Origin of the sequence: Pseudomonas sp. G34 (assembly GCF_031119625.1) — a bacterium.
In the GTDB taxonomy this organism is placed as follows: Bacteria; Pseudomonadota; Gammaproteobacteria; order Pseudomonadales; family Pseudomonadaceae; genus Aquipseudomonas.
Genome location: NZ_JAVHZV010000002.1, coordinates 56,564 through 171,143 on the forward strand (window position 1 = coordinate 56,564; position 114,580 = coordinate 171,143).

The following is a 114,580-nucleotide window of genomic DNA, read 5'->3' on the forward strand; positions in this document are numbered from 1 at the left end:
ACCCGCCAGGCTGGCATGTCGTCATTGGGGTTGTAGGTCAGCTCGCTCTTGTCGGTCTTCTCCAGGCCGATGGCCTTGAGCCAGGTGTCAAGGTCGGCGGTGCTGATCTTGCCGTCGCGCCTGTCGTTCTTGGCCAGGTTGTCGAGCTGGTCGAAGAAGCCCGGGTTGTCGAGCAGGAAGTGCGCCGCTGCTTTCTCGGCCTCGCTGCCGTCGCCGTTGGCGATCTTCTCCAGGTCCTTCTTGCTGACGATGGCGTCCTTGCCGTTCCAGGCGTCCCAGCGCTCGCGAATGGTTTCGATGATGCTCTGGTGCTCGTCGTAATAGGCGCGACCGTAATCCTCCTGGTGAGCGCCGACCATCTTCAGCCAGGTGTTGAGGTCGTTGGTGCTCACCTTGCTGTCCTGGCCGCCCTTGCCCCACTGGGTGTCGAGCTGATCCCAGAAGCCGCTGTTATCGAGCAGGAACTGCGCGGCCGCCTTGTCCTCGTCGCTGCCACCGCCGCTGGCGATCTTCTGCAGGTCCTTCTTGCTGACGATGTCGTCCTTGCCGTTCCAGTCATCCCAGCGCTCGCGGATGGTGTGGATGACCTCGCGGTTCTCTTCGTAGAACGCCTTGTCGTACTTGGCCAGATGCTTGTCGTCGTCCAGGCGGTTGATGGACGAGCCGCCTTCCTGGGGCGTTTCCTTGAAATGCTCCCATTCATCTTTCTGGTAGTCGTAGATGCTCTGGCCGGCGGGCGCATCGCGACCGTCGTATTCGTAGAAGCTGTAGCGGGCGTACTCGAGCTTGTCGCCCCAGTCTTCCTGGGTCAGGCCGAGTTCGGCGAGGTCCTTGAACCACTGGCCTTCCTTGTCGGTGGCTTTCTGCTTCTTCTCGTGATCGACGAAGATGCCGATGATGCCGCCGATCAGCCCCAGCCCCGCGGTGATCAGGAACAGCGGGCCAGTGGCGCCGGCCAGGGCACCGATGCTGGCGAACAGCCCGACCGTACCGATGACGCCGGCGGTGGTACCCGCCACGCCGCTGATGATCTGCAGGGCACCCGCGGCCTTGCCCAGGTCGCTGTTGTTGGCGATGGCGTCCTTGATGGTGAAGCCGCCCATGACGATATCGGCGACGCTGAGGATATCCGGCGCCACGCCCAGCACCTTGGTCAGGGTGCCGCCGATCTTCGCCGCCAGGCCGGGCTTTATCGACGGTGTATCGGCGCCACCCAGGGCGCTGTTGATGGTCTCGGTGTCGACGATGCCCTGCACCGAGCTGTTGCGCACCGTGTCGTTGAGGCGGTCGACGGCATCGTCGATCACCTCGGCGGCCGGTGGCGGGCGGTTGTCGTTCTCGAACATCTGGTTGATCGAGTCGCCATCCAGGCGCAGGTCGCCGTCGAAGGGGTCGTTGGCCGCCGGTACGCTGCGGCCGGACTCCTCGATGCGCTCGCTGACCACGCGCTCGACCGATTCGCGGCTGGGCGGCGTGATGTTGCGCTCTTCGAAGTATTCCACCGCGTCTTCATAGATGGTCGATACCGCATCGGTATAGGTGGAGTAGCCCGAGGAGGTGATCGAGGGTGGCAGCGGGCGGTTGGCGGCGTCATCGAGGTGGCTGGCGAACTCGTTGACCGAGACGTCATCGGCAATTTCACCAAGCCCGTTCGCGGCACGCCGCTCGTTGATGGCGTCGTTGATGTGTTCCTCGGTGATGGTGAGGTTCTGCTCTTCGGCAATCTGGTTGAGGCTGCTGTAGCGTGAGTAGTCGTCGGGCGGGTTGCCGCCGGCGCGGGTGATGATGTCGCTGAGCAGCGCACGGCTATCGGCATCGTCGAACGAGCCGATACCCGAGGCTTCGGCGGAAAGCCTGACCTGATCCAGCGCATCGCCACCGCCGCCACCATTCAGCGAACCCAGCTCGATCACGCTGTTGGCGCGGCTCTCCACCGCATCGGGAATGCCCTTGATGCCGCGATCGCGCAGGAAGCCTTCGACCTTCTTGCCAAGGGTGCCGTTTTCCTTGCCCCAGATTTCCGGCAGGGTCTTGCTCAGGCCCAGCAGCTCGGCGGTGTTGGTCTTGGTGAAGAGGTCGAAGATTTTGGTTTTTTCGAATTGCGCACCGCCACTGAGGAAGGTGATGAAATCCTTGGCGATGGCCAGGCGTTCCAGGGGCTCGTCGGATAGTTGCCCATTCTTGGCCGAAAGCATGTAGATCGCCCCGCCCAGGGAGCCGAATGCGGAAATGGTGCCGAGCACGCCATACTGGTTCAGCGTGCCGATGGCCCTGGTGAAGTCGTCCTTGCTGACTTCCGCCGGGATGTACTTGGTTTCCAGCTGCTTATTGAAGTCGGCCTGGGTGATGGTGCCGTTATTGAGCTGCTCCGAGAGCTTGGCAAAGTCGGCCATCTTGGTCTTGTCATTGAGCAGCTCGTTGTAGAACTTCTCGATGCTGTCCTGCACCCGGCGCGGAATGTCGGCGGACTTGAGCACGGTCTTGATCAGCGCGCCCATGTCCTTGTAGGCCAGTTCCTTGTACTCGTCGGGAATCGCACCGGGGTCGCCGACCAGGGTGTCGATCTCCACCAGGATGCCGTTCTGCTTGAGCGCCGACTCGGCCTGGCGGGCGCGCTCCGGGTCGAGCAGCTCCAGGCTGGAGGCGAGCCGGGCGACCTCGGCCTGGCCTTCGCTGCCCAGGCCTTGCTCTTTCATGTCGGCCAGGTACCGGACGAAATCCAGGCTGGTCAGGGTGTCGTAGAGTTCGTCGGCCAGGCTGGTCTTGTCTGCGCCGCTGATCTTCTCGATGGCGCTGTCCAGTTCGGCCTGGTATTCCTTGCCGATCTTGTCCTTCTCGCCGTTGCCGCTGGTGAACATCTCGGCGAGCAGCTCGTCCACCGAGTTGCCGTTGAGGATGTCCTGCATGTCCTCGGTGCTCAGGGTTTCACCATCGCTGTCGAACTTGCGCCAGGTGGTGTTGCCGCCGCGCGGATCCTCGATGTAAGGGGTGATGCGGTGGCCACTTTCCATCGACGCCTTGGCCTCGATGGCCTTGACCAGCTTGTAGATGTCGCTGTCCTTGCCGACCTTGCCGTCGTCGATGAGCTTCTTGTACTTGTCGAGCAGGTTCTTGGTGGCCAGCTCGACCACCGTCATCTCTTGCTTGTCGTCCTTGTTGGCCTTCTCGCCGCTGCTCTGGCCGAGCAGGTCCAGCTTGTCGAGGTCGGGCAGGTCATATTTCTCACGCAGTTTCTGGATCGCGTCGCCGCCTTTGACGTGGTCGCTCCACATCCCTGCTACGCGGTCGTACAGCGCCTTGTTTTCGTGCTCGGATACCACGTACTTCTTGCCATCCTTGGTTTCGAACTGGATGACGCCATTGCCGAACTCCTCCGGGCCACCCCAGAGGGCAATATCATGTTCGGCCACATAGGTGTCGGGGCCGGCGACCTCCCGGCCATCGGCGACGCGCTGTTCGAGGGTGTAGCGCGACAGGCCGATCTGCTGCACTTCGATGAACAGCTGCGGGGTAAGGGCCTTCGATACGGTGACCGTCTCGCCGTCCGCGGTGACGTAGGTGATCACCTCGGCATCTTCCAGGTTGCCCTGCCATTTGAACTGGGTGTAATCGCCCCACTCCTGCACCTCGGTGTTGCGGTCGGCGATGGCGTGCTCGTCGCCCATCGCCGCGACCACCTGGGCCTTCTGCTCGGGAACCTGGTTGAGGGCGTGCAGGTTGACCAGGAACTTGTACAGCTCGGGGTTCACCGAGCGCTCGACCATCACGCCCTGGCCATCGAGCTGGTAACGGATCTTGCCGTCCCTGGGCGCATCGACCCGGGTCTTGTCCAGCGGCGGCCACTGCTCGTTGTCGGTGGCGCTGCGATCCTGCCTGGGCTTGGCATTGCCCTTCAGGCTGAGGTGCATGATGTTGTCGAAACGCAGGCTGTCGGCGCCGCTCTGTTCGTTGGGGCCTTTGCTCAGGGGGTTGACGCTCACGGTGGGTTCCTCGCCAAGGTGACGGGTGGCCTAAACGCGTCGCTGGCAATACCGCGTGTGCGTCAGTGGGCCGGGGCCGTTCGATTGTTCCGTTTGATGGCGTGAAATGCTGTGAAACATTCCGCTGATGTTCCGAGCGGCAAAGAAAAGCCCCGCAGGCCAGGGCCAGCGGGGCTTTCAAGAGATGCTGGAGGGGCAACGACGGCGCACGCTAGGCGTGCCGTCGTAGGCCACTCACTGGGTCTTCACATCGCGCAGATAGGGCGCCGGGGCGGCGCCCAGGTTGCTGAGCATGCGCTCGCTGTACCAGTCGATGAAGTTGACCACGCCGAACTCGTAGGTCTTCGAGTACGGGCCGGGCTGGTAGGCGGTGGAGTTGATGCCACGCTGGTTTTCCTCGGCCAGGCGACGGTCCTGGTCGTTGGTGGCGTCCCAGACTTCGCGCAGGCGGGCGACGTCGTAATCCTCGCCTTCCACGGCGTCCTTGCGCACCAGCCACTTGGTGGTGACCATGGTTTCCTGGGCGCTGATCGGCCACACGGTGAACACGATCATGTGGTCGCCCATGCAGTGGTTCCAGGAGTGCGGCAGGTGCAGGATGCGCATCGAGCCCAGGTCCGGGTTCTGGATGCGGCCCATGAGCTTCTTGCAGCCCTGCTTGCCGTCCATGGTCATCGACACGGTGCCCTTGAGCAGCGGCATGCGCACGATACGGTTGCGCAGGCCGAAGCCGGCATGCAGGTAAGGGATCTTCTCGGCTTCCCACTTGGCGGCGGATTCGGCCACGTGGTCCTTGAACGACTGGGTCGCGCGGGGGTCGTGGGTGTCGTCCCACTCGAGCAGGGTGTTGAGCAGTTCCGGGTGCGAACCGTTGCAGTGGTAGCACTCGCGGTTGTTTTCCAGCACCAGCTTCCAGTTGGCCTTTTCAACCAGGGTGCTCTGCACCGCCACCTTGGCGTTCTCCATGTCGTAGGGTTCCATGTAGTGCGCCAGGGTGGCGAGGAACTCGTCGATGGCCGGTGGGTTCTCGGCCAGGGAGATGAAGATGTAGCCGCCGGCGGTCTTGCAGTTCACCGGCTTGAGGTTGTAGTCGGCCAGGTTGAAATCGGTGCCCATCTCGCTGCCGGCGAACAGCAGGCGGCCATCCACTTCGTAGGTCCACTGGTGATACGGGCAGACCAGCTTGGCGACCTTGCCCTTCTCGCTGGTGCACAGGCGCGAGCCACGGTGACGGCAGACGTTGTGGAAGGCGTGCACCACGCCCTCGGCGCCGCGAATCACGATGATCGGGTTGTTGCCGATCTGCAGGGTCAGGTAGTTGCCCTTGGCGGGAATCTCGCAGGTCATGCCGGCGATCAGCCATTCCTTGTGGAAGATCTCCTGCATGTCGAGCTGGAACACCCGTTCGTCGTTGTAGAACGGCTGCGGCAGGGAAAAGGTCCGCTCGCGGCTCTGCAGCATCTCGGCTGCGGCGGCGCGGGCCTGTTCCAGCGGGTCGCCAAGGCTCAGCGTAGAGGTGACGGTCATCGGAGAACTCCTCATGGCGAGCGCGCGGCGCCTGCCGTAAAAGTGGCTATTGCGGTGGTACGCAAGGTGGCGGGTCGCTGCCCGGATCGCCTGCCGAATGGCGTGTTGCATAGGGGGCTGCGGCTGACGCTCTTATCCTGTTCGGCTTGGGGGCGAGTGTGGAGCCGGGCGCGGGGCGAACCTTATCCATGGGCGACATGGCCGAATCATTTCCCGACTGGGTACGCCAGTGTCTACGGGGCAGGTCGCCGTTAGCATGCCGATGTCGCTGGCAGGTAAATGAGCGCCACAGGCGTTGCGCACAATCGCGGCAAAGAATGGGCCGGTGAGCGGCCTGCGTGCGCGAGAGAACCGACATGTCGAACGACTTCCTCTATCCCGTTACTACCCAGACCTGGAGCAATGGCCGCCACGTGGTGCGCTGCGTCAAGGTAATCCAGGAAACGTGGGACGTGCGCACCTTCTGCTTCATGGCCGACCAGCCGGTGCTGTTCTTCTTCAAGCCGGGGCAGTTCGTGACCCTGGAGCTGGAAATCGACGGCCAGCCGGTGATGCGTTCGTACACCATTTCCAGTGCGCCGTCGGTGCCCTACAGCTTTTCCATCACCATCAAGCGGGTGCCGGGCGGCAAGGTCTCCAACTGGCTGCACGACAACCTGAGCGAAGGCCAGGAGCTGGCAGTGCATGGCCCGGTGGGGCTGTTCAACGCCATCGATTTCCCGGCCGACAGGGTGCTGTTTCTCAGCGGCGGGGTGGGCATCACCCCGGTGATGTCGATGGCGCGCTGGTTCTACGACACCAACGCCAACGTCGACATGGTGTTCGTGCACAGCGCCCGCTCGCCAAAGGACATCATCTACCACCGCGAGCTGGAGCACATGGCGGCGCGGATCAGCAACTTCAGCCTGCACGTGATCTGCGAGAAGCACGGCCTGGGCGAGGCCTGGTCGGGCTACCGCGGCTACCTCAACCAGTCGATGCTGGAGCTGATGGCGCCGGATTACCTGGAGCGGGAAATCTTCTGCTGCGGCCCTACGCCCTATATGAGCGCGGTCAAGCGTCTGCTCGAGGCCAAGGGCTTCGACATGAGCCGCTACCACGAAGAGGCCTTCGGCCCGGTACCGGCGGAGGTGCGCCAGGAGGTCAGGGAGCTTGCCGAGCAGGCTGCGGACGCGCCCGAAGTGCCGGTTGCCGATCGCAACCAGGTGGCCTTCACCAGTACCGGCAAAAGCATTCAGGTCGGCCCGGGCGAAACCGTGCACGCGGCGGCAGCCAAGCTTGGCCTGCATATCCCCAAGGCATGCGGCATGGGCATCTGCGGTACCTGCAAGGTGCTCAAGACGGCGGGCGACGTGGACATGGAGCATAACGGCGGGATCACCGACGAGGACGTGGCTGAAGGCTACATCCTGTCCTGCTGCAGCGTGCCGCGTAACGACGTGAGCATCGATTACTGATTGGCGTTGGTCAAAATCTAGGCGGTGCCCCTCAGGGCCCGCCATGCCTGGCCTATAGCCGTGACCAAACAGCTTATCCACAACGGCGCACACAGTAATTGTGTGCAACGCCTGCGCCGGCATTTCGATTCGTCGGCAGCGCTCCTGCCTTGCCCTACGGGCTAAAGCGACCTCTATAGGGGCGCAGTGGTTTGCGTCGGCTCGGGCAAAGTTATACAAGCTATCCACAGTTCCATGCACAGTTCAGGTGGCTTCCTGCGTCCTGTGGCCGCCCGTTTGCGCCATGAGCCACTGTACGATTTATGATCGATAGGCTGCAGGTCACGTATCTATGGGGCTGCAGCGGTATAGCGACAGCTTGTGCACAGCTTGATCCACGAAGTTTGGGGGAAAGCCTGCAGCAAGTTGTTCAGCTGCCCCCTGGTGATCATCGCTGTCTATGCAGAGCAGGCCCCTGTTCGGGCCTGATCAATAAATGATCATTGCTAGTCATGTGCCATGAATACTGGGCTGTAGCGCTAGCTGAACATGTTATGCACAGCTAAGCACACAGCTTCTGTGTGTAGATAACTTGCTAACCAATTGATATCGATCATTTTTCCAGCGCCACGCCAGAGGCCACGGATGGCAAGGGCTCTAGCGATATGCCTACAGCTTATCCACGTCATCATCCCCTGATTGTGGGGAAGGATTTCCACAGGTGTTGAATCGCGCCTAAGGCCTGCTGTGGATGGAATACCTATTTCGGCAGCTGAGCAAAAAATGATCGCCGCGCTGCAGCCCCTTGTTTTCGAGGCTCGGGGCAACATATGCACAGCTTGTGAGCGCGCTACTGCACAATAGTTGTGCGTAAGCTGCCAGGCAACCTGTTGAAATAGAACGTTTTTTGTACGAATGTCTGCGGCCCTTGCAGGCTCTGGGCTGCAGCCGTGTGCCGACAGCTTATGCACATGCTCGTCCACGTGATCTGGGGATGGGCCGGCTGTTTATCCCCATCCGGCCGATTCGCAGATGGTGAAGATCAGCAGCTGGAAAGCTCGTGGCCGCGCTCGGCAGGTCGATTTCACGCGGTAGTGGGGAGTTATCCACAGACTGGAGAAGGGTGTGAGCAGGGGAGCCATTGCGGGGGTGTCGCTGCGAAGGTGGATCAGGCACGAGACCTGATCCACCCTTGCGAAGGGGTTGCCGTAGTAAACGCTGCCGTCAGGACATGACCTGGCGGATATCGGCGGCCAGCTGGCGAACCCGTGCTTCGTCGGTGTCCCACGAACACATGAAGCGGGCGCCACCGGCACCGATAAAGGTGTAGAAGCGCCAGCCGCGAGCGGTGAGGGCGGCGATGGCCGGCTCGGACATCTGCAGGAACACGCCGTTGGCCTCCACCGGGAACATCAGGCTCACGCCGGGCACGTCCTCCACCAGCTTGGCGAGCAGTTGCGCACAGGCGTTGGCGTGGGTGGCGTAGCGCAGCCAGGCATCGTCCTGCAGGATGCCCACCCAGGGTGCCGACAGGTAGCGCATCTTCGAGGCCAATTGACCGGCCTGCTTGCAGCGGTAGTCGAAGTCTTCGGCCAGGTCGCGGTTGAAGAACAGGATCGCTTCACCGACGGCCATGCCGTTCTTGGTGCCGCCAAAGCACAGCACGTCGACGCCGGCCTTCCAGGTCAGCTCGGCCGGGGTGCAGCCGAGAAAGGCGCAGGCGTTGGAGAAGCGCGCGCCGTCCATGTGCAGGTTGAGGCCCAGCTCTTCACAGGTCTGGCTGATCGCCTGGATTTCTTCGGGGCGATAGACGGTGCCGACTTCGGTGGCTTGGGTCAGGGTAACCACGCGCGGCTTGGGGAAGTGGATGTCCTTGCGCTTGAGGGCGATGTCGCGGATCGAGGCCGGCGTCAGCTTGCCCTGTTCGCTGCGCGCGGTGAGCAGCTTGGAGCCGTTGGAGAAGAATTCCGGTGCGCCGCATTCGTCGGTCTCAACGTGGGCGGTCTCCGAACAGATCACGCTGTGGTAGCTCTGGCACAGCGAGGCAAGGGCCAGGGAGTTGGCGGCGGTGCCGTTGAAGGCGAAGAACACGTCGCAGTCGGTCTCGAACAGGCTGCGGAAATGGTCGGCGGCACGGGCCGTCCATTCGTCATCGCCGTAGGCGCGCTGGTGGCCCTGATTGGCCTCTGCCATGGCTTCCCAGGCCTCTGGGCAGATGCCCGAGTAGTTGTCGCTGGCGAATTGCTGGGCGTTGTCGGGCATTGAAAAGTCCTTGTCTGCGTCGCCCCGTGCGGGCGTATGCCGGTACTGTATCCCGCCTCGCCAGTGCATAGAACTCGCCAGGGCGACATATTGTTCCGTCGGCAAGTCAGCGCCGGGCCCGCCCATTAATTCTGAACTCGCGGGCGCCGCTGGGCTCACAAAGCAGAGAGTTCATTACCAGGACTCACCGATCCCAAGCTACAGGAGCCCACCATGAGCTACCGTCATCTGATCGCCCTTTTCGCACCGCTCGCTTTCGCCCTGCCGGCCGCAGCCGCCCAGCAGTGGTCGCCGGAAGCCAAGTCGACCTTCGTGCAGGAATGCGTGAAGGGCGCTCAGTCCGGCCATTCGCAGGAAAAGCTCACGGCTTTCTGTGACTGCGCAGCGACCAAGGTCAGCCAGGAGTTCAGCGAGGCGGAAATGGCCGAAATGAGCAAGCAGGTTCCGCCAGATGCCGCCCTGCAGAAGCGTCTGGTCACGGCCTCGAGCAGCTGCAACGCGAAACTGCAGTAAGCGCCTGACAGGCGGCGCAGGGTTCGTGTCCTGCGCCGTTTTTCATTTGCGCTGAGTCACTGGCAGTCTCTAGGGTGAAACTCGATTTCTCAGCGTGATGCGTGCGCATGCCCCCATTCCCATCTCCACGCCCTGGCCGTGACGCGGCCCTCGATCTGATCAAGTGGCTGGCGCTGCTGACCATGCTCATCGATCACCTGCGCCATGCCTGGCCCGCCCTGTATTTCCTCTATGTGCCCGGCCGTCTGGCCTTTGCGTTTTTCTGCCTGGCCATTGCCGCCAACGTCGCGCGGCCAACGGTGGGCAGCGGCGCTGGCCCGTCAGTCCGCTATCTGGGCTGGCTGCTGCTGTTCGCGCTGATCTCCGAGTGGCCCTACCGGCTGCTGGTGCCGAACGCCGAATCGCTCAACGTGATGCCCACCCTGATGCTTGGGCTGCTGATCGCCAACGCGGTGCAGCGCAGCGATATCCAGGCGCGCTGGCTGGGCGCAGGGGCCCTGGCTGTTGCCGTGCTGGCCCATGAATGGCTGATGTTCGGCGTATTCGGCGCGCTGCTGCCGGCGGCCTTCCTGCTGGCGCTGCGTGGCTCGCGGGCGCTCTGGTTGTTGCCGATGGTCTGCTGCCTGGCGGCCAACTACTGGGCACCGTTCTATGTCGATGCCGCCCGGGGCGACCCCTTCGCCTGGAGCGTGCTCGGCATCTGTCTGTTTGCGCCATTGTTGGGCCTGCTGCTGTTGCGCTGGCAGCCGCCATTCGCGGTGCCGCCGGTGCGGCGCTGGGCCTATCTGTTCTACCCCGCGCACTTTCTCGTCCTGGCGGCGCTGCGCAGCCTCTGAGCATGCAAAATTGCGACACCTGCGCATGTCGCAAACGCAATCTCCCGTGGCGTACATAGGCATCTGGTTCTCAAGGGCGAGTCATACCATCGCTGCAACAAGACTCATATCGAGCAACCGAGCCAGATGCGGCGCTGCGAGGCGCCTCGGGGAGAAACGTGATGTTCAGCAAGCAAGATCAGATTCAAGGCTACGATGACGCCCTGCTCAGTGCCATGCAGGCCGAGGAGCGTCGTCAGGAACATCACATCGAGCTGATCGCCTCGGAAAACTACACCAGCAAGCGGGTGATGGAAGCCCAGGGCAGCGGCCTGACCAACAAGTACGCCGAAGGCTATCCGGGCAAGCGCTACTACGGTGGCTGCGAGCATGTGGACAAGGTCGAGGCGCTGGCCATCGAACGCGCCAAGCAGCTGTTCGGCGCCGACTACGCCAACGTGCAGCCGCACTCCGGCTCCTCGGCCAACTCCGCCGTCTACCTGGCGCTGCTGCAGCCCGGCGACACCATTCTCGGCATGAGCCTGGCCCACGGCGGCCACCTGACCCACGGCGCCAAGGTGTCGTCGTCGGGCAAGCTGTACAACGCCGTGCAGTACGGCATCAATACCGATACCGGGCTGATCGACTACGACGAAGTCGAGCGCCTGGCCGTCGAACACAAGCCGAAGATGATCGTCGCCGGCTTCTCGGCTTACTCCAAGACCCTGGATTTCCCGCGTTTCCGCGCCATAGCCGACAAGGTCGGTGCCTACCTGTTCGTCGACATGGCGCATGTCGCGGGGCTGGTTGCCGCAGGCCTGTACCCGAACCCGATTCCGCTGGCCGATGTGGTCACCACCACCACCCACAAGACCCTGCGTGGCCCACGTGGCGGGCTGATCCTTGCCAAGGCCAACGAAGAGATCGAGAAGAAGCTCAACGCTGCGGTGTTCCCGGGCGCCCAGGGCGGCCCGCTGATGCACGTGATCGCCGGTAAGGCGGTGTGCTTCAAGGAAGCGCTGGAGCCGGGCTTCAAGGAATACCAGGCGCAGGTCATCAAGAACGCCCAGGCCATGGCCGCGGTGTTCATCGAGCGCGGCTTCGACGTGGTATCCGGCGGCACCGACAACCACCTGTTCCTGCTTTCGCTGATCAAGCAGGGCATCACCGGTAAAGACGCCGACGCCGCCCTCGGCCGTGCCGGTATCACCGTCAACAAGAATGCCGTGCCCAACGACCCACAGTCGCCATTCGTGACCTCGGGCCTGCGCATCGGTACCCCAGCGGTCACCACTCGCGGCTTCAAGGAAGCCCAGTGCCGTGAGCTGGCGGGCTGGATCGCCGACATCCTCGAGCACCTCGGCGACGCCGATGTCGAGGCCCAGGTGGCTGGTCTGGCCGCCGGTCTGTGCGCCGATTACCCGGTTTACCGCTGAGACACAGTCGTTACGTAGGGCGCAAGTCCCGCACCGTAGGATGGATGCAACCCATCAGTGATCGATGGGGTTCTCCCGTCCTACGATCCTGCGGTTCAGGAACGCCCTACAGGCAAGCAGAATTCAGGAGTCCCCCCATGCAGCGCTATTCCGGCTTTGGCCTGTTCAAGCATTCCTTCAGCCACCATGAGAATTGGCAGCGCATGTGGCGCAACCCGACTCCCAAACCGGTGTATGACGTGATCATCGTCGGTGGTGGCGGCCACGGCCTCGCCACTGCCTACTACCTGGCCAAGGAGTTCGGCGTGAAGAACGTCGCCGTGGTCGAGAAGGGCTGGTTGGGCGGCGGCAACACCGCACGCAACACCACCATCGTGCGTTCCAACTACCTGTGGGACGAGTCCGCGCACCTCTACGAGCACGCCATGAAGCTGTGGGAAGGTCTGTCCCAGGACCTCAACTACAACGTCATGTTCTCCCAGCGCGGCGTGTTCAACCTCGGCCACACCCTGCAGGACATGCGCGACATCGAGCGCCGCGTCAGCGCCAACCGCCTCAACGGTATCGATGGCGAAGTGGTGGATGCCAAGCAGGTGGCGGAGATGATTCCCTACCTGGATTGCTCGAAGAACACCCGTTACCCGATTCTCGGTGCCTCGCTGCAGCGCCGTGGCGGCGTCGCCCGTCATGACGCCGTGGCCTGGGGCTTCGCCCGCGCGGCCGATGCCCTGGGCGTCGACCTGATCCAGCAGACCGAAGTGATCGGTTTCCGCAAGCAGGACGGCGCGGTGATCGGTGTGGAAACCAGCAAGGGCTTCATCGGCGCCAAGCGCGTCGGTGTGGTCGCCGCCGGTAACTCCGGGCACCTGGCCAAGCTCGCCGGTTTCCGCCTGCCGCTGGAATCGCACCCGTTGCAGGCCCTGGTATCCGAGCCGATCAAGCCGATCATCGACACGGTGATCATGTCCAACGCCGTGCATGGCTACATCAGCCAGTCGGACAAGGGCGACCTGGTCATCGGCGCCGGCATCGACGGCTACAACGGCTACGGCCAGCGCGGCTCCTACCCGACCATCGAACACACCCTGCAGGCCATCGTCGAGATGTTCCCGGTGCTCTCGCGGGTACGCATGAACCGCCAGTGGGGCGGCATCGTCGACACCACGCCGGACGCCTGCCCGATCATCGCCAAGACGCCGGTGAAGAACCTGTTCTTCAACTGCGGCTGGGGCACCGGTGGCTTCAAGGCCACCCCGGGCTCGGGCAACGTGTTCGCGGCCAGCCTGGCCAAGGGCGAGATGCATCCGCTGGCCAAGGCCTTCTCCATCGAGCGCTTCCACAACGGTGCGCTGATCGACGAGCACGGCGCAGCCGGTGTGGCGCACTGATTTTGGCGCCCTCTCTCGCTGAGAGAGGGACGATGGTTTTCTGGAGGTACCGAACATGTTGCACATCTTCTGCCCTCACTGTGGCGAACTGCGTTCCGAAGAAGAATTCCACGCTGGCGGCCAGGCGCACATTCCCCGCCCGCTGGACCCGAACGCCTGCACCGACGCGGAATGGGGCGAATACCTGTTCTTCCGCGACAACCCGCGCGGCATCCACCACGAGCTGTGGATCCATGCGGCGGGCTGCCGCCAGTACTTCAACGTCACCCGTCACACGGTGAGCTACGAGATTCTCGAAACCTACAAGATCGGCGAGCGCCCCAGCGTGACTGAGGCGTCGCTTGCCGAGAAGAAGGCCGTCGACCAAGGAGTAACGGCATGAGCCAGGTCAATCGTCTTTCCCAGGGCGGCCGCATCGATCGCAGCCAGCCGCTGAGCTTCAGCTTCAACGGCCAGACCTACCAGGGTTATGCCGGCGACACCCTGGCCGCCGCGCTGCTGGCCAACGGCGTCGACGTGGTCGGCCGCAGCTTCAAGTACTCGCGCCCGCGCGGCATCGTTGCCGCCGGCGCCGAAGAGCCCAACGCGGTGCTGCAGATCGGCAGCACCGAAGCGGCGCAGATCCCCAACGTGCGCGCCACCCAGCAGGCCCTGTACGCGAACCTGACGGCTACCAGCACCAACGGCTGGCCGAGCGTCAACACCGACCTGATGGGCATTCTCGGCAAGGTCGGCGGCGGCATGATGCCGCCGGGGTTCTACTACAAGACCTTCATGTATCCGCAGAACCTGTGGCTGACCTACGAGAAGTACATCCGCAAGGCGGCAGGCCTCGGTCGTGCGCCGAAGGAAAACGATCCGGATATCTACGACTACCTGAACCAGCACTGCGACGTGCTGGTGGTCGGCGCCGGCCCTGCCGGTCTGGCCGCAGCCCTGGCCGCCGGTCGCAGTGGCGCCCGGGTGATTCTTGCCGACGAGCAGGAAGAACTTGGCGGCAGCCTGCTCTCCACCCGCGAGATGCTCGACGACAAACCCGCCGCCGAATGGGCCGCCAAGGCCATCGCCGAGCTCGAGGCCATGCCGGAAGTGACCCTGCTGGCGCGGGCCACGGTCAACGGTTACCACGACCACAACTTCCTCACCATCCACCAGCGCCTCACCGATCACCTCGGTGAAGTGGCGCCGATGGGCCAGCCGCGCCAGCGCATGCACCGTGTGCGTGCCGGCCGTGTGGTGCTGGCCACCGGTGCCCACGAGCGGCCGCTGGTGTACGGCAACAACGACGTGCCCGGCAACATGCTCGCCGATGCGGTGTCGACCTACGTACGCCGTTATGGCGTGGCGCCTGGTCAGAAGCTGGTGCTGTCGACCAACAACGATTACGCCTACCGCGTGGTGCTCGACTGGCTCGACGCCGGTCGCCAGGTGGTGGCCGTGGCCGACGCCCGCAGCAACCCGCGCGGCAGCTGGGTCGAAGAAGCGCGCCGGCGTGGCGTGCGGGTGCTCACCAGCAGCGCGGTGGTCGAAGCGCGCGGCAGCAAGCGCGTCACCGGTGCACGTATCTGCGCCATCGACGCCGCCAAGCACAAGGTCACCAGCCCCGGCGAGACCCTCGACTGCGACCTGATCGTCAGCTCCGGCGGCTACAGCCCGGTGGTGCACCTGGCCTCGCACCTCGGTGGTCGCCCGGTATGGCGTGAAGACATCCTCGCCTTCATACCAGGCGAAGGCTTCCAGAAGCGCCACTGCGCCGGTGCCGTGAACGGTGTGTTCGGCATGGGCGACAGCCTCGCCGATGGCTTCGAGGCCGGTGCCAAGGCCGCGGCCGAAGTGGGCTTCCAGCCGGTGACCGGCACCCTGCCGAAGGCCGAGAAGCGCATCGAGGAAGCCTCGATTGCCCTGTTCCAGGTGCCCCACGACAAGAACACCGCGCGTGCGCCGAAGCAGTTCGTCGATCAGCAGAACGATGTCACCGCTGCCGGTATCGAGCTGGCCACCCGTGAAGGCTTCGAGTCGGTCGAGCACGTCAAGCGCTACACCGCGCTGGGCTTCGGTACCGACCAGGGCAAACTGGGCAACATCAACGGCCTGGCCATCGCCGCCCGTTCGCTGGGCATCAGCATCAGTGAGATGGGCACCACCATGTTCCGCCCGAACTACACCCCGGTGACCTTCGGCGCCATCGCCGGTCGTCATTGCGGCGACCTGTTCGAGCCCAAGCGCTACACCGCCCTGCACAAGTGGCACCTGGAAAATGGCGCCGAGTTCGAGGACGTCGGCCAATGGAAGCGCCCCTGGTACTTCCCGAAAAACGGTGAAGACCTGCACGCCGCCGTGGCCCGCGAGTGCCTGGCCGTGCGCAACGCGGTGGGCATCCTCGATGCCTCGACCCTGGGCAAGATCGACATCCAGGGCCCGGATGCCCGCGAGTTCCTCAACCGCGTGTACACCAACGCCTGGACCAAGCTGGACGTCGGCAAGGCCCGCTACGGCCTGATGTGCAAGGAAGACGGCATGGTCTTCGACGACGGTGTGACCGCCTGCCTGGCCGACAACCATTTCCTCATGACCACCACCACCGGCGGCGCTGCCCGGGTGATGGAGTGGCTGGAGATCTACCACCAGACCGAATGGCCGGAGCTGAAGGTGTACTTCACCTCGGTCACCGACCACTGGGCGACCATGACCCTGTCCGGCCCCAACAGCCGCAAGCTGCTGGCCGAGGTCACCGACATCGACCTGGACAAGGACGCCTTCCCGTTTATGACCTGGAAGGAAGGCAACGTCGGCGGTGTGCCGGCGCGGGTATTCCGCATCTCCTTCACCGGTGAGCTGAGCTACGAAGTCAACGTGCAGGCCAACTATGCCCTGGGCGTGTGGGAGAAGATCATCGCCGCCGGCCAGAAGCACGGCCTGACCCCGTACGGCACCGAGACCATGCACGTGCTGCGTGCCGAGAAGGGCTTCATCATCGTCGGCCAGGACACCGACGGCTCGGTCACCCCGGACGACCTGAACATGGGCTGGTGCGTGGGTCGTACCAAACCGTTCTCCTGGATCGGCTGGCGCGGCATGAACCGTGAAGACTGCCTCAAGGAAAACCGCAAGCAGCTGGTCGGCCTCAAGCCGGTGGACCCGAACAAGGTGCTGCCAGAAGGCGCACAGCTGGTGTTCGATGCCAAGCAGCCGATTCCGATGACCATGGTCGGCCACGTCACCTCCAGCTACATGAGCGCCGCGATGGGCCATTCCTTCGCCATGGCCCTGGTCAGGGGCGGCCTCAAGCGCATCGGCGAGCGGGTGTTCGCGCCGCTGGTCGATGGCAGCGTGATCGAAGCCGAAATCGTCAGCTCCGTGTTCTATGACCCGAAAGGGGATCGCCAGAATGTCTAACGCCAATGTTTATCAGCAACGCCCAGCCGACATCGCCGGGCAATCCTCCCTGCACCATGCCGGTTTGCACGAATTGGCCGGCAAGGGCCGCCAGGGCGCCGGCGTCACGCTGCGCGAAAAGAGCCTGCTGGGCCACTTGGTCCTGCGTGGCGACGGCGACGATGCCAACTTCGCCGGCGGCGTGCACAAGGCCCTCGGCCTGGAGCTGCCGGGCGCGCTGACCCTGGTGGCCACCGGCGACACTTCGCTGCAGTGGCTGGGCCCGGACGAATGGCTGCTGATCGTGCCCGGCGGCAGCGAGTTCGAGGTCGAGGGCAAGCTGCGCGAGGCCCTGGACGGCCAGCATATTTCGGTGGTCAACGTCAGCGGCGGGCAGACCCTGCTGGAGCTCTCCGGGCCGAAGGTGCGCGAGCTGCTGATGAAATCCAGCAGCTACGACGTGCACCCGAACAACTTCCCGGTCGGCAAGGCAGTGGGCACGGTGTTCGCCAAGTCCCAGCTGGTTATTCGCCACACCGGCGAAGACACCTGGGAACTGCTGATCCGCCGCAGCTTCTCCGACTACTTCTGGCTGTGGCTGCAGGATGCCAGCGCCGAGTATGGGCTGGCCGTCGAGGCCTGAGGCGCCCGCTCCGGTGAGCGGCAGTATGACGGCGAAGGCAGCCCCTCGTAGGGTGGACGACGCTTGCCTGCGCGGCCCGATCCGTCCACCGCACTACCATCGTAATGGTGGACAAAAGAGCGTTGTCCACCCTACGGGCTGAGTTTTCGTTTCGCTAAGCGGTATGTTCAAAGCAGAGGCGGGCATTGGTGATTTACTGTGGGAGCGGGCCATGCCCGCGAAAAGTCACGGGCATGGACTAGGCGTCCCCGCCCGTTGCCACAGACCACCGCTCCCCCTTTGCTTCACCAAGGCTGCGTATGGACGCAGCCAATGACGCTCCCCGTCGTGCACTGCCGGTCGGCGCATGGGAGCGATCTGCATAAGGAATCGCTTGCATGAGCCGCACCCCCGACACCTGGATTCTCACCGCCCACTGCCCGAGCCTGTTGGGCACCGTGGACGTGGTGACCCGCTACCTGTTCGAGCAGGGCTGCTACGTCACCGAGCACCACAGCTTCGATGACCGCCTGGCCAATCGCTTCTTCATCCGCGTCGAATTTCGCACTCAGGCCGATTTCGATGAGGCGACCTTCCTTGCTGGCCTCAACGAACGTACCGCGCCCTTCGAGATGCGCACCGAGCTGACGCCGCCCGGCTATCGCGCCAAGGTGGTGATCATGGTTTCCAAGGCCGACCACTGCCTCAACGACCTGCTTTACCGCCAGCGCACCGGCCAGTTGCCGATGGACATCACCGCCATCGTCTCCAACCACCCGGACCTCAAGCCGCTCGCCGACTGGCATGGCATCCCGTATCACCATTTCCCCCTCGACCCCAATGACAAGCCCGCCCAGGAGCGCCGGGTGATGCAGGTGGTCGAGGACACCGGCGCCGAACTGGTGGTGCTCGCCCGCTACATGCAGGTGCTGTCCGCCGACCTGTGCCGCAAGCTCGATGGCCGCGCGATCAACATCCACCACTCGTTGCTGCCCGGCTTCAAGGGCGCCAAGCCCTACCACCAGGCGTACCAGAAGGGCGTCAAGCTGGTCGGCGCCACCGCCCACTTCATCAACAACGACCTGGATGAAGGCCCGATCATCACCCAGGGGGTGGAAAGCGTCGATCATGCGCACTACCCCGAGGATCTGGTAGCAAAAGGCCGCGATATCGAATGCCTGACCCTGGCCCGTGCGGTCGGTTACTTCCTCGAACGCCGGGTGTTCCTCAATGCCAATCGCACCGTGGTGCTTTGACTGGCAACGTGCCGCACAGAGAACGGCGACGGTCGGTTTTGTATCCACGGCCGCGCCGCCCGCTAGCTAGTCTGGCTAAACCCATTCGCGCTGCCTGCATCGTCAGCGCGACAGCTCGGTAGCCGTCCTGCCCTTACCGGCGGGTGCCGAGACAGGCGCTTCAATACTCCATTGCAAGACCTACGCGCCTTGCATCCACAAGAAGAAAGGAGATTCATATGTCTGGTAATCGCGGTGTCGTCTATCTCGGCACAGGCAAGGTCGAAGTCCAGAAGATCGACTATCCGAAGATGCAGGATCCGCGCGGTCGCAAGATCGAGCACGGGGTCATCCTCAAGGTCGTTTCCACCAACATCTGCGGCTCCGACCAGCACATGGTGCGCGGCCGTACCACGGCCCAGGTCGGCCTGGTGCTCGGCCACGAGATCACCGGTGAGGTGATCGAGAAGGGCAGTGACGTCGAGAACCTGAAGATCGGTGATCTGGTTTCGGTGCCGTTCAACGTCGCCTGTGGCCGCTGCCGCTCGTGCAAGGAGCAGCACACCGGCGTGTGCCTGACCGTCAACCCGGCGCGTGCCGGCGGCGCCTATGGCTACGTCGACATGGGCGACTGGACCGGCGGCCAGGCCGAATACGTGCTGGTGCCTTACGCCGACTTCAACCTGCTCAAGCTGCCGGATCGCGACAAGGCCATGGAGAAGATCCGCGACCTGACCTGCCTTTCCGACATTCTGCCGACCGGCTACCACGGTGCCGTTACCGCCGGCGTTGGCCCCGGCAGCAGCGTCTATATCGCCGGTGCCGGCCCGGTTGGCCTGGCGGCTGCTGCCTCGGCCCGTTTGCTGGGCGCCGCGGTGGTGATCGTCGGTGACGTCAACCCGGTGCGCCTGGCCCATGCCAAGGCTCAGGGCTTCGAGATCGCCGACCTGTCCAAGGACACCCCGCTGCATGAACAGATCGCCGACCTGCTCGGTGAGCCGGAAGTGGATTGTGCGGTCGATGCGGTAGGCTTCGAAGCCCGCGGTCACGGTCACTCCGGTGCCCAGCAGGAAGCGCCGGCCACGGTGCTCAACTCGCTGATGGGCGTGGTACGGGTCGCCGGCAAGATCGGTATTCCCGGCCTCTACGTCACCGAAGACCCGGGCGCAGTGGACGCCGCCGCGAAGATCGGCAGCCTGAGCATCCGCTTCGGCCTCGGCTGGGCCAAGTCGCACAGTTTCCACACCGGCCAGACCCCGGTGATGAAGTACAACCGCGCCCTGATGCAGGCCATCATGTGGGACCGCATCAACATCGCCGAAGTGGTTGGCGTGCAGGTGATCAGCCTGGACGACGCGCCGCGTGGTTACGGCGAGTTCGATGCCGGCGTGCCGAAGAAATTCGTCATCGACCCGCACAAGATGTTCAGCGCAGCCTGAGGCAAACGAGCGGAGCCCCAGGGTTCCGCTTTTTGTTTAGCCCTTTTCTTCCGGCGGCAGGCGCGGCTGCTACCCTGTCAGGTTCGACCTGCAGGAGCAACCTATGAGCCTTGACCGCCGGATTTCCCTGATCACCCTCGGCGTCGCCGACGTACAGGCCAGCGCTGCCTTTTACGAAAGGCTGGGCTGGACGCGCTCGTCCGCTTCCCAGGAACAGATCGTCTTCATCAAGCTCAAGGGGCTGGCCCTGGGGCTGTTCTCCCGCGATGAGCTGGCCAGGGACGCCAACCTGCCCGAAGCTGGGCCGGCAGGCTTTTCCGGCATTACCCTGGCGCACAACCTGGAAAGCCCGGAGGCGGTGGATGTGGCCATGGCCCTTGCGGTGGCAGCCGGCGGCCGACAGGTCAAGGCGCCCGAGAAAGTCTTCTGGGGTGGTTATTCGGGCTACTTCGCCGACCCCGATGGCCATCTCTGGGAGTTGGCGCACAACCCCTTCGCGCCACTCGACGAGGCCGGCCACATGATCCTGCCGGATTGATCGATCTGCCCCGGCTCGAGCAGGCTCAGCCCTTGGCTTCCTGCTTGAGCCTGGCGATCAGCGCATCCTTTTCTTCCCACAGCCCGCTGACCCACTCCTGCACATGCAGGCGAAAGTCCGGATCGTTCTGGTAGTCGCCTTGCCAGAGCGCGGGTTCCAGCGCGCGGGTGCGGATATCCATGATGACCTTCGGCACCTGGCCGCTGGCCAGCTTCCAGAAGCCGGGCGGCGTGCCTTCCGGGTAGACCAGGGTGACGTCGAGAATGGCGTCGAGCTGTTCACCCAGGGCGGCCAGCACGAAGGCCACCCCGCCGGCCTTGGGCTTGAGCAGGTGCCGGTAGGGCGAGCCCTGCTGGGCCTGCTTGGCCGGGGTGAAGCGCGTGCCCTCCAGGTAATTGACCACCGTCACCGGCAAGTCGCGGAATTTCTCGCAGGCGCGGCGGGTGATCTCCAGGTCCTGGCCCTTGAGGTGCGGGTACTTCTCCAGCTTGGCCTTGCTGTAGCGCTTCATGAACGGGTAATCCAGCGCCCAGAACGCCAGGCCGAGAAACGGCACCCAGATCAGCTGCTGCTTGAGAAAGAACTTGAAGTACGGCGTCTTGCGGTTGAACGCCTGCACCAACGCGGGAATATCGACCCACGACTGGTGGTTGCTGATGATCAGGTAGGAGGTGTCCTGGCGCAGCTCGGCGTTGCCGCGAATGTCCCATTGGGTGGGGGTGAGCGCGGCGAAGATGCGCTTGCAGTTCTCCGCCCAGGCCTCGGCGATATTCATCACCTGGCGCGAACAGGCGGCTTTCAGCGCCTTGCCGGGCAACACCAGCCTGCCGATGGCGATCAGCATCATCGGCCCGATCAGGATCAGGGTGTTGAGCAACAACAGAAGGATAACGGTGATGCCGGTGAGCAGGCGGCGCATGGCAGCTCCTTGTGGGCACGAGGTGTTCATCATAGGCAGACAGCAGGCTGGCGCCAAATCGATGTGCTGAGCAAGGTGTTATCGGCTGTCAGTTGCTAGGCGACTGGCGTTGGTAAGGCGAAAGCGGCCACTTTTCCTCACGCTCTGCATGGGAATGCCCTCGTAAGAGTACAAAGCCTGTGGGAGCGGGCCATGCCCGCGAAGCGATCTGAGGCAGGACGAAGCTCTCGCTGAATACCCGCGAAGATTGCATGCCGTGCGCGGTCGGAGCAGGCGCAGAGCACCTTGGCCTGAGCTCCCACGCTGGAGCGTGGGAGCCATCGTAAGAGTGCAAAACCTGTGGGAGCGGGCCATGCCCGCGAAGCGATCTGAGGCAGGGCGAAGCTCTTGCTGAATGCCCGCGAAGATTTCGCGGGCATGGCCCGCTCCCACAAATATGGCCCGCTCACACAGATACTGCACCGAGCGGCGCTACCGCCACTGAGCCGCCTGGAGCACCCGCTCAGAACAACCGGGCAAGCAGCGCGGTGACCGCCGTTTCCACCCGCAGGATGCGCTCACCAAGCTGCACCGGCTGCAGGCCGGCTTCGGCCAGCTTGTCCACTTCGTAGGGAATCCAGCCGCCCTCGGGGCCGATGGCCAGGGTCACCGGCTGTTCGACGGCGCGCGGGCAGGCCGGGTACTCGCCAGGGTGGCCGGTCAGGCCGAGGGTGCCGGCGGCCAGCTGTGGCAGGCGATCCTCGACGAAGGGCTTGAAGCGCTTCTCGATGATCACCTCGGGAAGCAGCGTATCGCGGGCCTGCTCCAGGCCGAGGATCAGTTGCTCGCGAATCGCTGCCGGCTCGAGGAAGGGCGTCTGCCAGAAGCTCTTTTCCACCCGGTAGCTGTTGAGCAGGATCAGCCGCGGTACGCCCATGGCGCTGACACTCTGCAGCACGCGCTTGAGCATCTTCGGGCGCGGCAGGGCGAGCAGCAGGGTGATCGGCAGCTTGGCCGGCGGCGGCTGGTCGAAGGCGACCTGCAGCTCCGCGCTCGTTGTATCCAGCTGCAGCAGCTGACCGCTGCCCATCTGGCCACCGAGGCGGCCGACACGCAGGGTGTCGCCGTTTTCGGCGCGGTGTACCTCATTGAGGTGAACCAGGCGCCGACCGCTCAAGCGCACGCGGTCGGCGGCGACGAAGTCGCCGTCCTCGAGCAGCAGCAGGTTCATGGCTGGACGCTGGGTGGCTGGTCGGCCGGCGCGTCTTCGTCTTCATCGGGCTCGCCGCGGCGCGTGCGGATCAGGCTGCCGGCCAGGATGCCGAGCTCGAACAGCAGCCACATCGGCACCGCCAGCAGGGTCTGCGAGAAGATGTCCGGCGGGGTGAGGACCATGCCGACCACGAAGCAGCCGATGATCACGTAGGGGCGGATCTTGCGCAGGTACGCGACATCGACGATGCCGATCCAGATCAGCAGCACCACGGCCACCGGCACTTCGAAGGCCAGGCCGAAGGCGAAGAACAGGGTCATGATGAAGTCGAGGTAGCTGGCGATGTCGGTCATCATCGACACGCCTTCGGGCGTCACGCTGGCGAAGAAGTGGAAGATGATCGGGAACACCAGGAAGTAGGCGAAGGCAATGCCGGCGTAGAACAGGATGATGCTGGAGATCAGCAGCGGAATGGCGACGCGCTTCTCGTGCTTGTACAGCCCCGGCGCGATGAAACCCCAGACCTGGTGCAGGATTACCGGCATGGCCAGGAACACCGCGATGATCATGGTCAGCTTGAAGGGCGTGAGGAACGGCGAGGCCACGTCGGTGGCGATCATCGTCGCGCCTTCCGGCAGGTACTGGCGCAGCGGTGCCGAGACCAGGGTGTAGATCTTCTGGGCGAAGTAGAACAGCCCGGCGAAGATCAGAAAGATCGCTGCCACGCAGCGCAGCAGGCGCGTGCGCAACTCGGCAAGGTGGGAAACCAGCGGCATTTCCTGGTCGTTGTCGGGCAGTCGACTCATGGTTGCGAGGTCTTGTCCTGGCTGGCGACGGGCGCCGGGGCGGGCGGTGTGGCTGGCGCTGGGGCGGGCTCCACCGGCGTTTGCGCAGCGGGCTCGGCAGCGGCGGGCGATTGCGTCGCGGGCGGCGGTACGCTGGCCTGGGGCGCGGGCGGCAGGATGTCGTTCTTGACCGCCTGCATCTCGCGCTCCAGATCGAGGATGCGTTCGTTATGCAGTTGCCGGCGGATTTCGTCGGCACCGATCTCGCGCTCGACTTCTTCCTTGATCGAATTGAAGCTGCGCTTGATGCGCCCGATCCACAGCCCGGCCGTGCGCGCCGCGCCTGGCAGACGCTCGGGGCCGAGCACCAGCAGGGCAATCAGCCCGACCAGCAGCAGCTCGCTGAAACTGATACCGAACATGCTCTGCCTCAGTCTTTGCGCAGCGGTTCTTCGACCTTGCTGGCCTGGCCTTCAACGGTGTGCGGCTGGTTCAGCGGCGCCTGCTGCTGGTAGGGCTGCTGCGGTTGCTGCGGCTGTTGCGCCTGCGGATCGGCGGGTTTGCCTTCGTCCTCGTTCATCGCCTTGCGGAAACCCTTGATGGTTTCACCGACATCGGAGCCGAGGTTCTTGAGCTTCTTGGTGCCGAATACCAGCACCACGACGATCAGAATGACGACCCAGTGTTTCCAGTCGAAAATGCCCATGTTTCGTTATCCTCGTCAGCGTCTTTATTGAGTGTCGCTGTCGCTGCGCGCGGCTTTTTCCGCGTGCCCCGACAAGCCGAAACGGCGATCCAGTTCATCGAGCACCGCCTGCGGGTGCTGATCCAGCGCGGCCAGCATGACCAGGCTGTGGAACCACAGGTCGGCGGTTTCGTAGATCAGGTCGCTGCAGTCGCCGCTGGTGGCGGCGTCCTTGGCAGCAAGAATGGTTTCCACCGATTCTTCGCCGACCTTCTCCAGAATCTTGTTCAGGCCCTTGTGGTACAGGCTGGCCACGTACGAGCTTTCCGGCGCCGCGCCCTTGCGCGACTCCAGCACCTCGGCCAGGCGCTTGAGGGTATCAGTCATGGCGGTGCTCCGGCGAATAGATGGTGTGAGGATCTTTCAACACCGCATCGACGGTTTTCCAGGCACCGTTCTCGAACACGCGATAGAAGCAGCTCTCGCGGCCGGTGTGGCAGGCGATGCCGCCGAGCTGCTCGACCATCAGCACGATCACGTCGGCGTCGCAGTCCAGGCGCAGCTCATGCAGCTTCTGCACGTGACCGGACTCCTCGCCCTTGCGCCACAGTTTGCCACGCGAACGTGACCAATAGATGGCGCGCCCCTCGCTGGCGGTGAGCGCCAGGGCCTCGCGGTTCATCCAGGCCATCATCAGGATGCGCCCGGTCTGGTGGTCCTGGGCGATGGCCGGTACCAGGCCGTTGTCGTCCCACTTGATTGCATCTAGCCAGTCGTTCATTGCGTTTCCATCTTCTCTTCAGGCCAAGTGTGCCAGCCGCTGTGCGGGCTGGCTATCGGCGCAGGATCAGGTACAGGCCGCTGGCGCTCATCAGCCATGCCGGCCAGGCGGTGGCAGGCTCGCTCAGGTTGCCCAGGCCAAGGGCCGTCACCACGCCGCCGCCGATCAGCGCCGCGCCGATCAGGCGCACCGCCCAGCCGTCGCGTTCGCGCCATGGCGGCGGTGGGTCGTTGGCATGAGGCTGGGCCATGCGCTCGAGCAGGCTGCGGGTCATGTTGGCCAGGTGCGGCAGCTGCTCGACCTGGCTCTGCAGGTTGTGGATCACGTTGCGCGGGCTGATGCGTTCGCGCATCCAGCGTTCCAGGAACGGCTGGGCGGTGGTCCACAGGTCCAGGTCGGGATACAGCTGGCGACCCAGACCTTCGATGTTGAGCAGGGTTTTCTGCAACAAAACCAGCTGCGGCTGGATTTCCATGTTGAAGCGCCGCGCGGTCTGGAACAGGCGCATCAGCAGCAGGCCAAAGGAGATGTCCTTCAGCGGGCGCTCGAAGATCGGCTCGCACACGGTGCGGATCGCCGCCTCGAAATCGTTGACATGGGTTTCCTGGGGCACCCAGCCCGAATCGATGTGCAACTGCGCGACCTTGCGGTAATCACGCTTGAAGAAGGCCACCAGATTGCGCGCCAGGTAGTCCTGATCCTCGGGCGTGAGGCTGCCGATGATGCCGCAGTCGATGGCGATGTACTGCGGGTTCCATGGCGTGCGGGTGCTGACGAAGATGTTGCCGGGGTGCATGTCGGCGTGGAAGAAGCTGTGGGTGAACACCTGGGTGAAGAAGATCTCCACGCCGCGCTCGGCGAGCAGTTTCATGTCGGTGCGCTGGTCGGCCAGGGTTGCCATGTCGTTGACCGGAATGCCGTAGATGCGCTCCATCACCAGCACCTTGGGGCGGCACCAGTCCCAGTACACCTGGGGCACGTAGAGCAGGCCGGAATTCTCGAAATTGCGCCGCAGCTGGCTGGCGTTGGCAGCCTCGCGCAGCAGGTCGAGCTCGTCGTAGATGGTCTTCTCGTAGTCGCTGACCACATCCACCGGGTGCAGCCGACGGGCTTCGGCCGAGGCGCGTTCGGCGATCTTGGCGAGCAGGAACAGCCAAGCCATGTCGGCCTTGATCACCGGCTTGAGGCCGGGGCGCACCACCTTGACCACCACTTCCTCGCCGCTTTTCAGCTGCGCGGCGTGCACCTGGGCCACCGAGGCCGAGGCCAGCGGTTCGGTGTCGAAGCGGGCGAAGGCCACGCCCACCGGCACGCCGAGCTGCTCCTCGATCAACGCCAGGGACTTGGCCGGGTCGAACGGCGGCACGCGATCCTGCAGGTGCGCCAGTTCGTCGGCGATGTCCGGCGGCAACAGGTCGCGGCGGGTAGACAGCAGCTGGCCGAACTTGATGAAGATCGGCCCCAGTTCCTCCAGCGCCAGGCGCAGGCTTTCGCCGCGGCTGCGCGACGACTTGCCACGCGGCACCCAGCGCCACGGCAGCAGGAAGCGCGGTGCGCGCAGCCAGAAGGGCAGCGGCAGGGCGAACAGCAGGTCATCCAGGCGGTAGCGGATGACCACGTAGAGGATGCGCAACAGACGACGAACGGCAAGCAGCTTCATGCGATGGGCTTATGGCGTTGGGCGAGGCGCTCGATGCGCGCGTCGAGACGGTCGAGGGAAAGTTTCAGGTCATCGAGTTCAGCGAAGCGGGCATCGGCCTCGCGCTTGCCAACCAGGGTGCGCGATTCTTCGCTGAGGTAATCGGCCAGGCTCAGTTGCAGGCTGTGCAGGTTCTCGCGGCTCCAGCCGGCGCGGCTGCGCAGGTGGCTGGCCAGCAAGGCGGTCGGCACCAGGCCGAGCCAACGCGACAGCTGGTACTCCCAGTCCAGGTCGAGATCCTGCAGCACGCCGGCCAGTTCCATCAGCGCGCCGCTGTCGCCATCCAGCTCCACTTCGGGCTCATGCAGCACGGCCTGTTTGTCCCTGGCCAGCGCCAGGCGCAGCAGCGCACTGGCGGGCGCACGCAGGGTGCAATCGACGCCGCCGGCCCACTGGCTGGCCAGGCGCAAACCCTGGCCATCGGCGAGGATGAACAGCTGCAGCGCTGGCGACTGGGACTCGACCGCAATCACCTTGCCATTGAGCCTGGCCAGGCGCGGCAGGGCGGTGCTGTCCAGTGCGAGTACGCGGTTGATGCCGCGCTCCACGGTGGCGAGCAGGGCCAGGGTCAGCATCAGGGTTTGATACCGCGGTGCAGGGCGACGATGCCGCCGGTCATGTTGTGGTAGGTCACGCGGTCGAAACCGGCGTCCAGCATCATCGCCTTGAGGGTGTCCTGATCCGGGTGCATGCGGATCGACTCGGCCAGGTAGCGGTAGCTGTCGGCGTCGTTGGTGACCAGCTTGCCCACCAGCGGCATGAAGTTGAACGAGTAGGTGTCGTAAATCTTCGACAACAGGCTGCTCTTCGGCTTGGAGAACTCCAGCACCAGCAGGCGGCCACCGGGCTTGAGCACGCGCAGCATGGAGGCGATGGCCGCGTCCTTGTGGGTGACGTTGCGCAGGCCGAAGGCGATGGTCACGCAGTCGAAATGATTGTCCGGGAAGGGCAGCTTCTCGGCATCGGCCTGCACGAAGGAAATGTTGCCCGACACGCCGCGGTCGAGCAGGCGGTCACGGCCGACCTTGAGCATCGAGGCGTTGATATCGGCCAGCACCACCTCGCCGGTTTCGCCGACGATGCGCGAGAACTGGCGGGCCAGGTCGCCGGTGCCGCCGGCGATGTCGAGCACGCGGTTGCCGCTGCGCACGCCGGAAAGCTCGATGGTGAAACGCTTCCACAGGCGGTGCATGCCGCCGGAAAGCAGGTCGTTCATCAGGTCGTACTTGGCGGCCACCGAATGGAACACCTCGGCGACCTTTTCCGCCTTGCGGCTTTCCGGAACGTCCTGGAAACCGAAGTGGGTGGTGGGTTCGCTGTTGTCGTTCTTGCGCGGATCGTTCATCTGGCCTTTTTTCCTGAAGTCCGGGAGGCGGTGGCATCTGCTCAGTGTGCGGGCGCGAGGCCCTGTATGGCGTGACCGTGATCATGAGACAGCGCCGGGCTCGTCTCTTCGCAACGTGCCAGTGAGTCAGACAAGCGAAAAGGCGAGTTTACCGAGGTAAATAAGCGTTTCCATCGACTTGCTGATTCACGGCCCGGTCAACCGCTTGTACAGCGCCGAGTGGCGGCATTCTAAACCCAAAAGCCCGGTGTCGGCTGCAAGGGCGGTAGTGGCTCACGCGGCGCTTCTTGTATATTGCCCGGCCCGCGTTTTCAGTCAGGAGAGCCCTATGGCCAAAATCACCGTCGACCGCCCCCACAATCTGGGCATCGAGGCCGCCCGTGGCAAGGCTGAAAAGCTCGCCGAACGTCTGGCCCGCGAGTACGACGTGCGCTACCAGTGGCAGGGCGACACCCTGGAATTCAAACGCAGCGGCGCCGACGGGCGCATCGACGTCAGCGAAGACCGCGTCCACCTGCAACTCAACCTCGGTCTGCTGCTGTCGGTGCTGAGCGGCAAGATCAAGAGCGAGATCGAGGAAGTGCTGGATCGCGAGTTGAGTGCCTGAGCCGAATAAGAGCAGGGCAATTTCATGGGCGCTCCAGCACCCGGCAGTAGAAGCGCCATTCCGCGTCCAGGGCATGGGCGAGGTTGCTGGCCTGGCGGAAACCGTGGCGTTCGCCGGGATAGAAATGCGCCTCGGCCTCGATGCCATTGGCCGTCAATGCGGTGAGCATAGCTCGGGTCTGCTCGGGAACCACCACGGTATCGAGTTCGCCCTGGAAGAAGATCACCGGTACCTCGATGCGTTCGGCGTGCAGCAGCGGGGTGCGCTGGCGATAGCGTTCGGCGTCGCGTTGCGGGTCGCCGATCAGCCAGTCGAGGTAGTCGCCTTCGAACTTGTGGGTGGCGTGGGCCAGGGCCAGTGGGTCGCTGACCCCATACAGGCTGGCCCCGGCGCGGAACACGCCGCCGCGTACCAGCGCGCAGAGGGTGGTGTAGCCGCCGGCGCTGCCACCGCGGATAAAAGCCCTGGCCGGGTCGATCAGCTCGCGCTCGGCCAGGTGCGCGACCACCGCGCAGGCGTCCTCGACGTCCACCACACCCCAGTTGTGCTGCAGTGCCTGGCGATAGTCTCTGCCGTAGCCGGTGCTGCCGCGATAATTGAGGTCGGCGACGGCGAAGCCGCGCTGGGTCCAGTACTGGATGCGCGGGTCGAACACCGGGTGACAGGCCGAGGTCGGCCCACCGTGGATGAATACCAGTAGCGGCGGCCGGCTTTCGCCCTGCTGCGCAGGGTAGAAGAAGCCGTGGGCGTGGCCGTCGCCGCTGGCATAGTGCAGCGGCTGTGGCTGGCTGATCCGCTCGGGCGGCAGTGGCGAGCGGCCGCCGGCGAGTACCCTGACCTGGCCATCGTCACGCCGGATCGCCAATACGGCGGACGGCGCCAGCGGGTTGGCGGCGATGACGTAGAGGTGATCGCGATCCACGGCCAGGCTGCGAAAGCGGCTGTAGTCGCTGGCGTAGTGCTGCAGGCTGCCATCCTCCAGGCGCATGCCCAGGCGGCTGTAGCCGTCTTCGAACCAGTTGGCCAGGTAGCTGCCCGGGCCAAGGGGCATCCAGCTGCAGGCGCCGAGCTGCCAGGGGGCACCCGCATGATCGGCGGCTGCGGCGGGCAGTGCCTGCCAGGCGCCTTCGCGCTCGCCCCAGGGTTGCCAGAAACCGTTGCGGTCGGACAGGCAGTACAGGCGGCCACTGGCGTCGAAGCCGGGCTGCTGCAGGGCTTGCTCCTCGCCCGTGTCGCCCGCCACGCAGCGTACCTCGCCCCAGCTGCCGTCGGCCTGCCGGCGGGCGTGGTAGAGGCGCGTGGCGGTCCAGGGTTGGGCCGGTCGCTGCCACTGAATCCAGGCCAGCTGCCGGCCATCCTCGCTGAGCACCGGCGCGGCGTAGAAGTCGGCGCCTTCGGCGAGCACGCTGCGGCTGCCGTCGCCCAGGCCGATGGCCACCAGGCGATGTTCGACCCGCTCGTCGGTGTGGCTTTCCTCGACCGCCAGCACCTGCTCACCGGCCTGCAGCAGATCGCCGTAGCGGCGCTCGCCCTGGGTCAGCGCGCGGGGTGTGCCGCCAGCCAGGGCCTGCAGGTAGAGCTGCTGGTCGGCGTCATTGACGAACACCAGGCTGTCGTGGCCCAGGCAGAAGGCGCCGCCGCCGTATTCGTAGACCCGGCTGCGCACGCTGAAGCCGTCCGGGGTCAGGCATCGGGCATCCGCCCCGCGCCATAACCACAGGCGGCAGCTGCCGTCCGCGGGGTCGAAGGCATTCCACACCAGGCCGGCGGGGCCAGCCCGCAACTCGGCGAAGTCGCCGGCGGCGGCTACCGCCTCGGCGGCGCTCAGGGGCTCAACTCTTGGCGATGAGGCGTGAGTTTCGTTCATTGCGAAAGGCCAGGTCGGTGATGGGCTGGGTGGCGTGCTCGGCTTCCGCGCGGGCGGCGAGGATCACGCCGTGACGGTCGGACTTGCTGCACACCGGGTCGGCATTGCTGGCATCGCCGGTGAGCATGAAGGCCTGGCAGCGGCAGCCGCCGAAGTCCTTTTCCTTTTCATCGCAGGAGCGGCACGGCTCGGGCATCCAGGCAAAACCGCGATAGCGGTTGAAGCCGAACGAGTCGTACCAGATATGCTGCAGGCTGTGCTCGCGCACGTTGGGAAAGGCGATCGGCAGCTGCCGCGCGCCATGGCAGGGCAGGGCTGTGCCGTCCGGGGTGACGGTCAGGAAAATACTGCCCCAGCCATTCATGCAGGCCTTGGGGCGTTCCTCGTAGTAGTCCGGGGTGACGAAGATCAGCTTGCACGGGCTGCCTTCGGCCTTGAGTCGCTCCCGATAGTCGTTGGTGACCCGTTCGGCGCGCTGCAGCTGCTCGCGGGTCGGCAGCAAGCCTGCGCGGTTGAGCTGCGCCCAGCCGTAGAACTGGCAGGTGGCCAGTTCCACGAAGTCGGCTTCGAGGGCGAGGCATAGCTCGATGATACGGTCGGTGCGGTCGATGTTGTGACGGTGGGTGACGAAGTTCAGCACCATCGGGTAGCCGTGGGCCTTGACCGCGCGGGCCATCTCCAGCTTCTGGGCGAAGGCCTTCTTCGAGCCGGCCAGCAGGTTGTTGACCTGCTCGTCGCTGGCCTGGAAGCTGATCTGGATATGATCCAGGCCGGCCTGTTTGAAGGCGGCGATCTTCTCCTCGGTCAGGCCGATACCGGAAGTGATCAGGTTGGTGTAGTAGCCCAGCCGGCGTGCTTCGCCGATCAGCTCGGTAAGGTCCTGGCGTACCAGCGGCTCGCCACCGGAAAAGCCGATCTGCGCGGCACCCATTTCCCGCGCCTCGGCCATTACCTTGAACCACTGCGCGGTGCTCAGCTCCTGGCCCTGCCTGGCGAAGTCCAGCGGGTTGGAGCAGTACGGGCACTGCAGCGGGCAGCGGTAGGTGAGTTCGGCCAGCAGCCACAGCGGCAGGCCGACCGGCACCTCAGGCGAGGCTGATCCAGTGCTCGCCACGGGCGACCTCCATGAACTGCTCGATGTCGTCGCCGACTTCCGGCGCGTCGGGGAACTGCTGTTGCAGCTGCTCGATGATGGCCGCGACGCTGCGCTGGCCGTCGATCAGCCCGCCGATCAGCCCGGCGCTGTCATTGAGCTTGATCATGCCCTCCGGGTACAGCAGCACATGGCCCTGCTGGGCCGGCTCGTACTGGAAGCGGTAGCCCGGGCGCCAGCTGGGCACGCGGTTGCGGTCGAAGCTCATAGGGCGATTCCCTTGTGCCATACCCGTTCCGGGGTCACGGTGTGATAAGGCGGGCGGTTCAGCTCATAGGCCATGCTCATGGCATCGAGCATGCTCCACAGGATGTCCAGCTTGAACTGGAGGATTTCCAGCATGCGCTGCTGGCCGGCGTGGCTGGTGTAGTGGCGCAGGGTGATCTCCAGGCCGTGCTCGACGTCGCGCCGGGCCTGGCCGAGACGGGTGCGGAAGTACTGGTAGCCGGCCGGGTCGATCCACGGGTAATGCTGTGGCCAGCTGTCCAGGCGCGACTGGTGGATCTGCGGGGCGAACAGCTCGGTCAGCGAGCTGCTGGCGGCTTCCTGCCAACTGGCGCGGCGGGCGAAGTTGACGTAGGCGTCCACGGCGAAGCGCACGCCGGGCAACACCAGTTCCTGGGAGCGCAGCTGATCCGGGTCGAGGCCCACCGCCTGGCCCAGGCGCAGCCAGGCTTCGATGCCGCCGTCCTCGCCGGGGGCGCCGTCGTGGTCGAGCAGGCGCTGGATCCACTCGCGGCGCACGCTGCGATCCGGGCAGTTGGCCAGGATCGCGGCGTCCTTCATCGGGATGTTGACCTGATAGTAGAAGCGGTTGGCCACCCAGCCCTGGATCTGTTCGCGGCTCGCGCGGCCTTCATACATCGCCACGTGGTAGGGGTGGTGGATGTGATAGTAGGCGCCCTTGGCGCGCAGGGCCTGCTCGAATTCGCTGGGGGACATCGCTAGCGCGTCGCTCATGGGGGCTCCTTACAGCTCGATGCTCATGCCGTCGTAGGCGACTTCCACGCCGCGGCGCCGGACCTCGGCCCGTTCCGGCGATTGCTCGTCGAGAATCGGATTGGTGTTGTTGATGTGGATAAGTACCTTGCGCTGGCGCGTGAACCCGTCGAGCACTTCGAGCATGCCGCCCGGCCCGTTCTGCGCCAGGTGGCCCATCTCCCGGCCCGTGCGGGTGCCGACGCCGCGGCGCTGCATTTCGTCGTCGTCCCACAGCGTGCCGTCGACCAGCAGGCAGTCGGCGCTGTGCATCATGCGCAGCAGCTCGTCATCGATCTGGCCCAGGCCGGGGGCGTAGAACAGCGTGCCACCGGTGCGAGTGTCCTCGACCAGCAAGCCCAGGTTGTCGCCCGGGTGCGGGTCGAAACGGTGCGGCGAGTAGGGCGGCGCGGCGCTGCGCAGCGGGAAGGGGGTGAACGTGAGGTTGGCGCAGGCCTCGATCACGAAGCTGGCGTCGAGGGCGATACGCTTCCATGTCAGCCCGCCGTTCCAGTGGCTGAGCATGGGGAACAGCGGGAAGCCGCTGCTCAGGTCCTGGTGGACCATGTCGGTGCACCACACCTGGTGTGGGCAGCCTTCGCGCAGGCTGAGCAGGCCGGTGGTGTGGTCGATCTGGCTGTCGAGCAGCACGACGGCATCGATACCGGTGTCGCGCAGCGCACGGGCCGGCTGCAGCGGCGCGAAGGCCTGCAGCTGGGCGCGGATATCCGGCGAGGCGTTGCACAGGATCCAGTGCTCGCCATCATCGGACAGGGCGATCGACGACTGGGTGCGGGCGAAGGCGCGCAGGCTGCCATCACGATAGCCCTTGCAGTTGGCGCAGTTGCAGTTCCACTGGGGAAAGCCGCCACCGGCCGCGGAACCGAGAATCTGGATGTACATGGCCTCTCCATGTCCTGGAAACGATGACGCCCCGGCTGGCCGGGGCGTCGCATCACTGGAGTGCTCAGCGGTTGGCGAAGTACATGGTGACTTCGAAACCGATGCGCAGGTCAGTATAAGCAGGCTTTGTCCACATGGCGTTGCTCCTTCCGGTTGGGTGCCGAGAAACGGATCAGGGTATGCAGGCTGGCGCCGCCTGGCCTTGTTCCTTGCGGATCGGCTTGGCGGGCTCCGGCTCCTTATTGGGCGTCATCTGCCCCGGGAGGTTCCACCTGACGAAGGTTGCAGGATTTTGCCGGCAGGGGCGCGATGAGCGGCTGGCGACTCAGCGCGCCGGCACCCACGACCAGCCTGCGGGCGGTGTCGCCTGGTTGGCCAGGCACAGCCAGCCGTGACGGGCATCGAGCAACTGCTGCAGCAAGGCGTCGAGGCATGCCTGCTCGACCCCGAGGATGGCACTACGCAGCCGCGGCAATGCCGGTTCCTCGCCAGCCAGGTGGGTCTGCCAGGCCCAGTCGGCCACTTCGGCATTGCCCATGGCCGGCTCGTCGAACTGCTCGGCCAGTTGCTGGCGGGCCAGCGGGTCGAGGTGCACGCCCTCGCCGAGTAGCGTCAGCAGGTGGCCCAGCAGTTCGCCATGGCCGGTGTGCGGGGATTGCACGCCAAACAGCAGCCCGCCATGGCCGGCGACCTGACGGAAGCCGCTGAACACCGCATAGCCGAGTTGCAGTTCGACGCGCAACCGCTGGTACACCGGCCCTTGCAGCAGGTGCCCGAGCAGGCGGCCGGCGGCCTGCAGCCCGGTCGGCAGCGGGCAGAACAGCAGCAGCGCGGCTTGTTCGGCGGGCGCATCGACCGGCAGCCAGCGCCGCTCTGCCGGGTACGGTGCAAGGTGCGGCCTGTGCGCCTGGCCCATGATGCCGTGCAGCGCGGCACCGAGCGCGCCGTGGCGGGCCTCGTCGAAGCCGATGGCCAGGCCCTGCCAGCGGGCCTGCTGCCAGAGCCCGTCGAGCAGCGCCTGGTCGAGGGTGCAGGCAGGTTGTGGCGGTGCTGCGCTGGCCTGCAGCGCCGTCGGCAGCGCCTCGAGCAGGGCGCGGATCGGCATCGCGGCGGGCTTTTCGCCGACGGACGCGTGCCAACTTTCGCGGGCCGGGTGGCGCAGCCGCTGCAGGGCTTCGCCGCTGGCGTGGATCACCGCGTCCGGCAGGCCACTGATCCGTAACTGCCAGCACTGGCCAGCGGCCGTGAAGGCCAACTGCAGCGCCGCCTGTTCGGCACGTTCGCGCAAGCTGCTCAGTGCGTGCTCGAGGATCACCTGCAAGCCCTGGCCCAGGGGCGAATCGATCTGCCAGCGCAGGTAGAGCGCCGCGAACTGCCGCGAGGCCGGCAGGCTGCGGTCGATGACCAGCCCCGCCGGCAGCGGCGCGCGCTGCTCGGCTGGCTTGGCCAGCAGCGGCTCATCCGCGGGCAGCTGCCAGCTGCCGAGGTCGCCCCGCGGCAAATCGTCGAGCAACGCGCCCAGCGCCTCCAGGCCCTGTTGATCGAGTTCCTGCAGGGGTTGCCCGGCGCTGTCGCGACGCGCCAGTTGCAGGGCGCTGGCAGCCTGGGCGCAGTGCCTTTGCTGCTCGCCAAAGGCGGCGTTGAGGCGTTGCAAATCCTGTTGGCGGATAAAGCCCAGCCAGCCATGCAGCAGGGCTTGCGTCCGGTTCGCGCAGGCTGAGGGTGTCAGTTGCAGCTCGATGTGCCAGAGCAACTGGCCGGCATGGGCATACAGCGGCTGGGCCGAGCAGGCCTGCAGCCAGCCGCGCCGCCGCAGCTCGGCCAGCCAGCCGCCCGGGCGGCTGTCACGCAGCAGGCCGAGCAGCAGCTCCAGCGCCTGGGGTGCAGCCGCCGGCAGCGCCTGGTGGGCAAACAGCAGGTCACAATACGGGGCGGGCGCCTGGCGCAAGCGCAATGGGCCGTGGCGCAGGGGCACAGGTGCTGCAGGGAGCAGGCGGGTTCCGCCGGCGAACAGTGCGGCGTGGCGGCGGGCCAGCTGCTCCAGTTCATCCAGCGGCTGTGGCCCGGTGAGACTCAGGGTGATCTGCCCGGCCTGGTAGAAGCGCTGGTGGTAGCCTCGCAAGGCCTGCTGGAAGGCAGAGGCCTGCAGCGGCAGGCTGTAGCGGTTGCCGGCCTGGAAGCCGCTCAGCGGGTGGCGTGGCGACACTGCCTGCAGCAGGGCGAAGCGCCGCTGCGCCTGCCGGTCCCGTGACCAGGCGATGAACTCGGCGTGGATCACCTCGCGCTCGCGTCGCTGGCGTTCGAGATCCAGCAGCGGGGCGGCGAGCATGTCGCACAGGCGCAGCAGCGCGCCATCCAGGGCGCCAGGCGGCACCTCGCAGAAGAAATCGGTGTGACGCTCCGCGGTACTGGCATTGACCTCACCGCCCAGGCGCTGGACGTGGCGCATCAAGCCGTCCGCCAGCGGGAAACGCGCGGTGCCGAGAAACAGCAGGTGTTCCAGGAAGTGCGCCAGCCCTGGCCAGCGCGCCGGCGCATCGTGGCTACCGGCATGGATGCGCAGGGCTGCGGCGCTGCGCTTGAGGTGCGGCGCGTGGCGCAGATTCAACTGCAGGCCATTGGCGAGGGTGAGCTGGCGGGTGGTGCGCGGCATGGGATCTCCATCGTCCTGGCCGCCATCCTAGGGTCTGTTGCCGTTTTGCGGCAACGCGGCTCGTGTTGAAGCGGCAACAGACCCTACAGGCCGCGCGCGGTTATCGGCCTTGCCGCCTGCATCGGGTAAGCGGCAGCAAGAGGCTTATCCCGCTATGGTCGCCGCCAGCAGCCGCTCGCGGGCTTCACCGGCCACGGCCAGCTCATCGAGCCAGGTTCGCCGCGCCGGCCCGTCCGTGGGCCAGGTGCTGCTCAGCCCTTGCAGGCGCTCGAGCTGGGTGCGCTCGGCCTGTAATTCGAGCTGCTTGACCTGTTGGCGCAGGGCGGCCAGCTCCGTATCAGCCAGCGCCGCCTCGCACCAGCCCTGGCGCAGGGCCCTCAGCGGCACCACGACCTCGCGCTGCCAGGGCTCAGCGAGGCGACGCAGCTGCCCTTCGCGCTCCGGGTCATAGGCCACCCCACGGCTGTCCAGCCACAGCCCGCACAGGACCAGGCAGACATCTGCGCCGGCGGCCTGCAGTTCCAGGCAGGCGGCTTCCACGCCCGGGCGGGCGTAGAGGGTGGTGGCGAAGGTCCACAGGTCAGCGCTCATGCGTGCTCCGAGTATGTGGCGGGGGACTCTGTTAGAATCCGCCGCCATTATGATCCGACTCCAGAATCTTACCCTACAGCGTGGCCCTCAGCGTTTGCTCGAGAACGCCGAGCTGACCCTGCACGCCGGTCACAAGGCCGGCCTGATCGGTGCCAATGGCGCCGGCAAGTCCAGCCTGTTCGCGCTGTTGCGCGGCGAGTTGACGCCCGATTCCGGCGATTGCCTGCTGCCCGGTGACTGGCGCATCGCCCATATGCGCCAGGAGGTCGACACCCTCGACCGCCTGGCCGTGGACTACGTGCTCGATGGCGACCACGACCTGCGCCGCGTGCAGGCCGAGCTGGCCGCTGCCGAGCAGGGCCATGACGGCGCGGCCATCGCCCGCCTGCACAGCGAACTGGACAGCGCCGACGGCTATACCGCTGATGCCCGGGCGCGCAAGCTGCTGGCCGGCCTGGGTTTCGACAACGCGCAGATGGATCGCCGCGTCGGCGACTTCTCCGGTGGCTGGCGCATGCGCCTGAACCTGGCCCAGGCGCTGATGTGCCCGTCCGACCTGCTGCTGCTCGACGAGCCGACCAACCACCTGGATCTGGATGCCATCCTCTGGCTGGAAGGCTGGCTGCAGAGTTATCCCGGCACCTTGCTGCTGATTTCCCACGACCGCGACTTCCTCGATGCGGTGGTAGATCACGTCGCCCATGTCGAGCAGCGCAAGCTGACCCTCTATCGCGGCGGCTACTCGGCCTTCGAGCGCACCCGCGCCGAACGCCTGGCCCAGCAGCAGCAGGCCTACGAGAAGCAGCAGGCGCAGCGCGCGCACATGGAAAAGTACATCGCCCGCTTCAAGGCCCAGGCCACCAAGGCCCGCCAGGCGCAGAGCCGCATCAAGGCCCTGGAACGCATGGAGGAGCTGAGCGCGGCCCACGTCGACTCGCCCTTCGATTTCGTGTTTCGCGAGGCCGACAAGATTTCCACGCCGCTGCTCAGCCTCAGCGAAGGCCGCCTGGGCTACGGCGACAAGACCATCCTGCAGCAGGTCAAGCTGAGCCTGGTGCCCGGCGCGCGCATCGGCCTGCTCGGCCCCAATGGCGCGGGCAAGTCCACGCTGATCAAGAACCTCTCCGCCGAGCTGCAGCCGCTGAGTGGCAGCCTGACCCGCGGCGAGAATCTGGTGATCGGCTACTTCGCCCAGCATCAACTCGACGCGCTGGACGACAAGGCCAGCCCATTGCTGCACCTGCAGCGCATCGCACCGGCCGAGCGCGAGCAGACCCTGCGTGATTTCCTCGGTGGCTTCGACTTCCGCGGCCCGCGCTGCGACGAGCCGGTGCTGAACTTTTCCGGTGGCGAGAAGGCGCGCCTGGCCCTGGCGCTGATCGCCTGGGGCAAGCCCAACCTGCTGCTGCTCGATGAGCCGACCAACCACCTCGACCTGGAAATGCGCCTGGCGCTGACCATGGCCCTGCAGGAATTCGCCGGTGCCGTGGTGGTGGTGTCCCATGATCGTCACTTGCTCAAGAGCACCACCGACGAATTCCTCCTGGTGGCCGATGGCCGCGTGGCGCCGTTCGACGGTGACCTCGAGGATTACGCCCGCTGGCTGGTCGACTATCGTCAACGTCAGGCCGCGCCAACGGCTCCTGCGCCGGCTGGCGCAGGCAACGACAAGCGTGGCCAGCGCCAGGCCGCTGCCGCGCTGCGCCAGCAGCTGGCGCCGCACAAGAAGGCGGCAGACAAGCTCGAGGCCGAACTGGGCCAGGTGCAGGGCAAGCTTGCGGCACTGGAAGAGCGCCTGGGCGATAGCGGCATTTACGAGGCGGCGCGCAAGGACGAGCTGCGCCAGGCGCTGGCCGAGCAGGCCGCGCTGAAGAGCCGTGAAGCCGAGCTGGAAGAGCACTGGCTGGAAGCCCTGGAGACCCTGGAAACCCTGCAACAGGAACTGGAGGCAATAGGTTGAATTTGGACATGACCGATCTGGCCTGGCTGACCGCCTGGAGCCAGCCGCTGATGCGCACCGGCCAGGTCATCCTGATCCTGGCGTTGGCCTGGCTGGCCCAGCGCATTCTGACCCGCGGCATCAGCCGCCTTGGCCAGCGTTACCCACAGCTGCCGGCAGAATTGCTGGTGCCGCTGCGCGGCCTGACCCGCTGGCTGATCCTCGGCAGCGCCTTCATGCTGGTGCTCGAGCGCCTGGGGGTATCGGCGCAGGTGCTGTGGGGCGCGTTGACCGGCTTCGTCGCCGTCGCCGCTATCGCGTTCTTCGCCATCTGGAGTGTATTGTCGAACCTGTTCTGCGCGCTGCTGATCTTCGCCCTCGGGCCGTTCCGCATCGGCGACTGCGTCGAGGTGCTGGAAAGCGCCGACAAGCCCGGCGTACGGGGCCGTGTGCTGGACATCAACCTGTTCTACACCACCCTGGAAGATCTGACCGGCGACGCGCCCGGCACCTGGATACAGATTCCCAACAGCCTGTTCTTCCAGAAGGCCGTGAGGCGCTGGCGCAACGGCGAGATGCCGGCAGCACGCAAGATCGAAGTTGATCATCACTAATCCGAGGTCGCCACTATGGCTCTGGAAACCTGGCTCGCTTTTCTCGTTGCCTGCTGGCTGATCAGCCTGTCGCCGGGAGCCGGGGCCATCGCCTCGATGTCGGCGGGGCTGCAGTACGGTTTCTGGCGCGGCTACTGGAACGCCCTGGGCCTGCAGCTCGGCCTGGCACTGCAGATCGCCATCGTCGCGGCGGGCGTCGGGGCGATTCTGGCGACGTCGGCACTGGCCTTCACCCTGATCAAGTGGTTTGGCGTGGTGTACCTGCTGTACCTCGGCTGGTGCCAGTGGCGCGCCCTGCCGGCCGACATGAACGTCGCTGGCGAGCGCCCCATCGGCCGGCCGCTGAGCCTGGTGCTGCGCGGCTTTCTGGTCAACTTCGGCAACCCCAAGGCGATCATCTTCATGCTCGCGGTGCTGCCGCAGTTCATCAACCCCCATGCACCGTTGACCGAGCAGTACCTGGTCATCGGCGCGACCATGGTCACCGTCGACCTGATCGTCATGGCGGGCTACACCGGCCTGGCGGTGCGGGTGCTGCGTTTGCTGCGCACGCCGCGCCAGCAGCGCATCATGAACCGCAGTTTTGGCGCGTTGTTCGTGGGGGCTGCGGCTTTGCTTGCCACCGTGCGGCGCGCACCCCTCTAAAATGCGTGTCTGGATCGATGCCGATGCGTGCCCCAGGTTGGCCCGCGATCAGGTGGTCAAGTTCGCCCTCAAGCGTCATTTCGAGGTGGTACTGGTTGCCGGCCAGGCCGTGGCACGCCCCAACTTTGCCTGCGTGAAGCTGATCGTGGTGCCGAGTGGCCCGGATGCAGCCGATGATTACCTGGTGGAGCATGCCGTGCCCGGCGAGCTGGTGATCTGCAGTGATGTGCCGCTGGCCGATCGCCTGGTCAAGAAGGGTGTGCTGGCGCTGGATCCCCGTGGCCGGGAGTTCGACGAGCGCAATATGGGCGAGCGCCTGGCGGTGCGTAACCTGTTCACCGATCTGCGTGAGCAGGGGCAGGTCGGTGGTGGCCAGGGTGCTTATGGAGACAAGGATCGCCAGGCCTTCGCCAACTCCCTGGATCGTCTGCTGACGCGTCTGTCGCGCGGTTGAGGTTTCGCTGACGAGCTTGCGAGCTAGAGCTCTGCAAGGCAAAAACGGGTGAGGAAGCGGAGTGTACTTTTGTACATGAGCATTCCGAACCCGTTTTTAACGCCGCAGAGCCGACGCGCAGCTGGTCGTCACTCGTGGGTCAATTCCAGGACCCGGTCCACCAGCTTGTTGATGCCCGAGGCCGCTTCGGCGATGGAGTTGGCAAGCATGTAGGCCGGGGTGGTCACCAGCTTGCGCTCGGTGTCTTCGACGATATCTTCGACCTGACACTCCACGTGCTCGGCGCCCATTTGCGTCAGTGCGGCGGCGGTATCGGCGTCGTTGCCGATGGTGCAGGTCACGCCGGCACCGAAGATGCGTGCGGCCATCGCCGGGGCGATGCAGATCAGGCCGACCGGTTTGGCGGCGCTGACGAAGGATTGCGCGGCAGCCAGTACGTCAGCCTGCACGCTGCAGTCGGCGCCCTTGCTGGCGAAGTCGCAGAGGTTCTTGGCGGCGCCGAAGCCGCCCGGCACGATCAGGGCATCGAAGTCGGCGGCGCGCAGTTCGCGCACATCCTTGATATTGCCGCGGGCGATACGCGCCGACTCCACCAGTACATTGCGGGCAGGCTGCATTTCCTCGCCCTTGAGGTGGTTGATCACGTGGGCCTGGTCGATGTCGGGGGCGAAGCACTGCACCTGCACACCGCGCTGATCGAGGCGCAGCAGGGTGATGACGCTTTCGTGGATCTCCGAGCCATCGTAGACGCCACAACCGGAAAGGATCACTGCAACTTTCTTGTTCATCGACCAACTCCTGATGAAAGGCGAGCGCCGCATGGCATGGATATCGGAGGCTCGCTTGGGGATAACCTGCCTGATGTTATGACTGGCCAGTCAGCCAGTTGTTACAGCTTTTTGAACATGCAGCTGGCGTTAGTCAAGCATCGCCCTTCAGCCTTCGCGCTGTCTACGCCGGTACAACCAGACGCCAAGGCCGATTATCAGCAGGGCGCCAAACAGGTAGAACTGCACCTGATGCAGCTCACCGAGCAAACCCTCCAGGGCACGGCCGAGCTTGTAGGCCAGGGTGCCGAGCGCGATGGCCCAGATCGCCGCACCGATGGCGTCGAGAATCACGTAACGCCGCCGCGGGTAGCCGGAAATACCGATGGCCAGCGGCATTACCGTGCGCATGCCGTAGAAGAAACGAAAGCCCAGTACCCACAGATCGGGGTGGCGGCGCAGGTATACCAGGGCCTTGTCGCTGAGCGCCTGCCACTTTGGCCGGCGCTCGAGGATACGGCGGCCATGCCGGCGGCCCAGGTGGAACCACAGCTGGTCGCTGGCATAGGTGCCGAGAAAGGCGAACAGCATCACCAGCTCGATCTGCAGGATGCCGCGCAACGCCAGGTAGGCCGCCAGCAGCAGCGACATTTCGCCCTCGAGAAAGGTGCCCAGCGCCAACGCCGGGTAACCGAAGTGCTGCAGCAAATTTTCCAGCATTGCAGATGACCGTCGAAAAATGGGGTGGCAAGGCTACGCCGTTCGACACTCTAAAACAGCATTTGTCGAAAACCTGTGAAATATCCACCTGCCGGGCGTGCCTCCAGGGGGCGTGGCCTGGCGAGCCTTTTCGCGGGCGATGTGCCTTATGGGCTGCGACGCGCCGTCGCACTATTCGTTATGGTCGTCATCATTTAGTCATAATGGCCGCTTATAACTGTCACACTTCGCCCGCTTGAGCGGGCCCAGGAGTCTGCCGTGAGCTTTACCCCCGCCAACCGCCTGTTCCCTGCCACCCGCCTGCGTCGCAATCGTCGTGACGACTTTTCCCGGCGTCTGGTGCGCGAGAACGTGCTGACCACAGACGACCTGATCCTGCCGGTATTCGTGCTCGACGGTGAGAACCAGCGCGAAGCGGTGGCGTCCATGCCGGGCGTCGAACGTCTGTCCATCGACCTGCTGCTGCAGGAGGCGGAAAAATGGGTGGCACTGGGCATTCCGGCCCTGGCGCTGTTTCCGGTCACGCCAGTAGAAAAGAAAACCCTCGACGGCTGCGAAGCCTGGAACCCGGATGGCATCGCCCAGCGCGCCACCCGTGCGCTGCGTGCACGTTTCCCCGAGCTGGGGGTGATCACCGACGTCGCGCTGGATCCGTTCACCACCCACGGGCAGGACGGCATTCTCGACGAAGAAGGCTACGTGCAGAACGACATCACCGTCGACGCGCTGGTCAAGCAGGCGCTGTCCCATGCCGAGGCCGGCGCTCAGGTCGTTGCGCCGTCGGACATGATGGATGGACGCATCCAGGCGATCCGCGAAGCGCTGGAGCTGGCCGATCACGTCAACGTGCGGATCATGGCCTACTCTGCCAAGTACGCCAGCGCCTACTACGGCCCGTTCCGCGACGCGGTGGGCTCGTCGCTGAACCTGGGCAAGGCCAACAAGGCCTCCTACCAGATGGACCCGGCCAACAGCGACGAAGCGCTGCACGAGGTGGCCGCTGACCTGGCCGAAGGCGCCGACATGGTCATGGTCAAGCCGGGCATGCCCTACCTGGACATCGTTTCCCGGGTGAAAACCGAATTCAAGGTGCCGACCTTTGTCTACCAGGTCAGTGGTGAATACGCGATGCACATGGCCGCCATCCAGAATGGCTGGCTTAGCGAAGCGGTGATTCTCGAGTCGCTGACCGCCTGCAAACGAGCGGGTGCCGATGGCATCCTCACCTACTTCGCCGTGCGTGCGGCCGAACTCATACGACAGGGGCAGTAGCCCCTCCAGGGTAATTCAATGAGCAACGAAGGACTCAGTGAGAACGAACAGCTCGATGTGCCGGCAGTCAGCTTGCCGGTGATCGACGAAGCGCCGGTGGAAACAGTCGTGGAAACACCCGTAGTCGAAACCGCGGCAGCGCCCGTGGTCGTGCCCAGCCTGGATGACAGCAGCCTGTACATCCATCGCGAGCTGTCGCAGCTGCAGTTCAACATCCGCGTGCTGGAACAGGCGCTGGACGAGTCCTACCCGCTGCTCGAACGCCTCAAGTTCCTGCTGATCTTCTCCAGCAACCTCGACGAGTTCTTCGAGATTCGCGTCGCCGGCCTGAAGAAGCAGATCAATTTCGCCCGTGAGCAGGCCGGTGCCGATGGCCTGCAGCCGCACCAGGCGCTGTCGCGCATCGCTGACCTGGTGCACGAGCAGGTCGGCCGTCAGTACGCCATCCTCAATGACGTGCTGTTCCCGGCGCTGGCCAAGCACGGCATCAACTTCATTCGTCGGCGCTACTGGACGACCAAGCACAAGGCCTGGGTGCGCCGTTACTTCCGTGACGAGATCGCGCCGATCATCACCCCGATCGGCCTCGACCCGACGCACCCGTTCCCGCTGCTGGTCAACAAGAGCCTGAACTTCATCGTCGAGCTGGAAGGCGTCGATGCCTTCGGCCGCGACTCCGGCCTGGCGGTGATCCCTGCGCCGCGCCTGCTGCCGCGCATCATCAAGGTGCCGGAAGAGGTCGGTGGCCCGGGCGCCAACTACGTGTTCCTGTCGTCGATGATCCACGCCCATGCCGACGACCTGTTCCCGGGCATGAAGGTCAAGGGCTGCTACCAGTTCCGCCTGACCCGTAACGCCGACCTGTCGGTGGATACCGAGGACGTCGAAGACCTGGCCCGCGCCCTGCGTGGCGAGCTGTTCAGCCGCCGCTACGGTGACGCCGTGCGCCTGGAAGTGGTCGACAGCTGCCCGAAACACCTGACCGACCAGTTGCTCAAGCAGTTCGGCCTGTCGGAGCACGAGCTCTATCAGGTCAATGGCCCGGTCAACCTGACCCGCCTGTTCAGCATCACCGGCCTGGACAGCCACCCGGAACTGCAGTATGCGCCGTTCACCCCGGTGATTCCCAAGCTGCTGCAGAACAGCGAGAACATCTTCAGCGTGGTCAGCAAGCAGGACATCCTGCTGCTGCACCCCTTCGAGTCGTTCACGCCGGTCGTCGACCTGCTGCGTCAGGCCGCGAAGGACCCGCACGTGCTGGCGATCAAGCAGACCCTGTACCGCTCGGGTGCCAACTCGGAAATCGTCGATGCGCTGGTGGAAGCCGCGCGTAACGGCAAGGAAGTCACCGCGGTGATCGAACTGCGCGCGCGCTTCGACGAAGAGTCCAACCTGGCCCTGGCCAGCCGCCTGCAGGCCGCCGGTGCGGTGGTGATCTACGGCGTGGTCGGCTTCAAGACCCACTCCAAGATGATGCTGATCCTGCGCCGCGAGAATGGCGAGATCCGCCGTTACGCGCACCTGGGCACCGGTAACTACCACGCCGGCAACGCGCGGCTGTACACCGACTACAGCCTGCTCACCGCTGACGTGGCGCTGGGCGAGGACGTTTCCAAGCTGTTCAGCCAGCTGATCGGCATGGGCAAGACCCTGCGCATGAAGAAGCTGCTGCACGCGCCCTTCACCCTGAAGAAGACCCTGCTCGACCTGATCGCCAAGGAGACGGCGGCGGCCGCCGAAGGCAAGCCGGCGCACATCATCGCCAAGTTCAACTCGCTGACCGACGCGAAGATCATCCGCGCGTTGTACAAGGCCAGCCAGACCGGCGTGAAGATCGACCTGGTGGTGCGCGGCATGTGCTGCCTGCGCCCGGGCATTCCGGGGGTGTCGCACAACATCCAGGTGCGCTCGATCATCGGCCGCTTCCTGGAGCACACCCGCGTTTACTACTTCCTCAACGGCGGTGACGAGCTGATCTACCTGTCCAGCGCCGACTGGATGGAGCGCAACCTCGACAAGCGGGTGGAGACCTGCTTCCCGGTGGAGGGCAAGAAGCTCATCACCCGGGTCAAGAAGGAGCTGGAGGCCTACCTGACCGACAACACCCACGCCTGGGTGCTGCAGCCGGATGGCCGCTACGTGCGGCTGTCGCCCACCGGCAACCAGAACTCGCGCAGTGCCCAGGCCAGCTTGCTGGAGAAGCTCAGCGCACCGGTGATCACCGCGCGCTGATCGCACGGCAGAAAAGCAAACGGGCCCCAGGGGCCCGTTTTTCATTTCAGAACCAGGCGTCCTGCATCGCCAGGCAGGTGTCGTCGCGGCGCGCGAGGATATCCAGGTCGTGGTGGCAGCCGGGCACTTCCCGCAGCAGGAAGTAGCGCGCGGCCTGCAGCTTGCCGTCGTAGAAGTCGGTGTCGGCCGGGTTGCCGGCCAGGCGCCCCTGTTCGGCGCGCACCGCCTGTTCCAGCCAGCGCCAGCCGAGTACCAGATGGCCGAACACCTTCAGGTACAGCGCCGAGTCGGCGAGTGCGCCGTTGACACGGCCCTGCTGCAGATCGCCGAGCAAGCCGAGGGTCACCTCGGACACTCGGGCCAGCAGGGCCTGCAAGGGTTGGCGCAGGTCGTCCAGCCCGCTGAACGGCTCGGCGCGCTGGCAGGTGTCATCGATTCGCTGGCGTAGCGCCTGCAGCGCCGCGCCGCCATGCTGGCCAACCTTGCGGCCCAGCAGGTCGAGGGACTGGATACCGTGGGTGCCCTCGTGGATCGGGTTGAGGCGGTTGTCGCGGTAGTACTGCTCCACCGGGTGGTCGCGGGTGTAGCCGTGGCCACCCAGAATCTGGATCGCCAGGGCGTTGGCTTGCAGGCAGTATTCGGACGGCCAGGACTTGGCGATGGGGGTCAGCAGGTCGAGCAACTGGCGCGCCTGCTCACGCTGCTCGGCGTCGTCCAGGGTCTGGCTGTCGTCGACCAGGCGTGCGCAATACAGCACCAGGTCGAAGCCGCCCTCCACATAGGCTTTCTGGGTCAGCAGCATGCGCCGCACGTCGGCGTGCTCGATGATCGCTACCTGGCCGCCGGCCTGCTTGGCGTCGGGCAGGCGCCCTTGGGGGCGTTGGCGGGCGTAGTCGAGCGAATAGAGGTAGCCGGCATAACCGAGCATCACCGCGCCCATGCCAACGCCGATGCGCGCCTCGTTCATCATCTGGAACATGTAGGAGAGCCCGGCATGGGGCTTGCCGACCAGATAGCCAACGCAGTTGCCCTGATCGCCGAAGTTCAGCGCCGTGGAGGCGGTGCCACGCCAGCCCATCTTGTGGAACAGGCCGGCCAGCAGCACATCGTTGCGGGCGCCCAGGCTGCCGTCTTCCTCGACCAGGAATTTCGGCACGATGAACAGCGAAATGCCCTTCACCCCGGCCGGTGCATCGGGCAGGCGAGCCAGCACCAGATGGACGATGTTCTCGCTGAGGTGGTGATCACCGCCGGAGATGAAGATTTTGTTGCCCTTGAGGCGATAGCTGCCGTCGCCCGCCGGTTCGGCACGGGTGCGGATATCGGCGAGCGATGAGCCGGCGTGGGGTTCGGTCAGCGCCATGGTGCCGAAGAAGCGCCCGTCGATGATCGGCTGCAGGAAGCGGCGTTTCTGTGCGTCATCGGCAAAGGCCTCGATCAGGTTGGCGGCGGCCATGCTCAACAATGGATAGGACGCCGTGGCGATGTTGGCAGCCTGGAAATGCGCGAAGCAGGCCTGGGACAGCAGGTTGGGCAACTGCATGCCGCCCCGCTCGAAATCCCGCGTGGCGTTCAGAAAGCCAGCCTCGTTGAAGGCCTGTAACGCCGGTCGCACCTCGGCGATCAGCTGCGCGCCGCCATCGACGAACTGTGGCTCGTGCTCGTCGTTCTTGCGGTTGTGCGGGGCGAACAGGTTCTCGGCGATGCTGCGCGCCGTGCCTAGCGCGGCGTCGAAGGTTTCCCGGTTGTGCTCGCTGAAGCGCGGGCGCTGGCTGAGTGCTTCGGCATCGAGCACTTCGTAGAGTTCGAACGCCAGGTTGCGGGCGCTGAGCAGGGTGTCGGGCATGGTGGTTCTCCGCTGGAATGAGGCCAGTCTAGGGGCCGGCCCGCGCGTCGCCAGCATCATCGAAACCGGTGATACCCGAGGAGAAGCCAGAACGTCGTCCGGCAGGCGCTGCACCAGGCGCTCAGGCCGGCTACAATTCGCCCCCAGCTCAGGAGCCGATGATGAACTACCGCCACGCCTTCCACGCCGGCAACCACGCCGATGTGCTCAAACACCTTGTGCTGTGCCGCCTGTTCGCGCTGCTGGCGCGCAAGGAGGCGCCCTACGCGTATCTGGATAGCCACGCGGGCGTCGGCCTGTACGACCTGACCGGCGACCAGGCCAGCCGCACCGGTGAGTGGCGTGAGGGGATTGGTCGGCTGTGGGACGCGACGGACGTGCCGGAGCCGCTGCTCGATTATCTGCAAGTGATCCGCGCGATGAACCCCGATGGCGTGCTGCGCCATTACCCCGGCTCGCCTGAGCTGGCGCGCTTGCAGACCCGCGAACAGGATCGCCTGCACCTCAACGAGAAACACCCGGACGACGGCCAGTTGCTCAAGGAAAACATGGCCGGCGATCGCCGCGTGGCGGTGCACCTGGGTGAAGGCTGGCACCTGCCGCGTGCGCTGCTGCCGACCCGCGAGAAGCGTGCGGTGTTGCTGATCGATCCGCCGTTCGAAAAGGCCGATGAGCTGGAGCGTTGCGTCACCTCGCTCAACGAGGCCATCGGCCGCATGCGCCAGACCATCGTGGCGATCTGGTACCCGATCAAGGATGAACGCCAGCTCAAGCGCTTCTACCGCGACATGCAGAAAAGCGCGGCGCCGAAACTGCTGCGCGCCGAGCTGTTCGTGCACCCGGCCGACGATGCCGGGCGCCTCAACGGCTCGGGCCTGCTGATCAGCAACCCGCCATGGGGCCTGGAGGAGGAATTACGCCAGCTGCTGCCGTGGCTGGCCGAGCGTATGGCGCAAAGCAAGGCAGGCTGGCGCCTCGACTGGCTGATCGCCGAGCAGCAGCCTTAGCAACCTGTTCGCGCTCTTTTAGCCCAGGTTCGTCGATTTCGGCAGCAAAGTGGCCGGAGCGGCCGGTCGCGAACCCGTGGGAGGGGCTTTAGCCCCGAGCTCTTTACGCCTAGCTAGGCACAATCGAGGCTAAAGCGGATCGCCGCCCGGCCTATCCCACAAGAGCTCCGCCCACTGTCCGCTTCCACCTTTTAGCTGCCGCTTCATGCTCATAACGATCATGACCAGGCCCTAAGGCTGCCGCAAACGTTCAAGCCGACGGCTGGCCTAGCGGCGGCGCGGGTCGACGTAGTAGCTCAGTTGCTGGCGCGGATTGAGGTATTCGAGCGCTTCGGGGGGGAGCTGCGAAGGGCGCATGCTGCTGGCGATGGCCAGCTTTGGCTCGGCCTCGAGGTTGACGATCAGCGCCTCCTCCTTGGGCACTGCCGGGTCGTAGATAATCAGCGTCGGCTTCATCGGCAGGGTCGGGTGCATGCCCAGCACCAGGGCGTAGCGTTCGTCCGCGAGCTGCACCAGGCTGCCGGGCGGGTAGACGCCCATGCAGCGGATAAAGGCTTTCAGGGCGACATCGTCGAAACGCACCCGGTACTGCGGCAGGAACATCCGCGCCAGCGCTTCGTGGGGGCTTAGCGCCACCCGCGGGTCGAGCGGGTTGCAGAGCTTGTCGAAGTGGTTGGCGATGCACACGATGCGGCTCAGGCGGCCGATGGAAGCTTCGTGCAGCTGCTGTGGATAACCACTGCCGTCGCAGTGCTCGTGGTGCTCGTAGATGATCCGCAGCACGTCGTCATCGAGCATCAGCTTTTCGCCCATGCGCTTGCCGTACAGGGTGTGCATTTCCAGCAGCTGCTGTTCGGGGCGGGTCAGGGGGGGCGGCTTGAGCAGCACCTTGCTGGGCAACTCCAGCTTGCCGATGTCATGCAGCAGGGCGCCCATGCCGAGCATGTGGCTGGCTTCGGCATCTAGGCCCAGCTGGCGGCCGAGCATCATCGACAGCACGGTGACGTTGAGCGAATGCACATAGGCGTCTTCGGCGGCCTTGCCGGTGATGCTGTGCAGGGCAACGCCGTCTTCACCAAGCATGGTGGCGACCAGTTCATTGACCAGGGCGCCAGCCTGCTTGACCGTCTCTTCGGGCTGGTTGCGCAGGCTCTGATTGATTGCCTTGACCCGCTGGCTGGCCTGAACGAATGCGCGATCGACCTCCGAAAGCCGTTTGCGCAGCACGCTCAGTTGTTGCACCCGTGCCTGCCGGGCCTGTTCCTGAGGATCCGGGGGCGGTGGTGGCGGGGGCTGCTGCACCGGGCTTTCGGGCAGTGGCAGCGGCGCGCAGTCGCTACGCGCCGGGTCATAGCGCAGGCGCTTGAGGCCCAGGGTGCGCAGCTGTTTGAGCTGGCCTTCGTCCTTGATCTTGAAATTGCTGAAAGCGAACGAGTGCTCCCACCAGCTCAGGTCCAGGTGAACATAGAGGCCGATACAGAGTTGATTGGGGGAGATGTAAGGCAGGTTGGCGGGCATGCCGTGCTCGTCGTTTGCTGGCTAATTGCCCACAGTTTAGCCGGCCGTTGCCGTGATGGCAGTAGTTCTTCAGGCCATCACATCGATGCTGTTGCCCAGGTTGGGCGGATTGCTCGGCGCGCTGGCCGGTGCAGCGGACTGCACCAGTCCGCTGATGCTGGCGCTCTGTAGCTCCAGCGTCTTGCGCAGCAGCAGGAGCGACATCTGCGCGGAGAACTGCGCCGCTGCCTGACTCGCCACCTGGCTGGAAATGTTGCTCAGTTCCACGACCGCCTACCCATATTCAGGATGCAGGAGGTAGACATACACCGGTACCGCCCAGGCCGCAATAGCCTTCCGGGTTCTTGGCCAGGTACTGCTGGTGGTAGGCCTCGGCGTAGTAGAAGGTCGGCGCGGGCGCGATCTCGGTGGTGATCTCGCCGAGACCGGCCTTGCGCAACTGTTCCTGGAACTGCGCCTGGCTGGCATGCGCGGCAGCCAGCTGCTGTTCGTCGGTGCAGTAGATCGCCGAACGATACTGGCTACCGATGTCGTTGCCCTGGCGCATGCCCTGGGTCGGGTTGTGTACTTCCCAGAATACCTTGAGCAGGTCTTCGTAGCGGGTCAGCTTGGGATCGAATACCACCAGCACCACTTCGGCGTGACCGGTCAGGCCGGAGCAGGTTTCCTCGTAGGTCGGGTTGGGCGTATGCCCGCCGGCATAACCCACTGCCGTGGTCCAGACGCCGGGTTGCTGCCAGAAGCGCCGTTCGGCGCCCCAGAAGCAGCCCAGGCCGAACAGTGCGGTCTGCAGGCCGGCAGGGAAGGGGCCTTGCAGCGGGTTGCCGTTGACGAAGTGAGCCTCGGGTACCGAAATCGGCGTTTCGCGGCCTGGCAGCGCCTGCTCGGCGCTGGGCAGCTCGAGTTTGTGGGCAAGAATTTCCGAGCGTAGAGCCATGCTGAATGTTCTCCGAATCATTGTTCTGGGGTAGACCACAGCGGCTGACGGAGGTTGATTACCGTCTGGCGGCCGGGCGTCGCGGGTAGCGTTTGAGACTTTCTACCAGATCGCGGCCGGGAATGGGACGGTCAAACAGGTAGCCCTGGCCGATATCGCAATGGTGGCGGCGCAGGAACGCCAGCTGGGCCTGGGTCTCGACGCCTTCGGCGACGACTTTGAGCTTGAGGTTGTGGGCCATGGCGATCACCGCGGAGGTAATCTCCATGTCGTCCTCGTTCTCGGGAATGTCCTTGATGAAGCTGCGATCGATCTTGATCACGTCGATCGGGAATTTCTTCAGGTAGCTGAGCGACGAGTAGCCGGTACCGAAGTCGTCCATGGCCAGGGTCAGGCCCAGCTGTTTGAGGGCATTGAGCTGGCTGCGGGTGCCGTCGGTCGCCTCCAGCAGCAGTCCTTCGGTGAGCTCCAGCTCGAGCAGTTCGGGTGGCAGGTGTTCCTCTTCGAGGATGGCGGCGATCGAGCCGACCAGGTCGGGGTCGCTGAACTGCTTGGGTGACAGGTTGATGGCCACCTGCAGGTTGCCCAGCCCGACGGCGGTAAGTTGCTTGCTCATGCGACAGGCCTGGCGCACCACCCATTTACCGATCGGCACGATGAGCCCGGTTTCCTCGGCCACGCTGATGAACTGGTCCGGACGGATCATGCCTTTTTCCGGATGCTGCCAGCGCAGCAGCGCCTCCATGCCCAGCAACTGGCCGGTTTTCAGGCACAGCTTGGGCTGGTAGAACACCTCCAGCTCGTTCTGGGTCAGGGCGCGGCGCAGGTTGTTCTCGACGAACAGCTTGTAGTTGGCCTCCTCGTTCAGCGCATCGGTGAACACCTGCATCTGGTGCTTGCCGTTGGCCTTGGCCTTGTGCAGCGCCAGGCCGGCATGCTTCATCAGGGTCTGCGGGTCGGCGCCATGTTCGGGCGAACAGGCCAGGCCCACGGAGCCGCTGATGATGATCAGCTGGTTGTCGACGAACAGCGGCTTGTCGAGGGTTTCCAGCACCTGCTGGGCAATCAGCTGGCCGCGCGGGCTCTCGCAGTTGTCGAGCAGGATGGCGAATTCGTTGCTGGCGAAGCGCGCCAGGGTGCCTTCGCTGAAGCTGTTGCGCAGGCGTTTGGCCAGGCTGACCAGCAGTTTGTCGCCGGTCTGGTGGCCGAGGGTGTCGTTGATGCGCTTGAAGTTGTCGATGTCCACCAGCAGCAGGCTGACCGGTGCGGTGCCGCCGCTGAAGCGCTTTTCCAGCGCACGAATGAAGGCGTAGCGGTTGCCCAGGCCGGTGAGGTTGTCGCTGTAGGCCAGGCGTTCGATGCGCTGCTGGGACTGCTTGGTCTCGGTGATGTCTTCGTAGATGCCGATGTAGTGGGTCAGGGCGCCATCGTCGGCATGCACCTTGGAGATCGAGAACTGGCTCCAGTAGGGTTCGAGATTCTTGCGCCGGCTCTTGAACTCGCCCTGCCAGCTGTTCTGTTCGGCAAGCCCCGACTCGCTGTCGAACAATAGCTCACTGAGATTCTCCAGGGCCGGCAACTCGGCGAGCTGACGGCCCTGCACCTCGTCGGCGCTGTACTGGGTAATGGCCGTGAAGCTGGGGTTCACGTACTCCACCATGCCGTCGCGGTTGAGCAGGATGAAGGCGCTGGCGCTCTGCTCGACGGCGCGCTGGAACAGATACAGGGCACTGGTGGCGTTGCGGCGCTCCTGATTGCTCATCACGTTGGCGTACTGGTCGGCCAGCTCGCCGGCAAAGGCCACTTCGCCCGCCTGCCAGGTGCGCGTGCCGCCGGTGTGTTCCAGGCAGAGCACGGCGACCAGTTCACCGCCGACCCGGATGCTGGCATCGAGGATGGCCGTCACCGATTTTGGCCGCAGGTAGTCATCGAGCAACTCGCGGGTGCGCACGTCGTTCTCGGCGTCGTGGGCGTCGAGCGCACGGCCCTCCTTCAACGCGCGTAGGTAGTTCGGGTAGCGCCGGCCGTCGATCGCCTGGGGCATCTCGTGGTGCCCCTGCTCCTGCAGGTAGAGCGCCACAGGCTCGAGGGTATCGCCGTTGAGGTGCCAGATACTGGCGCGCGATACGCCATAGATCTCACAGGCGCTGCGGGTGATCAGCTCGGCGGCTTCACGGCATGGGTCATTACCCTGATAGCGCTGGCTGGCCAGGCGCACGATGAGCTGCTGCTGGGTAAAGGCGCGCATCTGCTGCTGTTGCAGCTCGGCCTGGCTGCGCTGCAGATCCTCGAGTGTTTCCTGCTGGTGGGCTGGCGCGCCTGCCGGCTCGTCGCTGGTGATCAGCAGATAGCCACGCAGCAGCGCGCGGCCGCGCTGCTTGAAGGGCTCGCCCAGTTCCATCAACTGCAACGGGCCCTGGGGCGTGTGCAGGGTATAGCGCACGCTGTAGCGCGAGTTTTCCGCGAGCTGTTGCTGGATGGCGTCGTGCAGCCGGTAACGCGCCTCCGGTTCCATGAGGCTTGCGTAGGGCGTTTCGATGAGATTGCAGAGGTCGCTGGGGGGGATGCCCAACTGCTTTTCACAGCTCGCATCGATGAACAACAGCAGCCAGTTCGCCTCATTCATCCGCTCAAAACGCATCATGCCGAGCCGCGAGGGCACGGGCAATTGCGTCACGACCTCGGCCATGGCGCGGCCTGCGGTGTCGGGATGGCTTTTCATCGAATGGCTTTATCCATCGGCTGGCACAGGTTACTGCTTGGCCATTTCACTATAGCGCTAACAAGGGGATTGCCGTCTCTGCCCCAGCCACCGTGGGGCGGTAGTGGTCAGTCTAGGTTGCACCATGGTATCGCGGCTGACAAGAAGTCTAATGGCATTGTGATGTCTTTATTTTAACTAGCTGATTTGTAACAGATATTGCATGGAGTAAAAGGCGGATGAACGGCCCGTTTGGCACCCCGAACGGGCAAAAAAAACCCCGCCGGGGCGGGCGGGGTCGAGGATACGAGCGTGGCGCTCGAAATGGCTTCGCTTACAGCAGCATGGTGCGGATGTCGGTCAGCACGTCGCCCAGGCGCTTGGTGAAGCGGGCTGCAGCTGCGCCGTTGATCACACGGTGATCGTAGGACAGCGACAGCGGCAGCATCAGCTTGGGCTGGAAGGCCTTGCCATCCCAGACCGGCTGGATGGTCGCCTTGCTGACACCGAGGATCGCCACTTCCGGCGCGTTGACGATCGGCGTGAAGCCGGTGCCGCCAATGTGGCCGAGGCTGGAGATGGTGAAGCAGGCGCCCTGCATGTCGTCAGCCGAAAGCTTTTTGTTGCGGGCTTTGTCAGCCAGCGCAGCGGCTTCGGCAGCCAGTTGCAGCAGGCTCTTCTGGTCGACGTTCTTGATCACCGGCACCAGCAGGCCGTCCGGGGTGTCGACGGCGAAGCCGATGTGCACGTACTTCTTGCGGATGATCGCCTTGCCGCTCGGCGCCAGCGAACTGTTGAAGTCCGGCAGCTCCTTGAGCAGGTAGGCGCAGGCCTTGAGTAGCAGCGGCAGCACGGTCAGCTTGACGCCCGCTTTCTCGGCGACGGCTTTCTGGGCGACGCGGAAGGCTTCCAGCTCGGTGATGTCGGCCGAGTCGAACTGGGTCACGTGCGGCACGTTCAGCCAGCTGCGGTGCAGGTTGGCGGCGCCGACCTGCATCAGGCGGGTCATCGGCACTTCTTCGACTTCACCGAACTTGCTGAAGTCGACGGTCGGAATCGGCGGAATGCCGGCGCCGCCGGTCGCGCCCGCCGCAGCGGCAGGTGCCGAGTTGGCTTTCTGCAGCTCGGCCTTGACGTAAACCTGCACGTCTTCCTTGAGGATGCGGCCTTTCGGGCCGCTGCCAGGCACCGCGCTCAGCTCGACGCCGAATTCGCGGGCCAGCTGACGCACGGCCGGGCCGGCGTGGACCTTGCTGCCGTCGCGGCTTGGCGCGGCAGCCGGCGCTGCCTGTGGTGCGGCCTTGGCAGGCGCGCTGCCCTGCACGTTGGCCGGCTTGGCCTGCTCGGGGCTGGCAGCGGGTGCCTGGGCAGCAGCAGCGGCTGGTTTGGCGGCCGCCTTGCCCTGGACCTTGAGGGTCAGGATCAGGTCGCCGGTCTTGGCTTCGTCACCAACCTTGATGGCGATGCTTTCGATCACGCCGGCTTTCGGCGCAGGGATCTCCATGCTTGCCTTGGCCGATTCCAGCGTGATCAGCGATTGCTCGGCTTCCACGCTGTCGCCCACCTTGACCAGCATCTCGATGACGCTGGCCGCGTCGGCGCCGATGTCCGGAATACGTACTTCTTCGCTGCTCTCGCCAGCCGGCTCTTCGGCGGCTGCAGGCGCAGCCGCTTCGGCAGGGGCGGCGGCTGGTGCAGCAGCCGGAGCGCTGGCAGCCTGTTGCGGTTGAGCGCCGGCAGCGCCCTTGAGCACCAGGATCAGGTCGCCGGTGCCGACTTCGTCGCCCACCTTGACCGATACGCTCTCCACGACCCCGGCGGCAGGCGATGGAATTTCCATGCTGGCCTTGTCGGACTCGAGGGTGATCAGCGACTGGTCGACTTCGATGCTGTCGCCCGGTTTGACCGCCACTTCGATGATGCTGGCCTTGGCGCTGGAACCGATGTCCGGCACCTTGACTTCCTGAGGCTCGGCGCTGCCCGCCGACTGAGCCTGGGGCTCGGCCGCTGGCGCTGCGGCAGCAGCAGGAGCTGCCTGGGCAGGTGCCTCCTGCTCGGCTGGAGCGGCTTCGGCGTCGCCTTCCACGTCCAGCTCGAGCAACTCGTCACCTTCTTTCAGGGTGTCGCCGAGCTTGACCTTCAGGCTCTTGACCACGCCGGCCTTGGGGGCCGGGATTTCCATGCTGGCCTTGTCTGACTCGAGGGTCAGCAGGCTCTGGTCGGCTTCGATGCGGTCGCCGACCTTGACGAACAGCTCGATGATTTCACCCTCACCGCCGCCGATGTCGGGTACGCGAATCAATTCACTCACAATGCGTCTCCTCAGCAGTCCAGTGGGTTGCGTTTTTCAGGGTCGATACCGAACTTGACGATGGCCTCGGCCACCACCTTGCGTTCGATTTCGCCACGATCGGCCAGCGCTTCGAGCGCGGCCAGAACGACCCAGCGACGGTCCACTTCGAAGAAGTCGCGCAGCTTGCGACGGCTGTCGCTGCGGCCGTAACCGTCGGTACCCAGAACCTTGTATTCCTTGACCGGAACCCACTGACGAATCTGCTCGGCGAACAGCTTCATGTAGTCGGTGCTGGCCACGACCGGGCCCTTGCGACCGCCCAGGCACTGCTCGACGTAGCTCTGCTTGGGTTCGTCGCCCGGGTGCAGGCGGTTGCTGCGCTCAACGGCCAGGCCGTTGCGACGCAGTTCGTTGAAGCTGGTAACGCTCCACACGTCGGCACCGATGTTGTAGTCGTTGCGCAGGATCTTCGCCGCTTCGCGAACCTCGTTGAGGATGGTGCCGCAGCCCAGCAGTTGCACGTGGTGGGCGGCTTCCTTCTTGTCCTCTTCGAGCAGGTACATACCCTTGATGATGCCCTCTTCGACACCTTCGGGCATGGCCGGCTGCTGGTAGTTCTCGTTCATTACGGTGATGTAGTAATAAACGTTTTCCTGCAGGGTCATCATCCGGTGCGTGCCTTCGCGCATGATCACCGCCAGCTCGTAGGCGTAGGTGGGATCGTAGCTGCGCACGTTGGGGATGGTGCTGGCAAGAATGTGGCTGTGGCCGTCTTCGTGCTGCAGGCCTTCGCCGTTCAGCGTGGTGCGGCCCGAGGTGCCGCCCAGCAGGAAGCCGCGGGTCTGGCCGTCGCCGGCGGCCCAGGCCAGGTCACCGATACGCTGGAAGCCGAACATCGAGTAGAAGATGTAAACCGGCAGCATCGGCGTGTTGTAGTTGCTGTAGGCGGTACCGGCGGCGATGAAGGAGGAGAACGCACCGGCCTCGTTGAGGCCTTCCTGGAGGATCTGGCCGTCCTTCTCTTCGCGGTAGTACATCACCTGGTCGCGGTCGACCGGCTCGTACAACTGGCCGACCGGGGAGTAGATACCCAGCTGGCGGAACATGCCTTCCATGCCGAAGGTACGCGCTTCGTCGGCGAGGATCGGCACGATGCGGCTGCCCAGCTCCTTGTCCTTGACCATCGAGGCGAGGATGCGCCCGAACGCCATGGTGGTGGAGATTTCACGGTCGCCCGAGCCATCCAGCACGGCCTTGAGGGTTTCCAGTGGCGGCGTCGGGATGCTGATGTTGCCGCGGTTACGCTGCGGCAGGTGGCCGCCGAGCTTCTCGCGGCACTTGCGCAGGTATTTCATTTCCGCGCTATCTTCGGCCGGGCGGTAGAACGGCAGTTCTTCGAGCTGCGAATCGTTGAGCGGAATGTCGAAGCGGTCGCGGAATTTCTTCAGCGACTCGATATCGACCTTCTTGGTGTTGTGCGCGGTGTTCTTGGCTTCGCCGGCACCGGTGCCATAACCCTTGATGGTCTTGGCCAGGATGACGGTCGGCTGACCCTTGTGGTTGACCGCCTGGTGGTAGGCCGCATAGACCTTGTACGGGTCGTGGCCGCCACGGTTGAGGTTGAAGATTTCCTCGTCCGACAGCTTCTCGACGCGCTTGAGCAGCTCCGGGTCTGCACCGAAGAAGTGCTTGCGCACGTAGGCGCCGTCCTTGGCCTTGTAGTTCTGGTACTCGCCGTCGATGGCGGCGTCCATGCGGCGCTGCATGCGGCCGTCTTCGTCCTGGGCGAACAGGGGATCCCACATGCGGCCCCAGATGACCTTGTTGACGTTCCAGTTGGCGCCGCGGAACACGCCTTCGAGTTCCTGGATGATCTTGCTGTTGCCGCGAACCGGGCCGTCGAGGCGCTGTAGGTTGCAGTTGATGACGAAGATCAGGTTGTCGAGGTTCTCGCGGCCGGCCAGGGAAATGGCGCCCAGGGTTTCCGGCTCGTCGGTCTCGCCGTCGCCGATGAAGCACCAGACCTTCTGCTTGCCGGCCGGGATGAAGCCACGGTTTTCCAGGTACTTCATGAAGCGTGCCTGGTAGATCGCGGTGATCGGGCCCAGGCCCATGGATACGGTCGGGAACTGCCAGAAGTCCGGCATCAGATGCGGGTGCGGGTACGACGACAGGCCGTCACCGTCCACTTCCTGGCGGAACTTGAGCATCTGCTCTTCGCTCAGGCGGCCTTCCAGGAAGGCACGGGCGTAGATACCGGGCGAGGCGTGGCCCTGGTAGTAGATCAGGTCGCCGCCGTGTTCTTCGGTCGGGGCCTTGAAGAAGTAGTTGAAGCCGATGTCGTAGAGGGTCGCGCTGGAGGCGAAGGTGGAGATATGACCACCCAGATCCGGGTCCTGCATGTTGGCGCGCATCACCATGGCCAGAGCGTTCCAGCGAACGATCGAGCGGATCCGGCGTTCCATGAACAGGTCGCCAGGCATGCGTGCTTCACGGGTGACCGGAATGGTGTTGCGGTAGGGCGTGGTGATCGAATAGGGCAACTGTGTGCCGCTACGAGTGGCCAACTCACCCAGACGCGTCATCAGATAGTGGGCACGGTCTTCGCCTTCCTTGTCGAGGACGGATTCCAGTGCGTCCAGCCATTCCTGGGTTTCGATTGGATCGAGGTCTTGCATGGCTTGCTCCAGAGCGGAAAGGCTTCCAGAATCGGAAACCAGATGCGTGGCCGGCTTTTTGAGCGGGCACGTTAATTCTTGGAAATACCGGTTAGGTAGATCCGGCTTCCTGTAGTTTTACTACATTTGGACGACGATTTCAGCTCTTCCAGTTGATTCATTAGCAGCGAAACCACAATCAAATCAGGCGCGAGCCTTGTGTGGCGAGCCTTCCCGCCGGCTTCGTCGGTTTTCCAACAGGCCCCGCAGCCCGCCAAAAGGATAGACCATGAGCCTGCCCGCGCTGGTTTCTTTGCCTGCCACTCTGCTCCCCATTGCCCGGCGTGCCGAGCAATCGCTCGCCCAGGCGTTCGCTTCCTTGTCCGCGCAAGCCGCTGCGCAGTTTGCGGCCTGGCCAGCACAGCGCAGGGAAGATTTGCAGCGGGTGACGGCCGCCAGTGACTTCGTGACGCAGCAGGGGCTGCGCGACCCGCAGATGCTCCTCGATCTGGCCGCCAGTGGCGAGCTGGAACGGCGTCTGGGCGCAGGCGAATTGCGCGAGCAGCTTGCCGGGCAGTTGCGCGAGTGCGCGGACGAAAATGCCCTGGCGCGCAGCCTGCGGCGCTTTCGCAATCGCCAGCAGGTACGCATCGTCTGGCGCGATATCAGCCGCCAGGCGGATCTGGTGGAAACCTGCCGCGATCTCTCCGACCTGGCCGACGCCTGTATCGACCTGGCCTATCACTGGCTCTATCCGCGTCAATGCGAGCTTTGCGGCACGCCTGTGGGGCGCCGCAGCGGCGAGCCGCAGCACATGGTCATCCTCGGGATGGGCAAGCTGGGCGCCTTCGAGCTCAACCTGTCATCGGACATCGATCTGATCTTTGGCTACCCGGAGGGCGGCGAGACCCAAGGGGTGAAACGGCCCTTGGATAACCAGGAATTCTTCATCCGCCTGGGGCAGAAGCTGATCAAGGCGCTGGACGCCATCACCGTCGACGGTTTCGTGTTCCGCACCGACATGCGCCTGCGTCCTTACGGTTCCTCCGGTGCGCTGGTGTTCAGCTTCAATGCCCTGGAGCAGTACTACCAGGACCAGGGGCGCGACTGGGAGCGCTACGCGATGATCAAGGCGCGGGTGGTCGGGGGGGATCAGGAGGCCGGCGCGCAGTTGCTGGAAATGCTGCGCCCGTTCGTCTACCGGCGGTATCTGGATTTTTCCGCCATCGACGCGCTGCGCAGCATGAAGCAGCTGATCCAGCAGGAAGTGCGCCGCAAGGGCATGGCCGAGAACATCAAGCTCGGCTCCGGCGGTATCCGGGAAGTGGAGTTCATCGCCCAGGCCTTCCAGCTGATCCACGGCGGTCGCGACCTCAGTCTCCAGCAGCGCTCGTTGCTCAAGGTGCTGCAAACCCTCAAGGATCAGGGTTACCTGCCGGCCGAGGCGGTCGACGAGCTGCTCGCCGGCTACGCCTTCCTGCGCTACACCGAGCATGCCCTGCAGGCCGTCGACGACCGGCAGACGCAGATGCTGCCGGATAACGAGCAGGATCGCGCGCGGGTGGCCTTCATGCTCGGTTTCGATGGCTGGAGCGCCTTCCACGAGCAGCTGATGCACTGGCGTGGCCGCGTCGACTGGCATTTCCGCCAGGTCATCGCCGACCCCGACGAGGATCAGGAAGGTGACGAGGAGGCCATGGTCGGCGCGGACTGGCTGCCGCTGTGGAACGATGACCAGGATGAAGAGGCGGCTTGCCGGCAACTCGCCGAGGCTGGTTTCGCCGACGCCCAGGCCGCCTGGCAGCGTTTGGTGGGGCTGCGCAACGGCAACCAGGTGCGCGCCATGCAGCGCCTCGGTCGTGAGCGCCTGGATGCCTTCGTCCCGCGCCTGCTGGCCGCCACGGTCGAGCAGGACAAGCCGGATCTGGTGCTGGAGCGGGTGTTGCCGCTGATCGAGGCGGTCGCCCGGCGCTCGGCCTACCTGGTGCTGCTCACGGAAAACCCCGGCGCCTTGCAGCGGCTGCTGACCCTGTGCGCGGCCAGCCCGTGGATCGCCGAGCAGATCAGCCGCTTCCCGCTGCTGCTCGACGAGCTGCTCAACGAAGGGCGCCTGTACAGCCCGCCCCTTGCGCCGGAGCTGGCCGCCGAGCTGCAGGAGCGGCTGACGCGGATTCCCGAGGAGGACCTGGAGCAGCAGATGGAGGCGCTGCGCCACTTCAAGCTGGCCCACGGCCTGCGGGTGGCGGCGTCCGAGATCGCCGGCAGCCTGCCGCTGATGAAGGTCAGCGATTACCTGACCTGGCTGGCCGAAGCCATTCTCGATCAGGTGCTGGCCCTGGCCTGGCGGCAGATGGTCAGCCGCCACGGCACGCCGCTGCGCGCCGACGGCAGTCCCTGTGCGCCGGACTTCATCATCGTCGGCTACGGCAAGGTCGGGGGTATCGAGCTGGGCCACGGCTCGGATCTCGACCTGGTGTTCATTCACGATGGCGACCCGCAGGCCGAAACCGATGGCGCCAAGCCTATCGACGGCGCGCAGTTCTTTACCCGCCTGGGGCAGCGGATCATTCACCTGCTGACCGCACAGACCAACTCCGGCCAGCTCTACGACGTCGATATGCGCCTGCGGCCGTCGGGTGCTGCCGGCCTGCTGGTCAGTTCCCTGGGCGCCTTTCGCCGTTACCAGGAAGGCGAGGCCTGGACCTGGGAGCATCAGGCGCTGGTGCGCGCCCGGGTGCTGGTCGGCTGCGAGCGGGTGGCCGGCGCTTTCGCCGAGGTGCGCAGCGCCGTGCTGGCCCGCGAGCGCGACCAGGCCAAGTTGCAGGCCGAGGTCAGCGAGATGCGCGCCAAGATGCGTGACAACCTGGGCAGCCGGGCCACCGCGGCCGGCACCGCGGCGAATGCCTTCGACGCAGCCTCGCCCTTCGACCTCAAGCAGGACGCCGGAGGTATCGTCGATATCGAATTTATGGTGCAATACGCGGCCCTGGCGTGGTCGAAGCAGCACCCGGCGCTGCTCGAATTCACCGATAACATCCGCATTCTGGAAGGCCTGGATCGGCTCGGTCTGCTCCGCGATGGCGAGGCGACCCTGCTACAGGACGCCTACAAGGCCTACCGCTCGGCAGCCCATCGGCAGGCCTTGCAGAAGCAGCCCGGGGTCGTGGGCGGCGACCAGTTTCACGAGCACCGGCGCAACGTGATGCGCATCTGGCGTGAACTGGGCCTGAGTTGATGGCTGTCGTTCACCATCGGGCTTCTCTAGCGAAACTGAGCTTATGAATATTCTGATCATCGGCCCTTCGTGGGTAGGCGACATGGTGATGGCGCAGACATTGTTCCAGTGTCTGAAAATGCGCCACCCCGACTGCGCCATCGACGTGCTGGCCCCGGAATGGAGCCGGCCGATCCTCGAGCGCATGCCCGAAGTGCGTCAGGCGCTGAGCTTTCCCCTGGGCCATGGGGTGCTGGAACTGGCCACGCGGCGGCGCATCGGCAAGTCCCTGGCGGGTCGCTACGATCAGGCGATCCTGCTGCCCAACTCCATGAAGTCGGCGCTGGTGCCGTTCTTCGCCGGCATTCCATTGCGTACCGGCTGGAAGGGCGAGATGCGCTACGGCCTGCTCAATGACGTGCGCAAGCTGGACAAGGGCCGTTACCCGCTGATGATCGAGCGCTTCATGGCGCTGGCCTATCCGCCCGGTGCCGAGTTGCCGCAGTCGTATCCGCGCCCCTCCCTGCAGATCGACCCCGCTACCCGTGATGCCGCCCTGGCGCATTTCGGCCTGACCCTGGATCGCCCGGTGCTCGCCCTGTGCCCTGGCGCCGAGTTCGGTGAAGCCAAGCGCTGGCCCAGCGAGCATTACGCCAAGGTCGCCGAGGCGAAGATCCGCGAAGGCTGGCAGGTCTGGCTGTTCGGTTCGAAAAAGGATCATCCGGTGGGCGAGGATATTCGTTCGCGGCTGATTCCCGGCCTGCGCGAGGAGGCGGTCAACCTGTGCGGCGAGACCAGCCTGGCCCAGGCCATCGACCTCTTGTCCTGCGCTGACTCGGTGGTGTCCAACGATTCGGGGCTGATGCACGTGGCCGCCGCGCTCAACCGCCCGCTGGTGGCGGTTTACGGCTCGACCTCGCCGCAATTCACGCCGCCGCTGGCCGATCAGGTGGAAATCATCCGCCTGGGCATCGAGTGCAGCCCCTGTTTCGAGCGCACCTGCCGCTTCGGTCACTACAACTGCCTGGTGCAACTCGAGCCACGGGTCGCCGTCGACGCCCTGCAGCGCCTGGTCGGTGCGCCGGTCGAGGTCATGCCCTGAATGCGCGTGCTGGTGATCAAGACCTCATCGTTGGGCGACGTCATTCATACCCTGCCAGCCCTGACCGACGCGGCCCGGGCGATTCCCGGCATCCGTTTCGACTGGGTGGTGGAAGAGGGTTTCGCCGAAATTCCCGCCTGGCACCCGGCAGTGGCCCAGGTAATTGCGGTAGCCATCCGCCGCTGGCGCAAGCACCCCCTGAAAACCCTGCGCAGTGGCGAGTGGTCGCGTTGCAAGCAGCGCCTGCGCGAAAGCCACTACGACCTGGTGATCGACGCCCAGGGGTTGCTCAAGAGCGCCTGGCTGACCCGCTACGTCAAGGCGCCGGTGGCCGGGCTGGACAGCAAATCCGCCCGTGAGCCAATCGCCGCGCGCTTCTATGATCGCCCCTACAGCGTGCCGCGCGCCCAGCATGCGCTGGAACGCACCCGCCAGCTGTTCGGCCAGGCCCTGGGCTACAGCGTGCCCGCCGGTCTGGGCGACTACGGTTTGAATCGTGCCCAGCTTGCAGATCCGGCCGCCAGCCCTTATCTAGTGTTCCTGCATGGCACCACCTGGGCCAGCAAGCATTGGCCCGAAGCCTATTGGCGCGAGCTGGCCGAGCGGGTCGCCGAGCAGGGCTGGGCCGTTCGCTTGCCCTGGGGCAACGAGGCCGAGAAGGCACGCGCCGAGCGCATCGCCGACGGCATCGAGAACGCCGCGGTGCTGCCCAAGCTCAACCTGGCCGGCGTGGCCAAGGTGCTCGCCGGCGCCCGGGCATGCGTTGCGGTGGATACCGGCCTGGGGCACCTGGCCGCGGCGCTGGATGTGCCGACCGTATCGTTGTACGGGCCGACCCTGCCTGGCCGGGTCGGCGCCTATGGCCGTTCCCAGGTACACCTGTGCGCCAGTGGCCCGGATGCCGGCAAGGGCGACCGCGACAAGCCCTGTTTCGATGATCTGCAACCACAGCGGGTGTTTACCGAATTACATGCCCTGCTGCTGGATCTGGGGCTGGACTGATGCAACCGAGCGGAGAATCGATGCGCCTGGCTTTTATCCTCTACAAGTACTTCCCCTACGGTGGGCTGCAGCGCGACTTCATGCGCATTGCCCTGGAGTGCCAGCAGCGTGGGCACAGCATCCGCGTCTACACGCCGATCTGGGAAGGTGAGGTGCCGGAGGGCTTCGAGGTGGTGGTGGTGCCGGTCAAGGCGCTGTTCAATCATCACCGCAACGAAAAGCTTACCGCCTGGGTGCAGGCCGATCTGCGCGAGCGCCCGGTCGACCGGGTGATCGGCTTCAACAAGATGCCGGGGCTGGACGTCTACTACGCCGCCGACGGCTGCTTCGAAGACAAGGCGCAGACCCTGCGCAACCCGCTGTATCGCCGCTGGGGCCGCTACAAGCATTTCGCCGAATACGAGCGGGCGGTGTTCGCACCCGAGTCGAACACCGAGATCCTGATGATCTCCGAGGTGCAGCAGCCGCTGTTCGTCAAGCATTACCGCACGCCGGCGGAGCGCTTCCACCTGCTGCCGCCGGGTATCGCCCTGGATCGTCGCGCGCCGGCCAACGCCGCCGAGATCCGCGCCGAGTTTCGCCGCGAGTTCGCGCTGGCGGACCGCGACCTGCTGCTGGTGCAGATCGGCTCGGGCTTCAAGACCAAGGGGCTGGATCGCAGCCTCAAGGCCCTGGCGGCATTGCCGGATGAACTGAAGCCGCGCACCCAACTGATGGTCATCGGCCAGGACGACCCCAAACCGTTCCAGTTGCAGGCCAAGGCGCTGGGGGTGGGCGACCAGGTGAAATTTCTCAAGGGCCGCAGCGACATTCCGCGCTTCCTGCTCGGTGCCGACCTGCTGATCCACCCGGCCTACAACGAAAACACCGGCACCGTGCTGCTCGAGGCACTGGTCGCCGGGCTGCCGGTGCTGGTCACCGATGTCTGTGGCTACGCCCATTACATCGAGGATGCCGACGCCGGCCGTGTGGTGCCCAGCCCGTTCGAGCAGTCCACCCTGAACCGCATGCTCGCCGAGATGCTGGCCGACGACGCCCGGCGTGAGGCCTGGCAGCGCAATGGCCTGGCCTACGCCGACACGGCCGACCTGTACAGCATGCCGCAGCGGGCTGCTGATGTGATTCTGGCGACGCGCCCGTGAGCACGCCGGCTACCCTGATAATCCGCGACCCCGCAAGGGCATCGCACTCGTCGCGCGATGATCGTCATCACGCCACGGGTTTTGCAGTATTCGTCGCGCGTGTGTGGCGTCTACGGGGAGGCTTATGCGCCTGATTCTTGCTGAACCCTTCAAGACCCTATGGGCCGGCAAGGATGCCTTCGAACAGGTCGAGGGCCTGCAGGGGCAGGTCTATCGCGAACTCGAGGCGCGGCGCACGCTGCGCACCGAGGTGGACGGCAAGGGCTACTTCGTGAAGATCCACCGCGGGGTCGGCTGGGCCGAAATCGTCAAGAACCTGGTCACGGCTCGCCTGCCGGTGCTGGGCGCAGGCCAGGAGTGGAGGGCCATCCAGCGTCTGCACGAGGCCGATGTGTCGACCATGACCGCGGTGGCCTACGGTGAGCGTGGCAGCAATCCGGCGCAGCAGCATTCGTTCATCGTCACCGAAGAGCTGGCACCGACCACCGACCTCGAACAACTGACGATGGGCTGGGGTGACCAGCCGCCGGCGGCGACCATGAAGTGGGCGCTGATTCGCCGGGTCGCACAGATGACCGGGCGCATGCATGCCGCCGGCGTGAACCATCGGGACTGCTACATCTGCCACTTTCTGCTGCATACCGACGTGCCCTTCGATGCCGAGGATTTCCGCCTGTCGGTGATCGATCTGCATCGTGCGCAGGTGCGTCATGCGGTGCCGAAGCGCTGGCGCGACAAGGACCTGGCCGGGCTGTATTTCTCGGCGTTGAACATTGGCCTGACCCGGCGCGATCTGCTGCGCTTTCTCAAGGTGTACTTCGGCGTTGTCGACAGCCGCCCGTTGCGCCAGATCCTGCAGGGCGAGGCTGCGTTGCTGCGCTGGCTGCAGGGCAAGGCCGACCGGCTGCGCTCGCGCTATACGCGCAAATATGAAACGGGAGGTGAAGCATGAGTCAGTGGCGTGTCACCGCCTTGGCCACGCCCGAGGCGGCCAGGGCATTCGCGTCCCTGGATGCGGTCTTTGCCCTGCAGGGCGAGGCCATAACCCACGACCCGTTGTCGGATGTGATTCGCGTGGAGTTCGGCGGGCTGCGCTACTACGTCAAGCGCTACCACGGTGCGGGCAAGGGCGCGCGGCGCTTCGTCGGCCGGCCACGGGTCAAGGCCGAATGGCAGAACCTCAAGCACTTCGCGACCTGGGGCATTCCCACCGCGCCCATCGCCGCCTACGGGCTGGAGCGCAAGGGTGCGGCCTTTCACCGTGGCGCGCTGATCACCCAGGAGCTGGTCGATACCACGGACATGTGGCGGCTCGCCTCCTCGGGCGATGCGCGCCTGCGTGATCGGGCCTGGGTCGAGGATGTCAGCTGTCAGCTGGCTCGCGCCACGCGTATTCTTCATGATCATCATTTCGCCCATAACGACCTGAAGTGGCGCAATCTGCTGGTCGATGAGCACCGCCGTCTGTACTTCATCGACTGCCCGACCGGCGCATTCTGGCGGGGGCCGTTTCTGCGTCGGCGTATCGTCAAGGATCTCGCCTGTCTGGACAAAGTGGCCAAATATCACCTGTCGCGGACCCAGCGCCTGCGTTTCTATCTGCAGTACCGGCGCCGCGAGCGGCTCAACGACAGTGACAAGCAGCGCATCGGCCAGATCGTCCGCTTTTTCGAGGGAAGAGAATGAAGGACTTCATCGACAGCGCTGACCAGGCGCTGCTCGAGCGTCATGGCCTGGCCAGTTTCGAGGCGCTCTGGACGCTCGAACTGCATGCGGTCGACGAGCCCAACAAGGCGCCACGCGGCGGTTGGAGCACGGTTTATCGGCTCGACCTGGAAGGCCATGGCTATTACCTCAAGCGCCAGAGCAATTACCTGACCCATAGCCTGGAACGGCCCTGGGGCGAGCCGACGCTGGCACGCGAGTTTCGCAACATTTGTCGCTATCAGCGCCTGGGTATTCCGGCCATGAGCGCCGCCTTCTACGCCGAGCGACGCATCAGTGGTGAGCGCCGAGCCGTGCTGCTGACCCGCGCCCTGGATGGCTGGCGGGACCTCGACAGTTGGCTGCCCGAGTGGCGTCAGCTTGCCGCCGAGCAGCGCCAGGCGATCGTCAGCGCCTGTGGTCGCCTGGCGCGTCGCGTGCATGAGAAGGGGCAGGTGCACGGCTGTTTCTACCCCAAACATATCTTTCTGCAGCCCCGCGACGCTGGTTTTGCCGCGCAACTGATCGATCTGGAAAAGACCCGGCCGCTGTTTCTCGGTGAGCGTGACCGGGTCAAGGACATCGAGCCGTTGCTGCGCCGCACCAATCCCTGGAATGAAGCGGACCACCTGGGGTTCCTGACTGCCTATCTGGGTAGCGGGCAGCAGGTGGATCACTGGTCGCAGCGTCTTACGGCGCGCTTGAAGGACAAGGCCCAACGCCCATGAAACTGGCTTCACTGACCCAGGTGGGGCGTAGCCCCGAATTGCCGCTGCTGGTCGAGATGCCGGCAGGCCAGCCGCTCGAGCTGTGCAGCCTGCTGCGCGTATTGCCCGGCCAGCGTTATGTCGGCCAGGCGCAGTGGCAGGGGCGTACGGTGCTGGCCAAGCTGCTGGTCGGCAGTAAGGCCGAGCGGCATTTCGCGCGGGAGCTGCACGGTGCCCAACTGCTGGCGGCCCAGGGGCTGTGCACGCCGTTGCTGCTCGAGCATGGCGTGGCGGCAGGCGAGGGCGGCTGGCTGCTGTTCGAGTTCCTGGAGGGCGCGCGCAGCCTGGCGGATGACTGGCAGGCCGTCGCTGACCAAGTGTGGTTGAGCGATGCCCAGCAGCAGGTACTGGGCGAGGCGCTTGGCGTCATTGGCCAGCTGCATCGTCGTGGGCTGTGGCAGGAAGACCTGCACCTGGACAACCTGCTGCGCCACGACGGCCGTCTGCACCTGATCGATGGCGGCGGCATTCGCGCCGAGACGCCAGGTCAGCCGCTGTCGCGCGATAGGGTGCTGGCCAACCTGGGGCTGTTCTTCGCGCAGTTTCCCGGGGCCATCGACAGCTATATCGAGGAGCTGCTGGTGCATTACCTGCTGGTCAATGGCGAGCACGCGCTGCCGCTGGAGGCACTGCTCAAGGCGGTGGCCAGGGCGCGGGCAACGCGCATGCAGGCGTTCATGGCCAAGATCGAGCGTGAGTGCACGGCGTTTCGCGTCTGCCGCGGGCCGTCGCGCCTGCAGGTGGTGAGGCGCGAAGAAGACGTGGCGCTGGCGCCCGTGCTGGCTGATCCCGATGCGGCGATTGCTGCCGGCGAGCCGCTCAAGCTGGGCGGCTCCTCGACCGTGGCGCGTATCGAGCAGGCTGGCCGCCAGCTGGTCATCAAGCGTTACAACATCAAGGGCTTCGGCCACTGGCTGCGACGCTTCTGGCGGCCGAGCCGGGCCTGGCACAGCTGGTGCGAGGGTAATCGCCTGGATTTCCTCGGCATCGCCACGCCCACGCCGCTGGCCGTGCTCGAACGGCGTACCCTGTGGTTGCGCCGCCAGGCCTATCTGATTACCGAACACACGCCGGGTATGGATATAATCGCCCGTTTCGCGCCCTGCGGGGCAGACGAGCTGCCGCCCGAGGCAGAGCTGCAGGCGCTGCAGGCATTGTTCGCGGCCCTGTTGCGCGAGCGCATCAGCCATGGCGACTGCAAGGGCACCAATATCCTCTGGCAGGCCGGCCGTTGGGCACTGATCGATCTGGATGCCATGCAGTACCATGGCCAGGCCAGCAGCTTCAAGGCTGCCTACGCGCGTGATCGCGCGCGTCTGCTGCGTAATTGGCCTGCCGATAGTGCCCTGTACCGTGAGCTCGATCGGCGCTTGCCAACACTTATTTGAGCTTCCGAACGGAGGCTCATGGAAATCAAACAGTATCGGTTGTCGAGTCAGGCAGCCGCGTTAAGAGGCTTTATCCGTGGCATTGACGATTCTTGGCCTGTCCGGCGCCCTCAGTCATGACCCCTCCGCGGCCTTGTACATCGACGGCAAGTTGATTGCAGCGGCGGAAGAAGAGCGCTTCGTGCGTGACAAGCACGCGAAGAATCGCATGCCCTACGAGTCGGCCAAGTTCTGCCTGGAGCAGGCTGGCATCAAACCATCGGATGTCGATGTGGTGGCGATTCCCTTCGCGCCCATCAGCCTGTTCGGCAAAGCGCGCTGGCACTACGCCAAGCGCTACTGGTATGCGCCGGATCGCGCCCTCGACGCGATCCTCATGGGCAATCGCCGCTACAAGCGCTACCGCAAGAAGATCGTCTGGTGCCTTGAGCAGCTGGGTTTCGACGCCAAGAAGGTCAGGATCGAGCCGGTTGAGCATCACCTGGCCCACGCCGCCAGTGCCTATCACTGTTCGGGCTTCACCGAGAAGACCGCCATCCTCGGTATCGACGGCAAGGGCGAATACGCCACCACCTTCTTCGGTTATGGCGAGAACGGTCGTATCCACAAGATCAAGGAATTCTACGATCCGGATTCCCTGGGCGGCCTGTATGGCGCGGTGACCGAGTTCCTCGGCTTCGAGATGCTCGACGGCGAGTTCAAGGTCATGGGCATGGCGCCCTATGGCGATGCCAGCAAGTACGATTTTTCCCGCCTGGCCAAGTTCGAGAACGGCGAGCTGGTGATCAACACCGACTACGCCAACGTCATCGGCCTGCGCCGCCACAAGGAAAAGGGCAAGGGTTTCTACTTCTCGCCCAAACTGATCGAGTGGCTGGGGCCCAAGCGTGAAGGCGATATCGCCGACGACCCCTACATCCACTACGCGGCCAGCATGCAGGCGCTGTTCGAGAAGCTGGCGCTGGAGATGATGGACTACTACCTGGGCGACATCATCCGCGAAACCGGCAAGATCGCCTTTGCCGGCGGCTGCGCGCTGAACGTCAAGCTCAACCAGAAGATCATCGCCCGCCCCGAGGTCAAGGAGCTGTTCGTGCAGCCGGCGTCCGGTGATGCCGGCACCTCCGTTGGTGCCGCTGCGTACGTTTCCCACAAGCGCGGCGTGCCGGTCGAGAAGATGGAGCACGTTTACCTCGGCCCGGCCTACAGCAACGAAGACGTGATCGCCGCCTGCGCGCGCCACCCGAGCGCGCCGAAATGGCAGAAGATCGACGACATGCCACAGCGCATCGCGCAGATCATGGTCGACGGCAACCCGGTGGCCTGGTTCCAGGGGCGCATGGAGTTCGGCCCGCGCGCCCTGGGCGGTCGTTCGATCATCGGTTGCCCGAGCATCCCCGGCGTGGCCGATCGCATCAACGAACAGATCAAGTTCCGCGAGCGCTGGAGACCCTTCTGCCCGTCGATGCTCGACACCGTCGCCGAACAGATGCTCAAGGTCGACCATCCGAGCCCGTTCATGACCTTCACCTTCGAGGTCAATGACGAGTGGAAGGAGCGGGTCAGCGAAGTCGTCCACGAGGACGGCACTTCCCGTGCCCAGGTGCTCAAGCGCGAATACAACCCGCGCTGGTACGACCTGATGCTGGAGCTGGAAAAGCTCACCGGCAACGGCGTATCCCTGAACACCTCGCTGAACCGCCGTGGCGAACCGATGATCTGCTCGCCGACCGACGCCCTGAACATGTTCTTCGGCTCGGACCTGCAGTACCTGATCATGGAAGATATTCTGGTGATCAAGGACGATGTCGTTGCGCCGAGCAGTGACCCGTCCGGTAGCGTGGAGCCCTAGGTTTGGCTGGCAGCCAGGCAAGGTTGAAGACGCTGCTGTTCAACGACACGTCTTCGGAAGGTCACCACGGCTGCCATTTGGTGATGCAGCAGATCTACACGCTGGCCGAGCAGGCTGGCATGGAGATTCTGCGCGCCTGCCCGATGCACCACGACTGGCAGACAGACGAGCAGCTGCAACGCGACATTCGCGCTGCAGATATCTGTCTGGTCAATGGCGAAGGCACCATGCACGATGATGCGCCGCTGGCCCTGCGCTATGGGGCGCTGGCGCGGTATTGTCGGGAGCATGGCGTGCCCTGTTTTCTGATCAATTCGGTGTGGCAGAACAATGTGCGGCTCAATGCCGATGCGCCCTTGTTTACGCGCATATTCGTGCGCGACGTGCTGAGTCAGGCTGCATTGGATGAGATCGGGGTGTCGGCCGAGGTTGTTCCGGATCTGACGCTGTCTTATCAATACCAGGGGACTACGCCCGCTCGTCAGGGCCTGCTGATCAACGGCAGTGTGCTCACGGAGCGGTTGCGCGAGGCGTGGCGCATCAGCTGTGCCAATCCTCACCTGCGCTATGTCAGTATCCGCACCGTTGCGCCCTTGCAGCTGGGCAAGGGCTTCAACGTCTATCTGCGCAAGAATCTGCGCAAGCGGCTGAAAGCCTATCGGCGTATCGCCGCCAGCTATCTGCACCGCTATCCGGCCGAGTTGCCCGGTTCGCGTATCGACAAGCTGCGCTGGCGTTACGCCGTGCTGGCGCCGCGCCGCTTCCTTGCCCTGTTGCGCCGTTCGCAGGGCGTGATCACCGGGCGTTTTCATCTGGTGACGCTGTGCCTGGTCACCGGCACCCCTTTCTATGCCATCGCCTCGAATACCCACAAGATCGAAGCCTTGCTTGGCCAGGTCGGATTAGGCGAGCGCCTGCGCTCCTCGTATCAGGAGGCTGTTGGTGATGCGCCGCGCATCGCATTCAGCGAAGCGGAGCAGGCGGGCATCGAAAGCTTCCTGCAGGTTGCTCGCCATCAGGCCGGCGAAATGTTTGCGGTGATGGCCCGGATAGCCCGAGATCGGCGCGCTACGCGATAGCGGTGCACACAGCGGCCGCAGGCTGTTTTGTATGTGACCGAACGGTCAGAAAAATCCGCTCGGGCGCCGCTCATCAAATTCATTGAACCATGCGAATTCACGCATCTCCGACTTTCATGGTCGAGGTTTCGGCTGCGCGAAAATCAGGCTGGCATGGCTGATTTCCAACTGCAGTCGATGCGACTTTGCCGGGTGCTTACCTGCACCTGAATCGTTGCCGTGAAAAGAGTTGGATCAATGAATACTAATAATATGAGCCAGGCATGGGTGCTGCAGATCTGTCATGGCTACGACGGGCCGTTTCTCGACTGTGCCCGACAATATGCCGTGCTTTTTGCCGACAGCCCCTACAAGGTCATGACCGTGTACCTGAGTGGCAAATATGACGCTCAGGTTGAGGCAGGGTCGGCCTCCGATGAGGTGGTCTTTCTCGAATACAGCAGCAAGGCGCTCAGAGGGCTGAAGCTCGGCGCGATTCGCGCGATTCGTCGGATCGCTTCTGAGCGCAACTTTGCGCTGTGCATTGCCCATCGCTCCAAGCCGGCTTATGTAGCGATGCTGGGTAGCAAGCTGCCAGTGATCGGTATCCACCATGCTTTTGGCGATTACCAGCGCAAGTCGCGCCAGCTGTTCGCCAACTTGTTCCGTAAACGTCTTTACCTGTTTGGAGTATCGGATGCGGTGCGTGATGATTTGCGCGCGTGCCTGCCGGGCTGGCCGCAGCAGCGTATCCAGACGCTCTACAATCGCATCGATTTGGATGCCGTGCAGTCTGAGCAGTTGTCACGCTCAGCCGCTCGCCGGGCGCTTGGTTTGCCGGGTCAGGCTTGGGTGATCGGTAATGTGGGAAGGTTGCATCCTGACAAGGATCAGGAGACGCTCATCCGCGCCTTTGCCGACGCATTGCCTACTTTGCCGGTGAATAGCCTGCTGGTGATAGTCGGAGAAGGTCGCTTAGAAGCTAGGCTCAAGGCGCTGGTCGGCGAGCTGGGCATCGGCGAGCAGGTTCGCTTTCTGGGGCAAGTGCCGCAAGCGCGGCGTTACTTCAAAGCCTTTGACATGTTCGCACTCAGCTCCGATCACGAACCCTTCGGAATGGTGCTGCTGGAAGCCATGGCCGCAGGGCTACCGGTTGTCTGCAGCGACTGTGGCGGTGGGCGCGAGGTCGTCGGTGAAAAGGGGCAACTGTTCACCTTTGGCGATTGGCATGCGCTTTCTGCCAGCCTTCAAAGCGTCGCTTCGGCTCAGCAGAGAGAGCTGGAGCAGCTTCGTGAAGACATGCGCGGCTGGCTGGAAAGTCGCTTCGTCGACTCCGCAGTCGCGCCGCGATTCTTCGCTACCTTGTCCGGCTGGCAGGCTTGCCGTCTGTGAGTGCCAACGATCGCCCAGCTGCTCCGTTGGTTAGCGTTATCGTGCCCTGCTTCAACTACGCCAGTTACGTGGGGGATGCGCTGCGCAGCATTCTTGAACAGGATTATTCCGCCATCGAGCTCATTGTGATCGACGATGGCTCTACCGATGACAGTGCATTGCGTATCGAGGAGGCGCTGAGTGGTTGGCGAAGTTATCCGGCGGTACAGCGAGTGGAGTTCATTCGCCAGTCCAATCAGGGGGTAAGTGCTGCGCTGAATCGGGGGTTGGATCTGGCGCACGGCGAGTTCGTGGCCACCTTCGATGCGGACGACGTCATGGTGCCAGGGCGCATTGCACTACAGGCCGACTACCTGGTTGCACATCCTGAGGTGGGGTGCCTGGGCGGGCGCGCAGTGCGAATTGACCAGAACGGTGCGGTGTTGCCAAAGAAAACCAAGGCGCGAGAGGTACGGTGCTACGATTTCGCCCAGGCACTGGCCCAGGCGCTGGTGGTGGGTGGCAATCTGGTCATGTACCGACGTGAAGCCATGCTCGCGGCGGGCAAGTACGATCCGCAGCTACGTGTGCAGGATTTTCAGATGACCCTGAAAATTGCCCATGCCGGTTACCATGTTCATGTAATACCGGATGCCGTGACCCTGTATCGAAAGCACGAGGGTGGTCTATCGCGCAATTACCTTGCCGAGTATCGCTACGGCATGCAGTTGCTGGATCTTTACCGAAATCATCCGGCTTACGAGTCTGGGAAGGCACGCTTGCTGACCAAGATACTTGGCCCGGCGGTAACCCAGGACAAACGGTTCGCATGGAGCCTTTTTGCACAGATCCCGTTGCGGCAATGGGATCGCCAGTTGTTCAAGCGTTTCCGGCACTTGTTGTTGAAGCGGCGCGCCGAGCTACCCTGTTGAATTGTGCGCGATGCCGGGCCGCGTGCCTGGCAATGGATTAATCGAGCCTCCGGTCATGTGCCGCGCTAGCGGCAACTGGGAGCCTGTGGATGAGTGAGCATGGAACAAGTGCCTGAGGGCGATACGCCGGCTGTTGGCAAGCGTAAATATCTGATTCTGGATGGGATAGGCGGTGTGCCGTTGGGGCGTGAGCTTTTCGAGGCCTTTCTCGAAGCGGGTGTGCCAGCCGTGCATTGGGATGCCTTGCGGCAGAAGCCACGGCGCTGGTACGGAGTAGCGTCGGCGCTGTACAAAGCGAGCAACAAGGCAGGTGAGCGGAACGGTTTTTCGCATCTGCCCCGGCTGCCGCTGGAGCCGCTTCGCAAGTTGCTGAAGGACGAGGCGCCGACACACGTGTTGGTGGTCGGTTTTCTCTACAAGCATTACGACATCGATCAGGTGGCAGGCATGGTGCGCGCCCTCGGCGCCCGCTTCATGCTGTACGACACCGATAGTTGCAATCTCTACTCGAAGCGCCGGGAGTTCTTGTACTTCATCGGGCAGGAACTGCCGCGTTACGACTTGCTGTTCTCCTTTTCCGAAGTGACCACGCGGTTCTTTCGTGAAACCTTGGGGCTCGATGCGCAGTATTTGCCGTTTGGCGCCGTGGTCTTGCCACAGCAGCACCGTGACCCTGAACGCGACGTTCTGTTCGTTGGCAGTGCCGATCTACGCAGGGTTTTTCTGCTGGAGAATATCCGTGAGCATCTGACCGTTCGCGGAAATCGCTGGCGCCGTAACCATGCCTTGATGTCTCCAGAACTGCAGCGACGGGTCGATGATCGCGCGGTTTGGGGGGATGAGCTGCGCGAGCTGCTGCAGACCTCTCGGATCGTGCTCAACATTACCCGCTCGGATTTTCATGGCGCTGAAACTGGCGTCAATCTAAGGATTTTTGAAGCGATATCAGCCGGCTGTTTTCTGCTGACCGACTACTGCGAGGAAATAGCTTCCTTGTTCACACCTGGTGAAGAGATCGAGGTATTTCGCTCGAGGGCCGAGCTCAAGGACAAGGTCCGTTATTATCTGGCCAACCCTGCAGAATGTGAACGTATTGCGGGCAACGGCCGGGCACGCTTCCTCGAGCAGCACACCTGGGCGAACCGCGTTGCGCGTATTTTGGCCTGTGCCTAGCAACACCTTGATCCGCGGATTTCGAGATATCTCATGACTGACTCTTCTGCAGCGTCGCCTGTGTGGTTTGACGTAGTAATACTCAGCTTCGCCAAAGACGCGGCCTTGCGACAGGTCACCGAGCATTGCCTCGATTCGCTGGTGGCATCCGAAGACCCGGAGCGGATTCGCCTACGTATCTGGGTGCTCGAGTCCAATGCTCAGGCACCGGCTTATACACAGCCGGGGGTTGCAACGCTCTATCCCGAGGCGCCCTTCAACTACCACGCCTACATGAATATCGGCATTCGCGAGGGGCAGGCGCCCTTCGTGGCCATCTGCAACAACGATCTGTCTTTCCATCCCGGCTGGGCTTCGGAGCTGCTGCGCGTGTTCGAGCAGGATCCGAGCGTCAGCAGTGCCAGCCCGGCCTGCTCCCTGCACCATCCGCGTAATGGCTTCGCGCTCAACAGCGGCGTCTACCCAGGCTACGGGGTGCTGAAGGAAATTTCTGGATGGTGCCTGGTTTTTCGCCGCTCCATCCTGGAGGTGATCGGCGCTCTGGATGAGCGGTTCTTCTTCTGGTACGCGGACAACGACTATGCGCTGACGCTTCAGTCCAAGGGATTGCGGCATGTGCTGGTCACCTCTTCGGTCGTCGATCATCTCGACAGCCGCACGCTGCGTACACACACCTCGGCTCGGCAGTGGTTGATGACCAAGCGCGCCAAGTACACCTTCGAAGAAAAATGGCTTGGTCGCAGCAAGGGCTACCTGATGCGCAAGAAACTCAAGCTGTACCTCAAGTTTCCACTCTATTACCTGGGGCTGAAGAAAGTTAAATGAACGAGCGTTTTTCGCGGTGCCGGAGTTGATCTCCGTCATCATCTGCAGTGCCCAGCCCGCCCGGTTACAGGCAGCGACCCGCAATATCGAAGCCACGATCGGTGTCGAATACGAGCTGATTGCCGTGGACAACAGCGTCGAGGGCCGAGGCATCTGCGCGGTCTACAATGAGGGTGCCTCCAGGGCGCGCTACCCGTTCCTGTGCTTCGTGCATGAGGATGTGGAGTTCTTGAGTCAGGATTGGGGCGTGCGGGCGCTCGCTCATTTTTCGCACGACGAGGGCCTTGCCTTGATTGGCCTGGCTGGGAGTCGCTACAAGGCGGCAACACCTTCTGGCTGGCACAGCGGTGATGACGACGATCTGTGCATCAACGTGCTGCACGGTGCATCGAGAGCAAGTGCCAACGCGGCTTTCGCCAAACCAGCCGACAGCGGTTCGGCGACCTGTGTACCGGTCGTGGCGCTGGATGGTGTCTGGTTGTTCGCGCGTCGTACGGCGTGGGCCGAAACGCGCTTCGATGAGCGCTTGGGCGGCTTTCATTTTTATGACGTCGATTTCAGCCTGCGTGTTGCCCGGCGGGGCAAGATCGCCGTCGTCTTCGATATCGAACTTTTGCACTTTTCCCTGGGCAGCTTTGCTGAGGCGTGGGCCAGGCAGGCGCTCGCCTATGCCGCTGCGCCACCGGTGGCACTGCCGTTTTCTTGCGCCACACCCTCGAACCCAGGCCTGCTGCGCCGCAAGGAGGCGGCGGCAGTGCGTTACTGGCTGCGCCTGTTGAGGCGAGCGCAACTGCCATGGGCTTTGCGGATTCGCTGGCTCCGGGCTGTCGGTATTCAGCGCTACCCCGCCCAGTGGCGCGTGGCGCTCAAGTTTCTGCTGCGCTGATGATTTCAGCGTAGCGGAAGCAGGACGCCCCCAGGATGTAGTCGGCGAGCTGGTGCGTGTCGATGGGGGCATCCGCGAGTTGCGCCAGCTCGTCGGCATTGGAAAAGCTGGGTATGCCTTCGGCTATCAGGTTCAGGCTGCTCGCTTGGTACAGGGCACAAGGTACGCCGAACAGCGTTGCTTCAAACAGGCTGGTGGTATTGAACCCGACTGCCAGGTCATAGCCTCCGGCACGTAGCGCGTGTGCAAGGGTTGGGCTGTCGTCGAGCGAGGCGCTTGATGGCACGGCAGCCATCAGTGCCGCGTCCTTGGCGAGCAGCGGGTGCAGGCGCACCGTCAGCCGATAGCGCGCGGGCAAAGAGGCCAGTAGATGGAGCAGTTGGATGCTGTCGCCCACATAGCGTTTGCCCGGCAGCACGCAAAGCAGGTGTTTGTGCGCGCTGGGCGATGGCCGCGACCCAGGCTGAGGCGCGGGTGGGTCGATGTAGCCGGCGATCTGTATCCGGTAATCGGGCGTGCGGCCGATTTCACGGTGGAATGCAGCAATTTCGGCGCGGCAGAACTCGCTCCAGACCAGCAAGGTGCTGGCCGTGACGTTTTCATAGTTGATGATGTCGATCGGTTGCTCGCCGCGATAACGATGATAAAGCCCGTGCTGCAGCGAGTAGGTCGGCAGGCCGTGATGCCGGCAGGCGGCGACCAGAAAACACTCGGGAATGTTGGCGCTGTTGAAACTGACCAGTGAAGTCAGCTGCTGGGGGATCTGCAGCCTGTCGATGGCTCTGAAGTGCTTGATGGTATGGCACAGCGCGCTGAATACGTAGAGCTGCAGCAGCAGGGGCAGCGAACAGCGCCGTGTTATCCTCCAGGCCGCGTACATGGCGCGCCAGTCCAGCGATTTGCTGGCGTCCTCCTTGAGGGCAGGCATGTAACTGATGTTCCGAGGCTGCTTTTCGCCGAGCCGGTTACCGATGCTCAGGGCCAGCTTGGTCTGGTCGTCGCGATCACAATGCCAGATGTAGGCGTCATCCTTGAGCTGATCATGGTGGCGGTAACGCGGGGTCAGGCGTATCAGCTTGAACGCGCTGCGGATCTTTTTGCGGGTCGAGCGCTTGTCGAACAGCAGGTGCGCCAACACGGCTGCCGTTGGGTTGCAGAGGTTGTAGCCGTGGTAGGTGGCGAACCTGAGCTTTTCTTTTGTCTGGGCGTAGAGGCTATACATGAACCGGTCCATGGGGCAGCGGCATGCTGCACTGCAAGCACCTGATGCTCGCGGGGAGGCTTGAGGTGGGCAAGACCCTAGTCTTTCAAAATGAGCGCATCGGGCGCAAACAGATCCGGGCTTTACTGGCGCTTCTCGTCGGCCTCGAGGATTTTGCACCCGGGCGTGCGGTAGCCAGGATAGGCCAGGGAGACGAGGCATTGTTCGTCAAACGCTATCGACGCTCCATGAAGCCCTGGTGGAAGCGGATCCTGCGCCGGCCCTATCAGTCTCCGCTGCGCAATGAGGCGATGCTGCTCGCCAGGCTGCAAGCGCTTGGTTTTCCAGCGCCTGAGCCGCTGCTGTACACCGAGTCCCGGCATCCGCGGTTTCATCAAAGCCTGCTGCTCACGCGCTTCTTGCCAGGCGTGCCGCTGGCTACCCTGACGGGGGAGGCATTGCTGCGAGGTGCGCACCAGGCGCTGAGCCTGCTTGCCCAGTTGCATGCCCATGGGATTGCCCACGGCGACTGTAACCCATACAACTTTCTGGTGGCCGAGCAGGCTTATCTTCTGGATTTCGAGCGGGCGGATGATTTCAACCGGGAAGCTGCCATCGACGACTTCAAGAAGATCATGCTGCGCCTGCGTGACCTGGGGCTGAGTGACGAGGTGCTCGAAGCGCTTGCCGCAGGCTACGCTTCAGCGACCGATTCGCCTGTGCTCGATGCCAGGGCGGTACTGGCCGAGCTGCAGGGGTTGAGTGTGGTTCGCAAGCCAACGCGTTGGCGGCCACCCCAGCAGTTGCAAGGCTCACTCTGAGCAGCAAGCCGGCAGCCAGGTATTTTGCGGTGCGTGGCTCACCAGCTTTCAGGCGCATTTGGTTGCGTGGTGCCTGATGGTACAATCGCCGGCTTAATCCTAGAGCCAGCATCTTATGCCTGATTCAAGCGCCAAATCGCCTTCGATCTCCAGCTTCAAGTTGTACATGCGGCTGTTGAGCTACATGAGGCGTTACTGGTTCATGTTCGGCGTCAGCATGATCGGTTACATCATCTTCGCCTCGACTCAGCCGATGCTCGCCGGGCTGCTCAAGTACTTTGTCGACGGCCTTGCCGCCCCCGAAGCCGGCATGGTCGAGTTGCCGCTGCTGGGCAGCATGCAGCTGCTCTATGGTGTGCCGCTGGCGTTGTTGCTGATCACCATCTGGCAAGGCATAGGCTCATTTCTCGGCGGCTATTACCTTGCCCGGGTGTCGCTGGGGTTGGTGCAGGACTTGCGCATCGCGCTTTTCAATAACCTGCTGACACTGCCCAACCGCTATTTCGACAACCACTCCACGGGCTACCTGATTTCCCGCATCACCTACAATGTCGGGTCGGTTACCGGGGCGGCCACGGATGCCTTGAAGGTCATGGTGCGTGAAGGCCTGACGGTGGTTTTCCTGTTCGGTTATCTGCTGTGGATGAACTGGAAACTGACCATGGTGATGGTGGCGATCCTGCCGCTCATTGCCCTGATGGTTAAGAGCGCGAGCAAGAAATTCCGCAGCCAGAGCCGCAAGATCCAGAGCGCCATGGGCGAATTGACCCATGTGTCTTCCGAGACCATCCAGAACTACCGCGTGGTGCGCAGCTTCGGTGGCGAGCGCTACGAGCGTGAGCGCTTCTACGAGGCGAGCGAGGACAGCACCCGCAAGCAGCTGCGCATGACCCGTACCAGTGCGATCTACACACCCAGCCTGCAACTGGTGAACTACGCCGCCATGGCGTTCCTGATGTTCCTGGTGCTGTTCCTGCGCGGTGATGCCAGCGTGGGTGATCTGGTGGCCTACATCACTGCGGCAGGGCTTCTGCCCAAGCCGATTCGCCAGCTTTCGGAGGTCAGCTCGACCATCCAGAAAGGGCTTGCCGGCGCCGAGAGTATCTTCGAGCAGCTGGACGAAGTGACGGAGCCTGATAACGGCACGATCGAGAAAGAGCGGGTCAGTGGTGCGCTGGAGGTCAAGCACCTGAGTTTTGTTTACCCCGGGACCGAGAAAATCGTCCTGCAGGACATCAGCTTCACCGTCGAGCCGGGACAGATGGTGGCCCTGGTCGGCCGTTCGGGCAGTGGCAAGTCGACCCTGGCCAACCTGATCCCGCGTTTTTATCAGCATGATCAGGGTCAGATTCTGCTCGATGGCACACCGATCGAAGACTATCGCGTCGAGAACCTGAGAAAACATATCGCGCTGGTCACCCAGCAGGTTTCGCTGTTCAACGACAGCGTCATGAACAACATCGCCTACGGCGACCTTCGTAACCTGCCGCGCGAGGCGGTCGAGCAGGCCGCCGAAGCCGCTTATGCCCGCGAATTCATCGATCTGCTGCCCCAGGGCTTCGAAACCCGGGTAGGCGAGAACGGCGTCATGCTGTCGGGCGGCCAGCGTCAGCGCCTGGCGATTGCCCGGGCATTGCTCAAGAGCGCGCCCGTGCTGATTCTGGATGAGGCGACCTCGGCCCTGGATACCGAGTCCGAGCGCTATATCCAGGCGGCGCTGGACAAGGTGATGGAGGGGCGCACGACGCTGGTCATCGCACATCGCCTGTCGACCATCGAGAAAGCCGATCTGATCCTGGTCATGGATAAGGGGCACATTGTCGAACGCGGTACTCACGAGTCGCTACTGGCGCAAAACGGTTACTACGCCCGATTGCACGCCATGGGGCTCGAGGATGAGCCGCAAGAGCAAGAGCAAGAGCAAGAGCAGTCCGAGTCCTGAGCTCGGCTTGGGCACTGAAGGAACAGCCCGTGGCGTTCCGAATGAGCGGATGCGCTCCGGCGAAGGTTTGCAGTACTTGATCATGGACGATTGTGGATTATGCGGGAGTTCTGATGGCCGAGGTTTTAACGCACGCTGATACCCATCTATCGGTGGTGCCGGCTGATTGTCGGATCGCATTGGTGCCTTCCATGGGGCTCGGTGATGGATGCATTTACCTGGTGCTGGCGGCCAACCTGGCGCGTGCGGGCTATCAGGTAACGGTGTTGAGCAACCACTTCGGGGCGCTCGACGACTGGTTGCCGCTGTTCGAGGCTCGACCGCTGCCGGCGCCTGCGGAAACCTTTGCGGTGCTCGACGACTTCGATCTGGTCATCTCCGACCTGGGCAGCATGTTGACTCGCCATGCCGAGGCTGCCGAGGTGCTGGCCAGGCGCTATGTTTTCGTGGGTACGCTGAAAGTCGATTCACGCTTCGTGCAGGAACCGGCGGCCGATAGCCTGGCGCGGCTGCCTGTGCAAAAGGCTCGCCTTCTCGCGCCCCTGGCTGCAGCCGCCGGGCCGTTGCGCTGCCTGCCGGATGACAGTGTCAGCATGGTCGAGCAGGCCGTCGCCTTTTGCCGCACCCGTTTGGGGCTGGCCGAGGCCCGCAGCGATATCGGGCTGCAGATGCCTTGCACACTCCAGCACCGCCGCCACGCAAAGCGGGTGATGCTGCACCCGCTTTCATACAACGTGAAAAAGAACTGGCCGGCGCACAAGTACCTGGCCTTGGCCAGGCGCCTGCGGGCAGCGGGGTATCAGCCGCAGTTCGTGCTGTCACCCAAGGAACGCTGTGACCATCTCGAGGTGTTCGCGTCCGAGTTCGAGGTTCCCGAGTTTGCAGATGCCAAGGCCTTGGCTGCCTACCTGTACGAGTCCGGTTATGTGATTGGTAACGACTCGGGGGTTGGCCATCTTGCCTCGGCGTTGGGTGTGCCGGTGCTGACCCTGTACCGCAAGCGACGCGATGGTTTTTGCTGGCGTCCCGGCTGGGGGGCCTGCCAGGTCGTGCGCCCGATCCTGTCGCTTAATTTCATGCGTGATCAATGGGCGATGTTCATGAGCGTCAATCGGGTGGCCAGGGGTTTCCAGGGTTTGATTCAAAAGGTCGGAGGGGACCAATAATGAGTGGGTCTACCGCGATCACCATCGTCATTCCGGCGTACAACTATGCCAAGACACTGGGGCGCACCGTTCGCTCAGTCGTGCCGCAGATGAATGATGACGACGAGTTGCTGATCATCGATGACGGCTCCAAGGATCACACGCCGCAAGTCATCGAGGCGCTGAAAGTCGAATTCCCCGGTCGCTTCACGGCGTTGCGCAAGGACAACGGTGGCCTGGCCTCGGTGCGCAATCTCGGTATTGAAATGGCCCGTCATGACTGGCTGATCTTTCTCGATGCGGATGATGAAATGGCGCCAGACAGCCTGGCCCTGATTCGGACGCATCTGGCGGCAAATGCCGAATCGCGAATGGTCATCGGGGGGCACTGGTCGGTCGATCAGGCGGGGCGACGTCGTCAGCACTCGCCCGACAAGCTGCCGCAGACGCCCATTCAGCGGGTAAAGAGCTATCTGCTCGACAAAACCCTGAGCATTTCCAACGGGGCCTGCGTGATGCACCGTTCGATCTTCCAGGCCGGCAACTATCCCGAGCGTTTTCGCAACGCCGAAGACATTCCGGTATTCGCGCAAACGCTTGCCGCTTACCCGGTTACGCTGCTGCCAGAACCCCTGGCAATGATCCACAAGCACAGCGACAGCCTGCGTCATGATTTTGGCTCAAGCCTGGCGGGCGGGGTTGAACTGGTCGATGAGGTGTTCGGAAGATTGCCCGCAGAGTTGCAGCAATTGCGTGCCGCGTTCTACCAGCAGCGTTGTCTGTCACTATTCCGCAGCGCCTGCCTGGCGGGTGATCCGATTGCCGCCAAGCGGTTCTACTGCCAGGCGGTAACAAGCGACTGGCGCGTGCTCCTCAAATTGTCTTATTTGCGCAAGGCGATCCGCCTGTGGATGGGCCGCCTGGATGGCTAAAACGCTGAAAGTCCTGCAACTGCAGACCCGTTACAACGCCGCGGACACCAACTCTGACCTGGGCGAGCAGATCCTGCAGGGGCTGCCTGCGGAGCGTTTCGAGGTGGTCAATGCCTATCTTGAAGGCCGGCCGGCAGACGATGCCGTGGACCCGCCTGGTCGCCGCCAGGTGTTCTTCGAGTTCAGCGAGAAGGACATGAGTGGTCTGCGCCGCAAGGTGCAGGCGCGCCTGCTGGCGTTCTGCCGGGAGGAAGGTTTCGATGTGGTGTTGCTGCACCGCTTCAAAGCGGTCAATTTGTTCATGCACCTCAACAAGAAGCTGCGCATCGCCCGGTGTATCGGCGTATCCCACGGTTTTGGCGAGTACGACCGCTTCTATCGACGCTGGCAGGCCAGGCGTCTGATCGATGCCTGCTGGCGCTTCGTCGGTGTGTCGCCGGCAGTGGTCGATTACCTGGTGTCGCTGCGCTGTGGTTTCACGAAAGCCAACACGGTGGCAATCACCAACGCGTTGGACATCGATCTGGCCGAGTCCCTGCAACTGCCGCGAGATGCCGCGCGTCAGGCCTTGGGGTTGCCGATGACGCCAGTGATCATCGGTGCCATCGGGCGTCTGGTTCCGATCAAGGGGCATGCCCATCTGATTCGAGCCTTCGCTGCCGTCAGTCAGGAGTTCCCCCATGCGCACCTGGCTATCATCGGTGGGGGGCGTGAGCAGGACAATCTAGATGCGCTGATCGCCGAGTCCGGTTTGCAGGAACGCGTACACCTGTGCGGTACCCAGCCCGATGCCATGCGCTATGTGCGGGCCTTCGACATCTTCGCCATGCCATCGCTGCAGGAGGGCCTCGGGCTCGCCCTGCTCGAGGGCATGAGCGGCCGCTTGCCGGTGATGGGGTCGGACATCCCGGCAATGCGCCCACTTTTGCAGGGCGCTGGCGGGCGGCTGTTCAGGCCGGGCGACGTGGCGTCGCTGACCGAGCAGCTGCGTGCCGGCCTGGCCGATAGCGAGGCCGAGCGCGTCGCGCAGGGCGAGCGGGCCTACCGCTATCTCAGGCGCGAGCACGATATCGATGATTTCCGCCGCAAATACCGTGAGCTGATCGAAGGTGATCAGCCGCTGACAGGATCGTCTTCATGACCGATAGCACCAACCCGCTGCCTCTGGTATCGGTACTGATCTCCTCCTACAACCACGCTGACTTCGTCGAGGCCAGCATCCGTAGCGTGTACGCGCAGAGCTATCCCAATATCGAGCTGCTGGTGGTCGATGATGGTTCCCGGGACGGCAGTGTCGAGCTGATTCAACAGCTGCAGGCGGAGCTCGGGTTCGACTTCGTGGCGCAGGCGAACAAGGGGTTGTGCACCACACTCAACGAGATGATCGCTCGCAGCAAAGGCCGCTATATAGCGCCGCTGGGCTCCGATGACGTGATGCTGCCCGAGCGTTTTTCCTTGCAGATCCCGTTCATGGAACAGCATCCGGAAACGGCGATCTGCGCGGGCGGCATCGTGCTTATCGATGGCGATGGCCAGCCCCTGCCCGACAAGAAGCAGCGTCATCGCCCGGCTCGGCGTCTCGATTTCGATGACCTGTTCATGGATCGCAAACCGGGCCCGCCGGCGCCAACCCTGCTGTTTCGCCGGGAAGCGCTCGAAGAGGTGGGTGGCTTCGATCCGACCATCCGCATCGAGGACTACTTCGTGGAGCTGCGCATCGCGCGGGCCGGCTATTTCGTCGACATCCTCGAGGAACCGCTGGCCCTCTACCGTGTGCACGGCAGCAACACCTACAAGAACCGCCGCCTGATGATCGACACCGAGCTGGCCATCTATCAGCGCTTCAGCGATCACCCTGGCTACGAGGCGACGCGCTTGCGTTACCTGAACGCCATGTTCGCCAAGGTGGCCAATGAGGACAGGGTACTGGCTGGTGAACTGCTTGCGCAGATCCCATGGCGTTCGCGCAACCTGAAGACCCTCAAAGGGCTTTGGCGCTATTGGCTCAAGCGTTAGCGGATGCTGCCCGCAGCAGTTTCACCAGTGTATGGCGGGCTGCTGGGGGTGGCGCTTATTGGCTCTTCAACCACCTTTTCAGGTCGCGCGTGAAACGCTCGGCTTCAGGCCGGCTGGCACTGTCTGCATAGCCTTCCAGCCAGCTATCCAGGTGCTGTTGTGTCAACCAGGCGATGTCTTCGCCATAGCGCAGGATATGCTGCAGGTTGCGGCGCCTTTTCCACGGCGCAAGCGGACGGCTCTCAAGTTTCATGTCCGACAGGTCGATCAGCCCGAAGCTGCCGTCCGGCAGTAGCAACACGTTGCCCAGGTGCAGTGAGCGGAAGTACACCCCACGTTGGTGCAGTTCACCGAGAAAGGTCCCGAACTGTTTCACCAGCGCTGCGCGTGGCTGTGCATCGAGCTGGCGCAGCCTGTTGCGCAAGGTGTCGCCTGGCAGCGGCTGATAGCGTACAGCGCTCAGGCGCCGCTCACTGATCATCAGCACTTCCAGCACGGTAGGCGCGGTGATGCCCAGGTGCAGCAGGCCTCGGGCATTGTCAGCAAAACGTTGTGCCGGCAAATCCCAGAGGTCGGAAGACAGCAATCGCTTGCGGCGGTACAACTTGAGGAAATCGCCATCGCCAAGCCGGGCCACTTTGACGCCCAGGCCATCTTCTTCGATGGTTTTGGCGCCCTGCAACAGGGCATCCAGCTGTGCCGCATCGATACGCTTCATGTGCGGGCCTGCCGATAGCGGATGGAGAGAGCGCCCAGCAGTGCCAGGGGAATCCAGATCAGAAACCAGCTTTCGTTGGGGCGCGATAGGTAGTTGCCACCCTCGGTCAGCCCTGCACATACCCCGTAGATCAGCAGTGCCGAGGCAATTTGAAATTGCGGCACGGTGCGTAGGCGCAGGCAGCGAACCAGGGCGAAGCCGTACATGATGAGCCATACACCAAGGCCAACCATGCCCAACTCGAGAAGCACGGCCAGCTCGACGTTGTGCGGATCGTATAGCAGGCGGCCAACGGCGGGGATATCGAACGTGAACTTGCTTTCATAGCCGGCGCCTAGCCAAAAGTGCTGGCCAGCCTGGCGCCAGGCATCGTTCCACAGTTCTGGGCGAAAGGACATGCCGCGCTGCAGGATGATTTCCGGCGCGACAAGATAGGCAGCGCAGGCGCCGAGCAGCAGGGCGGTAACCAGATACACGGCCCGCCTACCACTCATCAACAGCATCCAGACACTGGTCAGGGCCAATCCCATCAGCGGCGTTCGCGAGCCGGTGGCCAGTAGCGCCGCCAGCAAGGGAAGTGTCATCAGCACCGGTAGCCAGTCATGACGTTCGCTGCGCGACAACCAGGTCGCGATCCAGTAGGTGCACAGAAAGCCGACAACGTGGGAGGTCAGCAACGGGTTTCGCAGCGCACCGGCTCCGATCATTCGCGCCCCTGGCGCCGCGGTGTACATGAACCAGGCGACGTTGAGCAGGGCGGCCAGCGCGCCGATAGCGGCACCGATGCGCAAGGTTTTCAGCAGCAGCTGTTCATCGCGCAGAGCGATCAGTGCGCAGCCAACGAACAGCATGAAAACATACAGCGGGCGCTTGGCCAGGCTGCCAAAGTCATTGTCCGCGCGGCTCCAGCCCATGCTGATGAGCAGCCAGGCAGTCAATGCCAGAAAGCACAACACCACCGGTTCCCGCAGCAGCGGCTTGATCTGCTGGGGCATGAGCAGCACGCCCAGCAGGGCCGGCGCTGCGATCAGCGCGTAATAGAACTTGGTGTACTGGCTGCCATCGGGAATCCAGAACATGCCGGTAAGCAGGACCAGATAACCGACTACCAGCCAGCGTGTGACGATGAAGGTGTATAGGCGCGGGCGAATGGCCTCGGGCTGTGAAGGGAGTAGCTGCACCAGAGATCCTAGAGGCATCGGCAAAGGGGCGTATCTTAAAGCATCCTCCGGCAGTCGGCAGCGACCGCGTGATAAGCTTGGCAACCTTTTTACCCGAGCCGAATGCCCGATGTTCAACCCGTTACAACGCTGGCGTGAGCGAGGCTGGCAGCCGATAAGCGCCGACCTTTATGCACAGGTCTGGGCGCGTTTCGGCGGCAGCGTCATGACCCACCCTGAGGTCGTGTCGCGACTGTCGGCGCTGGCAGGTGTTTCCGTGCGCTACCTGGGTTGGCCACAACAGGGGGAGTTGCAGGCTGCGATTCCGCTCTGGGGTAATGCGCTGGCGCTTTCTCGTGACGTGCTCAAGCGCATGGGGCAGCGAGACCTCTTCGATCTAGGCAATGCCGAGGTGATACTGCCGATCGCGCCGGGCGCGATGGTGCCGGTTCGACAGCGTGTGCGTTATGTGTCCGCGTTGAATGAAGGGGCAATATCGACGCTGCGCAAGCAGGCAGACGAGCTGGCGCTGGCCCGGCAGCCCGAGGAGTACGGCAAGAAATTTCGCTACAACCAGCGCCGTGAGCTGCGCATGCTGGAAGAAGTTGGTGGCGAGATTCTGCCGGTTTCCAGCCTGTCAGCCCAGGCACTGGCGGCCATCTACACCGAACTGTTCGAAAAGCGCTGGGGCTTCGACGTGCCTGGCAAGCAGCATCTGGTCGAGGTGTTCGAAGCGCTGAGCGAGTTTCTCTGGGGCGTTTATCTGCAGCTCGATGGCAAGCCTGTAGCCGTTCAGGTTCTGTACAGGGTCGAATCGCCAGACTGGATCAGCATCGAATATATCAACGGTGGAGTCGATCCGGCCTCTCGTGATTTCAGCCCCGGTAGTGTGCTCAGCTTTATCAATACCCAGTCCGCATGGGAAGATGCGCGCGCGCGAGGCAAGCCGCTGCGCTACTCGTTTGGCAGAGCGGATGTCGAATACAAGGATCGTTGGTGTAATCGCCAACCTGTTTTTCGGGTGTAGTTGAATGGAAGCACGCAAGCAGCGATTGGTACGCCGGCACCGGCGTAACAAGCGCATTCTCATGGTCGTGGCACTGCCTATTCTGGTGGCGCTTGACTGGTTCGGTTCGTGGGGAACAGCCCCGGTCGTCTTGCTACTGGCATGGATTGCCCACGAAGCCTGGTTTTCCGACCACCTCTTCTACTCGCCCCGTGACGATTATCGCCACGCCTTCGCGCCAGATAGCCTCAGCCTTTCGGTGCTGCTCGACCGTAGCGGGCGAATGTCGCCGCACGCGGGCTCCTGGCCTGAGCGTGCCGACACGCTGGTGTTGGCTGTGCATATCCGCAGCAGTTGGTTGGGCCGTTGTCTCGACCCCCATGTACTTATCGGCGAGGGCGAGGACCTCGATCGGCAGGATTTCGAACGCGGCGTCAACGGCGTGCGCTTTCTCAATCTGTCCGGATTCCTGCCATTGCTGCGCAGTGGGCAACTGAAGCTGAAGGGGCGCTTCTGCAAGCTCGGACGCGAGGCAACCCTGTATGGCTTCAGCAATCCGGACTACTCGCGCAGGCGCGTGATGGTACTTGCCCCGCACGCCGACGATGCCGAGCTCGCTGCATTTGGTCTGTATAGCCGCGCCCAGGATGTGTCTATCGTCACCCTGACCCAGGGGGAGATCGAGGCTGACTTCTATCGCCGTCTTGGCCTCAGCGACGCGGCCGCCGCTCGCCTGAAGGGACGGTTGCGCAGTTGGAGCAGCCAGACGGTGCCTTTGTGGGGCGGGGTGGAACCGAGCCGTTGCGTGCAGCTCGGCTATTACTGCATGCAGCTAAGGCAAATGGAGGCCGAGCCCGCCGCGGCATTTGCCTCGAGTGAGTCCGGTGACTCGGATATCCGCAGTGTTCGGCGTTTCAATGCGCTAAAACTGCCAGGCGATGTGGATGGCGCGCCGACCTGGAATAACCTGACTGCCGATCTTGCCGCACTGTTGAGGCATTTCAAGCCTGAAGTCGTTGTGCTTCCTCATCCCGAGCTCGATCCACACCCTGACCATATCCAGACGGGCCGCGCGTTGCGTCAGGCCATCGAACAAAGTGGCTGGCAGCCTGATGTGCAGCTGCTGTACGCCAACCATCTGGCTGACAACGACCGTTGGCCAATGGGGCCAGCGGGTAATGGTGTGGCACTGCCACCTTGTATCGAGCCGTTGCCGGCAGACCAGCTGTGGTGTTTGCAGCTCGACGATCACGTGCTGCTCGACAAGAGCCAGGCACTGGCGATGCAGCACGATCTGCAAACGCCGCTACCGTTCAAGAAGCGTCTGCGCCGCTTCATTCAATGGTGCCTGGCCGCGCGCCGCTGGCCGCAAGCGGGTGAGGATGAGTTCTTCCGCAAGGCCGTGCGCCGCCATGAGCTGTTTTGGGTTCGCCCCTTCGACCGCTGAATCGCACTGAAGCGCGCAGCGACAGTGCGCAATAGCTGATGTGCTATTCTCCGCGACGATTTTGCAATTCCGGAGTTTCCGCATGAAGTTATCCATGCCCCGTTTCGATCAGGCACCCGTCTTGGTGGTGGGTGATGTCATGCTCGATCGGTATTGGCACGGCGCTACCTCGCGCATATCGCCCGAGGCTCCGGTGCCGGTGGTCAAGGTCGAGCAGATCGAGGATCGCCCCGGCGGTGCGGCCAATGTCGCGCTGAATATCGCCGCGCTCGGAGCCCCTGCCGTACTGGTGGGTGTCACCGGTGAAGACGAGGCTGCACAGAGTTTGCAGCAGAGCCTGGAAGCCATTGGCGTGAAGACCTACTTCCAGCGCATCGAAGACCAGCCGACCATCGTCAAGCTGCGGATCATGAGCCGTCACCAGCAGCTGTTGCGTGTGGATTTCGAAGAACCGTTCAACACTGATGCCGAGGCGCTGGCGCGGCAGGTCGAGCAACTGCTCGATCAGGTCAAGGTGCTGGTGCTGTCCGATTACGGCAAAGGTGTCCTGCAGAACCATCAGGTGCTGATCAAGGCGGCCCGGGCCCGCGGTATTCCGGTGTTGGCCGACCCGAAAGGCAAGGATTTCTCCATCTACCGGGGCGCCAGCCTGATCACCCCGAACCTCAGCGAGTTCGAGCTGATCGTTGGCCGTTGCGAGGACGAAGCCGAGCTGGTCAGCCGCGGTGCGCGCCTGATGCGTGAGCTCGATCTGGGTGCGCTGCTGGTCACCCGTGGCGAGCATGGCATGACGCTGTTGCGACCGGATCACGCTCCCCTGCACCTGCCGGCGCGGGCGCGCGAGGTGTTCGATGTGACCGGTGCGGGCGATACGGTGATCTCCACCCTGGCCGCTTCCATCGCCGCGGGCGAGGATCTGCCCCAGGCCGTGGCGCTGGCCAATCTGGCGGCCGGTATCGTGGTGGGCAAGTTGGGTACGGCAGCCATCAGCACGCCTGAGCTGCGCCGTGCCGTGCAGCGCGAGGAGGGCTCGGAGCGCGGTGTGCTGAGCCTGGAGCAGCTGCTGCTGGCCACCGAAGATGCCCGTGCCCATGGCGAGAAGATCGTCTTCACCAACGGCTGCTTCGACATCCTGCATGCCGGCCACGTGACCTACCTCGAGCAGGCGCGTGCCCAAGGCGACCGTTTGATCGTGGCGATCAATGACGACGCTTCGGTCAGCCGCCTCAAGGGCCCGGGGCGGCCGATCAATGCCGTGGACCGCCGCATGGCGGTGCTGGCCGGCCTCGGCGCCGTGGACTGGGTGGTGAGTTTCAGCGAGGACACGCCCGAGCGCCTGCTCAAGCAGGTGCAGCCCGATGTGCTGGTCAAGGGCGGCGACTACGGCATCGACCAGGTGGTCGGCGCCGACATCGTGCTGGCCTACGGTGGCGAAGTGCGGGTGCTGGGGCTGGTCGAGAACAGCTCGACCACGGCCATCGTCGAGAAGATCCGCAGTCGCTGATGCAGCAAACAGAACCCCGCCACCTGGCGGGGTTTTGTTTTGCCGCGACTGCGGTAATCAGACCGCTGTTGCAGTATCCAGGCGAATCTGAGGGGAGCGCGCAGGGGCGCTGCTGAAAGCGCTGCCATCGGGTTTTTCCGCTTTTGGCGCCAGGTTCAGCAGCGCCAGCCAATCCTTCCAGCGAATGCGTTCATCGCGAACCAGCCAGCCGTCCTGGGCGGCAAAGCTTTCCGCCAGCCACAGGCCGCGGGTGCTGGCCGGTACCAATTGGCCCTGGCGCAGGGTCAGCAGTTCGGCGGTTGGGCGGCCTTCTTCCAGCGGAATCAGATAAAGATCCGGGCGGCTGTGATCCAGGCGCGTGATCAGCTTGCCGTTCTCCAGGTGCTCGTCGACGTGCAGCAGGCTGGCTTGCTTGGCTTCCCTGGGCAAATCCAGGCGCAGGTCGTAGACCAGCTGCAGCGAGGCGGTTGGCACGTGCACGTAGGCCCGTGGGCGTTCCAGCAGGGTCAGGTTGCCGCATTGCACCGGGCGCGCCGCGCCGGACAGCGGGCTGAGTCGGAAATGAATGTCTTCCCGGTACTTGAGCGCGCCCTCGTAGGGCGCCGGCAGCCAGGTGTCGCCGAAGCGGCCGTACAGCCAGCCCTCGCTGGTTTCCAGCAGGCACTCTTCGGCCACTTCCTGGATGGCGGTCAACAGCGGCAGGTTGAGTTCGTGGGCCGGCACGTAGCCGGAGATCAGCTTGAGCACCACGTCGCCACGATCATGGCGGCGCTGGCGCACCAGCAGCCAGTATTCGCGGCCTTGCCAGTTCAGGGTCAGGCGTACCGAGACGCCGAGGTTGGCCAGCTCCACGGCGAAGCGCTGGCTGTCGGGGAGTTCGACGGGCTTGCGCCGTTCGAGCATCTCGCTGAAATTCAGCGGGCGGCCCAGGCTCTGGTAGGCGATGCCGTCAGGCGTTGCCTCGACATGAAGCGGCAGGGTCTTGAAGGTGGCGGGGTTCTTGCGGGAAATGATGCGCGGCATGTCGGCTCCTTCTTGCGTCGGGGTCGGCCGCCTGGGCGGCATTAACGGCGTGCGCGGCACGCCTGTCCATCACTCTGCTGATCCTGTGTTACCACTTTTAGTGCCGACAATAACCTCGGCAGCCACGGCCACGTTGTGCGCCAGGTGCAGCGGGTTGATGGTGCCGACGATGGCGCTGCCCACGCCGGGGTGAGCGAAGATCAGCTCGAAGCTGGCGCGTACCGGGTCGATGCCGCTGTCCAGGCAGACGTGACCACTGGCCAGGGCTTTCTTGATCAGCACGCCTTTGGCGTGCCTGGCAGCATAGTCCAATACCGGGCGCTCCTGCTGCTCGCCAAGATTGTAAGTGACCATGGCGCAATCGCCGCGCTCGAGGGCCAGCAGGCCGCCTTCGACCGTCTTGCCGGAGAAACCGAAGCCGCGAATCAGCCCGGCCTGCTTGAGTTCGGCCAGGGTCTGGTAGACGTCTTCCTCGCGCAGAATCGACAGGTCGTCGCCGTTGGAGTGCACCAGAACCAGGTCGATATAGTCCGTTTCCAGACGTTTCAGGCTGCGCTCCACCGAGCGGCGAGTGTGGGCGGCGGAAAAGTCGAAGTGCGACAGGCCGTTGTCGAACTCCTCACCGACCTTGCTGACGATCACCCAGTCCTGGCGCTGGCCGCGCAGCAGCGGGCCGAGGCGCTCCTCGCTGGTGCCATAGGCGGGCGCGGTGTCGAGCAGGTTGATGCCAAGTTCCCGAGCGAGGCCGAGCAGCTGCAGCGCCTGCTGGTCATCGGGGATGGTGAAGCCACTGGGGTACTTGACGCCCTGGTCGCGGCCCAGCTTGACGGTGCCCAGGCCGAGCGGGGAAACGCTCAGGCCGGTGGAGCCCAGGGGGCGGTGCAACTCGTGCAGATCACGCATCAGAACGCCGCCTCCCACGCGGTGCGGCCAACGACCGGGCGTGGCAGCTCGGGCAGGGCAGGGTGAGCTGCCGGGCGAATGCCGTCGCGCTCGAGGTGGCTGAGTACGCGATCGGCGAAGTCCGGCGCCAAGGCCAGCTTGGTCGGCCAGCCGACCAGCAGGGCGCCCTGGTCGCTGAGAAAGGCATTGTCGGGGCGCACCAGGCCGCTTTGCGCGGGTTCCGCGCGCTCGACGCGCAAGGTCGCCCACTGCGCTGTGGACAAGTCGATCCATGGCAGCAATTGGCTGAGCTCCTTGCGCGCCGCGTCGATCTGCGCGGCTTCGTCGCGCGCCACGCCGTCGGCTTCGGCCAGGTCGCCACCGAGGTACCAGACCCACTCGCCATCGGCGCTCGGGTGGCTGGTCACGGTGATCCGCGGCTTGGGCCCGCCGCCCAGGCAATGGGCGTACAGCGGCTTCAGGCTGGGGCCCTTGACCATCACCATATGCAGCGGGCGAAGCTGCTGGGCCGGTTGGGGAACGTCGAGGCTGGCCAGCAGGTCCGCATTGCCGCGGCCGGCGCTGAGCACGATGCGTTGGGCGCGGATCTCGCGACCGTCAACGCGCAGGCCAACCAGTTGGCCGTTTTCGTGCAGCGGTTGGATGTCGTCGGCAGCCAGCAGGCTGTCACCGGCAAGCTCGGCCAGGCGGGCGATCAGGCTGGGTACGTCGACCACCAGTTCGGCCAGGCGGTAGACCTTGCCCTTGAATTTCGGGTTCTGCAGGGCGGGCGGTAGCTGCTCGCCCTTGACCTGGTCGACGCGGCCGCGCACCGCCTTGCTGGCGAAGAAGCTGGTCAGGTTGCCGGCCAGGGTGCCGGGCGACCACAGGTAGTGAGCATCGGAAAGCAGGCGCACGCCGGACAGATCCAGCTCGCCGCTGCCATCCAGGGCTTCGCGCCAGCGTCGTGGCATGTCCGCGATGGCTTCCGAGGCGCCGCTCAGGGCGCCGTGCAGGGCGTACTTGGCGCCGCCGTGGATGATGCCCTGGGATTTGACGCTCTGACCGCCGCCCAGGCTTTCGCGCTCCACCAGCAGCGTGGCGTAGCCCTTGGCGCGCAGGCGCGCATTCAGCCACAGGCCGGCGACACCGCCGCCGACGATCAGGACGTCTGTGCTCAGAGTTGGGGACATGCGGGCGCCTCTCAGAAAAACAGCTGCGCAGTATAACGCTCAGTGGCCGGTGACGCGGGAGAACAGCTGGATCACCACCACGCCGCTGACGATCAGTCCCATGCCCAGCACGGCGGGCAGGTCGGGCTTCTGGTCGTAGACGAACATCGCCGCGATGCTCACCAGCACGATGCCCAGCCCGGCCCAGATGGCGTAGGCGATACCCACGGGAATGGTGCGTACGACCAGGATCAGCATCCAGAACGCGATGCTGTAACCGACGATCACCAGCAACAGTGGCAGCGGTTTGTTGAGCCCGTCGACCGCCTTCATGGAGGTGGTTGCGATCACTTCCGCGGCAATCGCCAGGGCGAGATAGAGATAACCATTCATCGGCAACACTCCTCTTGACAGGCCTGCGATTTTACCGCCGCCCGTTGTTAGGTAAACTGATTACCTATCTGCATGGGAGATAGGTTGTGCGCTGGAGTCTTGAGCAATTGGACGTCTTCGTGGCCGTGGCCGAAGGCCGTTCGTTTTCCGCCGTGGCCCGGCGGCTCGGTCGTGTGCAGTCCGCGGTCAGCACGGCGGTGGCGACGCTGGAGGACGATCTTGGCGTGCGCCTGTTCGAGCGCAGCAGTGGTCGTCAGCCAAGGCTGACCGACGCCGGGCTGGCCTTGCTGGAAGAAGCCCGCGAGTTGCTGCGCCAGTGCGAGCGCCTGGAGGGGCGCGCGCTTGGCCTGGCCAAGGGCGAAGAAGCCTGCCTGCGGCTGGCCCAGGACGAGGCCCTGCCGCTGCCGCCCGTGCTCGACAGTCTCGAAGCGCTGGCGCGCGCCTTTCCAGGGGTGGAGGTGCAGATGACCAGTGGTGGGCAGGGCGTGGTGGCGCGCCAGCTTATCGAGCGGCGGGCCGACCTTGGTCTGTTGTTCCACCATGAGGGTATGCCGGCGGAGCTCGAGCGCCGGCGCCTGGGCGTGGTGGAAATGGTCATGGTCTGCGGCGCCGCTCATCCGCTGGCCCAGGCCGGCCCGGTCGGGCGTCGCGAACTGGCGCGCCACCGCCAACTGCTGATCACCCTGCAGGACACCCAGTACCCCGGCAACGAACGAATCAGCCCATCGGCCTGGCATGCGGACAGCTTCTACTCGATGGCCGAGCTGCTGATGCGCAATCTGGGCTGGGCCTGCCTGCCAAGGCATGTAGCCCAATACCCGACCTACCAGGGGCACCTGGTGGAGCTGCGCAGTGACTGGATCGCGCCACCGTTGCCGCTGGAGCTGGTGTTTCGCCGCGATGAAGCGCTGGGGCCGGCCGCCCAATGGTTGGCCGGCTCGCTGGCCGAACGCCTGCAAGTGCTCAAGACATGAGCGCCGGCTCATGGCGCGACTTGTGCTGCCCTGCCGGCATCCCTAAGCTTCGCCGCCATGAATCGACATCTCTATAGCCTGCTGTTTCACCTCTGCCTGCCGCTGATCGGCCTGCGTCTGGCCTGGCGTGCCTGGCGCGCGCCTGCCTACAGCAAGCGCGTTGGCGAGCGCTTTGCGCTGCTGCCGCCACTGCGCCCCGGCGGCATCTGGGTGCATGCCGTGTCGGTGGGTGAAAGCATCGCCGCCGCGCCGTTGGTGCGCGAGCTGCTGGCGCGCTACCCGGACCTGCCGATCACCCTGACCTGCATGACGCCCACCGGCTCCGAGCGCATTCGCGCGTTGTTTCCCGAAGCGCAGTTCGCCGGCCGGGTGCAGCACTGCTATCTGCCCTATGACCTGCCCTGGGCTGCGGCGCGTTTTCTCAAAAAGGTGCGGCCGAAGCTGGCGGTAATCATGGAGACCGAGCTGTGGCCCAACTATATCCACCAGTGCGCCCTTCGCGGCATCCCGGTGGCGCTGGCCAATGGGCGGCTCTCCGCGCGCTCGGCCAGAGGCTATGGGCGCTTCGCCAAACTGACGGCGCCGATGCTTGCCGAGTTGGATCTGCTCGCGGTGCAGAGCCAGGTCGAGGCTGAGCGCTTTATCGACCTGGGTGCGCGGCCCGCCGCTGTTGAAGTTACCGGTTCGATCAAGTTCGATCAGCAGGTGGATGCCGAAGTGAGTGCCCGTGCCACGGCACTGCGCGGGCAATGGCAGGCGCAGCAGCGGCCCGTGTGGATTGCCGCCAGCACCCGCGAAGGTGAGGACGCGCTGGTGATCCAGGCGCACCAGCAACTGCTCGCCAGCCAGCCGGATGCCTTGCTGATCCTGGTGCCGCGCCACCTGGAGCGTTTCGACACGGCCGCGGCGCAGTTGCGTGAAGCAGGGCTGGCCTTCGTGCGGCGCTCGTCAGGCGAGGCGGTTGGCCCCGGGGTGCAGGTGCTGCTCGGCGACAGCATGGGCGAGCTGATGTTTCTGTATGCCCTGGCCGATATCGCCTTTGTCGGCGGCAGCCTGGTCGAGACCGGTGGCCATAACCCGCTGGAGCCTATCGCGCTGGGGCTGCCGGTGATCATGGGGCCGCACCGTTTCAACTTCCTGGAAATCACCGCGCAACTGCTCGAGCACGGTGCGCTCTGCGAAGTGGCGGATGCCCAGGCGTTAGGTACGCAGGTGGCAGCGCTGCTCAGTGAGCCCGCGCGTGCGGCGGCCATGCGCGAGACGGGGCTGGCGGTACTCAAGGCCAATCAGGGCGCGTTGAAGCGTCTGCTGGATGGGTTGGGACGGTTGCTAGTCTAATCCTGCCCGGCTAGCTAGCCCCTCCGCTCGGCAGCTAATCGCGGAAGCGGCTCTCGTTGGGGACGGGGCGCGTAGCTCACGCTTCATCCGTCCTTTTCTATCCAAGGATCGCAATGGTGGATGAGAAGAGCGTCGGCTACGCGCCCCGATCCACCCTACGTCTGAATGGCTCGCTTCTGTGGGAGCGGGCGGGGACGCCTAGTCCATGCCCGCGAAAGATCACGGGCATGGCTCGCTCCCACGGATGAAGTATTACTCCGCTGCCGTGTGCGACCCATTGTCCGCCTGCTTACTCGCCCTGCAGCCGCGCTTCGCCCGCCTTGGCGAGATCCGCGGGCAGGAAGTCGCGGTCCGGGTTGTAGTCCGGCTTCAGGTAGGCGCCCAGCGCTTCCAGGTCGGCGGGGCTGAGGGTGCCGGCGGCCTGCTTCAGGCGCAGGTTGTTGAGGATGTAGTCGTAGCGCGCGTCGTTGTAGTTGCGCACGGCGCTGTACAGCTGGCGCTGGGCATCGAGCACGTCGACGATGTTGCGGGTGCCGACCTGGTAACCGATTTCCGTGGCTTCCAGGGCGCTCTGGTTGGAGATGATCGACTGGCGGCGCGCCTGCACGGTTTCCACGTCGGTATTCACCGCGCGATACAGGTTGCGGGTGTTCTGCACCACCTCGCGGCGCAGCCCTTCGCGGCGCTGTTCGGACTGGCTGAGGCGCTGGTAGGCCTCGCGGGCCTGGGAGCTGGTCAGGCCGCCGCTGTACAGCGGGATGTTCAGCTCCAGGCCGATGCTGCGTTGCGACACGTCGCTGCCGTAGTTCTGCCCGGTGTAGTTGGGATTGCTCAGGCCGAAGGCGTCATTGTCGCCGCGCTGGTAGCTGGCCACTGCGTCCAGGGTCGGCGCGTGACCGGCCTTGCGCTGGCGCAGGGTTTCCTCGGCGGCATCCACCGCGAAGTTGCTGGCCTGCAGGTTGAGGTTCTGGGCGGCGGCGGTATTGACCCAGGCAGTGGCGTCATTGGGCATCGGGGTGAGGATCGGCAGGCTGTGCTGGATACCCTCGATGCTGCGGTACTCGCGGTTGGTCAGGGTGACCAGCGCCTGGAAGGCGTCTTCGACCTGGCGCTGGGCAGTGATGCGGTTGGCCCGCGCACTGTCGAAGCCGGCCTGGGCCTGGAGCACGTCGGTCTTGTCCGACAGGCCGACGTCGAAGCGCTCGTTGGCCTGGTCGAGCTGGCGGTTGAAGGCGGCTTCCTCGGCCTTGGTCGAAGCCAGGTTGTCCTGGGCGCGCAGCACCGAGAAGTAGGCTTCGGCGCTTTGCAGGATCAGGTTCTGCTCATTGGCGGACAGCTCCAGCGCGGCCTGCTCGCTGACCGCCTCGGCAGCCTGCAGCTGGAACCAGCGGTCGGCGCGAAACAGTGGCTGGCTGAGGTTGGCCTGGTACACGGTGGCGCTGCGCGACTGGGTGGCGGCGGGTTGTTCCAGGGCCGTGCGGGTGTCGTTGACCCGGGCGCCGGCACTGAGGTTGGGCAGCAGGCCGGCGCGGGCCTGGGGCACGCCCTCGCGGCGGGCCAGGTAGTCGGCGCGGGCAGCGGCCAGATCGGCGTTGTTGGCGGCAGCTTCCTGATACACCGACATCAAATCGGTGCGCACCGACAACGGCGCGGGGTCTGCCCAGGCCGTGGCGGTTGAAGTGGCGGTCACGGCAACGGCCAGGGAAAGTCTGCGCAGCATGTCGGTGGATCCTAGAGGGGCAGTAGCAGGCGAGACTAAGCCCGGTCATCGGGGTGGTCAAGGCGCGGCGCCGGCGGCCACCATGCGACCAGCGGGTCGGCTTTGCATTGCTGCCGCCGGCAGCTGCCAGTAGACTGGCCAGGTTCTTGTCGGGGTGCCTCGAATCGGAGGCTGAGATCGGAGAGTTCCGGATCCCGTTGAACCTGATCAGGTTAAGGCCTGCGTAGGGAACAAGAGGTATCCACCTCTACAGATCGTTTAAAAACGTAGGCGAGGCAGCCAGCGCAAGGCAAAAAAGTGGCGAAAAAGCGGAGTGTACGAGTAGTACATGAGCATTTTGAGCCGATTTTTAACGCCGCGATGGCAACGCAGATAGTTTTTCAGCGACCTGCATGGTGGATTCCCCCACACCACACTCGTGGTGTGCCCGCGCCCTGGCTGTTCGAGCATGCCGGCGCTTTCACAAAACCCGCATGTTCAAGCAGCTCTGGCTCGGCGTTGCTTCATCATCGCGCGCGCCCGTCAGGTTCTCCCCGACATTCAGCCGAGGAGCCAGCCGATGAGCAGCAAACAACAACAGCAAAATCTCAGTGAGTCCGCCCAGGTCGACCAGCAGTCGATCCAGCCGTTTCCCCGTTCGCAAAAAATCTACGTGCAGGGCTCGCGCCCGGATATCCGCGTGCCGATGCGCGAGATCAGCCTGGATGTGACCCCTACTGACTTCGGTGGCGAGATCAACGCGCCGGTTACCGTCTACGACACCTCCGGCCCCTACACCGACCCCAGCGTGACCATCGACGTGCGCAAGGGCCTGGCCGATGTGCGCAGCGCCTGGATCGAAGACCGCGGTGATACCGAGCGCTTGGGCGGCCTGTCCTCCGAATTCGGTCAGCGCCGCCTGGCCGATGAAGAGCTGACCAGGATGCGCTTCGCCCACGTGCGCAACCCACGCCGCGCCAAACCGGGCAAGAACGTCAGCCAGATGCACTACGCGCGCCAGGGCATCATCACCCCGGAGATGGAATACGTCGCCATCCGCGAGAACATGAAGCTCGCCGAGCACCGCGCGGCCGGCCTGCTCGACGCACAGCACGGCGGCAACAGCTTCGGCGCCAGCATTCCCAAGGAAATCACCCCGGAGTTCGTGCGTGATGAAGTAGCCCGTGGCCGCGCCATCATCCCGGCGAACATCAACCACACCGAACTGGAGCCGATGATCATCGGCCGCAACTTCCTGGTGAAGATCAACGGCAATATCGGCAACTCGGCGCTGGGCTCGTCGATTGAAGAGGAAGTCGCCAAGCTGACCTGGGGCATTCGCTGGGGTTCGGACACGGTGATGGACCTGTCCACCGGCAAGCACATCCACGAAACCCGCGAGTGGATCATCCGCAACTCGCCGGTGCCGATCGGTACCGTGCCGATCTACCAGGCGCTGGAGAAGGTCAACGGCGTGGCCGAAGACCTGACCTGGGAGCTGTTCCGCGACACCCTGATCGAGCAGGCGGAGCAGGGCGTGGACTACTTCACCATCCACGCCGGCGTGCTGCTGCGCTATGTGCCGCTGACCGCCAAGCGGGTCACCGGCATCGTCAGCCGTGGTGGTTCGATCATGGCCAAGTGGTGCCTGGCGCACCACAAGGAGAACTTCCTCTACACCCACTTCGACGACATCTGCGAAATCATGAAGGCCTACGACGTCAGCTTCTCGCTGGGTGACGGCCTGCGCCCCGGCTCCATCGCCGACGCCAACGACGCCGCCCAGTTCGGCGAGCTGGAAACCCTTGGCGAGTTGACCAAGATCGCCTGGAAGCACGACGTGCAGTGCATGATCGAAGGCCCCGGCCACGTGCCGATGCAACTGATCAAGGAGAACATGGACAAGCAGCTGGAGTGCTGCGACGAGGCGCCGTTCTATACCCTCGGCCCACTGACCACCGACATCGCGCCGGGTTACGACCACATCACCTCAGGCATTGGCGCGGCGATGATCGGCTGGTTCGGTTGCGCCATGCTCTGCTACGTCACGCCCAAGGAGCATCTGGGCCTGCCCAACAAGGATGACGTGAAGACCGGCATCATCACCTACAAGATCGCCGCCCATGCGGCAGACCTGGCCAAAGGCCACCCCGGCGCGCAGATCCGCGACAACGCCCTGTCCAAGGCGCGCTTCGAGTTCCGCTGGGAGGATCAGTTCAACCTCGGCCTCGATCCGGACACCGCCCGCGCCTACCACGACGAAACCCTGCCGAAGGATTCGGCCAAGGTGGCGCACTTCTGCTCCATGTGCGGGCCGAAGTTCTGCTCGATGAAGATCACCCAGGAAGTGCGTGAGTACGCCAAGGAGAACGGGCTGTCGGACGAAAGCAAGGCCGTGGAGGCGGGCTTCAAGGAGCAGGCCGAGCGCTTCAGGGAAGAAGGCTCGGTAATTTACCGGCAGGTGTAGAACCTTAGCCGCATGCGCGACCTGTATCGCGCATGCGGCGGATTAGCCCTTTTTAGCGGGCTGCGCCGGGCATGTAGGCCGGGCGCAGGATGCCCTGCAGCTGGTTGTAGGGAATCAGAATTTCCGGATGGCCGTCGGAGTAGGGCGCCAGGCGGGCGACGTCGTACTTGAGCATCACCGCATTGGGGTTCAGGGCGATGTTGGCGGTGCGCTCGAACGGCCAGGTCTTGCGGTACTCCACATCGTTGCCGTGGCCCTGGGCGATCAGCCAGGCCTGGTGGGCACGCTGGGCGATCTGCCAGAAGGCGGCCTCCTCGCCGGGTACCAGCATGTCCTGCAGGCTCAGCACCTTGTTCTGCTCACGGTCGTAGTTGAGGTAGGTGCGCCCGGGCACGCCGTGGGCGCCGCCGATGAAGTGGTAGCTGGACAGCTCGATCACCACCAATTGGTCATGCTGGCTGAGTACCTTGGCCTGCAGGTAACTGGCCCAGCCCGGCTTGCCGTTGGCGAGGAAGTCGCGTTCGTGTTCGGCCAGCGACTGCGGCCGGGTGCCGGTGGCGGCCTTCACCAGGTCGAGCAGGGTGCCTTCGATGCGGGCGTTGAGGGCCGGTTGATCGGCCACGCGCTGCAGTTCCACGTTGACCAACGGGCAATCCTGGGCGGCGCAACCGGCTGGCTTGTGCTCCCATTTTTCGTGGGTGGTGGCCACCCCCGCCGGCGTATCGGGTTTGGACAGGCTCTGGCAGGCGCCGAGCAGCAGGGCGAAGCCGAGGATGGCAGCGAAGCGGGCAATGCGGGAGATCTTCATGCAGGAAAAAGCCATTGGCAGAGGACGGGCGTTCGACTGCCTGATGGCAGGGGAGTTCGCGATTATTCGCCAATGCACGCGGATCGGCCAGGCTTTCGCGGCGTCGCTTGCGGGACAGCCTTAACAGCCCCTAGGATGGGCCCAATGTGTGCAGATCAACGAGAGAACAGCAGATGACCGAAACCTTCAAGCCTGGCCCGGATGCGGTGGAAATCATCGAGCGCGAAGAGTGCTTTCGCGGTTTCTATCGCCTGGATCGCTTTCACCTGCGCCACCGGCAGTTCTCCGGTGAAATGGGCCCGGTGCTGCGTCGCGAGCTGTTCATCCGCCACGATGCCGTGTGCGTGCTGCCCTACGATGCGGTGACCGACACGGTGGTGCTGATCGAGCAGTTCCGCGTCGGCGCCATGCACAAGGCCAGCAACCCCTGGCTGGTGGAACTGGTGGCCGGGCTGATCGACAAGAACGAGGAACCGGACGAGGTCGCCCTGCGCGAGGCCGAAGAGGAGGCCGGGCTGACGCTCACCTCGTTGTGGCCGATCACCCGCTACTTCCCCTCGCCAGGCGGTTCCGACGAGTTCGTCCATCTGTTCCTCGGCCGCTGCAGCAGCGCCGGCGTGGGCGGTGTCCACGGCCTGGAGGAAGAGGGCGAGGACATCCGCGTGCAGGTATGGCCGTTCGAGGACGCCCTGCAGGCGGTCAAGGACGGACAGATCAACAACGCGGCGAGCATCATCGCCCTGCAGTGGCTGGCGCTCAATCGCGCCGAGGTCAGGGGCCTATGGGGGTAAATCTGCTGCGCGAGCGCTATCGGGTCGACCTGATCGAGCTGCAAGCGGCTTGCGAAGCCAATTACGCGCGGCTGATGCGCCTGCTGCCCGGCATGCGCGAGGCCCAGGGCGCGCGACGTGTCGCCCTCAGCCAGGGCGAGCGCCAGCTTGGCGTGCTGGCCCTGGAAGTGGTGGAAAGCTGCCCCTACACCTCCACCGTGCAAGTGCGTCAGGAGCACAGCCTGCCCTGGTTGCCAGTGCCGCAACTGGAAGTGCGCGTCTACCACGACGCACGGATGGCCGAAGTCACCGGTGCCCAGAGCGCCCGGCGGTTTCGTGGTATCTACCCCTATCCCAATGCCGCCATGCACCAGCCAGACGAGAAAACCCAGCTCAACGTGTTTCTCGGCGAATGGTTGAGCCATTGCCTGGCCTGCGGACACGAAACCGAACCACTGATATGATTGATGGCCTTTGGCCACTAAAATGCGTCGGATTTCTGTGAACCAGTGCGTGTTTGCGGGTTTACCGGCTCGCTTGCCGATTCCATAATTCGCACTCATTCAAGGAGAAGTACCTTGGCGCGTGCGGTCGTTCCCCCCTCAGCCGATTCTTCGGTGCTGCTGGTGCAGCTCACTGACAGCCACCTGTTTGCCGATACGGACGGCAGGCTGCTGGGCATGGATACCGCCGACAGCCTGTGCCGGGTGGTCGACCAGGTGCTCAAGGAGCAGCCGGCCATCGACCTGATCCTGGCCACCGGCGACCTGTCCCAGGACGGCAGTGCTGCCTCCTATGCGCGCTTCGTCGAGCTGAGCGCGGCGATCGACGCCCCGGCCCGCTGGATCCCCGGCAACCATGACGACATACTCACCATGCAAGCCGCCTGCGTGGGCACTGACCTGCTCGAGCCGGTGGTCGACCTGGGCAACTGGCGGATAACCCTGCTCGACTCCTCCATCCCCGGTGCCGTGCCGGGATATCTGCAGGAGCCGCAGTTGCTGCTGCTCGAGCGGGCCCTGAGCGAAGCGCCGGATCGTCACCACCTGATCTGCCTGCACCATCACCCCGTGGATATCGGCTGCCAGTGGATGGCGCCGATCGGCCTGCGCAACCCCGATGCGCTGTTCGCCGTGCTGCAGCGCTTTCCCCAGGTGCGCGCCGTGCTCTGGGGCCACGTGCACCAGAGCATCGACACCCAGCGCGGTGAGCTGCGGCTGCTGGCTTCGCCGTCTACCTGCGTGCAGTTCACGCCGGGCAGCGAGGACTTCCAGGCCGACAGCGCCGCGCCGGGCTACCGTTGGCTGCGCCTGCACGACGACGGCCGCCTGGATACGGGGGTGTCGCGGGTCGAGGGTTTCGTGTTCCAGCCCGACTACAGTGTTGGCGGCTACTGAGGCGCGAGGATGACAGCGACGGCAGCGCTTGCAGCCTGCAGGCTGGCGCTAGTAGCCTCCCGTTATGACCAATAGCATTCTTTATATCCACGGGCTCAACAGCTCGCCGGCTTCCACCAAGGCCAGCCAGCTGACCGCCGCCATGACCGCGCGTGGGTTGCAGGCCCAGCTGCGGGTTCCGGCCCTGCATCATCACCCGCGCCAGGCCATTGCCCAGCTCGAAGCGCTGATCGCCGAGCTGGGGCGCCCCACGCTGGTCGGCAGCTCGCTGGGCGGCTACTATGCGACCCACCTGGCCGAACGGCATGGGCTCAAGGCGCTGCTGATCAACCCGGCGGTGCGCCCCCATCAGCTGTTCGATGGTTACCTGGGCACGCAGACCAATCTTTACAGCAACGAAACCTGGGAACTGACCGCGGACCACGTGGCCGCCCTGGCCGAGCTCGATGTCGAGCCGCCGACGGACCCTGCCCGTTATCAGGTGTGGCTGCAGACCGGCGACGAGACCCTCGACTACCGGCGCGCCCAGGCTTACTACCGGCACTGCGCCTTGCGTATCGAAGCCGGCGGCGACCACGGTTTCCAGGGCTTCGCCGAGCGCCTGCCGAGGTTGTTCGCCTTTGCCGGCATTGCGCCTGCGCCCTGAGTGGGCGTACCGAATCCCCGATCAATCAGAGCATTGCAGAGACCCATGGCCCAGCAAAACGCCTACAACGCCGATGCCATCGAAGTGCTTTCCGGCCTCGACCCGGTGCGCAAGCGCCCGGGGATGTACACCGACACCACGCGCCCCAACCACCTGGCCCAGGAAGTCATCGACAACAGCGTCGACGAAGCCCTGGCCGGTCACGCCAGCGCCATCCAGGTGATCCTCCACGAGGACAACTCTCTGGAAGTGACCGACGATGGGCGTGGCATGCCGGTGGATATCCACCCGGAAGAGGGCGTGCCCGGTGTCGAGCTGATCCTCACCAAGCTGCACGCCGGCGGCAAGTTCAGCAACAAGAACTACCAGTTCTCCGGTGGTCTGCACGGCGTCGGCATCAGCGTGGTCAACGCCCTGTCGACCCGCGTCGAGGTGCGCGTCAAGCGCGACGGCAACGAGTACTCGATGGCGTTCGCCGACGGCTTCAAGGCCAGCGACCTGGAAGTGATCGGCACGGTTGGTAAGCGCAACACCGGCACCAGCGTGCATTTCTGGCCGGATGCCAAGTACTTCGACTCCCACAAGTTCTCGGTCAGCCGCCTCAAGCACGTGCTCAAGGCCAAGGCCGTGCTGTGCCCGGGGCTGGCGGTCAGCTTCCATGACAAGGCCAGCAACGAGAAGGTCGAGTGGCTGTACGAAGACGGCCTGCGTTCCTACCTGGTCGATGCGGTCAGTGAATTCGAACGCCTGCCGGGCGAGCCTTTCTGCGGCAGCCTGGCGGGCAACAAGGAAGCCGTGGACTGGGCGCTGCTGTGGCTGCCGGAAGGTGGCGACGCGGTGCAGGAAAGCTACGTCAACCTGATTCCCACCGCCCAGGGCGGCACCCACGTCAACGGCCTGCGTCAGGGCCTGCTGGATGCGATGCGCGAGTTCTGCGAGTTCCGCAACCTGCTGCCGCGTGGCGTCAAGCTGGCGCCGGAAGACGTCTGGGAGCGCATCGCCTTCGTGCTGTCGATGAAGATGCAGGATGCCCAGTTCTCCGGGCAGACCAAGGAGCGCCTGTCCTCCCGCGAGGCGGCGGCGTTCGTCTCCGGGGTGGTCAAGGATGCCTTCAGCCTGTGGCTCAACGCCCACCCCGAATTCGGCCAGCAGCTCGCCGAACTGGCGATCAGCAACGCCAGCCGCCGCCTCAAGGCCGGCAAGAAGGTCGAGCGCAAGAAGATCACCCAGGGCCCGGCGTTGCCCGGCAAGCTGGCTGACTGCGCGGGGCAGAACCCGATGCGCTGCGAGCTGTTCCTGGTCGAGGGTGATTCGGCCGGCGGCAGCGCCAAGCAGGCGCGGGACAAGGAGTTTCAGGCGATCCTGCCGCTGCGCGGAAAGATTCTGAATACCTGGGAAGTGGACGGCGGTGAAGTGCTGGCCAGCCAGGAAGTGCACAACATTGCCGTAGCGGTCGGCCTCGATCCCGGCTCCAGCGATCTGGGCCAGCTGCGTTACGGCAAGATCTGCATCCTCGCCGACGCCGACTCCGACGGCCTGCACATCGCCACGCTGCTCTGCGCGCTGTTCGTGCAGCACTTCCGCCCGCTGGTCGACGCCGGGCACGTGTACGTGGCGATGCCGCCGCTGTACCGCATCGACCTGGGCAAGGAAATCTACTACGCCCTCGACGAGGCCGAGCGCGACGGCATTCTCGACCGCCTGGTGGCCGAGAAGAAGCGCGGCAAGCCGCAGGTCACCCGCTTCAAGGGCCTGGGTGAGATGAACCCGCCGCAGTTGCGCGAAACCACCATGGATCCCAATACCCGGCGCCTGGTGCAACTGACCCTCGATGATTTCGAGGGCACCCGCGAGGTGATGGACATGCTGCTGGCCAAGAAGCGCGCCGGCGACCGCAAATCCTGGCTGGAGTCCAAGGGCAACCTGGCCGAGGTGCTGCTCTGATGCGCCACCTGTTCGGCGCCGTGCTGTTTGCAGCCGTGACGCCGGCACTGGCCGATGTACCGCCGCCCGAAGCGCTCAAGCTGGTCAGCGAACATCCGGTGGCCGGCATGCCCGCCGGCAACCTGTCGGGCCTGGCCTGGTGCGGCGACGCGCTGTGGGCGGTGTCCGACCGCGAGGATGATCGCCTGTATCGCCTCGACGCCTCGGCGACCGTCTGGCAGGCCGAAGCCGAGCGCTTCGTGGCGCCGCCCGCGCCAGCAATGCCGCTGCCCTGGGGCCTGCGCATGCGCGGCTGGGTGTCGGGCCTGGTGCGCGGGGGGCATCTGGATTTCGAAGGCCTCTCCTGCGACGCCAAGGGTAATCGCTACCTGGTCAGCGAGAGCCGCGCCGCGGTGCTGCAGGTACCGCCGGCGGCCGATGCGCAATGGCTGAACCTGCCCGAAGGCATGGTGCGCCAGGCACGGGCCAGTGGCATGCTGCTGCACTTCAATTCGTTGTTAGAAGGCATCGCCGTCGATCCGGCTGGCGAGCGCCTGTGGCTGGCCGCTGAGAAACAGCGTCGCGGCCTGCTGGTGCTGCACAACCGGCGCGCCACCTGGCGCTGCGAGGGTGGCTGCGTGCTGCTCAACGAAGGTGGCGAAGAAGCCTCGCCCGAGGCGCTGGGCGGGCATTCCGCGCCGGTGGACTTCTCCGGCCTGGCATTCTTCGAGGAGAAACTCTACACCCTGGAGCGCCAGGCCCATCGCATCTGCCGGCGCACACCTGCCACTGGCGAAGCCGAGCGCTGCTGGTCGTTCGCCGCCGAAGCGCTGACCGACGAGCGCCGTTATCCCCTGCATTACGGGGTTGCCGAAGCCCTGTCGATGGACGCCGAAGGCGCCTGGGTCGGCCTCGACAATGGTGGCCACGCCCGTGGCGATGGCGAGAAACGCCCGCTGGTCTGGCGCTTCGCCGCGCCCGCTGGCGGCTGGGGTGCAACCCAGTGAGCGAGCAGACCGCAGGCCGCCGGGCCGGCCGGGTGATGCTGGTGCTCGCCTGGGGTGCCGGGCTGCTGCTGGCCACGCACTTTTTCGGCAATTGGGAGGAGGCCAAACGGCACCCCAATCGCCAGCCGGAGTCGGTGCATGGCAGCGGCTATGTCGAAGTGCGTCTGGCCAGCAGCCCCGGCGGTCACTACCTGGTCGATGGGCAGATCAATGGCGAGGTGGTGAGCTTTCTGCTCGACACCGGCGCCACCCAGGTCGCCATCCCCAGCCAGGTCGCCCGTGACCTGGGCCTGCAGGCCGGCGCGCCGGTGCAGATCAGAACCGCCAACGGCATCGCCACGGCGCACCGCACACGCCTGGAGCGCCTGCAGCTCGGCGATATCGTCTTGCATGACGTGTCCGCACTGATTGCTCCGGGCATGGATGGCGATGAAATCCTGCTGGGCATGAGTGCTTTGAAACACCTCGAATTCAGTCAGCGCGACGGCACCTTGATGCTGCGCCAATCAACCTTGCAATGAGGCACGCATGAGCGAAACCCTCGATCTGAGCCTGGACGGCGTCGAACGCCGTTCCCTTGCCGACTTCACCGAGCAGGCTTATCTCAACTACTCCATGTACGTGATCATGGACCGCGCGCTGCCGCATATCGGCGACGGCTTGAAGCCCGTGCAGCGGCGTATCGTCTATGCCATGAGCGAACTGGGCCTGGACGCCGACGCCAAGCACAAGAAGTCGGCGCGTACCGTCGGTGACGTGCTCGGTAAATTCCATCCCCACGGCGACAGCGCCTGCTACGAAGCCATGGTGCTGATGGCGCAGCCGTTCAGCTACCGCTACACGCTGGTCGATGGCCAGGGCAACTGGGGGGCGCCGGATGATCCCAAGTCGTTCGCCGCCATGCGTTATACCGAAGCGCGGCTGTCGCGTTATTCCGAAGTGCTGCTCAGCGAACTCGGCCAGGGCACCGTGGACTGGGTGCCGAACTTCGATGGCACCCTCAACGAGCCGGCAACGCTGCCGGCGCGTTTGCCCAACATCCTGCTCAACGGCACCACGGGCATCGCCGTGGGCATGGCCACCGACGTGCCGCCGCACAACCTGCGTGAAGTCGCCACCGCGTGCGTGCGGCTGCTCGATGAGCCGAAGGCCACGGTCGAGCAGCTCTGTGAACATATCCAGGGCCCGGATTACCCGACCGAAGCGGAAATCATCACCCCGCGTGCCGACCTGCTGAAAATCTACCAGACCGGCCGTGGCTCGATACGCATGCGCGCCGTATACAGCGTCGAGGACGGCGACATCGTGGTCACCGCGCTGCCACACCAGGTGTCCGGCGCCAAGGTGCTGGAGCAGATCGCCGCGATGATGCAGGCCAAGCCATCCAAGGCGCCGCAGATCGCCGACCTGCGTGACGAGTCCGACCACGAGAACCCCTGCCGTATCGTGATCATCCCGACCAGCAGCCGGGTCGATCACGATGCGCTGATGCAGCACCTGTTCGCCAGTACCGACCTGGAGTCCAGCTACCGGGTCAACAGCAACGTCATCGGCCTCGACGGCAAGCCCCAGGTCAAGGATCTGCGCACCCTGCTGGTCGAGTGGCTGCAGTTCCGTGTCGGCACCGTGCGCCGCCGCCTGCAGTTCCGCCTGGACAAGGTCGAGCACCGCATGCACCTGCTGGAAGGCCGCCTGATCGCCTTCCTCAACCTCGATGAAGTGATCCACATCATCCGCACCGAGGACCAGCCCAAGCCGGTGCTCATGGAGCGCTTCGGCCTCACCGAGATCCAGGCCGAGTACATCCTGGAAACCCGCCTGCGGCAACTCGCCCGCCTGGAAGAGATGCAGATCCGTGGCGAGCAGGACGAACTCAGCAAAGAGCGTGACAAGCTGCTGGCGCTGCTCGGCAGCGAAGCCAAGCTGAAGAAGCTGGTGCGCAAGGAAATCCTCGAAGACGCCGAGAAGTACGGCGATGACCGCCGTTCGCCGATCGTCGAGCGGGCCGAAGCCAAGGCGCTGTCCGAGCACGATCTGCTGCCCAACGAGAAGATCACCGTGGTGCTCTCGGAAAAGGGCTGGGTGCGCTCGGCCAAGGGCCATGAAATCGATGCCACCGGCCTGTCCTACAAGGCTGGCGATGGCTTCAAGACCGCTGCGCCGGGCCGCTCCAACCAGTACGCGGTGTTCATCGACTCCACCGGGCGCAGCTATTCGCTGGCCGCTCACACCCTGCCGTCGGCCCGTGGCCAGGGCGAACCGCTGACCGGTCGTCTGACGCCGCCGGCCGGCGCCACCTTCGAGTGCGTGCTGCTGCCCGATGACGAGGCGCTGTACGTGATCGCCTCCGATGCCGGCTACGGTTTCGTGGTCAAGGGCGAGGATCTGCAGGCCAAGAACAAGGCCGGCAAGGCGCTGCTCAGCCTGCCCAATGGCGCGCGGGTGGTGGCGCCACGGCCGCTCAACAACCGCGAGGAAGACTGGCTGGCCGCGGTCACCACCGAAGGTCGCCTGCTGTTGTTCAAGGTTGCCGACCTGCCGCAGCTGGGCAAGGGCAAGGGCAACAAGATCATCGGTATTCCCGGCGACCGCGTGGCCAGCCGCGAGGAATACCTCACCGACCTGGCCGTGCTGCCGGCGGGCGCTACCCTTGTGTTGCAGGCTGGCAAGCGTACTCTGTCCCTGAAGGCCGATGACCTTGAGCACTACAAGGGCGAACGCGGCCGGCGCGGCAACAAATTGCCGCGCGGCTTCCAGCGTGTGGACGGCCTGCTCGTCGAGTAAGGCTGCCCACCAATGGCCTGGGGCTGGAGTTAGACGGCGGTTTGACGGATGATATCGCCCCTCATGTGCCTGCCGAATGGTGGGCTATTTGCCATCGTTATGGTCGTGCGCCGGGTGGCAGGCGCATTGCATATGCACAGGGATTTTCAGCACCTGCCGGTTTTCCGTCGGCGCGGTGATTCATTTTTTTGTTATTGGTTTTTTTCACCTGTAGCCATGATCGCTGGCCTTGCTGCCAGCCGGAAGACATTGATGATTGTTAAACGGCTTCCTCTCACCTTACTGCTTACCGGTCTGCTGATGCTGACCGGTTGTTCGCATCTGCTCCCCGTTTCCTATTACCAGCTCGATGGTGGTCCGGTGGCCAGCAAGACGGCGGACAAGGACGGCATGAGCGTACTGCTCGGGCCGATCACCGTGGCCGATTACCTGCAGCGTGAAACCCTGCTGCAACGCCAGGACGATGGTAGCCTGAGCCCCACCCTGACCTCGCGCTGGGCGGGCAGCCTGGCCACTGACCTGGATCGCCAGGTGCTGCGCCAGCTGGCCAATCGGATCAACAGCCAGCGCCTGGTACTGGCTTCGGACAACCCGAACTACAAGGCCCAGGTACAGGTTCTGCTGTCCATCACCCGCCTGGATTCCGGCCCGCGCCAGCCGGCCGTTCTCGAAGGCCAGTGGCGCCTGGTCGGCCGTGACGGGCAGTTGCTCGACACCCGCCTGGTGCACCTGGAAGAGAAGCACAAGGGGCCGATCGCCGATCAGGTCCGCGCCCAGAGCGAGGTGGTGCAGCAACTGGTCTCGCAACTGGCCAGTGCGGTGAAGAACCACGCCAATACGCCGATCGCCGCCGAAGAGCCACGCCGCAAGTCACCGGTGCCGGCCGCCCGGCAGGAGCCGCCGAAGATGCCGGTGGCCGAGCCGATTCGTATCGACGCCGAGGTGTTCCGCTTCTGAGGCCGCCGGGTCAGGCCAGGCCTGGCCCGCTTTCGGCCTCGTCACGCTGATAACCTTCCAGCACCCCGGCCGTGCGGATCGCCTCGTCGAGGAATACGGTCACGGCCGGGTGCTTGCGTTCGCCCTTGCGGTAGGCGAGGAAGATCTTGCGCTGGATCGCCGGCGCCAGGCGTACGGCGGTGACGCCCTCCACGGGCCGCAGCAGGCGCAGGCCCGAGACCACCGAAATCGAGTTGCCCGAGGCGACCATCGCCGCGACCATTTCAAAGCCCGCGCAGTGGGCATTGATGCGTGGCGTGAAGCCCGAGCGACGACACAGATTGGCGATGAATTCACCGAACGAGCTGTTGGTGGAGTCCAGCGCCCAGGCTTCGTCCTGCAGGTCGGCGATGGTCAGCGTGCTGCGCGAGGCCAGCGGGTGGTTGGCCGGCAACAGCACGTGCAGGCGATCCTCGGTCAATGGAATCAGTTCGTAATGCTCCTGGCGCGCCTTGCCCGCGCCAGCCAGGTCATCGACCACCGCCACGTCGATCTGCCAGGCGCTCAGGGCACTCAGGCTTTCCTGGGGCTCCAGGTCGGCGACCACCACTTCCAGGCGTGGGTAGGCCTGCCGCAGGTTGTGCACGATGGGCGCCACCAGCGCCACGGCGATCGACGGGAACGCCGCGACGCGCAGTTCGCCGGCGATCTCGCTGCGCATCTGCGCCAACTCCGAGCGGGCCTCGTCGAGAATCACCAGGATGCGCTCCACATGCGCCACCAGCCGGGTGCCCGCCGGCGTCAGCACCACGCCCCGCCCGCGCCGTTCGATCAACGCCACCTCGGCCTCGCGCTCCAGTTGCGCGACCTGCTGGGAAACCGCCGATGGCGTCAGGTGCAGAAACTCGGCTGTGGCGGCCATGGTGCCGCAGCGGGCCAGTTCGCGAAGGGTGCGCAAGCGGATCAGGTCCATGGCTGACTCTCTAATGGTAAGAATTGCTAATCAATATAGTAAGAATAAATCAGTATACATAATGGAACTGGGGTCTTAGATTTTTCCCATCGGCGGTGCGTAACCGGGCATCCGCTCTAACCCCACAGAAGAAAAATACCAATGGCCATCAGCGTATTCGACCTGTTCAAAGTGGGCATCGGCCCATCGAGTTCACACACCGTAGGCCCGATGCGTGCGGCCGCCCTGTTTACCCATGCCCTGGAAAACCAGGGGCATATGCCCAACGTGGTGCGCGTGGTTGCCGAGCTGTATGGCTCGCTGGGCGCCACCGGCAAAGGCCACGGCAGCGACAAGGCGGTATTGCTGGGGCTTAGCGGCTACGAGCCGGATACCGTGGATGTGGAGCAGGTTGCCGGCTACATCGAGGCCATCCGCACTGACAAGCGCATTACCCTGCCCGGCGGGCATTCGCTGGCCTTCAATGAAAAAACCGACCTGAAGATGATCCGCAAGGCGCTGCCGCTGCACGCCAACGGCCTGCGCTTCGCGGCGTTCGACCAGGCCGGGCTGCAGGTGCACGAGGCCACCTATTACTCGGTGGGCGGCGGTTTCGTGGTCAGCGAGGCGGTGCTCGCCGACGGCTCCAAGCACAAGGTCATCGCCCCGGACGCCACCGCGTTGCCGTTGCCGTTTCGCAGCGGTGTCGACCTGCTGCGCCTGACCCGCGAGTACGGTATCGGCATTGCCGAGGTGATGCGTCGCAACGAGCGTCACTGGCGCACCGATGAAGAAGTCGACAACGGCCTGCTGGCCATCTGGAAAGTGATGCAGAGCTGTGTGGAGCGCGGTTGCCGCACCGAGGGCATCCTGCCGGGCGGCTTCAAGGTGCGTCGGCGTGCCGCCATCCTGGCCCGCAAACTGGGCGGCTTCCAGCGCAGCTACACCGAAGATCCGCTGCGCATGCTCGACTGGGTCAACCTCTGGGCGCTGGCGGTGAACGAGGAGAACGCCGCCGGTGGCCGCGTGGTCACCGCGCCCACCAACGGCGCGGCCGGTATCATCCCGGCGGTGCTGCATTACTACGCCAACGCCATCTCCGGCGCCAACGAGCGCGGCGTCATCGACTTCCTGCTGACCGCCGGCGCCATCGGCATCCTCTACAAGGAAAACGCCTCGATCAGCGGCGCCGAAGTGGGCTGCCAGGGCGAGGTCGGCGTGGCCTGCTCGATGGCCGCCGGGGCGCTGTGCGCGGTACTGGGCGGCACCCCGGAACAGGTCGAGAACGCCGCCGAGATCGGCATGGAACACCACCTGGGTCTGACCTGCGACCCGGTTGGCGGCCTGGTGCAGATTCCCTGCATCGAGCGCAACGCCATTGCCTCGGTGAAGGCCATCAACGCCGCGCGCATGGCGCTGTACGGCGATGGCTCGCACTACGTGAGCCTGGACAAGGTGATCAAGACCATGCGCGAGACCGGCGCCGACATGCTGACCAAATACAAGGAAACCGCCCGTGGCGGTCTGGCCGTGAACATCGTCGAGTGCTGAAACCAGCCGCTGCTGGCGAGCCTTCGCGGGCTCGCCGCCTGCTTGACCCGCGCCACAACAATAACCAGCGAGACCTCCCCACATGACCATCCGAGCCACCTGACTGGCGCTGACCCCTGCCTCCTCCCTTATAATCGCCGGCTGTCTTGGGGTGACCTGCCCGGTTGGCGTGGCTCCTGCCCCTGCTGACCTGTCCCCCAAGGCCACCAAGCCTAGAATCAGGACAGCGTCTATAAAATGAATACCTTAAAACGCATTGCCTCCGCCTATTCCAATACCAGCCTGGTGCTACGCATCTTCATCGGCCTGGTGCTGGGCATTCTGCTCGCTTATTTCTCGCCCTCGACCGCGCTCAAGGTCGGCCTGCTCGGCGAACTCTTCGTACTCGCCCTGAAGGCGGTCGCGCCGGTGCTGGTGCTGGTGCTCGTCACCTCCTCGCTGGCGGCTCACCAGAGTGGCCAACCCACCCACGTTCGCCCGGTGCTGGCGATGTACCTGATCAGCACCTTCAGCGCCGCCGCGCTGGCGGTGTGCGCCAGCTTCTTGTTTCCCACCATGCTGGCGCTGGATGTCGGCTCGGCCGAAGGCAACCCGCCCGGCAGCATCATCGAGGTGCTGCACAACCTGCTGATCAGCATCTTCGTCAGCCCGGTACAGGCGCTGAGCACCTCCAACTACATCGCCATCCTGGCCTGGGCGATTGGCCTGGGCCTGTTCCTGCGCCACGCCGCGCCGACCACCCGGGTGCTGCTCAGCGATATGTCCGATGCCTTCACGCGCATCGTGCGCTTCGTCATCGAGCAGGCGCCCATCGGTATCTTCGGCCTGGTGGCCAGCACCCTGGCGGCCTCGGGGTTCGAGGCGCTGTATGGCTACGCGAGGCTGCTGCTGGTGATGGTCGGCTGCATGCTGGTGGTGGCGCTGGTGGTAAACCCGCTGCTCGCCTTCATCAAGATGCGCCGCAACCCCTATCCGCTGCTGTTCACCGTGCTGCGCGAGAGCGCGGTAACGGCCTTCTTCACCCGCAGCTCGGCCGCCAACATTCCGGTCAACCTGCGCCTGTGCGAGAAGCTCAAACTGGACAAGGACACCTACTCGATCACCATTCCGCTGGGTGCCACCATCAACATGGCGGGTGCGGCGATCACCGTTTCGGTGATGGCGCTGGCGACCACCCATACGCTGGGCATCAACGTCGATCTGCCCACCGCGTTGCTGCTCTGT

At 64.4% G+C, this 114,580-nt stretch carries 97 protein-coding genes and 1 riboswitch (2 of these 98 cut by a window edge); of the genes, 57 read left to right on the plus strand and 40 right to left on the minus strand.

The genetic code is table 11. The features are described from left to right. Both QYS36_RS00850 and gbcA read right to left on the minus strand, forming a co-directional pair. Positions 1-3,980 carry the 5' portion of a hypothetical protein gene (locus tag QYS36_RS00850; protein WP_308837698.1) on the minus strand. 13 nt of this gene lie to the left of the window's left edge, so only the first 3,980 of its 3,993 coding nucleotides appear in the window; the start codon lies at positions 3,978-3,980; its stop codon lies off the left edge, out of view. A 234-nt stretch (positions 3,981-4,214) separates the two neighbouring features. Continuing rightward, a complete protein-coding gene (gene gbcA, locus QYS36_RS00855) occupies positions 4,215-5,507 on the minus strand; it encodes a glycine-betaine demethylase subunit GbcA (protein WP_308837699.1) in 1,293 nt (430 codons plus the stop codon). A gap of 356 nt (positions 5,508-5,863) precedes the next feature. Between gbcA and gbcB the strand changes: the two genes are divergently transcribed. Further along, positions 5,864-6,964, plus strand: a complete 1,101-nt coding sequence (gene gbcB / locus QYS36_RS00860) for a glycine-betaine demethylase subunit GbcB (RefSeq protein WP_308837700.1) — start codon at positions 5,864-5,866, stop codon at positions 6,962-6,964. 1,203 nt (positions 6,965-8,167) lie between these two features. On the opposite strand, the gene QYS36_RS00865 is transcribed toward gbcB, so the two are convergent. Then, positions 8,168-9,205: a low specificity L-threonine aldolase gene (locus tag QYS36_RS00865; protein WP_308837701.1), complete on the minus strand. Its 1,038-nt coding sequence runs from the start codon at positions 9,203-9,205 to the stop codon at positions 8,168-8,170. A 213-nt stretch (positions 9,206-9,418) separates the two neighbouring features. Here QYS36_RS00865 and QYS36_RS00870 point away from each other — a divergent pair, with 213 nt between their 5' ends. From QYS36_RS00870 to QYS36_RS00915, 10 genes are all read left to right on the plus strand, one after another. Next, positions 9,419-9,718: a hypothetical protein gene (locus QYS36_RS00870; protein WP_288358329.1), complete on the plus strand. Its 300-nt coding sequence runs from the start codon at positions 9,419-9,421 to the stop codon at positions 9,716-9,718. A gap of 107 nt (positions 9,719-9,825) precedes the next feature. Continuing rightward, positions 9,826-10,554 carry a TraX family protein gene (locus tag QYS36_RS00875; protein WP_308837702.1) on the plus strand — a complete coding sequence of 243 codons (729 nt, stop codon included), beginning with the start codon at positions 9,826-9,828 and terminating at the stop codon, positions 10,552-10,554. A 161-nt stretch (positions 10,555-10,715) separates the two neighbouring features. Continuing rightward, complete coding sequence (gene glyA, locus QYS36_RS00880; protein WP_308837703.1) at positions 10,716-11,969, plus strand: serine hydroxymethyltransferase; 1,254 nt, start codon at positions 10,716-10,718, stop codon at positions 11,967-11,969. 137 nt (positions 11,970-12,106) lie between these two features. Beyond that, complete coding sequence (locus QYS36_RS00885; protein WP_073266582.1) at positions 12,107-13,357, plus strand: sarcosine oxidase subunit beta family protein; 1,251 nt, start codon at positions 12,107-12,109, stop codon at positions 13,355-13,357. Positions 13,358-13,412: 55 nt separating this feature from the next. Continuing rightward, positions 13,413-13,739, plus strand: coding sequence for a sarcosine oxidase subunit delta (locus QYS36_RS00890; protein WP_308837704.1), 327 nt, complete (start codon positions 13,413-13,415; stop codon positions 13,737-13,739). Then, positions 13,736-16,753 (plus strand): sarcosine oxidase subunit alpha, encoded by a 3,018-nt coding sequence (locus QYS36_RS00895; RefSeq protein ID WP_308837705.1) that lies wholly within the window; start codon positions 13,736-13,738, stop codon positions 16,751-16,753. Before QYS36_RS00890 ends, QYS36_RS00895 begins: the two co-directional genes overlap by 4 nt. Next, positions 16,746-17,375, plus strand: coding sequence for a sarcosine oxidase subunit gamma family protein (locus QYS36_RS00900; RefSeq protein WP_308837706.1), 630 nt, complete (start codon positions 16,746-16,748; stop codon positions 17,373-17,375). The genes QYS36_RS00895 and QYS36_RS00900 overlap by 8 nt, the downstream gene beginning before the upstream one ends. 377 nt (positions 17,376-17,752) lie before the next feature. Beyond that, the gene (gene purU / locus QYS36_RS00905; protein ID WP_308837707.1) at positions 17,753-18,610 is read left to right on the plus strand and encodes a formyltetrahydrofolate deformylase; all 858 of its coding nucleotides are present in this window, start codon (positions 17,753-17,755) and stop codon (positions 18,608-18,610) included. A 218-nt stretch (positions 18,611-18,828) separates the two neighbouring features. After that, positions 18,829-20,028, plus strand: coding sequence for a formaldehyde dehydrogenase, glutathione-independent (gene fdhA / locus QYS36_RS00910; protein WP_308837708.1), 1,200 nt, complete (start codon positions 18,829-18,831; stop codon positions 20,026-20,028). Positions 20,029-20,131: 103 nt separating this feature from the next. Beyond that, positions 20,132-20,566 carry a VOC family protein gene (locus tag QYS36_RS00915; protein WP_308837709.1) on the plus strand — a complete coding sequence of 145 codons (435 nt, stop codon included), beginning with the start codon at positions 20,132-20,134 and terminating at the stop codon, positions 20,564-20,566. A gap of 25 nt (positions 20,567-20,591) precedes the next feature. Here the strand turns inward: QYS36_RS00915 and QYS36_RS00920 are convergent, their stop codons facing one another. From QYS36_RS00920 to ubiE, 10 genes are all read right to left on the minus strand, one after another. Then, positions 20,592-21,485, minus strand: a complete 894-nt coding sequence (locus tag QYS36_RS00920) for an acyltransferase (protein ID WP_308837710.1) — start codon at positions 21,483-21,485, stop codon at positions 20,592-20,594. A gap of 502 nt (positions 21,486-21,987) precedes the next feature. Beyond that, positions 21,988-22,695 carry a 16S rRNA (uracil(1498)-N(3))-methyltransferase gene (locus tag QYS36_RS00925; RefSeq protein ID WP_308837711.1) on the minus strand — a complete coding sequence of 236 codons (708 nt, stop codon included), beginning with the start codon at positions 22,693-22,695 and terminating at the stop codon, positions 21,988-21,990. Further along, positions 22,692-23,483: a twin-arginine translocase subunit TatC gene (gene tatC, locus QYS36_RS00930; protein ID WP_308837712.1), complete on the minus strand. Its 792-nt coding sequence runs from the start codon at positions 23,481-23,483 to the stop codon at positions 22,692-22,694. Before tatC ends, QYS36_RS00925 begins: the two co-directional genes overlap by 4 nt. Beyond that, positions 23,480-23,884, minus strand: a complete 405-nt coding sequence (gene tatB, locus QYS36_RS00935; RefSeq protein ID WP_308837713.1) for a Sec-independent protein translocase protein TatB — start codon at positions 23,882-23,884, stop codon at positions 23,480-23,482. Before tatB ends, tatC begins: the two co-directional genes overlap by 4 nt. An 8-nt stretch (positions 23,885-23,892) precedes the next feature. Then, positions 23,893-24,168: a twin-arginine translocase TatA/TatE family subunit gene (locus QYS36_RS00940; RefSeq protein WP_308837714.1), complete on the minus strand. Its 276-nt coding sequence runs from the start codon at positions 24,166-24,168 to the stop codon at positions 23,893-23,895. 24 nt (positions 24,169-24,192) lie between these two features. Beyond that, positions 24,193-24,534 carry a phosphoribosyl-ATP diphosphatase gene (locus QYS36_RS00945; protein ID WP_308837715.1) on the minus strand — a complete coding sequence of 114 codons (342 nt, stop codon included), beginning with the start codon at positions 24,532-24,534 and terminating at the stop codon, positions 24,193-24,195. Further along, on the minus strand, positions 24,527-24,928 hold the full coding sequence (hisI, locus tag QYS36_RS00950) for a phosphoribosyl-AMP cyclohydrolase (protein WP_070885104.1): 402 nt from the start codon (positions 24,926-24,928) through the stop codon (positions 24,527-24,529). The genes QYS36_RS00945 and hisI overlap by 8 nt, the downstream gene beginning before the upstream one ends. Positions 24,929-24,980: 52 nt before the next feature. Beyond that, positions 24,981-26,588: a ubiquinone biosynthesis regulatory protein kinase UbiB gene (gene ubiB / locus QYS36_RS00955; RefSeq protein ID WP_308837716.1), complete on the minus strand. Its 1,608-nt coding sequence runs from the start codon at positions 26,586-26,588 to the stop codon at positions 24,981-24,983. Beyond that, complete coding sequence (locus tag QYS36_RS00960) at positions 26,585-27,202, minus strand: SCP2 sterol-binding domain-containing protein (RefSeq protein WP_308837717.1); 618 nt, start codon at positions 27,200-27,202, stop codon at positions 26,585-26,587. Before QYS36_RS00960 ends, ubiB begins: the two co-directional genes overlap by 4 nt. Next, positions 27,202-27,972, minus strand: coding sequence for a bifunctional demethylmenaquinone methyltransferase/2-methoxy-6-polyprenyl-1,4-benzoquinol methylase UbiE (ubiE, locus tag QYS36_RS00965; RefSeq protein WP_111462697.1), 771 nt, complete (start codon positions 27,970-27,972; stop codon positions 27,202-27,204). The genes QYS36_RS00960 and ubiE overlap by 1 nt, the downstream gene beginning before the upstream one ends. A 328-nt stretch (positions 27,973-28,300) precedes the next feature. Here ubiE and QYS36_RS00970 point away from each other — a divergent pair, with 328 nt between their 5' ends. Next, complete coding sequence (locus QYS36_RS00970; protein ID WP_308837718.1) at positions 28,301-28,579, plus strand: polyhydroxyalkanoic acid system family protein; 279 nt, start codon at positions 28,301-28,303, stop codon at positions 28,577-28,579. Positions 28,580-28,601: 22 nt separating this feature from the next. Here QYS36_RS00970 and QYS36_RS00975 read toward each other — a convergent pair whose 3' ends face one another. From QYS36_RS00975 to QYS36_RS01010, 8 genes are all read right to left on the minus strand, one after another. After that, positions 28,602-30,446: a S9 family peptidase gene (locus tag QYS36_RS00975; RefSeq protein WP_308837719.1), complete on the minus strand. Its 1,845-nt coding sequence runs from the start codon at positions 30,444-30,446 to the stop codon at positions 28,602-28,604. Continuing rightward, positions 30,412-31,560: a pyrroloquinoline quinone biosynthesis protein PqqE gene (gene pqqE / locus QYS36_RS00980; protein WP_308837720.1), complete on the minus strand. Its 1,149-nt coding sequence runs from the start codon at positions 31,558-31,560 to the stop codon at positions 30,412-30,414. The genes QYS36_RS00975 and pqqE overlap by 35 nt, the downstream gene beginning before the upstream one ends. Then, positions 31,532-31,807, minus strand: coding sequence for a pyrroloquinoline quinone biosynthesis peptide chaperone PqqD (gene pqqD / locus QYS36_RS00985; RefSeq protein WP_230125751.1), 276 nt, complete (start codon positions 31,805-31,807; stop codon positions 31,532-31,534). The genes pqqE and pqqD overlap by 29 nt, the downstream gene beginning before the upstream one ends. Then, positions 31,804-32,559, minus strand: coding sequence for a pyrroloquinoline-quinone synthase PqqC (pqqC, locus tag QYS36_RS00990; RefSeq protein WP_308837721.1), 756 nt, complete (start codon positions 32,557-32,559; stop codon positions 31,804-31,806). The genes pqqD and pqqC overlap by 4 nt, the downstream gene beginning before the upstream one ends. 9 nt (positions 32,560-32,568) lie before the next feature. Continuing rightward, positions 32,569-33,480: a pyrroloquinoline quinone biosynthesis protein PqqB gene (pqqB, locus tag QYS36_RS00995; RefSeq protein WP_308837722.1), complete on the minus strand. Its 912-nt coding sequence runs from the start codon at positions 33,478-33,480 to the stop codon at positions 32,569-32,571. 64 nt (positions 33,481-33,544) lie between these two features. After that, positions 33,545-33,616, minus strand: coding sequence for a pyrroloquinoline quinone precursor peptide PqqA (gene pqqA / locus QYS36_RS01000; RefSeq protein ID WP_003243383.1), 72 nt, complete (start codon positions 33,614-33,616; stop codon positions 33,545-33,547). Between the two features lie 189 nt (positions 33,617-33,805). Beyond that, positions 33,806-36,133 carry a pyrroloquinoline quinone biosynthesis protein PqqF gene (gene pqqF, locus QYS36_RS01005; RefSeq protein WP_308837723.1) on the minus strand — a complete coding sequence of 776 codons (2,328 nt, stop codon included), beginning with the start codon at positions 36,131-36,133 and terminating at the stop codon, positions 33,806-33,808. A gap of 144 nt (positions 36,134-36,277) precedes the next feature. Then, positions 36,278-36,724 carry a TIGR02444 family protein gene (locus tag QYS36_RS01010; RefSeq protein WP_308837724.1) on the minus strand — a complete coding sequence of 149 codons (447 nt, stop codon included), beginning with the start codon at positions 36,722-36,724 and terminating at the stop codon, positions 36,278-36,280. A 49-nt stretch (positions 36,725-36,773) separates the two neighbouring features. Here QYS36_RS01010 and QYS36_RS01015 point away from each other — a divergent pair, with 49 nt between their 5' ends. Genes QYS36_RS01015 through QYS36_RS01030 form a run of 4 tightly spaced genes read left to right on the plus strand, consistent with a single transcriptional unit; the run spans position 36,774 to position 40,376 of the window. Further along, a complete protein-coding gene (locus QYS36_RS01015; protein ID WP_308837725.1) occupies positions 36,774-38,684 on the plus strand; it encodes an ATP-binding cassette domain-containing protein in 1,911 nt (636 codons plus the stop codon). Positions 38,685-38,692: 8 nt separating this feature from the next. Further along, the gene (locus QYS36_RS01020) at positions 38,693-39,277 is read left to right on the plus strand and encodes a mechanosensitive ion channel family protein (RefSeq protein ID WP_308837726.1); all 585 of its coding nucleotides are present in this window, start codon (positions 38,693-38,695) and stop codon (positions 39,275-39,277) included. 15 nt (positions 39,278-39,292) lie between these two features. Continuing rightward, entirely contained in the window at positions 39,293-39,922 is a 630-nt protein-coding gene (rhtB, locus tag QYS36_RS01025; protein ID WP_308837727.1) for a homoserine/homoserine lactone efflux protein, read from the plus strand. A gap of 1 nt (position 39,923) precedes the next feature. Beyond that, entirely contained in the window at positions 39,924-40,376 is a 453-nt protein-coding gene (locus QYS36_RS01030; protein WP_308837728.1) for a YaiI/YqxD family protein, read from the plus strand. A 128-nt stretch (positions 40,377-40,504) separates the two neighbouring features. Here the strand turns inward: QYS36_RS01030 and elbB are convergent, their stop codons facing one another. Both elbB and QYS36_RS01040 read right to left on the minus strand, forming a co-directional pair. Further along, entirely contained in the window at positions 40,505-41,164 is a 660-nt protein-coding gene (elbB, locus tag QYS36_RS01035) for an isoprenoid biosynthesis glyoxalase ElbB (RefSeq protein ID WP_308837729.1), read from the minus strand. Positions 41,165-41,311: 147 nt separating this feature from the next. Beyond that, positions 41,312-41,863, minus strand: coding sequence for a DedA family protein (locus QYS36_RS01040; RefSeq protein WP_308837730.1), 552 nt, complete (start codon positions 41,861-41,863; stop codon positions 41,312-41,314). Positions 41,864-42,121: 258 nt separating this feature from the next. Between QYS36_RS01040 and hemB the strand changes: the two genes are divergently transcribed. Continuing rightward, positions 42,122-43,135, plus strand: coding sequence for a porphobilinogen synthase (gene hemB, locus QYS36_RS01045; protein ID WP_308837731.1), 1,014 nt, complete (start codon positions 42,122-42,124; stop codon positions 43,133-43,135). An 18-nt stretch (positions 43,136-43,153) separates the two neighbouring features. After that, entirely contained in the window at positions 43,154-45,367 is a 2,214-nt protein-coding gene (gene ppk1, locus QYS36_RS01050) for a polyphosphate kinase 1 (protein ID WP_308837732.1), read from the plus strand. Positions 45,368-45,413: 46 nt separating this feature from the next. Here the strand turns inward: ppk1 and QYS36_RS01055 are convergent, their stop codons facing one another. Then, positions 45,414-47,213, minus strand: coding sequence for an acyl-CoA dehydrogenase (locus tag QYS36_RS01055; protein ID WP_308837733.1), 1,800 nt, complete (start codon positions 47,211-47,213; stop codon positions 45,414-45,416). 161 nt (positions 47,214-47,374) lie between these two features. On the opposite strand from QYS36_RS01055, the gene QYS36_RS01060 reads away from it, so the two are divergent. Beyond that, positions 47,375-48,220, plus strand: a complete 846-nt coding sequence (locus tag QYS36_RS01060) for a 23S rRNA (adenine(2030)-N(6))-methyltransferase RlmJ (protein WP_308837734.1) — start codon at positions 47,375-47,377, stop codon at positions 48,218-48,220. Positions 48,221-48,487: 267 nt separating this feature from the next. Here QYS36_RS01060 and QYS36_RS01065 read toward each other — a convergent pair whose 3' ends face one another. The 6 genes from QYS36_RS01065 to aceE all read right to left on the minus strand — a co-directional run bounded on the left by QYS36_RS01065 (position 48,488) and on the right by aceE (position 58,347). Next, positions 48,488-49,738 (minus strand): HD domain-containing phosphohydrolase, encoded by a 1,251-nt coding sequence (locus tag QYS36_RS01065; protein WP_308837735.1) that lies wholly within the window; start codon positions 49,736-49,738, stop codon positions 48,488-48,490. A 69-nt stretch (positions 49,739-49,807) separates the two neighbouring features. Next, positions 49,808-50,005, minus strand: coding sequence for a putative motility protein (locus QYS36_RS01070; protein WP_308837736.1), 198 nt, complete (start codon positions 50,003-50,005; stop codon positions 49,808-49,810). Between the two features lie 16 nt (positions 50,006-50,021). After that, positions 50,022-50,675, minus strand: a complete 654-nt coding sequence (gene msrA / locus QYS36_RS01075) for a peptide-methionine (S)-S-oxide reductase MsrA (protein ID WP_308837737.1) — start codon at positions 50,673-50,675, stop codon at positions 50,022-50,024. 58 nt (positions 50,676-50,733) lie between these two features. Beyond that, positions 50,734-53,397, minus strand: a complete 2,664-nt coding sequence (locus QYS36_RS01080; protein WP_308837738.1) for an EAL domain-containing protein — start codon at positions 53,395-53,397, stop codon at positions 50,734-50,736. A 313-nt stretch (positions 53,398-53,710) separates the two neighbouring features. Continuing rightward, the gene (gene aceF / locus QYS36_RS01085; protein WP_308837739.1) at positions 53,711-55,687 is read right to left on the minus strand and encodes a dihydrolipoyllysine-residue acetyltransferase; all 1,977 of its coding nucleotides are present in this window, start codon (positions 55,685-55,687) and stop codon (positions 53,711-53,713) included. Between the two features lie 11 nt (positions 55,688-55,698). Further along, positions 55,699-58,347 carry a pyruvate dehydrogenase (acetyl-transferring), homodimeric type gene (gene aceE, locus QYS36_RS01090; protein ID WP_308837740.1) on the minus strand — a complete coding sequence of 883 codons (2,649 nt, stop codon included), beginning with the start codon at positions 58,345-58,347 and terminating at the stop codon, positions 55,699-55,701. A 268-nt stretch (positions 58,348-58,615) separates the two neighbouring features. Here aceE and glnE point away from each other — a divergent pair, with 268 nt between their 5' ends. From glnE to QYS36_RS01165, 15 genes are all read left to right on the plus strand, one after another. Then, positions 58,616-61,561 carry a bifunctional [glutamate--ammonia ligase]-adenylyl-L-tyrosine phosphorylase/[glutamate--ammonia-ligase] adenylyltransferase gene (gene glnE, locus QYS36_RS01095; RefSeq protein ID WP_308837741.1) on the plus strand — a complete coding sequence of 982 codons (2,946 nt, stop codon included), beginning with the start codon at positions 58,616-58,618 and terminating at the stop codon, positions 61,559-61,561. 43 nt (positions 61,562-61,604) lie between these two features. Next, entirely contained in the window at positions 61,605-62,642 is a 1,038-nt protein-coding gene (waaF, locus tag QYS36_RS01100; RefSeq protein ID WP_308837742.1) for a lipopolysaccharide heptosyltransferase II, read from the plus strand. After that, positions 62,643-63,644, plus strand: a complete 1,002-nt coding sequence (gene waaC / locus QYS36_RS01105; RefSeq protein WP_308837743.1) for a lipopolysaccharide heptosyltransferase I — start codon at positions 62,643-62,645, stop codon at positions 63,642-63,644. A 20-nt stretch (positions 63,645-63,664) separates the two neighbouring features. Next, on the plus strand, positions 63,665-64,786 hold the full coding sequence (locus QYS36_RS01110; RefSeq protein WP_308837744.1) for a glycosyltransferase family 4 protein: 1,122 nt from the start codon (positions 63,665-63,667) through the stop codon (positions 64,784-64,786). Positions 64,787-64,910: 124 nt separating this feature from the next. Then, complete coding sequence (gene rfaP, locus QYS36_RS01115) at positions 64,911-65,738, plus strand: lipopolysaccharide core heptose(I) kinase RfaP (RefSeq protein ID WP_308837745.1); 828 nt, start codon at positions 64,911-64,913, stop codon at positions 65,736-65,738. Further along, the gene (locus QYS36_RS01120; RefSeq protein WP_111464360.1) at positions 65,735-66,472 is read left to right on the plus strand and encodes a lipopolysaccharide kinase InaA family protein; all 738 of its coding nucleotides are present in this window, start codon (positions 65,735-65,737) and stop codon (positions 66,470-66,472) included. Before rfaP ends, QYS36_RS01120 begins: the two co-directional genes overlap by 4 nt. Beyond that, on the plus strand, positions 66,469-67,218 hold the full coding sequence (locus QYS36_RS01125) for a lipopolysaccharide kinase InaA family protein (protein ID WP_308837746.1): 750 nt from the start codon (positions 66,469-66,471) through the stop codon (positions 67,216-67,218). Before QYS36_RS01120 ends, QYS36_RS01125 begins: the two co-directional genes overlap by 4 nt. Further along, positions 67,215-68,645, plus strand: a complete 1,431-nt coding sequence (locus QYS36_RS01130) for a lipopolysaccharide kinase InaA family protein (RefSeq protein ID WP_308837747.1) — start codon at positions 67,215-67,217, stop codon at positions 68,643-68,645. The genes QYS36_RS01125 and QYS36_RS01130 overlap by 4 nt, the downstream gene beginning before the upstream one ends. 76 nt (positions 68,646-68,721) lie before the next feature. Beyond that, entirely contained in the window at positions 68,722-70,497 is a 1,776-nt protein-coding gene (locus QYS36_RS01135) for a carbamoyltransferase (RefSeq protein ID WP_111464363.1), read from the plus strand. A 2-nt stretch (positions 70,498-70,499) separates the two neighbouring features. Beyond that, positions 70,500-71,576 (plus strand): polysaccharide pyruvyl transferase family protein, encoded by a 1,077-nt coding sequence (locus QYS36_RS01140; protein ID WP_308837748.1) that lies wholly within the window; start codon positions 70,500-70,502, stop codon positions 71,574-71,576. Between the two features lie 237 nt (positions 71,577-71,813). Beyond that, complete coding sequence (locus tag QYS36_RS01145) at positions 71,814-72,947, plus strand: glycosyltransferase (RefSeq protein WP_308837749.1); 1,134 nt, start codon at positions 71,814-71,816, stop codon at positions 72,945-72,947. Beyond that, on the plus strand, positions 72,944-73,858 hold the full coding sequence (locus QYS36_RS01150; RefSeq protein ID WP_308837750.1) for a glycosyltransferase family A protein: 915 nt from the start codon (positions 72,944-72,946) through the stop codon (positions 73,856-73,858). Before QYS36_RS01145 ends, QYS36_RS01150 begins: the two co-directional genes overlap by 4 nt. Before the next feature lie 99 nt (positions 73,859-73,957). After that, positions 73,958-75,031: a glycosyltransferase gene (locus QYS36_RS01155; RefSeq protein WP_308837751.1), complete on the plus strand. Its 1,074-nt coding sequence runs from the start codon at positions 73,958-73,960 to the stop codon at positions 75,029-75,031. A gap of 105 nt (positions 75,032-75,136) precedes the next feature. After that, positions 75,137-75,856: a hypothetical protein gene (locus tag QYS36_RS01160; protein WP_208597302.1), complete on the plus strand. Its 720-nt coding sequence runs from the start codon at positions 75,137-75,139 to the stop codon at positions 75,854-75,856. A 16-nt stretch (positions 75,857-75,872) separates the two neighbouring features. Further along, on the plus strand, positions 75,873-76,742 hold the full coding sequence (locus QYS36_RS01165; RefSeq protein WP_308837752.1) for a glycosyltransferase: 870 nt from the start codon (positions 75,873-75,875) through the stop codon (positions 76,740-76,742). Here the strand turns inward: QYS36_RS01165 and QYS36_RS01170 are convergent. Further along, entirely contained in the window at positions 76,723-77,877 is a 1,155-nt protein-coding gene (locus QYS36_RS01170; RefSeq protein WP_308837753.1) for a hypothetical protein, read from the minus strand. The genes QYS36_RS01165 and QYS36_RS01170 overlap by 20 nt on opposite strands. Before the next feature lie 110 nt (positions 77,878-77,987). Here QYS36_RS01170 and QYS36_RS01175 point away from each other — a divergent pair, with 110 nt between their 5' ends. The 6 genes from QYS36_RS01175 to QYS36_RS01200 all read left to right on the plus strand — a co-directional run bounded on the left by QYS36_RS01175 (position 77,988) and on the right by QYS36_RS01200 (position 84,799). Then, positions 77,988-78,764 (plus strand): lipopolysaccharide kinase InaA family protein, encoded by a 777-nt coding sequence (locus QYS36_RS01175; protein WP_308837754.1) that lies wholly within the window; start codon positions 77,988-77,990, stop codon positions 78,762-78,764. Positions 78,765-78,879: 115 nt separating this feature from the next. After that, a complete protein-coding gene (msbA, locus tag QYS36_RS01180) occupies positions 78,880-80,706 on the plus strand; it encodes a lipid A export permease/ATP-binding protein MsbA (RefSeq protein WP_308837755.1) in 1,827 nt (608 codons plus the stop codon). Positions 80,707-80,819: 113 nt separating this feature from the next. Next, the gene (locus QYS36_RS01185) at positions 80,820-81,872 is read left to right on the plus strand and encodes a glycosyltransferase family 9 protein (RefSeq protein ID WP_308837756.1); all 1,053 of its coding nucleotides are present in this window, start codon (positions 80,820-80,822) and stop codon (positions 81,870-81,872) included. Then, the gene (locus QYS36_RS01190; protein WP_308837864.1) at positions 81,872-82,783 is read left to right on the plus strand and encodes a glycosyltransferase family 2 protein; all 912 of its coding nucleotides are present in this window, start codon (positions 81,872-81,874) and stop codon (positions 82,781-82,783) included. The genes QYS36_RS01185 and QYS36_RS01190 overlap by 1 nt, the downstream gene beginning before the upstream one ends. Then, positions 82,776-83,924 carry a glycosyltransferase gene (locus tag QYS36_RS01195; RefSeq protein ID WP_308837757.1) on the plus strand — a complete coding sequence of 383 codons (1,149 nt, stop codon included), beginning with the start codon at positions 82,776-82,778 and terminating at the stop codon, positions 83,922-83,924. The genes QYS36_RS01190 and QYS36_RS01195 overlap by 8 nt, the downstream gene beginning before the upstream one ends. Then, entirely contained in the window at positions 83,921-84,799 is an 879-nt protein-coding gene (locus QYS36_RS01200) for a glycosyltransferase (protein WP_308837758.1), read from the plus strand. The genes QYS36_RS01195 and QYS36_RS01200 overlap by 4 nt, the downstream gene beginning before the upstream one ends. A gap of 55 nt (positions 84,800-84,854) precedes the next feature. Here QYS36_RS01200 and QYS36_RS01205 read toward each other — a convergent pair whose 3' ends face one another. After that, the gene (locus QYS36_RS01205; RefSeq protein WP_308837759.1) at positions 84,855-85,517 is read right to left on the minus strand and encodes a lipopolysaccharide kinase InaA family protein; all 663 of its coding nucleotides are present in this window, start codon (positions 85,515-85,517) and stop codon (positions 84,855-84,857) included. After that, positions 85,514-86,698, minus strand: coding sequence for an O-antigen ligase family protein (locus tag QYS36_RS01210; RefSeq protein ID WP_308837760.1), 1,185 nt, complete (start codon positions 86,696-86,698; stop codon positions 85,514-85,516). Before QYS36_RS01210 ends, QYS36_RS01205 begins: the two co-directional genes overlap by 4 nt. Before the next feature lie 109 nt (positions 86,699-86,807). Here QYS36_RS01210 and QYS36_RS01215 point away from each other — a divergent pair, with 109 nt between their 5' ends. The 3 genes from QYS36_RS01215 to hldE all read left to right on the plus strand — a co-directional run bounded on the left by QYS36_RS01215 (position 86,808) and on the right by hldE (position 90,634). Beyond that, positions 86,808-87,704: a GNAT family N-acetyltransferase gene (locus QYS36_RS01215; protein WP_308837761.1), complete on the plus strand. Its 897-nt coding sequence runs from the start codon at positions 86,808-86,810 to the stop codon at positions 87,702-87,704. Between the two features lie 4 nt (positions 87,705-87,708). Beyond that, positions 87,709-89,130, plus strand: coding sequence for a PIG-L family deacetylase (locus QYS36_RS01220; RefSeq protein WP_308837762.1), 1,422 nt, complete (start codon positions 87,709-87,711; stop codon positions 89,128-89,130). Positions 89,131-89,212: 82 nt separating this feature from the next. Continuing rightward, positions 89,213-90,634 carry a bifunctional D-glycero-beta-D-manno-heptose-7-phosphate kinase/D-glycero-beta-D-manno-heptose 1-phosphate adenylyltransferase HldE gene (hldE, locus tag QYS36_RS01225; RefSeq protein ID WP_308837763.1) on the plus strand — a complete coding sequence of 474 codons (1,422 nt, stop codon included), beginning with the start codon at positions 89,213-89,215 and terminating at the stop codon, positions 90,632-90,634. A 57-nt stretch (positions 90,635-90,691) separates the two neighbouring features. Here hldE and QYS36_RS01230 read toward each other — a convergent pair whose 3' ends face one another. From QYS36_RS01230 to QYS36_RS01245, 4 genes are all read right to left on the minus strand, one after another. Next, positions 90,692-91,657 (minus strand): metal ABC transporter ATPase, encoded by a 966-nt coding sequence (locus tag QYS36_RS01230; RefSeq protein WP_308837764.1) that lies wholly within the window; start codon positions 91,655-91,657, stop codon positions 90,692-90,694. A 69-nt stretch (positions 91,658-91,726) separates the two neighbouring features. After that, on the minus strand, positions 91,727-92,563 hold the full coding sequence (locus QYS36_RS01235) for an aldo/keto reductase (protein WP_308837865.1): 837 nt from the start codon (positions 92,561-92,563) through the stop codon (positions 91,727-91,729). Then, complete coding sequence (locus QYS36_RS01240) at positions 92,560-93,732, minus strand: FAD-dependent oxidoreductase (protein WP_308837765.1); 1,173 nt, start codon at positions 93,730-93,732, stop codon at positions 92,560-92,562. The genes QYS36_RS01235 and QYS36_RS01240 overlap by 4 nt, the downstream gene beginning before the upstream one ends. Before the next feature lie 39 nt (positions 93,733-93,771). Then, the gene (locus QYS36_RS01245) at positions 93,772-94,104 is read right to left on the minus strand and encodes a multidrug efflux SMR transporter (RefSeq protein WP_073266447.1); all 333 of its coding nucleotides are present in this window, start codon (positions 94,102-94,104) and stop codon (positions 93,772-93,774) included. An 86-nt stretch (positions 94,105-94,190) separates the two neighbouring features. On the opposite strand from QYS36_RS01245, the gene QYS36_RS01250 reads away from it, so the two are divergent. Beyond that, the gene (locus QYS36_RS01250; RefSeq protein WP_308837766.1) at positions 94,191-95,078 is read left to right on the plus strand and encodes a LysR family transcriptional regulator; all 888 of its coding nucleotides are present in this window, start codon (positions 94,191-94,193) and stop codon (positions 95,076-95,078) included. 57 nt (positions 95,079-95,135) lie between these two features. Further along, the gene (gene waaA / locus QYS36_RS01255) at positions 95,136-96,416 is read left to right on the plus strand and encodes a lipid IV(A) 3-deoxy-D-manno-octulosonic acid transferase (protein WP_308837767.1); all 1,281 of its coding nucleotides are present in this window, start codon (positions 95,136-95,138) and stop codon (positions 96,414-96,416) included. A gap of 289 nt (positions 96,417-96,705) precedes the next feature. On the opposite strand, the gene QYS36_RS01260 is transcribed toward waaA, so the two are convergent. Next, the gene (locus QYS36_RS01260) at positions 96,706-98,136 is read right to left on the minus strand and encodes a TolC family outer membrane protein (protein WP_308837768.1); all 1,431 of its coding nucleotides are present in this window, start codon (positions 98,134-98,136) and stop codon (positions 96,706-96,708) included. Positions 98,137-98,276: 140 nt separating this feature from the next. Next, a riboswitch (TPP riboswitch) is annotated at positions 98,277-98,383 on the plus strand. 312 nt (positions 98,384-98,695) lie between these two features. On the opposite strand from QYS36_RS01260, the gene thiC reads away from it, so the two are divergent. Continuing rightward, positions 98,696-100,582, plus strand: a complete 1,887-nt coding sequence (thiC, locus tag QYS36_RS01265) for a phosphomethylpyrimidine synthase ThiC (protein WP_308837769.1) — start codon at positions 98,696-98,698, stop codon at positions 100,580-100,582. Between the two features lie 52 nt (positions 100,583-100,634). Here the strand turns inward: thiC and QYS36_RS01270 are convergent, their stop codons facing one another. Then, positions 100,635-101,390, minus strand: coding sequence for a DUF3298 domain-containing protein (locus QYS36_RS01270; protein ID WP_308837770.1), 756 nt, complete (start codon positions 101,388-101,390; stop codon positions 100,635-100,637). Positions 101,391-101,563: 173 nt separating this feature from the next. On the opposite strand from QYS36_RS01270, the gene QYS36_RS01275 reads away from it, so the two are divergent. The 9 genes from QYS36_RS01275 to QYS36_RS01315 all read left to right on the plus strand — a co-directional run bounded on the left by QYS36_RS01275 (position 101,564) and on the right by QYS36_RS01315 (position 110,874). Then, positions 101,564-102,181: an NUDIX domain-containing protein gene (locus QYS36_RS01275; RefSeq protein WP_308837771.1), complete on the plus strand. Its 618-nt coding sequence runs from the start codon at positions 101,564-101,566 to the stop codon at positions 102,179-102,181. Then, positions 102,172-102,624: a DUF1249 domain-containing protein gene (locus QYS36_RS01280; protein WP_308837772.1), complete on the plus strand. Its 453-nt coding sequence runs from the start codon at positions 102,172-102,174 to the stop codon at positions 102,622-102,624. The genes QYS36_RS01275 and QYS36_RS01280 overlap by 10 nt, the downstream gene beginning before the upstream one ends. A gap of 114 nt (positions 102,625-102,738) precedes the next feature. Then, positions 102,739-103,557, plus strand: a complete 819-nt coding sequence (gene cpdA / locus QYS36_RS01285; protein WP_308837773.1) for a 3',5'-cyclic-AMP phosphodiesterase — start codon at positions 102,739-102,741, stop codon at positions 103,555-103,557. A 64-nt stretch (positions 103,558-103,621) separates the two neighbouring features. Further along, on the plus strand, positions 103,622-104,203 hold the full coding sequence (locus tag QYS36_RS01290; protein ID WP_308837774.1) for a YqiA/YcfP family alpha/beta fold hydrolase: 582 nt from the start codon (positions 103,622-103,624) through the stop codon (positions 104,201-104,203). Between the two features lie 45 nt (positions 104,204-104,248). Continuing rightward, positions 104,249-106,147 (plus strand): DNA topoisomerase IV subunit B, encoded by a 1,899-nt coding sequence (parE, locus tag QYS36_RS01295; RefSeq protein ID WP_308837775.1) that lies wholly within the window; start codon positions 104,249-104,251, stop codon positions 106,145-106,147. Then, the gene (locus tag QYS36_RS01300; protein ID WP_308837776.1) at positions 106,147-107,133 is read left to right on the plus strand and encodes an esterase-like activity of phytase family protein; all 987 of its coding nucleotides are present in this window, start codon (positions 106,147-106,149) and stop codon (positions 107,131-107,133) included. Before parE ends, QYS36_RS01300 begins: the two co-directional genes overlap by 1 nt. Then, positions 107,130-107,654: a TIGR02281 family clan AA aspartic protease gene (locus tag QYS36_RS01305; protein ID WP_308837777.1), complete on the plus strand. Its 525-nt coding sequence runs from the start codon at positions 107,130-107,132 to the stop codon at positions 107,652-107,654. Before QYS36_RS01300 ends, QYS36_RS01305 begins: the two co-directional genes overlap by 4 nt. A gap of 7 nt (positions 107,655-107,661) precedes the next feature. Further along, positions 107,662-109,917, plus strand: coding sequence for a DNA topoisomerase IV subunit A (gene parC / locus QYS36_RS01310; protein WP_308837778.1), 2,256 nt, complete (start codon positions 107,662-107,664; stop codon positions 109,915-109,917). 252 nt (positions 109,918-110,169) lie between these two features. Continuing rightward, complete coding sequence (locus QYS36_RS01315) at positions 110,170-110,874, plus strand: ABC-type transport auxiliary lipoprotein family protein (RefSeq protein WP_308837779.1); 705 nt, start codon at positions 110,170-110,172, stop codon at positions 110,872-110,874. Between the two features lie 10 nt (positions 110,875-110,884). On the opposite strand, the gene QYS36_RS01320 is transcribed toward QYS36_RS01315, so the two are convergent. Next, positions 110,885-111,826, minus strand: a complete 942-nt coding sequence (locus tag QYS36_RS01320) for a LysR family transcriptional regulator (RefSeq protein ID WP_308837780.1) — start codon at positions 111,824-111,826, stop codon at positions 110,885-110,887. 141 nt (positions 111,827-111,967) lie between these two features. On the opposite strand from QYS36_RS01320, the gene QYS36_RS01325 reads away from it, so the two are divergent. Both QYS36_RS01325 and sstT read left to right on the plus strand, forming a co-directional pair. After that, positions 111,968-113,356, plus strand: a complete 1,389-nt coding sequence (locus QYS36_RS01325; protein WP_308837781.1) for an L-serine ammonia-lyase — start codon at positions 111,968-111,970, stop codon at positions 113,354-113,356. Positions 113,357-113,593: 237 nt separating this feature from the next. Then, positions 113,594-114,580, plus strand: the 5' portion of a protein-coding gene (gene sstT / locus QYS36_RS01330) for a serine/threonine transporter SstT (RefSeq protein ID WP_308837782.1). It continues 243 nt past the right edge of the window; only the first 987 of its 1,230 coding nucleotides appear in the window; it begins with the start codon at positions 113,594-113,596; the stop codon falls past the right edge of the window.

Coding starts and splice junctions, on each gene's coding strand:
- gbcA (WP_308837699.1), bottom strand. CDS start 5,507: ATGACCGTCACCTCTACGCTGAGCCTTGGCGACCCGCTGGAACAGGCC.
- gbcB (WP_308837700.1), top strand. CDS start 5,864: ATGTCGAACGACTTCCTCTATCCCGTTACTACCCAGACCTGGAGCAAT.
- QYS36_RS00865 (WP_308837701.1), bottom strand. CDS start 9,205: ATGCCCGACAACGCCCAGCAATTCGCCAGCGACAACTACTCGGGCATC.
- QYS36_RS00870 (WP_288358329.1), top strand. CDS start 9,419: ATGAGCTACCGTCATCTGATCGCCCTTTTCGCACCGCTCGCTTTCGCC.
- QYS36_RS00875 (WP_308837702.1), top strand. CDS start 9,826: ATGCCCCCATTCCCATCTCCACGCCCTGGCCGTGACGCGGCCCTCGAT.
- glyA (WP_308837703.1), top strand. CDS start 10,716: ATGTTCAGCAAGCAAGATCAGATTCAAGGCTACGATGACGCCCTGCTC.
- QYS36_RS00885 (WP_073266582.1), top strand. CDS start 12,107: ATGCAGCGCTATTCCGGCTTTGGCCTGTTCAAGCATTCCTTCAGCCAC.
- QYS36_RS00890 (WP_308837704.1), top strand. CDS start 13,413: ATGTTGCACATCTTCTGCCCTCACTGTGGCGAACTGCGTTCCGAAGAA.
- QYS36_RS00895 (WP_308837705.1), top strand. CDS start 13,736: ATGAGCCAGGTCAATCGTCTTTCCCAGGGCGGCCGCATCGATCGCAGC.
- QYS36_RS00900 (WP_308837706.1), top strand. CDS start 16,746: ATGTCTAACGCCAATGTTTATCAGCAACGCCCAGCCGACATCGCCGGG.
- purU (WP_308837707.1), top strand. CDS start 17,753: ATGAGCCGCACCCCCGACACCTGGATTCTCACCGCCCACTGCCCGAGC.
- fdhA (WP_308837708.1), top strand. CDS start 18,829: ATGTCTGGTAATCGCGGTGTCGTCTATCTCGGCACAGGCAAGGTCGAA.
- QYS36_RS00915 (WP_308837709.1), top strand. CDS start 20,132: ATGAGCCTTGACCGCCGGATTTCCCTGATCACCCTCGGCGTCGCCGAC.
- QYS36_RS00920 (WP_308837710.1), bottom strand. CDS start 21,485: ATGCGCCGCCTGCTCACCGGCATCACCGTTATCCTTCTGTTGTTGCTC.
- QYS36_RS00925 (WP_308837711.1), bottom strand. CDS start 22,695: ATGAACCTGCTGCTGCTCGAGGACGGCGACTTCGTCGCCGCCGACCGC.
- tatC (WP_308837712.1), bottom strand. CDS start 23,483: ATGAGTCGACTGCCCGACAACGACCAGGAAATGCCGCTGGTTTCCCAC.
- tatB (WP_308837713.1), bottom strand. CDS start 23,884: ATGTTCGGTATCAGTTTCAGCGAGCTGCTGCTGGTCGGGCTGATTGCC.
- QYS36_RS00940 (WP_308837714.1), bottom strand. CDS start 24,168: ATGGGCATTTTCGACTGGAAACACTGGGTCGTCATTCTGATCGTCGTG.
- QYS36_RS00945 (WP_308837715.1), bottom strand. CDS start 24,534: ATGACTGATACCCTCAAGCGCCTGGCCGAGGTGCTGGAGTCGCGCAAG.
- hisI (WP_070885104.1), bottom strand. CDS start 24,928: ATGAACGACTGGCTAGATGCAATCAAGTGGGACGACAACGGCCTGGTA.
- ubiB (WP_308837716.1), bottom strand. CDS start 26,588: ATGAAGCTGCTTGCCGTTCGTCGTCTGTTGCGCATCCTCTACGTGGTC.
- QYS36_RS00960 (WP_308837717.1), bottom strand. CDS start 27,202: ATGCTGACCCTGGCCCTGCTCGCCACCGTGGAGCGCGGCATCAACCGC.
- ubiE (WP_111462697.1), bottom strand. CDS start 27,972: ATGAACGATCCGCGCAAGAACGACAACAGCGAACCCACCACCCACTTC.
- QYS36_RS00970 (WP_308837718.1), top strand. CDS start 28,301: ATGGCCAAAATCACCGTCGACCGCCCCCACAATCTGGGCATCGAGGCC.
- QYS36_RS00975 (WP_308837719.1), bottom strand. CDS start 30,446: ATGAACGAAACTCACGCCTCATCGCCAAGAGTTGAGCCCCTGAGCGCC.
- pqqD (WP_230125751.1), bottom strand. CDS start 31,807: ATGAGCTTCGACCGCAACCGCGTGCCCAGCTGGCGCCCGGGCTACCGC.
- pqqC (WP_308837721.1), bottom strand. CDS start 32,559: ATGAGCGACGCGCTAGCGATGTCCCCCAGCGAATTCGAGCAGGCCCTG.
- pqqB (WP_308837722.1), bottom strand. CDS start 33,480: ATGTACATCCAGATTCTCGGTTCCGCGGCCGGTGGCGGCTTTCCCCAG.
- pqqF (WP_308837723.1), bottom strand. CDS start 36,133: ATGCCGCGCACCACCCGCCAGCTCACCCTCGCCAATGGCCTGCAGTTG.
- QYS36_RS01010 (WP_308837724.1), bottom strand. CDS start 36,724: ATGAGCGCTGACCTGTGGACCTTCGCCACCACCCTCTACGCCCGCCCG.
- QYS36_RS01015 (WP_308837725.1), top strand. CDS start 36,774: ATGATCCGACTCCAGAATCTTACCCTACAGCGTGGCCCTCAGCGTTTG.
- QYS36_RS01020 (WP_308837726.1), top strand. CDS start 38,693: ATGACCGATCTGGCCTGGCTGACCGCCTGGAGCCAGCCGCTGATGCGC.
- rhtB (WP_308837727.1), top strand. CDS start 39,293: ATGGCTCTGGAAACCTGGCTCGCTTTTCTCGTTGCCTGCTGGCTGATC.
- QYS36_RS01030 (WP_308837728.1), top strand. CDS start 39,924: ATGCGTGTCTGGATCGATGCCGATGCGTGCCCCAGGTTGGCCCGCGAT.
- elbB (WP_308837729.1), bottom strand. CDS start 41,164: ATGAACAAGAAAGTTGCAGTGATCCTTTCCGGTTGTGGCGTCTACGAT.
- QYS36_RS01040 (WP_308837730.1), bottom strand. CDS start 41,863: ATGCTGGAAAATTTGCTGCAGCACTTCGGTTACCCGGCGTTGGCGCTG.
- ppk1 (WP_308837732.1), top strand. CDS start 43,154: ATGAGCAACGAAGGACTCAGTGAGAACGAACAGCTCGATGTGCCGGCA.
- QYS36_RS01055 (WP_308837733.1), bottom strand. CDS start 47,213: ATGCCCGACACCCTGCTCAGCGCCCGCAACCTGGCGTTCGAACTCTAC.
- QYS36_RS01060 (WP_308837734.1), top strand. CDS start 47,375: ATGAACTACCGCCACGCCTTCCACGCCGGCAACCACGCCGATGTGCTC.
- QYS36_RS01065 (WP_308837735.1), bottom strand. CDS start 49,738: ATGCCCGCCAACCTGCCTTACATCTCCCCCAATCAACTCTGTATCGGC.
- msrA (WP_308837737.1), bottom strand. CDS start 50,675: ATGGCTCTACGCTCGGAAATTCTTGCCCACAAACTCGAGCTGCCCAGC.
- QYS36_RS01080 (WP_308837738.1), bottom strand. CDS start 53,397: ATGAAAAGCCATCCCGACACCGCAGGCCGCGCCATGGCCGAGGTCGTG.
- aceE (WP_308837740.1), bottom strand. CDS start 58,347: ATGCAAGACCTCGATCCAATCGAAACCCAGGAATGGCTGGACGCACTG.
- glnE (WP_308837741.1), top strand. CDS start 58,616: ATGAGCCTGCCCGCGCTGGTTTCTTTGCCTGCCACTCTGCTCCCCATT.
- waaF (WP_308837742.1), top strand. CDS start 61,605: ATGAATATTCTGATCATCGGCCCTTCGTGGGTAGGCGACATGGTGATG.
- waaC (WP_308837743.1), top strand. CDS start 62,643: ATGCGCGTGCTGGTGATCAAGACCTCATCGTTGGGCGACGTCATTCAT.
- QYS36_RS01110 (WP_308837744.1), top strand. CDS start 63,665: ATGCGCCTGGCTTTTATCCTCTACAAGTACTTCCCCTACGGTGGGCTG.
- rfaP (WP_308837745.1), top strand. CDS start 64,911: ATGCGCCTGATTCTTGCTGAACCCTTCAAGACCCTATGGGCCGGCAAG.
- QYS36_RS01120 (WP_111464360.1), top strand. CDS start 65,735: ATGAGTCAGTGGCGTGTCACCGCCTTGGCCACGCCCGAGGCGGCCAGG.
- QYS36_RS01125 (WP_308837746.1), top strand. CDS start 66,469: ATGAAGGACTTCATCGACAGCGCTGACCAGGCGCTGCTCGAGCGTCAT.
- QYS36_RS01130 (WP_308837747.1), top strand. CDS start 67,215: ATGAAACTGGCTTCACTGACCCAGGTGGGGCGTAGCCCCGAATTGCCG.
- QYS36_RS01145 (WP_308837749.1), top strand. CDS start 71,814: ATGAATACTAATAATATGAGCCAGGCATGGGTGCTGCAGATCTGTCAT.
- QYS36_RS01155 (WP_308837751.1), top strand. CDS start 73,958: ATGGAACAAGTGCCTGAGGGCGATACGCCGGCTGTTGGCAAGCGTAAA.
- QYS36_RS01175 (WP_308837754.1), top strand. CDS start 77,988: ATGCTGCACTGCAAGCACCTGATGCTCGCGGGGAGGCTTGAGGTGGGC.
- msbA (WP_308837755.1), top strand. CDS start 78,880: ATGCCTGATTCAAGCGCCAAATCGCCTTCGATCTCCAGCTTCAAGTTG.
- QYS36_RS01185 (WP_308837756.1), top strand. CDS start 80,820: ATGGCCGAGGTTTTAACGCACGCTGATACCCATCTATCGGTGGTGCCG.
- QYS36_RS01190 (WP_308837864.1), top strand. CDS start 81,872: ATGAGTGGGTCTACCGCGATCACCATCGTCATTCCGGCGTACAACTAT.
- QYS36_RS01195 (WP_308837757.1), top strand. CDS start 82,776: ATGGCTAAAACGCTGAAAGTCCTGCAACTGCAGACCCGTTACAACGCC.
- QYS36_RS01200 (WP_308837758.1), top strand. CDS start 83,921: ATGACCGATAGCACCAACCCGCTGCCTCTGGTATCGGTACTGATCTCC.
- QYS36_RS01205 (WP_308837759.1), bottom strand. CDS start 85,517: ATGAAGCGTATCGATGCGGCACAGCTGGATGCCCTGTTGCAGGGCGCC.
- QYS36_RS01215 (WP_308837761.1), top strand. CDS start 86,808: ATGTTCAACCCGTTACAACGCTGGCGTGAGCGAGGCTGGCAGCCGATA.
- QYS36_RS01220 (WP_308837762.1), top strand. CDS start 87,709: ATGGAAGCACGCAAGCAGCGATTGGTACGCCGGCACCGGCGTAACAAG.
- hldE (WP_308837763.1), top strand. CDS start 89,213: ATGAAGTTATCCATGCCCCGTTTCGATCAGGCACCCGTCTTGGTGGTG.
- QYS36_RS01230 (WP_308837764.1), bottom strand. CDS start 91,657: ATGCCGCGCATCATTTCCCGCAAGAACCCCGCCACCTTCAAGACCCTG.
- QYS36_RS01240 (WP_308837765.1), bottom strand. CDS start 93,732: ATGTCCCCAACTCTGAGCACAGACGTCCTGATCGTCGGCGGCGGTGTC.
- QYS36_RS01245 (WP_073266447.1), bottom strand. CDS start 94,104: ATGAATGGTTATCTCTATCTCGCCCTGGCGATTGCCGCGGAAGTGATC.
- waaA (WP_308837767.1), top strand. CDS start 95,136: ATGAATCGACATCTCTATAGCCTGCTGTTTCACCTCTGCCTGCCGCTG.
- QYS36_RS01260 (WP_308837768.1), bottom strand. CDS start 98,136: ATGCTGCGCAGACTTTCCCTGGCCGTTGCCGTGACCGCCACTTCAACC.
- thiC (WP_308837769.1), top strand. CDS start 98,696: ATGAGCAGCAAACAACAACAGCAAAATCTCAGTGAGTCCGCCCAGGTC.
- QYS36_RS01270 (WP_308837770.1), bottom strand. CDS start 101,390: ATGAAGATCTCCCGCATTGCCCGCTTCGCTGCCATCCTCGGCTTCGCC.
- QYS36_RS01275 (WP_308837771.1), top strand. CDS start 101,564: ATGACCGAAACCTTCAAGCCTGGCCCGGATGCGGTGGAAATCATCGAG.
- QYS36_RS01280 (WP_308837772.1), top strand. CDS start 102,172: ATGGGGGTAAATCTGCTGCGCGAGCGCTATCGGGTCGACCTGATCGAG.
- QYS36_RS01290 (WP_308837774.1), top strand. CDS start 103,622: ATGACCAATAGCATTCTTTATATCCACGGGCTCAACAGCTCGCCGGCT.
- parE (WP_308837775.1), top strand. CDS start 104,249: ATGGCCCAGCAAAACGCCTACAACGCCGATGCCATCGAAGTGCTTTCC.
- QYS36_RS01300 (WP_308837776.1), top strand. CDS start 106,147: ATGCGCCACCTGTTCGGCGCCGTGCTGTTTGCAGCCGTGACGCCGGCA.
- parC (WP_308837778.1), top strand. CDS start 107,662: ATGAGCGAAACCCTCGATCTGAGCCTGGACGGCGTCGAACGCCGTTCC.
- QYS36_RS01315 (WP_308837779.1), top strand. CDS start 110,170: ATGATTGTTAAACGGCTTCCTCTCACCTTACTGCTTACCGGTCTGCTG.
- QYS36_RS01320 (WP_308837780.1), bottom strand. CDS start 111,826: ATGGACCTGATCCGCTTGCGCACCCTTCGCGAACTGGCCCGCTGCGGC.
- QYS36_RS01325 (WP_308837781.1), top strand. CDS start 111,968: ATGGCCATCAGCGTATTCGACCTGTTCAAAGTGGGCATCGGCCCATCG.